The organism is Mycetohabitans sp. B3, assembly GCF_021498065.1.
GTDB lineage: Bacteria > Pseudomonadota > Gammaproteobacteria > Burkholderiales > Burkholderiaceae > Mycetohabitans.
In genome coordinates this window covers 1-115,343 of record NZ_JAHLKN010000020.1, presented here as the reverse complement: position 1 = coordinate 115,343, position 115,343 = coordinate 1, and the positions used below count along the sequence as shown (strand labels likewise).

The 115,343-nt window shown below is 61.9% G+C and carries 98 protein-coding genes, 1 tRNA gene and 6 pseudogenes; 44 read left to right on the top strand and 61 right to left on the bottom strand.

Features of this window, described 5'->3' with window-relative positions:
- The first annotated feature begins 241 nt into the window (after nt 1–241).
- The 7 genes from dapC to KQH55_RS05590 all read left to right on the top strand — a co-directional run bounded on the left by dapC (nt 242) and on the right by KQH55_RS05590 (nt 8,693).
- Nucleotides 242–1,501: a succinyldiaminopimelate transaminase gene (gene dapC, locus KQH55_RS05620; RefSeq protein WP_076797182.1), complete on the top strand. Its 1,260-nt coding sequence runs from the start codon at nt 242–244 to the stop codon at nt 1,499–1,501.
- A gap of 73 nt (nt 1,502–1,574) precedes the next feature.
- A complete protein-coding gene (gene dapD / locus KQH55_RS05615) occupies nt 1,575–2,402 on the top strand; it encodes a 2,3,4,5-tetrahydropyridine-2,6-dicarboxylate N-succinyltransferase (RefSeq protein WP_076795018.1) in 828 nt (275 codons plus the stop codon).
- Complete coding sequence (locus KQH55_RS05610) at nt 2,403–2,777, top strand: ArsC family reductase (protein WP_076784941.1); 375 nt, start codon at nt 2,403–2,405, stop codon at nt 2,775–2,777.
- A gap of 12 nt (nt 2,778–2,789) precedes the next feature.
- On the top strand, nt 2,790–3,929 hold the full coding sequence (gene dapE / locus KQH55_RS05605; protein WP_235090355.1) for a succinyl-diaminopimelate desuccinylase: 1,140 nt from the start codon (nt 2,790–2,792) through the stop codon (nt 3,927–3,929).
- 112 nt (nt 3,930–4,041) lie between these two features.
- A complete protein-coding gene (gene prmB / locus KQH55_RS05600; protein ID WP_235090354.1) occupies nt 4,042–4,935 on the top strand; it encodes a 50S ribosomal protein L3 N(5)-glutamine methyltransferase in 894 nt (297 codons plus the stop codon).
- 190 nt (nt 4,936–5,125) lie between these two features.
- Nucleotides 5,126–6,571, top strand: coding sequence for a cardiolipin synthase (cls, locus tag KQH55_RS05595; RefSeq protein WP_076795016.1), 1,446 nt, complete (start codon nt 5,126–5,128; stop codon nt 6,569–6,571).
- A 910-nt stretch (nt 6,572–7,481) separates the two neighbouring features.
- Complete coding sequence (locus tag KQH55_RS05590) at nt 7,482–8,693, top strand: porin (RefSeq protein WP_076795011.1); 1,212 nt, start codon at nt 7,482–7,484, stop codon at nt 8,691–8,693.
- 264 nt (nt 8,694–8,957) lie between these two features.
- Here KQH55_RS05590 and KQH55_RS05585 read toward each other — a convergent pair whose 3' ends face one another.
- Nucleotides 8,958–9,437 (bottom strand): glutathione peroxidase, encoded by a 480-nt coding sequence (locus tag KQH55_RS05585; RefSeq protein WP_076795008.1) that lies wholly within the window; start codon nt 9,435–9,437, stop codon nt 8,958–8,960.
- A gap of 142 nt (nt 9,438–9,579) precedes the next feature.
- Here KQH55_RS05585 and KQH55_RS05580 point away from each other — a divergent pair, with 142 nt between their 5' ends.
- Nucleotides 9,580–11,568, top strand: coding sequence for an ATP-binding cassette domain-containing protein (locus KQH55_RS05580; protein ID WP_076795006.1), 1,989 nt, complete (start codon nt 9,580–9,582; stop codon nt 11,566–11,568).
- A gap of 110 nt (nt 11,569–11,678) precedes the next feature.
- Here KQH55_RS05580 and rpiA read toward each other — a convergent pair whose 3' ends face one another.
- From rpiA to KQH55_RS05550, 6 genes are all read right to left on the bottom strand, one after another.
- Nucleotides 11,679–12,377: a ribose-5-phosphate isomerase RpiA gene (gene rpiA, locus KQH55_RS05575; RefSeq protein ID WP_235090353.1), complete on the bottom strand. Its 699-nt coding sequence runs from the start codon at nt 12,375–12,377 to the stop codon at nt 11,679–11,681.
- A gap of 63 nt (nt 12,378–12,440) precedes the next feature.
- Complete coding sequence (locus KQH55_RS05570; protein WP_139337343.1) at nt 12,441–12,716, bottom strand: hypothetical protein; 276 nt, start codon at nt 12,714–12,716, stop codon at nt 12,441–12,443.
- Between the two features lie 56 nt (nt 12,717–12,772).
- Nucleotides 12,773–13,558 (bottom strand): hypothetical protein, encoded by a 786-nt coding sequence (locus tag KQH55_RS05565; RefSeq protein WP_139337342.1) that lies wholly within the window; start codon nt 13,556–13,558, stop codon nt 12,773–12,775.
- Between the two features lie 505 nt (nt 13,559–14,063).
- The gene (rlmB, locus tag KQH55_RS05560) at nt 14,064–14,813 is read right to left on the bottom strand and encodes a 23S rRNA (guanosine(2251)-2'-O)-methyltransferase RlmB (protein ID WP_076794998.1); all 750 of its coding nucleotides are present in this window, start codon (nt 14,811–14,813) and stop codon (nt 14,064–14,066) included.
- Nucleotides 14,814–14,955: 142 nt separating this feature from the next.
- Nucleotides 14,956–17,430, bottom strand: a complete 2,475-nt coding sequence (gene rnr / locus KQH55_RS05555; protein ID WP_235090352.1) for a ribonuclease R — start codon at nt 17,428–17,430, stop codon at nt 14,956–14,958.
- A gap of 301 nt (nt 17,431–17,731) precedes the next feature.
- A tRNA-Leu gene (locus KQH55_RS05550) sits at nt 17,732–17,816 on the bottom strand.
- A gap of 258 nt (nt 17,817–18,074) precedes the next feature.
- Between KQH55_RS05550 and KQH55_RS16665 the strand changes: the two genes are divergently transcribed.
- Entirely contained in the window at nt 18,075–18,383 is a 309-nt protein-coding gene (locus KQH55_RS16665; protein WP_373566367.1) for a hypothetical protein, read from the top strand.
- Between the two features lie 49 nt (nt 18,384–18,432).
- Here KQH55_RS16665 and KQH55_RS05540 read toward each other — a convergent pair whose 3' ends face one another.
- The gene (locus tag KQH55_RS05540) at nt 18,433–19,875 is read right to left on the bottom strand and encodes a hypothetical protein (protein WP_235090350.1); all 1,443 of its coding nucleotides are present in this window, start codon (nt 19,873–19,875) and stop codon (nt 18,433–18,435) included.
- A 548-nt stretch (nt 19,876–20,423) separates the two neighbouring features.
- On the opposite strand from KQH55_RS05540, the gene KQH55_RS05535 reads away from it, so the two are divergent.
- Complete coding sequence (locus KQH55_RS05535) at nt 20,424–20,582, top strand: CBS domain-containing protein (RefSeq protein WP_235090349.1); 159 nt, start codon at nt 20,424–20,426, stop codon at nt 20,580–20,582.
- A 175-nt stretch (nt 20,583–20,757) separates the two neighbouring features.
- On the opposite strand, the gene KQH55_RS05530 is transcribed toward KQH55_RS05535, so the two are convergent.
- Together KQH55_RS05530 and KQH55_RS05525 are read right to left on the bottom strand one after the other, a co-directional pair.
- Complete coding sequence (locus KQH55_RS05530; RefSeq protein ID WP_076794990.1) at nt 20,758–21,015, bottom strand: hypothetical protein; 258 nt, start codon at nt 21,013–21,015, stop codon at nt 20,758–20,760.
- A gap of 31 nt (nt 21,016–21,046) precedes the next feature.
- The gene (locus KQH55_RS05525; protein ID WP_076787150.1) at nt 21,047–21,556 is read right to left on the bottom strand and encodes a ferritin-like domain-containing protein; all 510 of its coding nucleotides are present in this window, start codon (nt 21,554–21,556) and stop codon (nt 21,047–21,049) included.
- A 447-nt stretch (nt 21,557–22,003) separates the two neighbouring features.
- Here KQH55_RS05525 and KQH55_RS05520 point away from each other — a divergent pair, with 447 nt between their 5' ends.
- Nucleotides 22,004–22,870 carry a MipA/OmpV family protein gene (locus tag KQH55_RS05520; protein ID WP_076794986.1) on the top strand — a complete coding sequence of 289 codons (867 nt, stop codon included), beginning with the start codon at nt 22,004–22,006 and terminating at the stop codon, nt 22,868–22,870.
- Between the two features lie 179 nt (nt 22,871–23,049).
- Here the strand turns inward: KQH55_RS05520 and KQH55_RS05515 are convergent, their stop codons facing one another.
- From KQH55_RS05515 to KQH55_RS05505, 3 genes and pseudogenes are all read right to left on the bottom strand, one after another.
- Entirely contained in the window at nt 23,050–23,583 is a 534-nt protein-coding gene (locus tag KQH55_RS05515) for a DUF4142 domain-containing protein (protein WP_235090347.1), read from the bottom strand.
- 186 nt (nt 23,584–23,769) lie between these two features.
- On the bottom strand, nt 23,770–24,126 hold the full coding sequence (locus KQH55_RS05510; RefSeq protein WP_076797180.1) for a chemotaxis protein: 357 nt from the start codon (nt 24,124–24,126) through the stop codon (nt 23,770–23,772).
- A 175-nt stretch (nt 24,127–24,301) separates the two neighbouring features.
- Nucleotides 24,302–24,471, bottom strand: a pseudogene (locus KQH55_RS05505) (MFS transporter); the annotation flags it as partial.
- A 229-nt stretch (nt 24,472–24,700) separates the two neighbouring features.
- Here KQH55_RS05505 and KQH55_RS05500 point away from each other — a divergent pair.
- Nucleotides 24,701–25,855: an AI-2E family transporter gene (locus KQH55_RS05500; protein WP_235090346.1), complete on the top strand. Its 1,155-nt coding sequence runs from the start codon at nt 24,701–24,703 to the stop codon at nt 25,853–25,855.
- A gap of 111 nt (nt 25,856–25,966) precedes the next feature.
- On the opposite strand, the gene KQH55_RS05495 is transcribed toward KQH55_RS05500, so the two are convergent.
- On the bottom strand, nt 25,967–26,686 hold the full coding sequence (locus KQH55_RS05495; protein WP_076784959.1) for a DUF2968 domain-containing protein: 720 nt from the start codon (nt 26,684–26,686) through the stop codon (nt 25,967–25,969).
- 76 nt (nt 26,687–26,762) lie between these two features.
- Nucleotides 26,763–26,940, bottom strand: a pseudogene (locus KQH55_RS05490) (helix-turn-helix domain-containing protein); the annotation flags it as partial.
- Between the two features lie 228 nt (nt 26,941–27,168).
- On the opposite strand from KQH55_RS05490, the gene KQH55_RS05485 reads away from it, so the two are divergent.
- The gene (locus KQH55_RS05485) at nt 27,169–27,642 is read left to right on the top strand and encodes a DUF2147 domain-containing protein (RefSeq protein ID WP_373566366.1); all 474 of its coding nucleotides are present in this window, start codon (nt 27,169–27,171) and stop codon (nt 27,640–27,642) included.
- Nucleotides 27,643–27,774: 132 nt separating this feature from the next.
- Here KQH55_RS05485 and zapE read toward each other — a convergent pair whose 3' ends face one another.
- From zapE to typA, 5 genes are all read right to left on the bottom strand, one after another.
- Nucleotides 27,775–28,872 (bottom strand): cell division protein ZapE, encoded by a 1,098-nt coding sequence (gene zapE / locus KQH55_RS05480; protein ID WP_076794980.1) that lies wholly within the window; start codon nt 28,870–28,872, stop codon nt 27,775–27,777.
- Between the two features lie 122 nt (nt 28,873–28,994).
- Nucleotides 28,995–30,425: a dihydrolipoyl dehydrogenase gene (gene lpdA / locus KQH55_RS05475; protein ID WP_076794978.1), complete on the bottom strand. Its 1,431-nt coding sequence runs from the start codon at nt 30,423–30,425 to the stop codon at nt 28,995–28,997.
- A gap of 15 nt (nt 30,426–30,440) precedes the next feature.
- Nucleotides 30,441–31,745 carry a 2-oxoglutarate dehydrogenase complex dihydrolipoyllysine-residue succinyltransferase gene (gene odhB, locus KQH55_RS05470; protein ID WP_235090344.1) on the bottom strand — a complete coding sequence of 435 codons (1,305 nt, stop codon included), beginning with the start codon at nt 31,743–31,745 and terminating at the stop codon, nt 30,441–30,443.
- Between the two features lie 114 nt (nt 31,746–31,859).
- On the bottom strand, nt 31,860–34,715 hold the full coding sequence (locus KQH55_RS05465; protein WP_076784962.1) for a 2-oxoglutarate dehydrogenase E1 component: 2,856 nt from the start codon (nt 34,713–34,715) through the stop codon (nt 31,860–31,862).
- Nucleotides 34,716–35,051: 336 nt separating this feature from the next.
- Nucleotides 35,052–36,878, bottom strand: coding sequence for a translational GTPase TypA (gene typA, locus KQH55_RS05460; protein WP_076784963.1), 1,827 nt, complete (start codon nt 36,876–36,878; stop codon nt 35,052–35,054).
- Nucleotides 36,879–37,322: 444 nt separating this feature from the next.
- Between typA and KQH55_RS05455 the strand changes: the two genes are divergently transcribed.
- The 6 genes from KQH55_RS05455 to KQH55_RS05430 all read left to right on the top strand — a co-directional run bounded on the left by KQH55_RS05455 (nt 37,323) and on the right by KQH55_RS05430 (nt 45,656).
- Entirely contained in the window at nt 37,323–37,634 is a 312-nt protein-coding gene (locus KQH55_RS05455; protein WP_370642943.1) for a MarR family winged helix-turn-helix transcriptional regulator, read from the top strand.
- A 171-nt stretch (nt 37,635–37,805) separates the two neighbouring features.
- Nucleotides 37,806–39,284 (top strand): efflux transporter outer membrane subunit, encoded by a 1,479-nt coding sequence (locus KQH55_RS05450; RefSeq protein WP_235090343.1) that lies wholly within the window; start codon nt 37,806–37,808, stop codon nt 39,282–39,284.
- Nucleotides 39,285–39,352: 68 nt separating this feature from the next.
- Nucleotides 39,353–40,615 carry an efflux RND transporter periplasmic adaptor subunit gene (locus KQH55_RS05445; RefSeq protein WP_235090342.1) on the top strand — a complete coding sequence of 421 codons (1,263 nt, stop codon included), beginning with the start codon at nt 39,353–39,355 and terminating at the stop codon, nt 40,613–40,615.
- Nucleotides 40,616–40,624: 9 nt separating this feature from the next.
- Nucleotides 40,625–42,181 (top strand): DHA2 family efflux MFS transporter permease subunit, encoded by a 1,557-nt coding sequence (locus tag KQH55_RS05440; protein WP_076784966.1) that lies wholly within the window; start codon nt 40,625–40,627, stop codon nt 42,179–42,181.
- 575 nt (nt 42,182–42,756) lie between these two features.
- Nucleotides 42,757–44,124, top strand: coding sequence for a hypothetical protein (locus KQH55_RS05435; protein WP_235090341.1), 1,368 nt, complete (start codon nt 42,757–42,759; stop codon nt 44,122–44,124).
- Nucleotides 44,125–44,462: 338 nt separating this feature from the next.
- Entirely contained in the window at nt 44,463–45,656 is a 1,194-nt protein-coding gene (locus tag KQH55_RS05430) for a hypothetical protein (RefSeq protein WP_235090340.1), read from the top strand.
- A gap of 10 nt (nt 45,657–45,666) precedes the next feature.
- Here KQH55_RS05430 and truB read toward each other — a convergent pair whose 3' ends face one another.
- The 8 genes and pseudogenes from truB to KQH55_RS05390 all read right to left on the bottom strand — a co-directional run bounded on the left by truB (nt 45,667) and on the right by KQH55_RS05390 (nt 56,142).
- On the bottom strand, nt 45,667–46,611 hold the full coding sequence (truB, locus tag KQH55_RS05425; protein ID WP_076794970.1) for a tRNA pseudouridine(55) synthase TruB: 945 nt from the start codon (nt 46,609–46,611) through the stop codon (nt 45,667–45,669).
- Between the two features lie 21 nt (nt 46,612–46,632).
- Nucleotides 46,633–47,001: a 30S ribosome-binding factor RbfA gene (rbfA, locus tag KQH55_RS05420; RefSeq protein ID WP_076784971.1), complete on the bottom strand. Its 369-nt coding sequence runs from the start codon at nt 46,999–47,001 to the stop codon at nt 46,633–46,635.
- Between the two features lie 65 nt (nt 47,002–47,066).
- Entirely contained in the window at nt 47,067–49,994 is a 2,928-nt protein-coding gene (gene infB / locus KQH55_RS05415; RefSeq protein WP_235090339.1) for a translation initiation factor IF-2, read from the bottom strand.
- A gap of 105 nt (nt 49,995–50,099) precedes the next feature.
- On the bottom strand, nt 50,100–51,575 hold the full coding sequence (gene nusA, locus KQH55_RS05410) for a transcription termination factor NusA (RefSeq protein WP_076794966.1): 1,476 nt from the start codon (nt 51,573–51,575) through the stop codon (nt 50,100–50,102).
- Nucleotides 51,572–52,030 carry a ribosome maturation factor RimP gene (rimP, locus tag KQH55_RS05405; protein WP_076787158.1) on the bottom strand — a complete coding sequence of 153 codons (459 nt, stop codon included), beginning with the start codon at nt 52,028–52,030 and terminating at the stop codon, nt 51,572–51,574. Before rimP ends, nusA begins: the two co-directional genes overlap by 4 nt.
- A gap of 393 nt (nt 52,031–52,423) precedes the next feature.
- Nucleotides 52,424–54,124 carry a 23S rRNA pseudouridine(2605) synthase RluB gene (rluB, locus tag KQH55_RS05400; RefSeq protein WP_076794964.1) on the bottom strand — a complete coding sequence of 567 codons (1,701 nt, stop codon included), beginning with the start codon at nt 54,122–54,124 and terminating at the stop codon, nt 52,424–52,426.
- Nucleotides 54,125–54,376: 252 nt separating this feature from the next.
- Nucleotides 54,377–54,950: pseudogene (gene scpB / locus KQH55_RS05395) on the bottom strand (SMC-Scp complex subunit ScpB); the annotation flags it as partial.
- A 289-nt stretch (nt 54,951–55,239) separates the two neighbouring features.
- Nucleotides 55,240–56,142 carry a LysR family transcriptional regulator gene (locus KQH55_RS05390; RefSeq protein WP_076794962.1) on the bottom strand — a complete coding sequence of 301 codons (903 nt, stop codon included), beginning with the start codon at nt 56,140–56,142 and terminating at the stop codon, nt 55,240–55,242.
- Nucleotides 56,143–56,603: 461 nt separating this feature from the next.
- Here KQH55_RS05390 and KQH55_RS05385 point away from each other — a divergent pair, with 461 nt between their 5' ends.
- Both KQH55_RS05385 and KQH55_RS05380 read left to right on the top strand, forming a co-directional pair.
- On the top strand, nt 56,604–57,008 hold the full coding sequence (locus KQH55_RS05385; RefSeq protein WP_076797177.1) for an IS5/IS1182 family transposase: 405 nt from the start codon (nt 56,604–56,606) through the stop codon (nt 57,006–57,008).
- A 318-nt stretch (nt 57,009–57,326) separates the two neighbouring features.
- Nucleotides 57,327–57,599: a hypothetical protein gene (locus KQH55_RS05380; protein ID WP_076794960.1), complete on the top strand. Its 273-nt coding sequence runs from the start codon at nt 57,327–57,329 to the stop codon at nt 57,597–57,599.
- Between the two features lie 94 nt (nt 57,600–57,693).
- Here KQH55_RS05380 and KQH55_RS05375 read toward each other — a convergent pair whose 3' ends face one another.
- Nucleotides 57,694–58,056, bottom strand: a complete 363-nt coding sequence (locus KQH55_RS05375; RefSeq protein ID WP_370642937.1) for a hypothetical protein — start codon at nt 58,054–58,056, stop codon at nt 57,694–57,696.
- A gap of 151 nt (nt 58,057–58,207) precedes the next feature.
- On the opposite strand from KQH55_RS05375, the gene KQH55_RS05370 reads away from it, so the two are divergent.
- The 3 genes from KQH55_RS05370 to KQH55_RS05360 all read left to right on the top strand — a co-directional run bounded on the left by KQH55_RS05370 (nt 58,208) and on the right by KQH55_RS05360 (nt 59,808).
- On the top strand, nt 58,208–58,927 hold the full coding sequence (locus KQH55_RS05370; protein ID WP_235090338.1) for a YdcF family protein: 720 nt from the start codon (nt 58,208–58,210) through the stop codon (nt 58,925–58,927).
- A 202-nt stretch (nt 58,928–59,129) separates the two neighbouring features.
- Complete coding sequence (locus KQH55_RS05365; protein ID WP_076784978.1) at nt 59,130–59,402, top strand: hypothetical protein; 273 nt, start codon at nt 59,130–59,132, stop codon at nt 59,400–59,402.
- 145 nt (nt 59,403–59,547) lie between these two features.
- Nucleotides 59,548–59,808: a DNA-binding protein gene (locus KQH55_RS05360; protein WP_076787164.1), complete on the top strand. Its 261-nt coding sequence runs from the start codon at nt 59,548–59,550 to the stop codon at nt 59,806–59,808.
- 283 nt (nt 59,809–60,091) lie between these two features.
- Here KQH55_RS05360 and bamC read toward each other — a convergent pair whose 3' ends face one another.
- Nucleotides 60,092–61,261: an outer membrane protein assembly factor BamC gene (gene bamC, locus KQH55_RS05355; protein WP_139337456.1), complete on the bottom strand. Its 1,170-nt coding sequence runs from the start codon at nt 61,259–61,261 to the stop codon at nt 60,092–60,094.
- Nucleotides 61,262–61,419: 158 nt separating this feature from the next.
- Nucleotides 61,420–62,301 carry a cytochrome c oxidase assembly protein gene (locus KQH55_RS05350; RefSeq protein WP_235090337.1) on the bottom strand — a complete coding sequence of 294 codons (882 nt, stop codon included), beginning with the start codon at nt 62,299–62,301 and terminating at the stop codon, nt 61,420–61,422.
- Nucleotides 62,302–62,535: 234 nt separating this feature from the next.
- Here KQH55_RS05350 and KQH55_RS05345 point away from each other — a divergent pair, with 234 nt between their 5' ends.
- Nucleotides 62,536–64,839, top strand: coding sequence for a hybrid sensor histidine kinase/response regulator (locus KQH55_RS05345; RefSeq protein ID WP_235090336.1), 2,304 nt, complete (start codon nt 62,536–62,538; stop codon nt 64,837–64,839).
- A 25-nt stretch (nt 64,840–64,864) separates the two neighbouring features.
- On the opposite strand, the gene pcaD is transcribed toward KQH55_RS05345, so the two are convergent.
- On the bottom strand, nt 64,865–65,656 hold the full coding sequence (gene pcaD / locus KQH55_RS05340; RefSeq protein ID WP_076784981.1) for a 3-oxoadipate enol-lactonase: 792 nt from the start codon (nt 65,654–65,656) through the stop codon (nt 64,865–64,867).
- A gap of 287 nt (nt 65,657–65,943) precedes the next feature.
- Here pcaD and zwf point away from each other — a divergent pair, with 287 nt between their 5' ends.
- The gene (gene zwf, locus KQH55_RS05335) at nt 65,944–67,428 is read left to right on the top strand and encodes a glucose-6-phosphate dehydrogenase (protein WP_235090335.1); all 1,485 of its coding nucleotides are present in this window, start codon (nt 65,944–65,946) and stop codon (nt 67,426–67,428) included.
- Nucleotides 67,429–67,582: 154 nt separating this feature from the next.
- Here zwf and KQH55_RS05330 read toward each other — a convergent pair whose 3' ends face one another.
- From KQH55_RS05330 to KQH55_RS05310, 5 genes and pseudogenes are all read right to left on the bottom strand, one after another.
- Nucleotides 67,583–69,967, bottom strand: coding sequence for an ATP-dependent DNA helicase (locus KQH55_RS05330; RefSeq protein ID WP_235090334.1), 2,385 nt, complete (start codon nt 69,965–69,967; stop codon nt 67,583–67,585).
- Entirely contained in the window at nt 69,967–71,835 is a 1,869-nt protein-coding gene (locus KQH55_RS05325) for a VRR-NUC domain-containing protein (RefSeq protein WP_235090333.1), read from the bottom strand. Before KQH55_RS05325 ends, KQH55_RS05330 begins: the two co-directional genes overlap by 1 nt.
- A gap of 369 nt (nt 71,836–72,204) precedes the next feature.
- Nucleotides 72,205–72,435, bottom strand: coding sequence for a hypothetical protein (locus tag KQH55_RS05320; protein WP_076794948.1), 231 nt, complete (start codon nt 72,433–72,435; stop codon nt 72,205–72,207).
- Between the two features lie 217 nt (nt 72,436–72,652).
- Nucleotides 72,653–75,247: an ATP-dependent chaperone ClpB gene (gene clpB / locus KQH55_RS05315; protein ID WP_235090332.1), complete on the bottom strand. Its 2,595-nt coding sequence runs from the start codon at nt 75,245–75,247 to the stop codon at nt 72,653–72,655.
- 52 nt (nt 75,248–75,299) lie between these two features.
- Nucleotides 75,300–75,755, bottom strand: a pseudogene (locus KQH55_RS05310) (Rrf2 family transcriptional regulator).
- 209 nt (nt 75,756–75,964) lie between these two features.
- On the opposite strand from KQH55_RS05310, the gene KQH55_RS05305 reads away from it, so the two are divergent.
- Nucleotides 75,965–76,438, top strand: a complete 474-nt coding sequence (locus tag KQH55_RS05305) for a group III truncated hemoglobin (protein ID WP_076794941.1) — start codon at nt 75,965–75,967, stop codon at nt 76,436–76,438.
- Here the strand turns inward: KQH55_RS05305 and KQH55_RS05300 are convergent.
- The 6 genes from KQH55_RS05300 to KQH55_RS05275 all read right to left on the bottom strand — a co-directional run bounded on the left by KQH55_RS05300 (nt 76,432) and on the right by KQH55_RS05275 (nt 82,805).
- Nucleotides 76,432–76,926: a molybdenum cofactor biosynthesis protein MoaE gene (locus KQH55_RS05300; RefSeq protein ID WP_076787172.1), complete on the bottom strand. Its 495-nt coding sequence runs from the start codon at nt 76,924–76,926 to the stop codon at nt 76,432–76,434. The two genes, KQH55_RS05305 and KQH55_RS05300, sit on opposite strands and share 7 nt — an antisense overlap.
- Before the next feature lie 37 nt (nt 76,927–76,963).
- Entirely contained in the window at nt 76,964–77,221 is a 258-nt protein-coding gene (moaD, locus tag KQH55_RS05295; RefSeq protein ID WP_076794939.1) for a molybdopterin converting factor subunit 1, read from the bottom strand.
- 64 nt (nt 77,222–77,285) lie between these two features.
- Complete coding sequence (gene glp, locus KQH55_RS05290; RefSeq protein ID WP_235090384.1) at nt 77,286–78,536, bottom strand: gephyrin-like molybdotransferase Glp; 1,251 nt, start codon at nt 78,534–78,536, stop codon at nt 77,286–77,288.
- Nucleotides 78,537–78,689: 153 nt separating this feature from the next.
- A complete protein-coding gene (gene thrC / locus KQH55_RS05285) occupies nt 78,690–80,141 on the bottom strand; it encodes a threonine synthase (protein ID WP_076794937.1) in 1,452 nt (483 codons plus the stop codon).
- 52 nt (nt 80,142–80,193) lie between these two features.
- Nucleotides 80,194–81,525, bottom strand: coding sequence for a homoserine dehydrogenase (locus KQH55_RS05280; RefSeq protein WP_235090331.1), 1,332 nt, complete (start codon nt 81,523–81,525; stop codon nt 80,194–80,196).
- 53 nt (nt 81,526–81,578) lie between these two features.
- Complete coding sequence (locus KQH55_RS05275) at nt 81,579–82,805, bottom strand: pyridoxal phosphate-dependent aminotransferase (protein ID WP_170872383.1); 1,227 nt, start codon at nt 82,803–82,805, stop codon at nt 81,579–81,581.
- 325 nt (nt 82,806–83,130) lie between these two features.
- Here KQH55_RS05275 and KQH55_RS05270 point away from each other — a divergent pair, with 325 nt between their 5' ends.
- From KQH55_RS05270 to KQH55_RS05220, 11 genes are all read left to right on the top strand, one after another.
- Complete coding sequence (locus KQH55_RS05270; RefSeq protein ID WP_076784990.1) at nt 83,131–83,520, top strand: Mth938-like domain-containing protein; 390 nt, start codon at nt 83,131–83,133, stop codon at nt 83,518–83,520.
- A 132-nt stretch (nt 83,521–83,652) separates the two neighbouring features.
- A complete protein-coding gene (locus tag KQH55_RS05265) occupies nt 83,653–85,419 on the top strand; it encodes a glycosyltransferase family 39 protein (RefSeq protein WP_235090383.1) in 1,767 nt (588 codons plus the stop codon).
- Nucleotides 85,420–85,430: 11 nt separating this feature from the next.
- A complete protein-coding gene (locus tag KQH55_RS05260) occupies nt 85,431–85,802 on the top strand; it encodes an SMR family transporter (protein WP_076794933.1) in 372 nt (123 codons plus the stop codon).
- A gap of 39 nt (nt 85,803–85,841) precedes the next feature.
- Entirely contained in the window at nt 85,842–86,990 is a 1,149-nt protein-coding gene (locus tag KQH55_RS05255) for a DegT/DnrJ/EryC1/StrS aminotransferase family protein (protein WP_076784992.1), read from the top strand.
- Nucleotides 86,987–88,042 carry a glycosyltransferase gene (locus KQH55_RS05250; protein ID WP_235090330.1) on the top strand — a complete coding sequence of 352 codons (1,056 nt, stop codon included), beginning with the start codon at nt 86,987–86,989 and terminating at the stop codon, nt 88,040–88,042. Before KQH55_RS05255 ends, KQH55_RS05250 begins: the two co-directional genes overlap by 4 nt.
- Complete coding sequence (locus KQH55_RS05245) at nt 88,039–88,992, top strand: formyltransferase (RefSeq protein ID WP_076794928.1); 954 nt, start codon at nt 88,039–88,041, stop codon at nt 88,990–88,992. Before KQH55_RS05250 ends, KQH55_RS05245 begins: the two co-directional genes overlap by 4 nt.
- Entirely contained in the window at nt 88,989–90,029 is a 1,041-nt protein-coding gene (locus KQH55_RS05240; protein ID WP_076784995.1) for a bifunctional UDP-4-keto-pentose/UDP-xylose synthase, read from the top strand. Before KQH55_RS05245 ends, KQH55_RS05240 begins: the two co-directional genes overlap by 4 nt.
- Before the next feature lie 18 nt (nt 90,030–90,047).
- The gene (locus KQH55_RS05235) at nt 90,048–90,944 is read left to right on the top strand and encodes a polysaccharide deacetylase family protein (protein ID WP_076794925.1); all 897 of its coding nucleotides are present in this window, start codon (nt 90,048–90,050) and stop codon (nt 90,942–90,944) included.
- A 76-nt stretch (nt 90,945–91,020) separates the two neighbouring features.
- Entirely contained in the window at nt 91,021–91,485 is a 465-nt protein-coding gene (locus tag KQH55_RS05230; RefSeq protein ID WP_076784997.1) for a peroxiredoxin, read from the top strand.
- A 261-nt stretch (nt 91,486–91,746) separates the two neighbouring features.
- Nucleotides 91,747–93,627 (top strand): PhoH family protein, encoded by a 1,881-nt coding sequence (locus KQH55_RS05225; protein WP_076794923.1) that lies wholly within the window; start codon nt 91,747–91,749, stop codon nt 93,625–93,627.
- Between the two features lie 332 nt (nt 93,628–93,959).
- A complete protein-coding gene (locus KQH55_RS05220) occupies nt 93,960–95,021 on the top strand; it encodes a C40 family peptidase (RefSeq protein WP_235090329.1) in 1,062 nt (353 codons plus the stop codon).
- 180 nt (nt 95,022–95,201) lie between these two features.
- On the opposite strand, the gene KQH55_RS05215 is transcribed toward KQH55_RS05220, so the two are convergent.
- The 8 genes from KQH55_RS05215 to KQH55_RS05180 form a co-directional block, all read right to left on the bottom strand.
- Nucleotides 95,202–96,212, bottom strand: a complete 1,011-nt coding sequence (locus tag KQH55_RS05215; protein ID WP_076785000.1) for an inorganic phosphate transporter — start codon at nt 96,210–96,212, stop codon at nt 95,202–95,204.
- A gap of 12 nt (nt 96,213–96,224) precedes the next feature.
- Complete coding sequence (locus KQH55_RS05210) at nt 96,225–96,851, bottom strand: DUF47 domain-containing protein (protein ID WP_076787181.1); 627 nt, start codon at nt 96,849–96,851, stop codon at nt 96,225–96,227.
- Between the two features lie 166 nt (nt 96,852–97,017).
- Nucleotides 97,018–98,406: a replicative DNA helicase gene (locus tag KQH55_RS05205; protein ID WP_076785001.1), complete on the bottom strand. Its 1,389-nt coding sequence runs from the start codon at nt 98,404–98,406 to the stop codon at nt 97,018–97,020.
- Nucleotides 98,407–98,518: 112 nt separating this feature from the next.
- A complete protein-coding gene (rplI, locus tag KQH55_RS05200) occupies nt 98,519–98,971 on the bottom strand; it encodes a 50S ribosomal protein L9 (protein WP_076785002.1) in 453 nt (150 codons plus the stop codon).
- A 26-nt stretch (nt 98,972–98,997) separates the two neighbouring features.
- On the bottom strand, nt 98,998–99,273 hold the full coding sequence (gene rpsR / locus KQH55_RS05195) for a 30S ribosomal protein S18 (protein ID WP_076785003.1): 276 nt from the start codon (nt 99,271–99,273) through the stop codon (nt 98,998–99,000).
- A 2-nt stretch (nt 99,274–99,275) separates the two neighbouring features.
- Complete coding sequence (priB, locus tag KQH55_RS05190) at nt 99,276–99,578, bottom strand: primosomal replication protein N (RefSeq protein WP_076797170.1); 303 nt, start codon at nt 99,576–99,578, stop codon at nt 99,276–99,278.
- A gap of 45 nt (nt 99,579–99,623) precedes the next feature.
- Complete coding sequence (rpsF, locus tag KQH55_RS05185) at nt 99,624–100,001, bottom strand: 30S ribosomal protein S6 (RefSeq protein WP_076794918.1); 378 nt, start codon at nt 99,999–100,001, stop codon at nt 99,624–99,626.
- A 364-nt stretch (nt 100,002–100,365) separates the two neighbouring features.
- The gene (locus tag KQH55_RS05180) at nt 100,366–101,454 is read right to left on the bottom strand and encodes a hypothetical protein (protein ID WP_235090328.1); all 1,089 of its coding nucleotides are present in this window, start codon (nt 101,452–101,454) and stop codon (nt 100,366–100,368) included.
- 397 nt (nt 101,455–101,851) lie between these two features.
- Between KQH55_RS05180 and KQH55_RS05175 the strand changes: the two genes are divergently transcribed.
- Nucleotides 101,852–102,178: a hypothetical protein gene (locus KQH55_RS05175; RefSeq protein WP_170872381.1), complete on the top strand. Its 327-nt coding sequence runs from the start codon at nt 101,852–101,854 to the stop codon at nt 102,176–102,178.
- 371 nt (nt 102,179–102,549) lie between these two features.
- Here the strand turns inward: KQH55_RS05175 and KQH55_RS05170 are convergent, their stop codons facing one another.
- From KQH55_RS05170 to KQH55_RS16815, 3 genes are all read right to left on the bottom strand, one after another.
- On the bottom strand, nt 102,550–103,578 hold the full coding sequence (locus KQH55_RS05170; protein ID WP_235090327.1) for a type II asparaginase: 1,029 nt from the start codon (nt 103,576–103,578) through the stop codon (nt 102,550–102,552).
- Nucleotides 103,575–105,167 (bottom strand): ABC-F family ATPase, encoded by a 1,593-nt coding sequence (locus KQH55_RS05165; RefSeq protein WP_235090326.1) that lies wholly within the window; start codon nt 105,165–105,167, stop codon nt 103,575–103,577. The genes KQH55_RS05170 and KQH55_RS05165 overlap by 4 nt, the downstream gene beginning before the upstream one ends.
- A 161-nt stretch (nt 105,168–105,328) precedes the next feature.
- Nucleotides 105,329–105,526 carry a hypothetical protein gene (locus KQH55_RS16815; RefSeq protein WP_076794908.1) on the bottom strand — a complete coding sequence of 66 codons (198 nt, stop codon included), beginning with the start codon at nt 105,524–105,526 and terminating at the stop codon, nt 105,329–105,331.
- A gap of 32 nt (nt 105,527–105,558) precedes the next feature.
- Between KQH55_RS16815 and KQH55_RS05155 the strand changes: the two are divergent.
- Nucleotides 105,559–105,666 (top strand): annotated as a pseudogene (locus KQH55_RS05155) (ABC transporter permease); the annotation flags it as partial.
- A 2-nt stretch (nt 105,667–105,668) separates the two neighbouring features.
- Here KQH55_RS05155 and KQH55_RS05150 read toward each other — a convergent pair.
- Both KQH55_RS05150 and KQH55_RS05145 read right to left on the bottom strand, forming a co-directional pair.
- Nucleotides 105,669–106,241: a DUF6013 family protein gene (locus KQH55_RS05150; protein ID WP_235090325.1), complete on the bottom strand. Its 573-nt coding sequence runs from the start codon at nt 106,239–106,241 to the stop codon at nt 105,669–105,671.
- A 680-nt stretch (nt 106,242–106,921) separates the two neighbouring features.
- Nucleotides 106,922–107,938, bottom strand: coding sequence for an IS110 family transposase (locus tag KQH55_RS05145; protein ID WP_235090324.1), 1,017 nt, complete (start codon nt 107,936–107,938; stop codon nt 106,922–106,924).
- A 653-nt stretch (nt 107,939–108,591) separates the two neighbouring features.
- Between KQH55_RS05145 and KQH55_RS16810 the strand changes: the two genes are divergently transcribed.
- Together KQH55_RS16810 and serB are read left to right on the top strand one after the other, a co-directional pair.
- Nucleotides 108,592–108,894, top strand: coding sequence for a hypothetical protein (locus tag KQH55_RS16810; protein ID WP_076794903.1), 303 nt, complete (start codon nt 108,592–108,594; stop codon nt 108,892–108,894).
- 83 nt (nt 108,895–108,977) lie between these two features.
- Complete coding sequence (serB, locus tag KQH55_RS05135) at nt 108,978–109,817, top strand: phosphoserine phosphatase SerB (RefSeq protein ID WP_235090323.1); 840 nt, start codon at nt 108,978–108,980, stop codon at nt 109,815–109,817.
- A gap of 46 nt (nt 109,818–109,863) precedes the next feature.
- Here serB and KQH55_RS05130 read toward each other — a convergent pair whose 3' ends face one another.
- Both KQH55_RS05130 and KQH55_RS05125 read right to left on the bottom strand, forming a co-directional pair.
- Entirely contained in the window at nt 109,864–111,084 is a 1,221-nt protein-coding gene (locus KQH55_RS05130; protein WP_235090322.1) for a cystathionine beta-lyase, read from the bottom strand.
- A 17-nt stretch (nt 111,085–111,101) separates the two neighbouring features.
- Nucleotides 111,102–111,677, bottom strand: coding sequence for a hypothetical protein (locus KQH55_RS05125; protein WP_076787190.1), 576 nt, complete (start codon nt 111,675–111,677; stop codon nt 111,102–111,104).
- A gap of 108 nt (nt 111,678–111,785) precedes the next feature.
- On the opposite strand from KQH55_RS05125, the gene KQH55_RS05120 reads away from it, so the two are divergent.
- On the top strand, nt 111,786–112,184 hold the full coding sequence (locus tag KQH55_RS05120; protein ID WP_076794898.1) for a hypothetical protein: 399 nt from the start codon (nt 111,786–111,788) through the stop codon (nt 112,182–112,184).
- Nucleotides 112,185–112,187: 3 nt separating this feature from the next.
- Here the strand turns inward: KQH55_RS05120 and rimO are convergent, their stop codons facing one another.
- Nucleotides 112,188–113,525, bottom strand: a complete 1,338-nt coding sequence (rimO, locus tag KQH55_RS05115; RefSeq protein ID WP_212667372.1) for a 30S ribosomal protein S12 methylthiotransferase RimO — start codon at nt 113,523–113,525, stop codon at nt 112,188–112,190.
- Between the two features lie 226 nt (nt 113,526–113,751).
- Between rimO and KQH55_RS05110 the strand changes: the two are divergent.
- Nucleotides 113,752–113,943: pseudogene (locus KQH55_RS05110) on the top strand (IS3 family transposase); the annotation flags it as partial.
- A 251-nt stretch (nt 113,944–114,194) separates the two neighbouring features.
- On the opposite strand, the gene KQH55_RS05105 reads toward KQH55_RS05110, so the two are convergent.
- The gene (locus tag KQH55_RS05105; protein ID WP_170872379.1) at nt 114,195–114,767 is read right to left on the bottom strand and encodes a hypothetical protein; all 573 of its coding nucleotides are present in this window, start codon (nt 114,765–114,767) and stop codon (nt 114,195–114,197) included.
- 60 nt (nt 114,768–114,827) lie between these two features.
- The coding region (locus KQH55_RS05100; protein WP_235090321.1) for a thioesterase domain-containing protein at nt 114,828–115,343 on the bottom strand (516 nt) is incomplete at its 5' end.

Sequence of the window (115,343 nt, the reverse complement as noted above, 5' to 3'; positions counted from 1 at the left end):
GTTCTAGAGAGATTGCATGGAGTCCGCGCGGCACCTATATGCGGCGCCCGGACGTTCGGAGCCAATCATACCATCGCCGCTTGGCGGCCCAAACCGGCTCGGGCCGTTCGTCACGCGGCATGTCGTGCCGACGGCACGTCCGCGCGCGCAGGCACGTTATAATGATACGTTTGCGAATCAACCCGCGTTCAATGCGGCGGCCGCGTGCACCGACGCGGCGGCACCTGTCCCTTCTGCCGACATGGCAGCTCGACGCCGTGCTCGACGCCGCCACAAAGGCCTGCTAGTGAATCCGCGTCTCGACCTGCTGCAACCGTATCCATTTGAAAAGCTGCGCGCGCTGTTCGACGGCGTAACCCCTTCGCCAGCCCATGCGCCGATTCGTTTTGGCATCGGTGAGCCGAAGCATCCGACGCCGGCGCTGATTCACGAGGCCGTCCGCGCGTCGCTCGATGGATTGGCTTCGTACCCCGCGACCGCCGGCACGCCGCCGTTGCGGCACGCGATCGCGGCGTGGCTGCAACGCCGCTATGGATTGCCGGCGGTGGACCCCGCCACCGACGTGCTGCCAGTGGTCGGCTCACGCGAGGCGCTGTTCGCGTTCGCACAAACGGTCATCGACTCTAGTCGTACAAGCGATGCGGGCCAGCCGCCAGTCGTGCTGTGCCCGAATCCGTTCTATCAGATTTACGAAGGGGCAGCGCTGCTCGCCGGTGCGCAACCCTACTACGTGAACAGCGATCCGGCCCGCCGCTACGCATGCGATTATGGCACGGTGCCGCATGATGTGTGGGCACGCACGCAGCTGCTGTACGTGTGCTCGCCAAGTAATCCGACCGGGGCCGTGTTGGGCCTGGACGACTGGCGGGAGATTTTCGCCCTGTCCGAGCGCTTCGGCTTCACCATCGCGTCCGACGAGTGCTACTCCGAAATCTACTTCGACGAATGCAACCCACCACTCGGCGCGCTACAGGCTGCCCACGCACTGGGTCGAGGCTTCGAGCGCATCGTGATGTTCTCCAGCCTGTCTAAGCGCTCGAACGTGCCGGGAATGCGCTCTGGATTCGTGGCAGGCGACGCCTCGATCCTGAAGCGCTTCCTATTGTTTCGCACTTATCACGGTTCGGCATTGAGCCCTGTCTACCAAGCCGCAAGCATTGCCGCGTGGGGCGACGAGCAGCACGTGCGCGACAACCGCCGAGAGTACGTCAAGAAATTCGGCACCGTCACCCCAATGCTGGCCGACGTGCTGGATGTCGCGATGCCCGACGCGGGATTTTACCTGTGGGCGCGGGTTTCGCGCACCGGATTGGACGATTGCACATTCGCGCGGCGCTTGTACGCCGACTATAATGTCACCGTCCTGCCGGGTTCCTATCTCGCGCGCACCGCGCACGGCGCTAACCCGGGACGCGATTACGTGCGCATTGCGCTGGTCGCAGACACCGCCGAATGCGTCGAAGGCGCGCGGCGCATCGTCCAATTCTGCCAAAGCCTGTAGCGCGTCGCGCCGACGCCCGCCGCGCGGCGCGCACGCATTGCACCGATATCAACCACACTCGAGTTATCAAGCCATGTCGCAACCCTTGCAGCAGATCATCGACACCGCGTGGGAAAACCGCGCTGAGCTGTCACCGAAGTCCGCCCCCACCGATATCCGCGAGGCTGTCGCGCACGTGATCGGCGAGCTGGACCGCGGCACGCTTCGCGTGGCCGAGAAGAAAGACGGCGACTGGGTCGTCAACCAATGGCTGAAAAAGGCGGTACTGCTATCGTTCCGACTTGAGGATAACGTACCGATGGCTGCCGGCGGCTACTCGCAGTTCTACGACAAAGTGCCGTCCAAGTTCGCAAACTACACGCCCGAGGACTTCGCCGCCGGCGGCTTTCGTGTCGTGCCACCAGCGATCGCGCGCCGCGGCTCGTATATCGCGAAGAACGTCGTGCTGATGCCGTCGTACACTAACATCGGTGCCTACGTCGATGAGGGCACGATGGTCGACACGTGGGCCACCGTTGGCTCGTGCGCGCAGATCGGCAAAAACGTTCACCTGTCCGGAGGAGTCGGCATTGGCGGCGTGCTCGAGCCGCTGCAGGCCAATCCGGTGATCATCGAGGACAACTGCTTCATTGGCGCGCGCTCCGAAGTCGTCGAGGGCGTGATCGTCGGGGAGAACTCGGTCATCTCGATGGGCGTCTATCTCGGCCAGAGCACGAAGATCTATGATCGCGAGACCGGCGAAGTCATGTACGGCCGCGTGCCGCCGGGCTCCGTTGTCGTGGCCGGCAATCTACCGTCAGCTGACGGCAAATACAGCCTGTACTGCGCGGTGATCGTCAAGAAAGTCGATGCCAAAACCCGTTCAAAGGTCGGCATCAACGAACTGCTGCGGGGCGATTAAATGGCTACCAGCAAGTCGCGCGGCAACGCGCTGACCGTCTACGGGATCCCGAACTGCGACACCGTGAAGAAGGCGCGTGACTGGCTCGACACGCACGGTGTCGCGTACGCGTTCCACGACGTCAAGAAGGCCGGCGTCAACGCCGCATTGTTGCGCGGCTGGCTCGCCCAAGTGCCACTGGACACACTCGTGAACCGGCGCGGCACGACATGGCGCGCGCTCAGCGACGAGCAAAAGGCGGCGGCCGGCACAACCGACGGCGCCATCGCATTGATGATCGACAAGCCGTCGGTCATCAAGCGTCCCGTGCTCGTGGCCGACGACGGCATCAAGGCGGTCGGCTTCTCGGCCGACCAGTATCAAACGCTGTTCTGACATTTCCTGCCCATGAGCCGCACGCTTGCCCTGACCGAGGCCCTAATCGGCCGAGCGTCCGTCACGCCTGAGGATGAAGGCTGCCAGGCATTGATGGCCGAGCGCCTCGTGGCGCTCGGCTTCACCTGCGAAACCATCGCCCAGGGCGATGTCACCAACCTGTGGGCGCTCAAGCGCGGCGCTGACGGCCCGGCGGGCAAGCTGCTGGCGTTCGCCGGCCACACCGACGTAGTGCCGACCGGGCCGCTCGAGCAATGGAGCAGCGATCCATTCGTTCCGGTGCAACGCGACGGCCGACTATACGGACGCGGCGCGGCGGACATGAAGGCGTCGCTGGCCGCCTTTGTCGTCGCGGCTGAGGAATTTGTCGCCGCCCATCCACAGCACCGCGGCTCGATCGGCCTGCTGATCACCAGCGATGAGGAAGGACCGGCACGCTATGGCACGGTCAAAATAGTCGAGCGGCTTGAAGCGCGCGGCGAACGCCTGGACTACTGCGTGGTCGGCGAGCCGACCTCCAGCGAGCGCTTCGGCGACACGGTGAAGAACGGGCGACGCGGCTCACTGTCCGGCAAGTTAACCGTGCGTGGCATACAGGGGCATATCGCGTACCCGCACCTCGCCAAGAATCCGGTGCATCTGCTCGCGCCCGCGCTGGCTGACCTTGTGCGCGTGGCATGGGACCAGGGCAACGAATACTTCCCACCGACCACGTGGCAGATATCGAACCTGCATGCCGGAACGGGTGCGACCAATATCATCCCGGGCAGCGCGAACGTCGACTTCAACTTCCGCTTCTCGACCGCGACGACGCCCGACGAGTTGAAAGCGCGCGTGCACGCGATCCTCGACGGCCACGGGCTGGACTACGAATTAACGTGGAACCTGAGCGGCATGCCGTTCCTGACACCGCGCGGCGAGCTGTCCAACGCGCTCGAGCAGGCGATCGAGGCCGAGACCGGCATACGCCCCGTGCTCTCAACCACCGGTGGTACCTCCGATGGCCGCTTCATTGCACGGATTTGCAAGCAAGTCATCGAGTTTGGCCCGTGTAACGCGTCGATTCACAAAGTCGATGAACATATCGAGTTGGCCCACATTGAGCCGCTGAAAAACGTGTATCGGGGTGTATTGGAGCGTCTCGTCGCATGACGTACGGGGCGGTTGGCGCTGCCGTGGCGGCGCCAGCCCCAACCCGGCCCGACGCCGCCGCGCCCCTTCCTACCCGCCAACGCCCAACCCGGCGCTCATGCCGTCGCTTACCATGAATCATTCATTTTCGACCGTCCGCGACTTGCTGCGCTACGCGGTCACCCGCTTCAACCAGGCTCAATTGGCCTTCGGCCACGGCAACGCAAACGCTTATGATGAAGCCGCGTATCTGGTGCTCCATACACTACACCTGCCGCTCGACACGCTGGACCCATTCCTTGATGCACGTCTGCTGGACGACGAAATCGGCGTGGTACTCGACATCATCGAGCGGCGCGTCACGCAGCGGTTACCAGCCGCCTATCTGACACACGAAGCTTGGCTGCACGGCTATCGCTTCCATGTCGACGAGCGCGTGATCGTGCCGCGTTCGCTCATCGGTGAATTGCTACTCGAGCGGCTGTCGCCGTGGATCGACACGCCTGACGAACTAGGCGCGGTGCTCGAGTTGTGCACCGGCTCTGGCTGCCTTGCGATCATGGCGGCCGACGCGTTCCCCTACGCCGAGATCGACGCGGTCGACCTGTCAGCACACGCGCTGCAGGTCGCGCAGCGCAACGTCGATGACTACGACTTGAATGAGCGGATCACGCTATTCGAAGGCGACCTGTTCGCGCCGCTGCCGCCACGCCGATACGATTTGATTTTAGCCAACCCACCTTATGTCAACGAGAGGTCGATGCAAGCATTGCCCGCCGAATATCGCCATGAACCGGCCATGGCGCTGGCGGGAGGCTCCGATGGCATGGACATCGTGCGCCGGATCATCGGCGCTGCGCGCGACTGGCTGACCGACGACGGCCTGTTGGTCGTCGAGATCGGCAACGAGCGGCACTACGTCGAAGCCGCGTTCGGCAGCCTGCCGCTGACGTGGCTGCCGACCCACGCCGGCGACGACAGCGTCTTCTTGCTGCGTGCGGCAGACCTGCCGCATCGCAAATCATGATGCAAGACAGCCCTGTCATGATACAGCACCGCTGAACAAAAGACGCAACCGCACGCTGCGGCGCCACATCGCCCCGAGACACGCGCCGTTGCGGCATGCACACCACATCGGCACTGCCGAAAAAAAGCCATGACAGGTAAGATGCAACGCATGCCGCACTGCGCGAGCCGTCAGCGGCTCGCTTTCCCGCATGCAATTAGATTGGCTCCATCTCGGTACATGGGTCGCTTGTGCGCATATGCTCGGCGTCATCGCCGCCTGCCATGCGATTCTCCACACGCGTACGTCGCAAGGTGCGATCGCATGGGCGGTTTCGCTCATCGCGGTGCCCTACCTGACGCTGGTTCCGTACCTTTTCCTGGGGCGTAGCCGTTTCGAGGGTTATGTCGACGCGCGACGCGTCGAGTACGAAGCGATCCGGGAGCGACGTTCGGACCTGGTCGGCGACATCGGCACGCAATCCGACGCGCTGGACAGCGCGCCGGTCGATCGGCTGGGCGTACAGACGATCACCGCACTGTCGTCGCTCGCGCGCATGCCGTTTTTGGCCGGCAACCACGTGCGCACGCTGGTCAACGGCAAGGCGACGTTTGCGGCGATCCTCGACGCAATCGACGCAGCACGTCACTACGTGCTTGTCCAGTTCTTCATCATTCGGGCCGATACAGTCGGCGACATGCTGCGCGATGCGCTGCTGGCTAAGGCGGCGCAAGGGGTGCAGGTGCATTTGCTGTATGACAGCATCGGCAGTATCGACCTGCCGGTGGCCTACGTCAGCGCGCTGCGTGCCGGTGGCGTGCAGGTGCATGCGTTCGCCACCAACCGCCGCTTCGTCAACCGCTTCCAGCTCAATTTCCGCAATCACCGCAAAATCGTCGTCGTCGATGGCGAACGCGCCTTCGTTGGCGGTCACAACGTCGGTATCGAATACCTGGGCGGCAAACCACCGTTATCGCCGTGGCGTGATACGCACATTGAAGTGCGCGGGCCCGTGGTGAAGCAAATCGAATTCGTGTTCGTCGAGGATTGGTTCTGGGCCACGCAGCGACTGCCCCATACCATGCCACCCGTTCGCCCATGCGGTGGCAACATGCATTGTCAAGTCATCGCCAGCGGTCCGGCCGACCACCAGGAAACCTGCTCGCTGTTCTTCGTCGCAGCGATTCATGCGGCACGCGAGCGCATCTGGATCACCAGCCCTTACTTGATACCCGATGAGGCCGTATTCGCCGCCCTCAGGCTCGCCGTGATGCGCGGCGTCGACGTGCGCGTGCTGATTCCGTCGCGTCGCGATCATATCGTCGTTTTCGAAGCCTCCCGGCTTTACGCCCATGACATGGTGCAGGCGGGCATCCAGGTCTTCCGCTATCGCCCCGGCTTCCTTCACCAAAAGGTCGTGCTAATCGATTGTGTCGCCGCCGCGATCGGCAGCGCAAACCTCGATAATCGGTCATTTCGCCTGAACTTCGAGATCATGCTATTGACTGTCGATTCCACGTTTGCCGCCGAGGTCGCGGCCATGCTCGAGGCCGATTTCGCGTTGTCTGATCCAGTCCAAGCCAGCGAACACGCGCGCACGCCGGCGTGGCGGCGCATGGCGATGCACGTCGCGCGGCTGTTCGCGCCGATTCTATAGCGGCGCGGGCTCGATGCGATGACCGGGTAACCGGTACGCAATCGAAGCCAGCCACCACACGATCGCTCACGGCGGAACCATCGTGTGCTGATTTGAACGCCTCCAGGCCTTTATGGTGACCCTGCCCCATCGTCGCATGCGCAGCCGTGAACCGCTTGATCATCGCGCGCATCGCCATCCGGCAAAGTGCGCAACGACGCCGTACATTGCTCGGCGACGACATGTCCCGCTGCTTCAAACACGCACTAGTGCCGGCCCAATGCCTAAAGAGTCTTGCTGCACTGCAACGCATCCTTTTATTTCGGCACCTGGACCTTTATATAAAATAAGTGTTCGACACCTCTCGCTCGTTGAGCACATCGCGCTCCAACACCGTGTCATGTGCATGGATCGACTGGTTCAACGAGCCGATCCATGCACGGCGCTGCTGAACATCAACAGTAGAAACGTGGCGGCCAAGGGCAATTTCAATGCTAGCTTCGTCATGCTCACTGCTCCAAATTAATGGTAACGCCTACGGATTTGATCGCATTGCTCGTACAAATCGACCCATCGGATCTATCTTCGAAATGCCGACGTTACCGTCCTTTGACGGCGTGGTCCCGGATGACTTTAGTGTCAGGCCACAAAGTGTTTGCCAAACCGCAATCTTTTCCTAATAGCTGTACACTGTCCGCCAGATTCCGCTTTGTACAAGCCATCCACGCGAAACACCGTACTTTTTGCCACTTACCATTAAGGTTGCCCGGTCCGTCGAATGACCGGACATAGAGTAGCGTGCAGCCCTGCCGGGTGATCGGGTCCGGAACAGGCTGCCGCCGAGCTTGCGTTTTGACGGCTTTGATCCGTCCAAACCGAACCGCCACACACAGCGCGCCACCAGCGTCAGCTGCACAGGAAAGGAGAACCAATGAAAAAGCGAGCGATGACCATTGTGGCCTTTAGTGGCCTTGCCGCGAATGCCGCTTGGGCACAGAGCAACGTCACGTTATATGGGGCCGTGGACAACGGAATTGGCTATCAAACTAGCCAGACAGCGCCGGGCTCTGTCAATGGCGGACGGTCGGCCATCAAAATGGCCCACGGCGTCTGGTTAGGCAACCGCATTGGCTTTAAGGGCGACGAAGATCTTGGCGGCGGGCTGAAGGCCTTATTCACGCTGGAAGCCGGTTTCAACGGCGCAAACGGTGACGCCCTATTCGAAAAAAACGCTCAGTTCGGTCGGCAAGCATTCGTGGGTATGGCACATCCTGAGTTCGGGACCGTGACAGCGGGCCGCCAGTACACGGCTTATTACACCTTGCTCGCGCCATATAGCCCAACGACGTGGCTCACAGCGTACGGCTCGCACCCGGGTGACATCAGCTCCCTTAATCTAGCGTACCGCACGAACAGTTCGATTGTCTATATGTCCCCCAACCTCAATGGACTGAAGTTCGGAGGATCGTATGCATTCGCGGGCGTGCCCGGCAGTGCGTACCGTGGTTCGACGTGGAGTGCGGGCGTGCAATATATCAACGGACCGTTCGGTATCGCTGCGGGATTCCAACGCGTCAATAACGCCGCTGTCGGCGGCGGCGAGTGGGATGCGCAATCGGCAACCAACTCCAACGGCAAGCCCCCCGTGTCGGCGATCAACTATGGGTATCAAACCGCGCAGGCACAACAACGCGTCGGCGTGACAGGCGGGTGGAAATTTACGCCTGACTTTGATGTTTCGCTATCTTATGCGAACACACAGTACGTGCCCGGTATTCTGTCGCATTTCCGTAACCAGGCCACATTCAATGCGGCGGGTGTAGTGCTGCACTGGAAGCCGAGCCCGATGTGGGATCTCGCTGCCGGCTACAACCATGCGCGCGCAAGTAAGGCCAACGGAATCGAGCACGCAGCACGGTATAATCAGTTCAATTTGTCACAGTACTATAGCCTGTCAAAGCGTACCGGTATCTACATGGTGCAGGCTTACCAACGCGCAAGCGGCAATACGTTTAGCGTTGCACCGGACGGCACCACGGGCGTAGTCAAGGCCACCGCGTCGATCGGCGATGCGATGAACGCTGCGCCCTCGTCATCGCAGAGTCAGTTTGCCGCCGCCGCGGGGATCGTGCACCGGTTCTAAGTTGTCACGGTCTTCATCAAAGCGCTGACAGCTTTTTCGAAGCGCTGATAGCTGTTCGTTAATGGCAGCAGCGGCGCCCACATGGCTGCGTGTCCGCGCGGACACGCAGCCGCGCAGAAAGCTGCGTTACGCGGTCAACCGATGGTCTCGCCATCCGCTAGTCAGTGGGCAGAAGCCTTCGGTCGTCGTCACCCTCCCATCACGTGCGTCGGCCGACAAATGCAAGAAGGCGCACCAACACGTAGGCTGACAAGTTCAGCCGCGTCAAAGCAACTTCTCGATATCCGGCTCGATCGCGTCAGGTTTAGTGACAGGCGCATAGCGCTTGATTAGCCTGCCTTCGCGATCGATTAAGAACTTGGTGAAGTTCCACTTGATCGCCTCGGTCCCGAGCACGCCGGGCGCTTCCTCGGTCAGATAGCGATACAGCGGATGCGCATGGGCGCCGTTCACATCGATCTTGTCAAACATCGGGAACTTGACCTGGTAGTTTTTCTCGCAAAATGCGCCGATCTGCTGCGCGTCGCCCGGCTCCTGCTTGCCAAACTGGTTACACGGAAAGCCCAGTATCTCCAGGCCGCGCGCCGCATATCGCTCATATAAGGCCTGTAACCCCGCGTATTGGGGCGTGAACCCGCATTCGCTGGCGGTGTTGACGATCAGCAGAACCTTGCCGCGGTAGCGCTCCAGGGAAATGTCGTCGCCCTGCAGCGAGCGCGCGGAAAATGAATAGAGCTGGCTCATCTGGATTCCTTGTACGAACACGAGATAACACTCGCAGTGTAGAGCAACTTCGGACTGCCCGGCATCGGCCGGATGCACGACTGTCCGATGCCGGGCCGATCTACAATAATGACTTTCCACGCATTCCCATAATAGTCCTGCCGTGATCCGCTTCAACCAACTCAGTCTGTCGCGCGGCACGAAGTCGCTTTTCGAAGGAGCAACCTTCACGCTGAATCCGGGCGAAAAAGCCGGCCTGATCGGCGCAAATGGCGCGGGCAAGTCAACGCTGTTCGCCCTTTTACGCGGTCAACTGCAGCCGGATGCCGGCGAACTCGCGCTGCCGCCTTCATGGCGCATCGCGCATGTGGCACAGGAAACGCCCGCGGTCGAGCGCAGCGCGCTCGACTACACGTTGGACGGTGACACGCAATTGCGCGACATCGAGGCACGTATCGCCGCAGCGTGCGCCGACGACAATGGCGCCGAGCAAGCGCTCGCGCATGCGGCACTGGCGGATGTCGACGGCTATTCGGCCCCAGCGCGCGCACAAGCGCTATTGCTCGGCTTAGGCTTCACGCTCGAACAGACGCTGGCGTCGGTCGCCAGTTTCTCCGGCGGCTGGCGCATGCGGCTGAACCTCGCGCAGGCGCTGATGTCGCGCTCCGACCTGCTGCTGCTGGACGAGCCCACGAACCACCTGGACCTGGACGCCATCGTATGGCTTGAAGACTGGCTACATCGCTATGCGGGCACGCTGATCGTCATTTCGCACGACCGGGAATTTCTCGACTCGGTATGCAATGTCACGCTGCACCTGGAACAACGCCAGATCAAGCGTTACGGGGGGAACTATAGTCAATTCGAAGTCCAGCGGGCACAACAGCTCGCGTTACAACAAAGCGCATACGAAAAGCAGCAGCGCACGATCACGCATCTGCATAGCTTCATCGACCGATTCAAAGCCAAGGCCACGAAAGCTCGGCAAGCACAAAGCCGGATGAAGGCACTCGAAAAAATGGAGCGCATCGCGCCGGCGCACGCGTCGTCACCGCTCACGTTCGAGTTTCGCGAGCCCGCATCCGCACCGAACCCGATGCTCGTGATGGAGCAGGTTCGCTGCGGTTATCCGTCGGACAGCGGCGGCACGCCGGCTGTGATCGTCGACGACGTCAACATATCGATTCAGAGTGGCCAGCGCATTGGTTTGCTCGGTGCAAACGGCCAAGGCAAGTCGACATTGATCAAAACGCTGGCTGGCACCCTAGCGCCGATCGGGGGTGTCGTACGCAACGCAAAAGGATTGACGATCGGGTACTTCGCACAGCACCAGCTCGAGACGTTGCGAGAGGACGACACCCCCCTGCAGCATCTGGCACGGCTTGCCCCGGACACGCGCGAGCAGGAGTTGCGCGACTTTTTGGGCAGCTTCAACTTCGGCGGTGAAATGGCCACCACGTCGATCCGCCCGTTCTCGGGCGGCGAAAAAGCCCGTCTTGCCCTTGCGTTGATTGTCTGGCAACGCCCGAATCTGCTGTTGCTGGACGAGCCCACCAACCATCTGGACCTTGAGACACGCCATGCGTTGACGATGGCGCTGGCCCAATTCGAAGGTACGCTGATCCTAGTATCACACGACCGGCACCTGCTGCGAGCAACCACCGACCAGTTCATGCTGGTCGCCCAGCATCGAATCCAATCCTTCGACGGCGACCTTGACGACTATCGTGACTGGCTGCTGCAGCACGCGGCCGAGCAGCGCGAAGCGGTCAAGCGGGCCGGCTCGCAGGCCAATGCGCGAACAGCCGACCCCAGCACGGCGCGGCGCGGCGACACGGCCGGCCTCGCCGGTGCCGACACGTTGATCAATCGCAAGGAGCAACGCCGGGCCGATGCCCAAGCCCGCCAAAAGAGCGCACAGCTACGCAAACCGCTGCAGAACCAGATCGGCAAGATCGAGCACCGGATGGACGCGTTAAACGCCGAGAAGGCGTCGCTCGACGCACTCATCGCGGCGCCGACCAGCTACGAGCCGTCGCAAAAGGCGAAGCTGACCGACGCATTGAAACGCCAGGCCGAAGTCGCGGACCAGATTGCCACGCTCGAGGCCGAATGGCTTGAATTGAACGAGGCGCTGGAGCAAATCGGCTGAACGCGACATTGTGCAATCGGCGCGTTGTCGCCTGTCGTGCGCCGCGTGCCCGCTCTCGCATCGCGTTACCGCCCTGCATGGCGCACCGCGTCACTGGTGCGCAACCCAGCTCAACGCCGCGCGTAGTCGATGCGCTGCACCCCCCGCTCGGTGCCAATCAGACATAGGTCGGCGCCGCGCGCGGCAAACAGCCCAACGGTCACGACGCCGGGCCATTGGTTCACGTCGCGCTCAAGTGCCACCGGGCCGTCGATGGCGAGCCCCTTGACGTCAATGATCTCATTGCCATTGTCGGTGATATACGGCGTGCCGTCTTGTTTCACCCGCAACACCGGCACGCCGTCGGTCGCCTGCGCGATCCGGCGGCCGATCGCCACACGCGCCATCGGCACCACTTCGATCGGCAGCGGGAACGCCCCGAGCGTGGGCACCAGCTTGCTGCCGTCCGCGATGCAGACGAATACGTCGGCGACCGACGCGACGATCTTTTCGCGTGTCAACGCACCGCCGCCGCCCTTGATCATCGCGCCATGCGGGTCGATTTCGTCTGCACCGTCGACGTACACCGGCAGCGATTCGACCTCGCCCAGCTCGAATACACGAAACCCGTGCGATAGCAGCCGGTTCGTCGTGGCAACGGAACTCGATACTGCGCCGCGATACCGTTCGCGACTGCCAGCCAATGCATCGATGAAGCAATTCGCGGTCGAGCCGGTCCCGACGCCAATCACCGCGCCCTCGGGCACTTGCTCGTTCACATAGTCAGCGGCCGCCTGGCCGACGAGCCGTTTGAGTTCGTCTTGAGTCATCTAGAAAATACGGCAGAAAAATACAAGGAACGCAACAGTGTAACCGAGCGGCCGCGGCGCGATTCAATGCATATCGTCGCCGGCCGCCGGCAGCGTCATGGCCGGGATCATCACGCGATAGTTATCGAGCGGTGCGCACACAGTCGCCTCGCTTTGCGCATCGGCATCACCGCAGCATAGTTCGATGGCCCGAAGCGCGTTTAGCACCCGCACAGTACACGGTGCGTCGGCAGCACCGAACTGGCCGCTGGGTCGTTTCCGCGAACGTGAACTATCCGCGTTATGCAGCGCCAATAGAAGACGCGCCCAATCAGCGGGATCCGCTGTCATCGGCCGCATGATGTAGTCGGGCGGCAAGTGTGACGCCGCCCGTCGGTTAAGTCCGATTTCGAGTTTTAGCTTCGGACGCTGCTAGGTGCTTTTCCCTCAAACAGCAGCGGATGTGACGTATCCGCTGCACGAGCGACTATGAGTATCCCCTCGTTGACTATCCCCTCGTCATCCGGCGCCGCAACAGCAATACCTGTTAGCGTTTGACTAGAGTATGAGCAAGACGGAGACTCGTCAAACTTCAATGTCAGAGAATACACGTCCCCAAAAGTACGAGGCGCGATCGTTCCTTTCGCCCTGCACGCGCCGCTATTAAACGCTATAGAACCGTCAGTCTCAACGGAAACCTCAGTAGCACTACTCGTATGTAACCCTTGGGTCGTGCCTGTGTAAGCGCCTGCTATCGTGGTAAGTGTGGGCGTCCGCTCATAGTCCGCATTATATCGGGTAGTAAAGGTAAAGCTTGCGTCGCACGCATCCGGATAGACCGATGTACCATTCAACCAATCCTTTGGCGCGTAGGTTGCAGAAATAGCAACTTTCTGTGTTTTCGAACGCGTCAGGTCATAGTCGATCACATCCGACGATGACAACGTGCCGCCCGAGGCTTTCACATTGCCCATGAGTAGCCCGCCGGGCTCCAAGTCGCCCTCGCTCCAGTAAAATGCATAAAATGAACCATCATCAAGAATCAAAGCGGATAGTTTCTGATCCTTGTCGGTTACACCCTCGTATAACCCCTGCACGTCCGTTACAGGACTGGATATATTGCCACTCCCCCCTCCACAACCGTATTGCGTAAAAGCCACAATTAAAGCAGCAATAGCAAGTAATTTATTGCACTTGGTCAATGATTATCTCCGTTGTCCATACTGCGTAAATCCCCTTTCATAGCACACTTCATAGCCTGATTGAAAGGAAAGGTACCAACTTACACCCGGCCCTCAATAAGCTTAACATCGTTCGCAGTTTGCCCAAATGGCTACATCCGTCTTTACATTGTGGTAATCGGCAGAAGCAGTCGGATTGACGTAAAATAGGAGATCTTTAGAAAAAGAAGGATAGGGAACTCGACATAAGCGACACAGCGCAGAAATACTTTGCCCTTCGGCCCCTAGTGTCCGCCGTTATGACTGGCCCCGTCTCTTTTGCTTCACTCGCGCCAGGCGTGCGGCACGCAGACGCGGCTTGCAACACTGTCAGCGAGCCTCCCAGCCGCGAGCGAAGAATGGGGTTGTGTCAACTAGGAACTCGACATTACCTGATAGCGTACACAAGCATAAAACGGCAAACAGATAGTGCACCTATGCGCACGCATTCGCAGCCTCAAAACAAAGCCGCAATACACACTGCAAATCATCGATTTTTAATGGGATTGCGCTGCCTGACCGCCTCAAACAAGCCAATGCCGCTGGCAACCGATACATTTAGGCTGTCGACACTACCCATCATCGGGATGTACACCAAGTCGTCACACGTCTCGCGCGTTAACCTGCGCATGCCCTCCCCTTCGGCGCCCATGACCAGTGCGACTGGACCATCAAGCGCGGTCTCGTACAGGCTGCGCGGAGCGTCGCCAGCCGTGCCGATCACCCAGACGCCGGCGTCCTTCAACTCGCGCAGCGTACGGGCAAGGTTGGTTACCGTGATGTACGGCACGGTCTCGGCCGCGCCGCTGGCTACCTTCGCAGCGGTCGAATTCAGTCCGACCGCGCGATCACGCGGCGCGATCACCGCATGCGCGCCGGCCGCATCGGCCACACGCAAGCATGCGCCGAGATTATGCGGGTCGGTGACCCCGTCGAGCACCAGCAACAGCGCGGGCCCGGGCAGCGCGTCGAGCAGCTCGGCCAAGTTTTGCGCAAGCGGTAGATCCGTCGCGCGCGCGACGACACCCTGGTGCCGATGCGTACCGGCCAAGCCATGCAACCGTGCATCCTCGGCGGCAATCAATCGAACCCCAGATGATTGCACCAGTTGCAGGAAATCCTGCATGCGGCGATCGCGCCGCGTCGGATCGTACAAGATCTCTTCGATACTGGACGAATCATGACGCAAGCGCGCCGTAACCGCATGGAATCCGTATAGAACCTTTAAACGTGCCATAAACGCTGCTTTCAAAAAAAAGTGCGGCGCACGCGATGCCAGTCCACAGCATCGCGCCTCGGAGCCGAGCGCGTAGCCAATGCGCCGACTACGGTGCCTTCATCGATTCGCCGTATTGTGACGGCCTTGCGTCCCGATCTATCTATCGCTTCTTGCTGCGCGTGCGGCCATTGGCGGCCGTGCCGGCCGATGAACGTTTCTTCGCCGCGGCGCGGGCGGCGCGCGCCTCTTTGACGTGGGGACTTGGCGCAGACGCCGCCTGCTTCACATGCGAACCGCCATCGGATGCCACGAGCGAGCGCACGCGCGGCTCCTGCCCGTTAGCGTTGACCGCAGCGCCACCGGTCGCCGGTATGCCGCGTACGCCGGCACGCGCCCCCGGCTTGGCCGACACCTCCCGCACCAGCCGAAAGTGGATCTTGCGCGCGTCCAGATCGACACGGCTCACTTGCACACGCACACGCTCGGACAGACGGAAGCGGATCCCGGTGCGCTCGCCACGCAACTCATTCTTGATTTCGTCGTATTGGAAGTAGTCAGCGCCCAGTTCGGTGACATGGACCAAACCTTCGATGAACAGCGAATCCAATTGCACGAAAATACCAAACGGCGTCACGCTGCTGATCATCCCGCCGTATTCCTCGCCCAGCTTGTCTCGCATGAAATAGCACTTGAGCCACGCTTCGACATCGCGCGAGGCCTCATCCGCGCGCCGCTCGTTGGCCGAACAATGCAGGCCGAGTTCCTCCCAGATAGCATCGTGCGAACGGTCCCCTGTATGCATGCGCTCGCCCTCTCGCTGCAACGCACGTGCTTGAGGCGCCAGCGAAGTGCTGAGCACGACGTCGCCGCAAAGTTGCGGCTGATATTTCTTGCCGGCCAGGATCGCACGAATCGCCCGGTGCGTAAGTAGATCCGGATAGCGACGGATCGGACTGGTGAAATGTGCATAAGCGTCATAGGCGAGGCCGAAGTGCCCGATATTGTCGGGACTGTAGACCGCCTGTTGCATCGAGCGCAACAGCATCGTTTGCAGCATCGATGCGTCCGGACGCTCCCGCACCTGCTTCATCAAGGCCGCGTAGTCACTTGCATGCGGCTTGTCGCCGCCGCCCAACGTCAGCCCGAAACCGCGCAGGAAGGTCCGAAGGTTCGCCAGCTTCTCCTCGGTCGGCCCCGCATGGATCCGATACAGCCCCGGATGCTTGTTGCGCTTGAGAAAATCGGCCGCGCACACATTGGCGGCCAGCATGCACTCTTCAATCAGCTTGTGCGCGTCGTTGCGCTGCCGCGGCAGGATCTGCTCGATCTTGCCCTGGGCGTTGCACACAATATAGGTCTCGGTTGTATCGAACTCGATCGCGCCGCGCTTCTCGCGCGCCTGCAGTAACGTCTTGAACACGCCGTGCAAGTGCTGCAGGTGCGGCAGCAACGCGCCGCGCTGCGCCGCCTCGGGCCCCTTCGTGTTCGATAAGATGGCCGCCACCTCAGTGTACGTGAGCCGTGCGGCCGAATGCATCACAGCCGGATAGAACTGGTATGCCTTGATGTCGCCACGCGAATTGATCACCATGTCGCAGACAAGCGTGCAACGGTCCACGTCCGGGTTCAGCGAACACAGCCCATTTGACAGTTTCTCGGGCAGCATCGGGATCACGCGGCGCGGGAAATACACCGACGTGCTACGCTCAAGCGCGTCATGATCGAGGCCATCGCCATCGGTGACGTAGTGGGACACATCGGCGATCGCGACCAGCAAGCGAAAGCCGTTCTGCCGGCCAATCCGGATTGGCTCGCAATAGACCGCGTCGTCGAAATCGCGCGCGTCCTCGCCGTCGATCGTCACGAGCGGCACATCACGCAAGTCCACGCGCTGGCGCAGATCCGCTGTGCGCACCTCGTCGGGCAGCTTGGCCGCCTGCGCGAGCGCCGCGTCCGAGAACTGGTGGGGCACGCCATACTTGCGCACGGCGATCTCGATTTCCATGCCAGGATCGTCGATGTCGCCCAGCACCTCGACGATCTTGCCGACCGGCTGCGAATGACGGCTCGGGAAGTCTGTTAACTCGATCGAGACGACCTGGCCGGACTTGGGCTTGACCTTGCCCGTCTGCGTCACAAGGATGTCATGGCCGATCCGCTTGTCCTCCGGCGCAACGATCCATGCACCGTTCTCGTTCAGCAACCGGCCGATGATTCGCTTGTTCGCCCGCTCGGTGACTTCAACAATGTGGGCCTCCGGACGGCCGCGCCGGTCATAACCCGTCACGCGCGCAAGCACCCGGTCGTTGTGCATGACCTTCTGCATCTCTGCATTGGACAGGAATAGGTCGACACCGGCGTCATCGCGAATCAGGAAGCCGTAGCCGTCGCGATGGCCCTGAACGCGACCGGCGACAAAGTTCGACGGATGCGTGAGCTGGTAATAGCCACGCTTGTCGAGCTTGATCTGGCCATCGCGCTCCATCGCGCCGAGGCGCTTGAAAAACCCTTCGCGCTCCTGGCGCTTGATCGCGAGTGCTTCGGCAATGTCATTGCCGGCAAGCGGCTGTTCGGTCGTGCGCAATACGCCGAGAATTTCTTCGCGGCTAGGAATCGGATACGGGTATTTGCTCAAAGCCTTGTCGATGAATGGTTATCGTGAATGCGCGCGACGCACGGATTGGCGTGTCACGCATCGTCACTGCCCGACCGATGCACAGTGGCGCCGGCCAACTCACTGGAGAATGATTCTAACACCGGGTTTGGCCGATGCAGGGCTGATGCGCTTGGTGCGCCGGCGCGGCGGACAGCGCGCACGTTGACACGGGTGAACCACCGGCTTACCGCTGGCCGGCTGAAAAGACAAAAAACCCCGTAAAATCTTTATTTTACGGGGTTTTTCGTACCACTTCGTCGTATCACGACAGCGCAACCGTTGGTGCCCAGGAGAGGACTCGAACCTCCACGGAGTTACCCGCTAGTACCTGAAACTAGTGCGTCTACCAATTCCGCCACCTGGGCGGCTTTGCTGCGTAATCAGCGAAGAACGCTATTATGCTGATCTGTCTCCATAGTGTCAACAATTACATAAAAAATTGTCGTGAGCGCATGAATTGTCCGAGTCTATAGCACGTAGTGTGTCCGGTTTTTGGGTGTTGTATGGAGCCACGCGTCAGTGATCGGGTCATTCGCGTGGACGCCGAGTGAAACGGGTGACGCGGGCCGCGCGGCCCGCGCCGGCCGCAGCCATTTCTCGGCCAATGGCCGCAGCAAGATAGGATTGCCGTTAATCGCACAGACGCCCGCTCCGGGCTGTGGGCGTATCGGGCATGTCCAGCGGCATACGGGCCACTGCAAGTCAGCCTCGATCTGCGGGCTACCCATGCGATCGACCTATTCATCTATCAGATCGTGCGAGAGACCGGCTCACTGTACGCAGCGCTAGGCGGACTCGACGCCTTGGTCTTCACTGCTGGCATCGACGAACGCGCGCAGCCAGTGTGCGCCCGCGACGCATTTCGCTGGCTCAGCGTCGAAGTGGATGCGCCGACGCCAACCGAGCGGATAGCCCGTGCATCTCCGCACTGAAACCAGCGCGCGTCGCGTCCAGCCCCCTCCCCGACATGAGATGCTGCACTCAACGCACTGCAAGCAATGGCTCAAGCGTGCGGGCCGTGCCGGCCAGTGAACGCAGCCACGTATGGTGCAGGTGTTGATAACGGTCAAAAATGCCGCATAAATTGCCCAAACGCACGCGCCCTGCCTCGGTCGTCTCGATGAAATTGTCCTCTAATGACAGCAGGCCGGCATTCGCGCAGCGGCACAGCACGCGGATCTCGTTAGCGAAATAGTCGGAAAACTCAATGTTGTGCGCCAGTTCGATCGCCTGCCGGTCAATGAAAAAATTGGTGGCCAGCGACTGGATGACCGTGCGACGGATCGCGTCGTCGGCCGACAAGCGCCATCCGCGCAAGCCGGGCGCGTAGACTTTGCGCCCTGCGATAGAACGCACGGGGACGGACGGGACTTCCTCCAGGTGCTGAAAATAGGCGTCGGCGGTGGCGCCGATCGCCCCCGGCCCGAGCGGCACGACACATTGCGTCGCACGCGAGGACAAACCGAACGGCTTGCACACGAGACGGCCAAACCGCTGCGCCGACACCAACGGATCGTCGCGCTGCGCGTAGTCGTCGATACCCAATTGCACGTAGCCGCACGCATGCAGCCGCTCGACCAGCGCCACTCGCTCGGCGAGCACATCGGCGCGTGTGCAACGCGTTTGCAGACGGATCCGCGTAGCACGCGCGGCGATCAATGCATCGAGCGTCTGGAGCGTGCCCGGCGATTGCGGCGCGCCCGGCGCGATGCCGCGCGGGCCGCATGGACCTGCACCGTACTCGAGCACCGCTCCTACGGATGCAAAACCGTGTGTGCGGGCCAGCGCGACGAGCTCGGGCAAACGCCACTGCTCGGCGTCCATTGGCCCCTGCTCGCCCACGTTCGGGGATAGCGCCGACGACCGCATGCCCCCACCAATGCCGTCAAGCCGCTGCATCGGCGCTGCGCCGCCGCGCAGTTCGAGATGCGCGAAGCCGCTCAATATCAACGTGTCGAGTAACGTCTCGTCGTGTGCGGCACGCCAATCGAGCGAGACCGACCAGCGAGCATCGCGCGCGAACGCGAACCGCTGCCGCAACAACGCAACGAGCCGCGCGGTGCCGCTTGCCCCGAGCAAGCCGAGTTCGCCGCTCCAGTGCAACTCCGCGACGCCGGATCGCGCCGGGTCCCATTGCCGGTGAAACGCGATGTCGTCGTCGATGCGGCGCGCAAACGCCAGATAGGCGGCATTACCGGGGGCAAGCGCCGGTATGACAACCGACAGCGCGATATGCGCCTTGTCCGTCCCCGCCCCGTCGATCAAGCCGGTGCCGCTGATGGGCGACACACTGGCGTAGCAAGCCGCCAGCGCCGCTTCGTCGAACGCGCCGACGAACCACCCGCGCTCCGGATAGGTCGCGTAACGGCGTAGCGCGTGCGGGTCCGCCTCACCAAGCATCGCGTCGCTCGTGCGCCCCTTCAAGATCCTGTTCTCCTTTTCGACTCCTCCGTCGGCGCAATTCGCCCGGGACAGGGGGTGCGCATCGAACCCCGATTCGTCTCGAACCACATCGCACTGGCAAAGCCCGCGCACAGCGCCGCACCCACACCGATCATCCACGTCAAATAACTCATTTTCCCTCTGGCATACGCCTCGTGAACTGGTTCGCCGCCCGGCAGGCTGGCTCGCCGGATGCCCGTCGTACAAAGCCGCAACCTCGACAAGCGCAGCACCGCGTATCGCGTGCCGGTGCGCCATGATGCAAATCAATAAGCATTGCGGTAACCAGCCATCCGAGCACACGACGCAAACACAAGTATTCGTTCCGCGTATCAATGATCGCCTCAATCCGCGCCCGGGCCCTTGACTGAAATCAATCACACGTCGCACACCGACACGCCGCCTCAAGGCGAGGCTTGATTTCGATCAACTCAACCGCCCGCGCCAACTGACAAGCTATCCGTGGCAATCTGATTCTTTTGCAATTTGGTTCTTTTTTGAGAGGACACGACCTTTGAGAGAACACGACCATGAAAGCCATCGACATGATGACTACGGGCGTCATTACCGTGACGCCTGCCATGACGGTGCGCGATGCCGCCAAGATGTTAGTTGAGCACCCTATCGGCGGCGCGCCGGTGGTTGACGACGCGGGCGTGCTGGTCGGCATACTCAGCGAGGCGGATTAATGGCATCGCAGCGAACTACGCCCGGATGAACAGCATCGAAAGATACGTCGCCACCGGGCGCATCGGCAAGCGACGCGAAATTGCGCGCGAGGTTGAGGGGTGAGTTGGCGGACCGCAAGTGGACGTTTGCAAAGCACAATACCCTCGTGTGCAACGGGATCGTTCACCTGTGGGGCTAGCAAGGGCGCGATGACGAAATCAGGGCGATGCGCGTCGCCGCGCAGAACATCCCCGGCGTCAACGCCGTCGAGGACCACTGCGTACCGTACCCGCTAGTGCCCGTGGTGCAACACAGCACGCCGCCGTGTTGCGGCGCTGCGCCGAGCGTGCGGCCCGCCGCTGTCGCCAGCGCGCCGGCGGCGGCTGGTGCGCCATAGGAGGCGAGCATCCGAATGAAGCCGCGCCGGCTCGGCGAGCTGCTGGCCCTGTCCATGAGTGGGTTCCTTGGGTGCCCGTAGCAAGCGTCAACGCTTGGCGTCGTCGCGCTCGCCCGCGGAACGAGCCAGGTAGGCGGTCACGACGTCCGGTAAGTTGTCATGCAGCCAGCGTGCCATCTCGACCTCCTGCGGCAGGATTTGCTCGCAGCAACGTTGCGTCTCCGCGTCTCCGGCCACGCGGGCGGCCGCAATCAATGCCGTGTACGCGGCAATTTCAATGTGCTCGAACACATAACTGGCCATGCTGCCCTTGACTACCTCATCGGTGACGGTCATCCCACCGAGCGCCTGCCCAAACGCGGCAGCCCGGGCGGCAAGGTTCTTGATCGTCGATGGGCTGCTGCCCAGCCGGTCCAAGCACTGTTCGAGCAGCTTTTGCTGGGACAGCGTCTCGTCAATGTGCTGCTCGATGCGCTGTTTGAGCTTGGGATAATGTTCTAGCCTCGACGCTTGCGCCTTGAGCATCGACTCCGCATGCTGCTCCATCGCATAGGCATCCTTCAACCAATCAATCATATGTTCGCGTGGGCTCGTCATCATGTTTTCCTCGCCGGTACCGCACCGTATAGCGCGCCGCGCGACATGCGCGGCACATCGGTGTGCGCAACCGTCATACCCGGCAGGACGCGGTGGCCTCTGCGTGGCATCCGATACAGGCCGCCCATCGCGATCGACTCGTTCTGGCAATAATACGGTGCGCAATCAACCAGTGCCGGCCCGAGAAGCCAGGTAAGCGCGCATGTGGCCTGGCGCGAGACAACGCCCCATGACGGCAAATTTTTCACTACACTGCGCTGTCGTTGCCGCATCCAGTCTTCGCCGCAAACTGCACATGGCGGTACCCCAGCGAGGCTGCAACGCAATACAGGGACGGGACGGCCCTGCGTCCAACTGGCACAGTATGTGCTTACCTCGCTCGTCCGCTTAACAATCGGAGATTCAATGGCGCTTGACATCTGCAATGCGAAGCAACAACCCTGCTCAATGCGTTGCGTTCGCGGCTCACTGCGACGGGATGCCATCCTGTTTGCCGCAGCCGCAATGGCATTGACGATTTACACTGCGCCGACGCAGGCGCAAACCCCGTCGCCGCTGGGCGAATGGCAGTATTCGGCTGGTGTTCCACTACAAAAACTGTACATGTCCTCCATTCCAGAGTGGCAAGCGAGGATCGGCATTGGCTCGACATTTGCGCCGCGCTATGAGGGTGAAAATCGGTATCGCCCGTTAGTCGGCCCCAGCGTGGACGTGCGCTACCGCGACCTTGCGTTCTTATCGACCGGCGAAGGCATCGGCGTCAATGTGCTGCGCGGTCCGAATTGGCGCGTGAGCGTCGCGGCAGCATACGATCTTGGCCGGCGCGCGCACGACGACCCATCGCGGCTGGCTGGTCTGGATAACATCAACCCGGCACCAGACATGAAAATCGCCGCCGAGTACGTGGTCTCAAAAGCGTTTCCGCTGACGCTCCGGGGCGTAGCCACACGCAGCTTTGGCGGCTCGAACGGTTGGACGTTCGATCTGGGCACCTACATGCCCCTACCGGGGAGTTCAGAAAAGTTCTATTGGTTCGCGGGTCCGTCCGCGACGTTTGCAGACTCGAAGTACATGAATAGCTGGTTCGGCGTCACTGCCGATCAGGCCGTGCGCTCCGGATATCGCCGCTATGACGCAAGCGCCGGACTGAAGTCGGCGGGCTTCGGCATCACGATGGTTTACTTCGTAAATAAACATTGGTTCGTCAGCGCCGATGGCGCCTTCAAGCGTATGCTGGGAAGCACAGTGGACAGTCCGCTCACACGATCTCGGCTTAACGGCGTCTGCGACGTGTCGATTAACTACCAGTTCTAACGACGCGGTCTCCTAACGCCTCGATCTCGCCAGATAAGCCGATGCGCGCTTGCAGCGGCGCGCAATAACCATGCAATAACCGGCGGTAACGGCTCGGCAGCCGCCGCTACACACACCGAGTCTGTCGCGCCGGGCCTGCGCCCGTTACCGTACGGGCACAGGCTGGCCTGCGTCGCAGCTTACTCGGCAACCCCCAACTTTTGTGCAAGCTTCTGCGACATCAAGTAATGCTCTCTGAGGGTGGGCAGAGCTTTTAGCGCTGCTTCTTTCAACGACGGATTTTCCCCCTCCTTGGCCTCTTTCTCAAATGCGGCGATGGCTTGGCGGTGCGCCTCCAGACCCACTTTACGCACGTACGCATGGTCGAAGTCCGAGCCCGTCAACGGCTTAAGTGACTCGAGTAGCGCAATGTCGGAGTTGTCCTTAGGCACTTCCACACCATGAGGTGCCACCGCTTTCAGCTGCACCGTCAACCTCGTATGATCGGCGATCATGTGGCGCGCAAAGGATCTAACGTCTGGGTTACTCGTATTCTTATGCGCCATCTTCCCCGCATCGATCTCGGTTGACGATGACATCGTGGCCGCCTGTATGAAGTCACGGTCCGCGCTTGACAGCGGGTTCGCGGCCGTCGTTGACGCAGCCTGCGTTTGAGCATGAACCACCGGAGTAAGCACCAGCGCACCAATACAAGCGAGTGTAGTTAACTTCATTATGGATTCTCCAATTAAAGTGGCATGAGTGAGCCTGGCCGTAGCCCCACCACGGCTCGGCTACGACAGTAGCAAGTGCCGTGCCGCAACAACGCCTAAAGCCACTGCAACAGCACGCGCCTCATTTGAGACGCTCACGGGTTATTGCGCAGCGTGGCAGCCACCCGCGGCCTCGCGGCCGCCATGTCAACGAACGCGTACACCGACATCTGCAGATTTGTTCACTTCAACGTCAGCCGAATCCTTTGAAGGCACGTGCTCAATACGATCCGGCAGCACGTCTGCATCCGGCTCTATCGTCTCATCGCCATCGGCAGCGGCGCGCTCGCCTGTGCCAGCCCGATCCGTATCGCTGCGTTGCTCCACCATGCCCATTTCAAGCGCATGGTTATCCAACTCCGTGTCGCGATCGAAGTCGTACCGCTTTGCGCCAACCGTGTCGCTGCCGGTGTCCGAAGAATCGCCCGGGCCGAGCGCCTCGATATCATGGCCGGGCACGTGGGGTTGCCGCAAATGGTTGTCGGGATCTAATGTGCTGTTCATCATGCTCTCCGTGCAATGTGTGCATACAACGGTAGCAGACGCCGTGCCCCATTCCATGCCGCGCATCCGAAGTTTGGGCACGTTCAGTACGTGGTTCTAAACGTCCTATAACGGCGGCTCAGGAGCCAATTGCACGGAGCGCCGAACGCCATTAGGCCGCATGTGCCGATCAACATAGCGGCGCGACAAGCGCCGCGTTGAGGAATGTCGCGCCGTAGGCGACGCCGGACCACTGCACGATGGCGGCATGGCCGTGGACCCCGACGCCTCAACATACAATGATGGTAGAAATGGCAGCAACAGCGTCATCGCGACGATCGTCGTGAATGAACCGAAAACACACACGCATAAGTTACGTTGCCAGTGAGGCGCACCGGCGTCGGGCGCGGGCGGTGGGACGGCGGCACCCGTATCACCGCTACCCGTCGATGGCGTTTACCGCGCTGGTCTTCGCGTCCGCGTCGAGCAATCGCATGACGCGCCGCACGCACCATGTCAAGATTGCGCTGCACAAGCGCTTGACAAGCGTCATTACTCTCTACGCGCGGCCCGTCTGGTACGGCCGATCAGGATGATGAACAAAGACACACGGAATCAAAGAGGCTTTCAAATCCTACTGTTCGCGGTATCGTTCGCGCTCATCTGGATCCTGCTGCCGTTCTTCGGCGCAATTTTTTGGGGCACGATTTTGGCCATCCTATTCCAGCCGTTACAGCGCACGCTGACGATGCGGCTGGGCAACCGCCCAAATCTCGCAGCCCTGGCGACGTTAAGCCTGTGCGTGCTGGTCGTGATCCTGCCTGTGAGCCTGATGATTGGCACGCTCGTGCAGGAAGTCTCATTCGCCTACGAGCAAATTAAAACCGGCCAGTGGAACATCACGCTGTATTTCCAAAAGGCGGTCGGCGCGCTGCCCGCGTTTGCGCAGCACTGGCTGAACGACGTCGGCTTGGCCGACATGCAAAGCCTGCAAGCCAGGCTGACCGAAGGGGCCGCCCGCATCAGTCAATTCGTGGCCGCGCAGGCGGTCGAAATCGGCCAAAATACGCTGCAGTTCGCCGTTGGCTTTGGCATCATGCTGTATATGGTGTTTTTCCTGCTACGCGACGGCGGCGCCATCTCGTTGCGTATCCGTGAAGCGGTGCCGCTGGCCGACTCGCACAAGCAAAAGCTGCTCAGCAAGTTCACTACCGTGGTGCGCGCGACGGTCAAGGGCAATATCGCGGTGGCCGCGGTGCAGGGCCTGCTCGGCGGCCTGATTTTCTTCATCCTCGGCATCAGCGGCTCGCTACTGTGGGGCACGTTGATGGCGTTCCTGTCACTGCTGCCGGCGATCGGCTCGGCGCTGGTCTGGGGACCGGCTGCGATCTATTTCCTGCTGGCCGGTCCGTTGTGGAAGGCGATCGTGCTCGTTTTGTTCTGCTCACTGGTGATCGGTGGCGTGGACAACCTCCTGCGCCCCATCCTGGTGGGCAAGGACACCAAGCTGCCTGACTGGGTCGTGCTGATCTCCACGGTCGGTGGCATGGCCACGTTCGGCATCAACGGCTTTGTCATCGGCCCATTGATTGCCGCGCTGTTCATCGCGTGTTGGGACATTTCAGTGCTCATTGCGCGCGACGAGACCCATCCGCCCTCCGCTGTCGATGGCGCGATGCCGTCGCCGCGCAACGGCGCGCGGCGGCGGCGTCGGACACCGCGGCACAAAGACTTGTCCAGCGATGCGTGAACGACCCAGCGATGCGTATACGCGGCGTTCAACTGCCGCTGCCCGCGGTGTCGAGCGCCGTGCGCTCGATCTCCTGCGCGAAGCTCAGTCACGTAGCGGCAGGCACGCCGCTCAGCGGGGCTTCGAGCGCGGCAAGCCGGCTTCGGTCTGACGTTGCAAGTCACGGATATGCCGCTGCAACTCGCGCAGCTGCGTTTGCGCAGCAGCTTTCTGCTCGCCCAGTGCCTGCGCCTGCGCCGCGGTCTGTTTCTGGCGAGTCGTGACTTCCGCCTCCTGCGCGCGTGCCACGTTCAGGTCTGCCTGCAGCCGCACAGCTCGATCACGCGACAGCGCGATCATGCGGTCGGTGAATGCCTTCTGCGCCTCCAGCCGCGCACGACGAATTTCGATATCGGACAGTTGCACGGTCTGCCGTACTAAATCCGCATAGATGGCTTCGGCTCGGACCGAGTCCTGCGTCTTGATCACACGCCAAAAGTTTTTTTGTTGGAACAATGCAATGTAATAGGTCATCTCCTTGCCGTAGAACAGCAGGCTCGCACCGTAGCTGCCGTTATAGGCCGTGCGGAATTCGGTCAACGCCGAAGCGTGGATCAACCGTTGCAATTCCGCGACATTGCCGCCGGTTGAATTGTGCGCCTCGTCAGCCGTTGGGGCGCTGGGCGCCACCGCGCCGGGCAACACAACGTTGGCAGCCGGTTCCTGCGTGATAGCGACGTTACTGGCCGTCTCCTGTGACGGCGCACCGGCCCACGCGGTCGCTGCTTGACTGACGATGGCCGCGGCAACCGCCGTCAGCACCCTACCCCTTGCTCGTGGTAATTGATTCATTTGTTTTCCGAGTGTGCGCTTTTTCGTGGGGTCAATATTACTTAAATTCGTGGGTTTCGGGTTCCTCGTCCAAGATCTAGTATTGATGCATCTTTTCCCATAGTACCGCGCGGCTAAAGCCCAGATGCTGCGCGGTGTCGTGCCACTTCCAGCTTTGATGACAACGCCGCAATAATTCGCGAGCATTCCGCCATATTCCACTGACTACGATCGACCAACACTTCGGGGATGCTATCGGCCGGCACGGGTTGGGCGCGACGAGCCAATGTCAGCGATCGCATGTGTGCTTAGAAGTCGTTCTACCAAACGGCAGCGCCGCTTTGCCGTATGCTTTTCGTGATCGATGGCACCGTCAACGCCGTGCCATACCGCACTGTCAGTATGTGCCGGTTCGCGCGCCTGCATCATGCGACGCGGCACACCGCCATCGCACCGGGTCCACCATGGCCCGTGACGATAACGCCCCGTATCAGGAGGAAGACGTGATACAAGCGTTGCTCAATCTCCGCGCGGTCTGCGGCGTGCTAGTCGCGATTACGTTGCCCATATCGGATGCCAGCGCCCTCGCCGCCGACAACGCATCGCCGATTGGCGTTTGGCAAACAATCGACGACCACACAGGACAACCGAAGGCATTGGTCCAGATCGCGCAGGAAGCCGACGGCACGCTGGCAGGCAAAATCGTCAAGGGGCTGGCCACAAACGACCAACCCGATCGCCGCTGCACCGCATGCACGGACGCGCGCAAAGACCAGTTGATGCTCGGCATGACGATCATCGACGGCATGAAGCAGGACGGAGACAGCTGGAAGGGTGGCCATATCCTTGATCCGGAAAACGGCAAGGTCTACAAGTGCAAGATGCACGTCGAGGACAACGGCCAGAAGCTGGTCGTGCGCGGTTATATCGGCGTGTCGCTGATCGGCCGTTCACAGACATGGAACCGTCAGCAGTAACGCGTTGCACGCCTCGTCAATCAGCAGTCACGCGTAGTATGTCCCCGCCAGCCAGCAGTCACGCGTGGTACGCGCCCATCGAACTGCGGCACGCCGACGGCGCGCCACGCACGGCCACGGGGCCGCGCACTGTCACGTCAATGACGTATCGACGATGCGCCGCGGCGCTTCGAGATATTCCTTCGATTGCATCTCGACAATGCGCGACACGGTCCGCGCGAATTCATTGGCCATCGGCCCTTCCACGTACAGCTGCTCGGCCGGCACGGCGGCCGACATCAACAGCTTGACCTTATGATCGTAGAGTACGTCGATCAACCACGTGTAGCGACGCGCCTCAGACGCCATACGCGGCGCCATCTGCGGCACGTCCGACAAAATGATCGTGTGAAAGCGTGTCGCCAACTCCAGGTAGTCGTTTTGCGACCGTGGTCCACCGCATAGCGTCGCAAAATCGAACCAGACGACACCATCGGCGCGGCGCAGCGCCTTGATCTCGCGTTTTTCGATATGCAGCACCGGGTTCTCGTCTGGTACCCCAGCCAACCGCGCGAACGCCTCACGCAATGCCCTGTCGGCATGGGCGCCCAGCGGCGTATGGTAAGTCTGCACCTGTGCCAGCGTGCGCTGGCGGTAGTCAGTGCCCGCATCCACGTTCAACACGTCGAGCCTTTCGTTGATTAAGTCGATCGCAGGCAGCAGCCGGTCGCGATGCAACCCCTCGGGGTATAGCGTACTGGGTTCGTAATTGGACGTCATCACGAACTGCACGCCGTTGTCGAACAACTTCAACAACAACCGATAAAGGATCATCGCATCAGCGATGTCCGAAACATGGAACTCGTCGAAGCAAATCAATCGATAACGCTTCGCGACCAATCGTGCCAGTTCGTCCAGCGGATCGGCGCGACCCTTAAGCACCTCAAGCTCACGGTGCACCTCGCGCATGAATTCGTGAAAATGCAGCCGCGTCTTGCGTTGCACCGGCACGACAGCATAGAAACTATCCATCAGGAAGCTCTTGCCGCGCCCAACGCCGCCCCACATGTAGACTCCGCATGGCGGCTCCGGTCGAATGATCCACCTCCTAAGCGCATTGGAACGCCGCGCCTTATAGGCTACCCAGTCGTCATAGCAGCGTTGCAGTCGGCTGATCGCGCGTTGTTGCGCCACATCGGCCTGATAGCCGCGTTCAGCCAGTTCCTTCTCGTAGTATTCGGTGACGTTCATCGGTGCAAGAAAATGGGCGGGTGTTACCCGCCCCATTTCGCCGCCTGTCGCATGGCGGGCTCACGCCAGCCCGGCCGGCAGCCCCGGCATCCACCTCGGCGCGAGGCGGACCCGGCTTCGCGTTACATGTTCAACGCGCGCTTGTCGACGGCGAGCGCCGCCTCTCGCATCACTTCGGAAAGCGACGGATGCGGATGGCAAATCCGCCCGATGTCCTCCGATGCAGCTTTGAACTCCATCGCGACGACCGCCTCGGCGATCAAATCGGACGCATTCGCCGCGATGATATGCACGCCGAGCAGTTCATCGGTATTCGCGTCGGCAATCATCTTCACGAAACCATCGGCGCGATTGAGGCCCAACGCACGTCCGTTGGCCATGAACGGGAACTGTCCGGTCTTGACCTGTCGGCCTTCCGCCTTCAATTGCTCTTCGGTCTTGCCGACCCACGCAATCTCCGGCTCCGTGTAGATGACCCACGGGATGCAGTTGTAATCGATGTGCGGCTTTTGCCCGTCAATCACCTCGGCGACCAGTACACCTTCGTCCTCGGCCTTGTGCGCGAGCATCGGACCGCGCACCACATCGCCGATCGCATAAACACCGGGCAGTTTGGTACGGCAATGGTCGTCAACGTCGATGAATCCGCGCTCGTTGACCGTCAGCCCAATCGCCTCGAGACCGAGGTCGTCGGTATTCGGCACGCGGCCCACGGACACAATCAAGCGATCAGCCTCGAGCTTCTGCGCGTGACCGTCCTTGTCCGCGTACGAGATCGTTACGCCGTTATCGGTCGCATTCACCTCGCTGATCTGCACGCCCAGGTGAATTTTCAATCCCTGCTTCGCGAACTGCTTCGCGGCTTCCTTCGCCAATCCCTGATCGGCGGCGCCGAGGAACGACGGCAACGCCTCGAGTACTGTCACCTCGGCACCGAGGCGCCGCCACACCGAACCCAGTTCGAGCCCGATGACGCCCGCGCCAATCACCGCCAGCTTCTTAGGCACCGAATCGAATGCCAGCGCCCCTTCGTTGTCCGCGACAATCCGGTTATCTACTTTCGCAAACGGCAGGTGGCGCGCCTTCGAACCGGTTGCAATGATCACGTTGCGCGCGATCACCGACTCCGTGCTGCCTTCACCGACGACATCGATCTGATAACCGGCGTCGGTCTTGCCAGTGAACTTGCCGTGTCCCTTGAGCCACGTAATCTTGTTCTTGCGGAATAGAAACTCGATGCCCTTGGTCATCTTGTTGACGATCGCGTCCTTGCGCGCATGCATCCTCGCGATATCGATCTTCACGTCCGATACCGAAATGCCGTGATCGTCGAGGTGATGCGAGGCATTCTCGAACGCCTCGGACGAGGCCAGCAGCGCCTTCGACGGGATGCAGCCGACATTCAGGCAGGTGCCGCCGAGCTTGAGTTCGCCGGCCGGGTTCTTCCACTTCTCGATACAAGCAACGCTCTTGCCGAGCTGCGCGGCGCGGATTGCCGCAATGTAGCCACCGGGGCCCGCACCGATCACGACGACATCAAATTCTTTTGCCATGAAGACATTCCTCGCTTAAAGGTCGAGCAGCAAGCGTGCCGGATCTTCCAGCGCTTCTTTCATCGCGACGAGCGACAGCACCGCCTCACGACCGTCGATGATCCGGTGATCGTACGACAGGGCAAGATAGTTGATCGGACGGATCACGATCTGGCCGTTCTCAACGACCGGCCGCTCCTTCGTCGCATGCACGCCGAGGATCGCCGATTGCGGCGGATTGATGATCGGCGTCGATAGCATCGAGCCAAACACGCCGCCGTTCGAGATAGAAAACGTGCCGCCAGTCATTTCTTCGATCGACAGCTTGCCGTCCCGGGCTTTCGCACCAAACTCGGCAATCTTCTTCTCGATGTCCGCAAGACTCATCTGATCTGCGTTGCGCAAGATCGGCACAACCAGGCCGCGCGGCGAGCCGACCGCGATGCCAATGTCAAAATAGCCGTGGTAGACGATGTCGTTGCCATCAATCGACGCGTTCACGAGCGGGAACTTCTTCAGCGCATGCACGGCCGCCTTCACAAAGAACGACATGAAGCCGAGCTTCACGCCGTGTTCCTTCTCAAAGCGATCCTTGTACTTGCTGCGCAGATCCATGACCGGCGCCATGTTCACTTCGTTGAACGTGGTCAGGATCGCGTTAGTCTGTTGCGACTCGAGCAGGCGCTCGGCGATCCGCGCGCGCAGCCGTGACATGGGCACACGCTGCTCCGGGCGGTCCGTCAGCCAGGTGTCCGCACCCGGCGCAGCGACCTGCGGCAACGCGGCACGCGACGGCGCCGCCTTCGCGGCGACACTGGCCGGCGCGGCCGGCTTGGCGGCCGGCGACGCGCCAGCTGCTAGCACGTCACCCTTGGTCACCCGACCGTCGCGGCCGGTGCCGCTCAGCTGGCCGGCGCTCAGGTTCTTCTCCGCGAGCAGTTTTGAGGCGGCCGGCGACGCGATTGCGCCGCTGGCGCCGCCGGCCGCAGCCGGTTGCGCTGCGGGAGTCGGCGATGTTTGCGGCGCCGGCTTCACTTCGGCGCCTGCGGCGGCGGCAGCTGTTTCCGTCGCCGTCGCGCCCGCCGCGGTGCCAGCCTTCGCTTCGGTATCAATCTTGGCGATCACCTCATCGGCAACAACTGTGTCGCCATCGTGCTTGATCACTTGAGCGAGCACGCCCGCAGCAGGCGCCGGCACTTCGAGCACGACCTTATCGGTCTCGATCTCAATCAGTATTTCATCTTGCGCAACCGCTTCCCCCGGTTGCTTCTTCCACTGGAGCATCGTAGCTTCGGACACCGACTCCGAAAGCTGCGGAACTTTAACTTCAACAATAGCCATCGTCATTATCCTGAATACGTATCGTGCCGTATCGGGCGACCAGGCGCTGGAGACGCGGCGCACGGTCCCCCGGGGGGACGAGCATTCGCCCCCCTCGGCTTCATCGTTGCGTAATTACTTGATCAGCGTCGCGCTCTTGAGCCGGCCGAACGCACCCTCGACCAGCGCCTTCTGCTGCTCGTAGTGCTTCGCGTAGTAGCCGACCGCCGGCGACGCGGACGCCGGACGCCCGCTGTACGCGAGTTTCATACCGTCCCGCATCCCTTCGGCGAGGTGGTGCTCGATGTAGAACCAGGGTCCTTGATTCTGTGGTTCATCCTGCACCCAGACGACCTCGGTCGCGTTATCGTACTTCTTCAGCTCGGCTTCGAACTGCTTGTGCGCGAACGGATAAAGTTGCTCGATACGCAAGATCGCGACGTCGGCGTTCTTTGCCTCGCGGCGATGGGCGATCAGATCGTAGTAGACACGCCCTGAGCAAACGAGCACACGCTTGACCTTTTTCGGATCGATCGACGCATCGGTCTCGCTGAGCACCGGATGGAACGCGCCGCTCGCCAACTCGGACAGGTCCGACACCGCTTCCTTGTGGCGCAACAATGACTTCGGCGTCAACACGATCAGCGGCTTTCGGAACAGCCGGATCATCTGGCGGCGCAGCAGGTGGAACATTTGTGCCGGCGTCGTCGGCTGCACGACCTGCATGTTGTGCTCCGCGCACAATTGCAAGTACCGCTCGATGCGCGCCGACGAGTGTTCCGGACCCTGCCCTTCGTAGCCGTGCGGCAGCAGCATCGTCAGCCCGGACACGCGGCCCCACTTAACTTCGCCGGACGAGATGAACTGGTCAACGACGACTTGTGCGCCATTGGCGAAGTCACCGAACTGGGCCTCCCATGCCACCAGCGTATTGGGTTCGGCCGTCGAATATCCATACTCGAAGCCGAGCACCGCTTCCTCGGACAACACCGAATCGATGACAGTGAAGCTCGCCTGCCCGTCCGCGACATTCTGCAGCGGAATATACGTGCCATCATCCCAGCGCTCGCGATTTTGGTCATGCAGCACCGCATGGCGGTGCGTGAACGTGCCACGGCCCGAGTCCTGTCCGGTCAAGCGCACCGCGTAGCCGGAGGCGACCAGCGATGCAAACGCGAGGTGCTCACCCATGCCCCAGTCGAGCGGTTGTTCACCGGCGCCCATCTTGCGACGGTCGTTGACCACGCGCTCAACCAGCGGGTGCAGCTTGAAATTCTCCGGGATCGTCGTGATCCGCTCGGCCAGGCGCTTGAGCTCGGCCAGCGGCACTGCAGTATCTGCCGCATCGGTCCACTTGCGGTTCAGGAACGGCACCCAGTCGACCGCATACTTGCTCTTGTAGTTCGACAGCACCGGGTCGACCGTGTGATGCCCCTCGTCCATCGCCTTACGGTATGTCTTCACATACTGATCGGCTTCGTCTGCACCGATCACGCCCTGCGTTAGCAGTTTCTCCGCATACAGCGCGCGCGTGCCGGGATGTTGCGCGATCTTCTTATACATCAGCGGCTGCGTGACCGCCGGCGTATCCTGTTCGTTGTGACCGAGCTTACGGAAACAGACGATGTCGATCACGACATCCTTGTGAAACTGCATCCGAAAATCGATCGCCAGTTGCGTGGCGAACACGACGGCCTCTGGGTCATCGCCGTTCACATGCAACACCGGCGCCTCGATCATCTTCACGACGTCGGTGCAATACAGCGTCGAGCGCGCATCGCGCGGATCGGACGTGGTAAAGCCGATCTGGTTGTTGATCACGATGTGCAGCGTGCCGTACGTGCCATAGCCACGCGTTTGCGCCAGATTCAGCGTCTCCATCACGACACCCTGGCCGGCAAAGGCCGCATCGCCATGAATCTGCACCGGCAGCACCTGCAGACCGTCCAGGTCGCCACGACGGTCCATGCGCGCTTTCGCGGAGCCTTCCACCACCGGGTTGACGATTTCCAGGTGCGATGGATTGAACGCCAGCGACAGGTGCACCGGGCCGCCAGCCGTCGAGACATCGGACGAAAAGCCCTTGTGGTACTTCACGTCGCCAGCCGGCAGATCGTCGACGTGCTTGCCTTCGAATTCGGCGAACAGGTCCGCCGGCATCTTGCCGAGCGTGTTGACGAGCACGTTCAGGCGCCCACGGTGGGCCATGCCGATCACGATTTCCTGCACGCCTTTGCTGCCTGCATGGTGCACGACCTCATCCATCGCCGCGATGAAGCTCTCGCCGCCTTCGAGCGAGAAACGCTTCTGACCGACGTACTTCGTGTGCAGGTAGCGCTCCAGGCCTTCGGCCGCGGTCAACCGCTGGAGAATGTGCTTCTTTTTGTCGGTGGAGAAATTCGGCGTTGAGCGCGTGGACTCCAGCCGCTCCTTCCACCAGCGCTTCTGCTCTGGATCGCTGATGTACATGAATTCCGCACCGATCGTGCCGCAATACGTGTCGCGCAGCGCCTTCACGATGTCGCGCAACGATGCTTGCTCAAAACCGAAGTACAGGTTCGTCGCATGGAACGTCTGGTCCATGTCGGCTTCGGTGAAATCGTAAAACGCAGGTTCGAGTTCGGGAATATGCGGACGTTCGCGGCGCTTTAGAGGATCGATGTTGGCCCATTGCGAGCCGAGGAAGCGATAGGCGCCGATCAGCGATTGAACGTAGACTTGCTTTCGCGCAGTGGACAGGTCGTTGTTGCCGCCACGTGGAATGAATGCGTTCGCTTTGGCTCGTTGGGCGAAGGACTCGACGATCGGCGCGTGGGCCACGTCATTCACATTCGAGCCGTCCGACGCAGGTACGTTTTGCAAGGCATCGAAGTAGCTGCGCCAGTTCTCGGGCACGGACGCCGGATTATCGAGATATGCTTCGTACAATTCTTCGACGTACGGAGCATTGCCGCCGAACAAATACGAGTTCAGCTGGAATTGCTTCATCATTTTGACGCTCACCTTTCTTCGAGTTTCTCGAGAAATAGCGGGTTACGAAACCTTCCGCGCGACGGCCTGACCGTGTAGCGGATTGCGCGAATCAAGTCTGCTGGGAAGGACCTAAAACATGCATCGGCGAAGCTTATCACGTTTAGCCTATTGCGGCTATTTGCCTCATTTGCAAGCGGGCCGATGCCGGACCTGAACGGAGCGGATCGAGGACGGATCGCCCGCACCACACCACCACCACACCGATACAAAAACGCCACACCGGCTCATGCGAGCATGACGCCGATGCGGCACAATGGACTTCGCCCGCCGGCGGCATCGCTACAGCGACGCACGTCAGTCGGCCGCAGCCTCGCGGCTCGCGCGCCGGCGCTCGTGCTCCTTTAGGTGTCGCTTGCGCAGTCGGATCGACTGCGGCGTGACCTCGACAAGCTCGTCATCGTCGATGAACTCGACCGCGTACTCGAGCGTCAACTGGATCGGCGGAACAAGGCGCACCGCCTCGTCGGTCCCCGATGCGCGCACGTTCGTCAGCTGCTTGCCGCGGATCGGATTGACCACCAGGTCATTGTCGCGGCTGTGGATGCCGATGATCATCCCTTCGTACAGCGCGTCGCCCGGCGACACGAACATGCGACCACGATCCTGCAGCTTCCACAGCGCGTACGCGACCGCGGCGCCGTCATCTTGCGAGATCAACACGCCGTTGCGCCGCTCGCCGATCGTGCCATCTCGCATCGGCTGGTATGCATCGAAGATGTGACTCATCAGGCCCGTGCCGCGCGTCAGCGTGAGAAACTCGCTCTGGAAGCCGATCAGTCCACGTGCCGGAATCCGATATTCCAGCCGTGTACGCCCGCGGCCGTCAGACGCCATGTCAAGCAGCTCGCCCTTGCGGCGACCCAGCTCCTCCATCACGGCGCCCTGATGACCGTCCTCGAGATCCACGGTCAGCAACTCGTACGGCTCGTGCTTAACACCATCGATCTCGCGCACCACCACACGCGGACGCGATACCGCGAGTTCGTAGCCTTCGCGACGCATATTCTCGATCAAGATAGTCAAATGCAGCTCGCCGCGACCGGACACTTCGAACACCGTCTCATCGCCGGTATCCTTGACCCGCAACGCGACATTATGATTCAGCTCCCGGTTCAGTCGCTCGCGGATCTGGCGGCTGGTAATGAACTTGCCTTCCTTGCCCGCCAACGGCGACGTGTTCACACAGAAGTTCATCGTCAGTGTCGGCTCATCGACGGTAATCATCGGTAGCGCGTCCGGCACGTCCGGCGCGCAGATCGTCGCGCCGATGCCGACATCGTCGATGCCGTTGATCAGCACGATGTCGCCAGCCTCGGCACTGTCCACCTGCACGCGCTCCAGCCCCTTGAAGACCTGCACCTGATTAATCTTGCGGTTCAACGGCTCGCCCTGCGGGCCGAAACGCATCACGACCGGCTGGCCGGCCTTGATGCGCCCGCGCGTGATGCGGCCCACACCGATGCGGCCGACATAGGTTGAATAGTCTAGCGACGTGATCTGCAACTGCAGCGGCGCGTCCGGATCGGCCGCGCGCACCGGCACGTATTGCAGTACCGCTTCGAACAACGGGCGCATGTCGCCTTCGCGCACCTGCGCGTCCAAGCTGGCATAGCCGTTCAGCGCCGATGCATAAACCACCGGGAAATCGAGCTGTTCGTCGTTTGCGCCAAGCTTGTCGAACAGATCGAACGTCTGGTTGATCACCCAGTCCGGCCGCGCGCCCGGACGGTCGATCTTGTTGACGACCACGATCGGCTTGAGCCCGAGCGCCAGCGCCTTCTTCGTGACAAAGCGCGTCTGTGGCATCGGCCCTTCGACCGCGTCGACCAACAGCAGCACCGAGTCCACCATTGACAGCACGCGCTCGACTTCGCCGCCGAAGTCAGCGTGCCCCGGCGTGTCAACGATATTGATGTGCGTGCCTTCGTATTCAACAGCACAGTTCTTCGCGAGGATCGTGATGCCACGCTCCTTCTCGATGTCGTTCGAGTCCATCACGCGCTCGGCGACTTGCTGGTTTTCACGGAACGTGCCGGACTGCCGGAGCAGCTGGTCCACGAGCGTGGTCTTGCCATGGTCGACGTGCGCGATGATGGCGATATTGCGGAGCGGGCGTGTCATAGAGGAGTCGTTCTAACGCGGTGCGTGGCGAAGCGGGCCGACGCAAGGCAAAGCGGCTGCACGCAGCCCGAGGATCACGCCACAGCAGCGGGCGATGTAGCACGGGCGCCAAATTGGAAACCAAAGATTCTACCACGCTGTGGCGTCCGCGCCATGCGCACGCGGTGCGCATGGTGAACTGCCCTACGATTTTAAGCAGTTTTGCGGAAAATCCCGTTGCGATGCCTCACGGCGGCTCCTATAATTCATGTCAAGTCAACTATTGCCGGTACACCTTTTATGTCGAGTCCGAACGCCGGATTGCCGCCCGAAATCGCCAATTACCCTTTCGACGAGAGCGTCGGCTATCTGCTCGCGCGGGTCCGCTCGAACATCTGGAACATGGTGTCGCAGCAAACGATGGCCGAACTAGGCATTACCAGTACGCAGGCAAGCATCCTATTCATGCTCGGCAGTGGTCGGTGCCTTGCCGCGGCCGAACTCGCACGCGAATATGGCATCGACGCGAGCGCGGTGACGCGGCTCATCGACCGGCTGGAGAAACGCGGCCTGCTCTGCCGGGTGCGCAGTGAAGAAGATCGTCGTGTCGTGCGCCTCAAGCTGACGGACGAAGGGACCGCGCTGGCCGCGCGGATGCCAGCGATATACAACCGAGTACTGGACAAGCTGCTGACCGGCTTCACCCCCGAGGAAGTTGGTTTCCTCAAAAGCATGCTACGCCGCATCCTGATCAACTGCGACGAAACGCCCAGCTAAACGTCAGGCGACCCCGCTGCCCGAGTCGGCGGCCAGATCGCGCTGACGAATCCGGTTATGCCGTGTGCAATCAGTTGTATTGGCAAGCTTTTTAGTTGACTTTTTGTTGGCTGATAGTAAGGATTTAGTTGCAATGTCCACCAATATATGGGCTATCCGAAGGACCGATCGATGAAAGTCGTTTCATTCTCCGCCCCGCCGGCACGGCTGGCCCGGTGCGCCGCCGCGCTGGTGGCGACCACCCTGGTGCTCGGCGGCTGCGCCAACTCTATCGGGCTGCGCAGCGACAAGCAGCCGGCACGGGCCGACAGCTTCGACAGCGCGCAAAGCCTGCCCACTGAAGGTGGTATCTGGCCCGCGCTGGATTGGGCTGCTCAGTTCGGCGATCCACAATTGCCGCAACTGATCGACGAGGCGCTAGCCGACAGTCCGACCATTGCCCAAGCGCAGGCGCGGTTAGCCAAGGCCGCCTCATATGTGCAGGGCGCCAACGCCAGTACGCTGCCCAAGGCGGACGCGAAATACACGTGGACGCGCGAACTTTACTCGGGCAATGCGCTCTTCCCGCCGCCATATGGCGGCGCGTGGTACAGCGAGAACAATGTGCTAGCAAGCGCGACGTACGAACTGGACCTGTGGGGCAAAAATCGGGAAGCGCTGCGCTTGGCGATTTCCCAGGAAAAAGTCGCCGCGGCCGAGGCGCAGCAGGCGCGGCTGACATTGGCGACGTCGGTGGCACGCGCCTACAACCAGCTCGCGCAACAGTACGCGCTGCGTGAGGTCGCGCAGTGTGAGATCTCGAACCGCGCCAATGTAGGCGCCATCACGCGAGGGCGCCTTGCCGCAGGCTTGGATACCGAGGTTGAGCGTCGCACCGCTGAGGGCAACCTTGCAACAAGCCAGACCGCATTGACTGACCTGGATGGACAAATCACCACGACGCGATACCAACTCGGCGCACTGCTCGGCAAGGGTCCGGACCGCGGGCTGCGTATTGCGATGCCGCGGCTGGGCGGGGGTGGCAGCGTCGCGCTGCCGGCGAACCTGCCAGCGGACCTGCTGGCTCGCCGCCCGGACATTGTCGCCGCACGTTGGCAAGTGGAGGCCGCTACGCACGACATCAAGGTGGCCAAGGCCGAGTTTTTCCCGGACATCAATCTGAGCGCCGGGTTCGGTTTCGATGCTTTCGGCTGGGGCCGATTCCTGCAGTCTGGCAGCCGCCAGATCCAGGCCGGGCCAGCGCTCCACTTGCCGATCTTCGACGGTGGCACGCTGCGCGCAAACCTGAAAGGCAAGCTTGCCGACTACGACAGCGCGGTGGCGAACTACAACCAGACGCTGATCGGCGCACTGAACGATGTCGCGACCCAGGTGGCCGCGATCCGCTCGGTCGACCAGCAACTCGTTGACACGCAAGCCGCATACGACGCGAGCAAACGCGCGTACGAGTTGGCAGTGATCCGCTACAAGGCTGGCTTGGCGCCGCAGTTGCAAGTGCTCTCCGCCGACAGCCTGCAGTTGGCGCAGCAACAGACCCTAGTCAATTTGACCATGCGTCGACGCGACCTGCAACTGGCCCTGATCAAGGCGCTAGGCGGCGGTTTCGACGCGAACGGCACCGTGCTCGGCGCCACCGAGCCGGCCCAATGATGAGCCACCCCCGCACATCCGGCCGCCCGGCCATGCAATGAATCAGACTTGAAGACACGGAGCGATTGATGAGCAGCCCCCAACAACAAGGCGCCACGCCCGACGCAAACGCAAGCAACGGCCAACGCCGGCGCCTGATGACGCTGGTGACGATCGTGATTGTGCTTGCCGCGATCGCCTATGGCGCGTACTACCTACTGATCGCGCGGTTTCACGAAGAAACCGACGACGCGTACGTCAACGGCAATGTAGTGCAGATCACGCCGCAGGTCACCGGCACCGTGATCGCAGTGAAGGCGGACGACACTCAGGTCGTGCAGAAGGGCCAGCCACTGGTGCTGCTTGATCCGGCGGATTCACGCGTCGCGCTACAGCAGGCCGAAGCGGACTTGGCGCAGACCGTGCGCCAGGTCCGTACGCTGTACGTGAACAACAACCAGTACCAGGCCGCGGTCGCGCAGCGCCAATCCGACCTATCGCGCGCGCAAGATGACCTGCGCCGCCGTCTGACGGTTGCCCAGACCGGCGCGGTATCGCAGGAGGAAATCTCTCATGCGCGTGATGCGGTCAAGGCTGCGCAGGCCGCTCTCGACATCGCGCGTCAACAGTTGGCGTCCAACCGCGCGTTAACTGCCAACGTCGCGATTGCACAGCATCCGAACGTACTGGCGGCCGCAGCCAAGGTCAGAGATGCCTACCTGAACTACGCGCGCAACACACTACCTGCACCGGTGACCGGTTACGTCGCCAAGCGCAGCGTGCAGGTGGGCCAGCGCGTCTCGCCCGGCACGCCGCTGATGGCGATCGTGCCGCTGAACGAAGTCTGGGTCGATGCAAACTTCAAGGAAGTCCAACTCAAGCACATGCGCATCGGCCAACCGGTCGAGGTCGTCTCCGACGTCTACGGCTCATCGGTCGTGTACCACGGCAAGATCCAGGGCTTTTCAGCCGGTACCGGCTCGGCCTTTTCGCTGTTGCCCGCGCAAAACGCCACCGGCAACTGGATTAAGGTCGTGCAGCGCCTGCCGGTGCGCGTGCAGCTCGATCCCGAGGAGTTGAGAAAGCATCCGCTGCGCATCGGCCTGTCGATGACCGCCAACGTGTCGATCAAGGACGAGCAAGGCGGCGAACTCGGCAACGCACCGACCACGGTGTATCAGACCGACGTATTCGATGAGTACGGTAAGCAGGCCGACGCTGAAATCCAACGCATCATCAGCCAGAACGACGGCAGCGTTGACACTGCCGTCGCTGCGGCGGACACGGCTAGGCCGGCGGCGAACACGGCGGCTAGGCTGGCCCCGGTCGCAGCCCGGCACGCCACACGATAGGGCTATACCATGAGCCAGACACAAGCGTCTCACCCGCCGCTGTCGGGCATGCAACTGGTGGTCGGGACCATCGCGGTCTCGCTCGCCGTGTTCATGAATGTACTGGATACGTCGATCGCCAATGTCGCGATCCCGACTATCTCGGGTGACCTTGGCGTGTCGTCGGATCAGGGCACGTGGGTCATCACCTCGTTTGCCGTCGCCAACGCAATCTCCGTGCCTCTGACCGGCTGGCTGACCGAGCGGATTGGCCAGGTCCGGCTATTTCTCACGTCGATCGTGCTGTTCGTGATCTCGTCGTGGTTGTGTGGGCTGGCGCCGTCGCTGCCATTCCTGCTGGCATCGCGCGTGCTGCAGGGCGCGGTGGCCGGTCCGATGATTCCGCTGTCGCAAACGCTGCTGCTGGCGAGCTACCCGCGCTCCAAGTCCGCGATGGCGCTCGCGCTATGGGGCATGACCACGCTCGTCGCACCCGTGCTTGGCCCAATCCTGGGCGGGTGGATCTCCGATAACTATTCGTGGCCGTGGATCTTCTACGTGAACATCCCGGTTGGGATCGGCGCCGCGATCGCGACGTGGGTGATCTTCCGCAAGCGCGACTCCGAGGTCAAGCGCGCGCCAATCGACGGCGTCGGGCTGGTGCTACTCGTGCTGTGGGTCGGCTCATTACAAATCATGCTCGACAAGGGCAAGGACCTCGATTGGTTCAACTCAACAACGATCATCGTGCTGGCACTGATTGCGATCATCACCTTCGCGTTCTTTGTCGTATGGGAGTTGACCGACAAGCATCCGGTCGTCGATCTGTCGTTGTTTCAGCGGCGCAATTTCACCGGCGGCACGGTGGCGCTGTCGGTCGGCTACGGATTGTACTTCGGTAACCTGGTGCTGCTGCCTTTGTGGCTGCAGACGCACATCGGCTATACCGCGACGCAGGCGGGCCTGGTCATGGCGCCGGTCGGCATTTTCGCGATTCTGTTGTCGCCGCTAACCGGCAAATACATGCCCAAGACGGATCCACGCTACATCGCGACCGCAGCGTTCACCGTGTTCGCATTGTGTTTCTACCTGCGCTCGCGGTACACGACCGGCGTCGATACGTTTGCGCTGATGGTGCCCACGTTTATCCAGGGCATCGGCATGGCTGGATTCTTCATCCCGCTGGTGTCGATCACGCTGTCCGGCTTGCCGCCGCATCGGATCGCCGCGGCCTCGGGTCTGTCCAACTTCGTGCGAATCATGTGCGGCGGCATCGGCACCTCGATCTTTCAGACCGCATGGGACCATCGCACGATCCTGCATCATGCGCAATTGGCCGAACAAACCAGTCAATTCAGCCCGGCATTCGGGCAATCGGTCGCGCAGATGCGGGCGCTCGGCATGAGCGAAGCGCAGTCATATGGGTTCGTCAACAACTTGATGACGCAACAGGCTGCGCAACTGGGCGTCAACGACCTGTTCTACCTGTCCGCCGCGATCTTCATCGCGTTGATTACGTTGATTTGGATCACCAAGCCTGAGCGCGGCGGCGGCGATGCGGGGGCCGCGGCATCAGCCGCACATTGAACGCCGAGCGGGGTGCGACGGGTGGCCCGCCTACAGACCGCCCGCCGCGCCCCGCTCCAGCACATTGGCAACTTCGCCCTCTGATTAAGCCGAGTCGTGGTTCCGGCAAACGCGCTTGTTGCGGGCAGCCCGTGGCAAATGTCCGTTTTAATAACACTCTCGTCGTCCCAATACTGGCCGCACATAAGCCGTTCGTAATTCAAATGCCCAGTTCGATAATTTGCATAACAAATTAATGGCGACGATTTAACATTTGCGTCCAAAATCGATCTACGGGGGGCAACGTGCCAAACGCATGGTTTAAAAACTGTTCTCGTTACTTGGCGGCCTGCGTCAAACCCGACGTCATGGACCGCAAACCGCAACACTCGTCACCATCGGTCGGTTCCGCATCGAATCAAGCCAACGCATTGACAAAACTCAAGGCACTCCGGCGACCGCCGTGGCATAAGGACAACGCGTCGCGCGCTTCTCGCGCCAGTACGCCTAAAACGGATGTCACGGGTGCGAGTACGTTAAAAACGGACGTCACAACCTCGCCACCGCACTTGCTGAGGTTGCCCAAAGAAATTCACATGACCATCGCGAAGATGATCACCGAACCGGATCGGACAGGCCCATACAGATCCCACTTCAACAGTCTGCAACGGTATTCGTCGGTCATACCCGGTTCGTCCAACTGGCTAGCGCCTGAATTTGAGGTCGCCCAGCTAGCGCAGCAGGCCAGTGACCTAAAGCGACTCAAGGAGTCGGAGCGAGTTGGCAAGTTTAACGAAATTTTCGCGAGCGCGACGGCACTGCGACCTCGGCGCCCTCGGGTGGAAGCCTATATCATCGGCCAGATGCGATGCCTGCCGACATACGACGCGTATCGTGCGGCACAAGACGTCGCCGCCAAACTCAAGCAGTCCGATCGTAACCCGTGCCACGCACAATATATTGCGTTATTTGACGAAATACCGCGCATCGTCGGCGACTGGCGGCCCAACGTGGACACTCATGCCAACCTGCACACGTTGCTGCTCCAACTAGTGGACGCCGCATCCCAGCTTCCGCCGCACTCGAATAGTGTCGACGAGAAAATCGCCAAGAAGACAGCGACTGGGGCTATGCTAGCGGCCGTACTGCCCCAGCTGGATGCGCCGGACTTGGCGCCTCGTTTCGATGCGCTAGTGAACACAGCGCGTGTCATTAATTCGAAGTTGGTGGAAACGCTTGCGTCAGTCCTTTCAAAGCTTCCAGCAGAAGAGCGTGCTGCGAAGTTCGATAACTTACTGTCCGTTGTACAGAAGCATGACGGTGCGTCGGCACCAACGCTCGCGACTCACCTCGATGTCCTTTCCAATAACGACAGGCCTGCACGCTGGCACGCGCTGCTGCAAGTGGCAATGCAACACCGCATCGCAGGCATGATCAAGCCTTTACTGAATGCCGCGGTCAACCTTCCCGGCGAAGATGTTGGCGCGGCGTGCGTAGCCGTTCGCCGCCTTGCAGACCAATCGTTGGACCCATCTAGAGACCGGAGCGCAAACACGATATTAGCCGCCGTTGCTAGTCAGCTAAGTGCCATTCCCCAGACAGAGCAACAGCCGATGTACGAGTGGCTACTTCGTAAAGTTAGCGAGTTTCCGACACAAAGTCAGATACTGAAACGATCGCAATTGCGCTCGAGAGTCGAACTCCTTTCCTGCCTCGTTGCACAGATACACCGTTCGCCAGATGAACAAAAGCGCGAAGTTTTCGACATGCTGGCCCGTATGCTAGATTGCGCCACGCCACACAATAGTCGCGACGCGCAGGCAGCGCTTGAAGACCCATTTCGACTCCGAGGCAGCTCCGTCAACTTTTCACCCTCCTCGCAACCTTGGATAGACCAATGGCGCAAGCGGTGCACGGATCCTACCCAGTCGCGTTTGGCACGCATCGCATCCCCCTTCGCATAGCAGCCGCTGACCCCACCCGCACGGCACTGGCACAACGTAGGCTGCGTCGCGCACGGGTAAATTTCGTTTCCCTGTCGATTACGTCTACCTTACCAGCTCCGGCGCTGGCGTAATGACTATGCTGTGCATCACATGGCAATCCGCCACGATTAGCGGACATTGGCCAATGCGATACAACCCCATCGCATTGGGCGGCATGATCAACGCAGCGTGCGCCGCCAGCCCCTGGATTAAACGGCTTAAAATGAAAATACGCGATGTCAATAAACTTGTTCACCTATTTGCCTTGCATGACGGGCGCATGTTGCGCTCCTGAGGTCCCGGACGCCGAGACCGCATTGGTTGCATCCGATCAGATGCCGACGTCACGCCAGATGCCGGCGACGTTACGCGACTATCGATTGGACACATTGGCGTCACTGCCGCGCAGCGCGGCCTCGGAGGTTCCGCCGACGTGCAATCGCGCGAGCAGAGTGCTAGAGCACACGCCGACGCTGACGAAGCTGCCGCTAGAGGTGCTTGAAATCATCGCCTGTCGAGTCGCTGAACCCACGACGGACATCGAACAAACAACCACTTATCGTCACCTGTGGTCGTTCGCGACCGCGTCGCCCCACACGTGGCAAGCGTCGTGGTTGCCAATCCGTGCAGCGCGGCTCCACGCGCGTGCGATGGACCTGGGCAGCGATGAGCAGCAAGCGCCGCTGCAGGAATTCAAAGACATCTTCGACGCCGCTTGCCGGTTGCCTATGGATAAGACGAAGCTTCAAGCACACGTAATCGAGCAAATCCCATGGATGCAGGACGGGCACCTGGACGCAATTCATTGGACGCTATCCAAGCTCGAGCGGCAACCGGCACAGGCAAGTGCCGCCCCGTACCGGGCATTGATCGACGTGCTGCCCAGGTGCTTTAATCACATGTGTTACAGTCCCGACGGCCCCCACAATGCAATCGTACCGGAGCACTCTGCGCGACGAGCGGCATTCAATGTAGGACTCGACGCGATTAGGAAGTTGCACGGACCGGACAAAGTGGACACCATTGAGGTCATGGCATCACTGTTGAACCGTTTGCCCGATGACGAACGCGCAGCCAGTTTCGATGCATTGGTGCATGCCGCGATAGCAGAACCACCCACTCCGATCGCGAAACTCGTGCCATACCTGCAATGGCTGGAAAGCACCGAACAGCAAGGCCGTTTGGATAACTTAATATTGATTGCTACTCAGCATGGCGACGCGGACGCAGTCGAGCCGCTGATCGCCGCCACCGCGGCGGTGCACCACGACGTTGCCAATGCCGACACAGCATGGTCCAATGAGGCCGCGCCGCCATCGGCGGCAGCGCAGCAGAATCGATGGGATCGGGTGCAAGCGCTAAGCCACACGCTGTGGCGCTCAGGCAAAATGACGCTCGAACAGTTTAGCGCCGCACTTTCGCTGCTCGAATCGATATCGGAAACGCTGCCCGCCGAACAGCGACAAAGGACGACGGCGTGGCTCGAGAGTCAATTCAACGAAATCGCGTAACGAACCGGCGTTAACTGCGGGGGGCAATCAGGCGTTCTGGCAACAGCACACCACGCTGCCACCGGCCGAGTCCAAGCAGCCGACGCCCGTCAGCATCATATACCCTGACCCTGACGTCGTCACCCACGTTCGGTTCACTCCCCAACCGCAACCGCTGGCCGTGCGTGAAGCGCCGGGCCATTTCGGCATCCAGCTCGACGGGTGCAAACGTTGATAATAACGCGTCGATCGGTTGCAAACAGGCCAAACGTCGCGGCTCGTCCGCATCGGACAGTTCGTCCAACGTTACAGCGTCGTTTAGCGTTAATGCTCCCACACCGGTGCGGCGCAGCATCGTCAAATGCGCGCCGCAACCCAGCACTTCGCCAATGTCCTCGGCCAGTACGCGAATATAGGTGCCTTTGCTGCACGTAACGCGGATCGTCACGGACGCTGCACCGTCCAATGCGCACGTGATGCATTCCAATGCGTGAATCGTCACCGCACGCGCTTCGCGCTCGAGCGTATGGCCTGCCCGCGCATATGCATAGAGCGGTTTGCCGTCGCGCTTGAGCGCCGAGTACATTGGCGGCACCTGCATGATTGGACCACGGAACGCGATAAGCGCCGCGTCGAGCGCCGCCCGGTCGCACATAACAGGCCGTGTCTGCAGCACGTCACCCTCCGCGTCACCGGTCGTCGTGCGCACGCCAAGTTTCAGTGTCGCATCATAGGTCTTGTCCGCATCAAGCAGATCCTGCGAAAACTTGGTCGCCTCGCCGAAACACAGCGGCAACAGACCGGACGCAAGCGGGTCCAGCGTTCCGGTGTGCCCGGCCTTTTTCGCGTTGAACAGGCGCTTGGCGCGCATCAGCGCATCATTGCTGGACAGCCCGACCGGCTTGTCCAGCAGTAACACACCGTCCACGGGGCGCCGGACAAGGCGCGGCCGTGCCGGATCACGTCGTTGCGTCATATCGATATCGCGCTCCAGGGGTCAGTCGTCCTTGGCGCGCGTCGCGTTCGCCTCGTCGATCAACCGCGACATGTGTACGGCCTTCTCGATCGACTCATCGAACACAAAGTGCAACGTCGGCACCGTATGGATGTGCAGGCGTTTGAACAACAAGTTATGCAAGTGGCCGGCCGCGTGGTTGAGCGCTTCTTGCGTCTGCCGGGGGTCTCCAGTCAGTGTCGTGAAGAATATCTTTGCATGCGCGTAATCCGGGGTCAGCTCGACCGCCTGGATCGTCACCAGGCCAATTCGCGGATCCTTGACTTCGCGCGCGATCAACTCCGACAAATCGCGCTGAATCTGATCAGCGATCCGCACGTTGCGATCGCCACTGCTGCGTTTTTTCGGCATAGTTCACTCCTGCCAACAAAAAAGGCGGAGCCTGACGGCCCCGCCCCTAGCGCCGGCGCATTAAATTACAGCGTGCGCGCCACCTCGGTAACTTCGAACACCTCGAATTGGTCACCTTCCTGGATGTCGTTGAAGTTCTTCAGCGACAAGCCGCACTCGAAGCCCTGCTTCACTTCCTTCACGTCGTCCTTGAAGCGCTTGAGCGAATCAAGCTCGCCGGTATGGATCACCACGTTATCGCGCAGCACCCGGACCGACGCCGCGCGTTTGACGATGCCGTCGGTCACCATACAGCCGGCAACCACACCGACCTTCGGTACCTTGAACACTTGCCGCACCTCGACCGTGCCGATCACCGCCTCGCGTTTTTCCGGCGCCAGCATGCCAGACATCGCAGCCTTCACCTCGTCTACCGCATCATAAATGATGTTGTAGTATCGGAGATCGACGCCGTTCGCCTCGGCCAGCCGGCGCGCCTGGGCGTCGGCACGCGTGTTGAAACCAATGATGACGGCCTTGGACGCGGTCGCCAGGTTGACGTCCGTTTCGCTGATGCTGCCCACCGCGCTGTGCACAATCTGCACGCGCACCTCGTCGGTCGACAGCTTCTGCAGCGCATGCACCAACGCTTCCTGCGAGCCCTGTACATCGGCCTTCACGATCAGCGGCAGGTTCTGCACTTCGCCAGCACCCATCTGCTCCAGCATGCTTTCAAGCTTCGCAGCCTGCTGCTTCGCAAGCTTCACGTCGCGGAACTTGCCTTGCCGGAACAGCGCGATTTCACGCGCCTTGCGCTCATCCGGCAGCACGATCACTTCCTCGCCGGCGTTCGGCACCTCGGACAACCCTTGGATCTCGGCCGGAATCGATGGCCCTGCCGACTTCGCCGCCTTGCCAAACTCATCGGTCATCGCCCGCACGCGGCCATACGCGGAGCCCGCCAGTACGACGTCGCCACGCGACAGCGTACCGGACTGCACCAGGATCGTCGCGACCGGGCCTTTGCCCTTGTCCAGCTTCGCCTCGATCACAATACCCTTGGCAGGTGCCTCAATGGGCGCCTTCAATTCGAGCACCTCGGCTTGCAACAGCACGTTCTCGAGCAGGTCGTCAATGCCCTGTCCGGTCTTGGCGGACACCTCGAGGAACGGCGCATCACCGCCGTACTCTTCCGGCACCACACCTTCCGCGACCAATTCCTGTTTTACCCGATCCGGATTCGCGTCGGGCTTGTCAATCTTGTTGATCGCCACGACGATCGGCACGCCGCCCGCCTTCGCATGCGCAATCGCCTCCTTCGTCTGTGGCATCACGCCATCGTCGGCCGCGACCACCAGGATCACGATGTCGGTCGACTTCGCGCCCCGCGCACGCATCGCGGTAAACGCCTCGTGGCCCGGCGTATCGAGGAACGTGATCACACCACGCGGCGTCTCGACGTGGTATGCGCCGATGTGCTGAGTGATGCCCCCCGCCTCGCCCGCAGCGACCTTCGCGGTACGGATATAGTCGAGCAGCGACGTCTTGCCGTGGTCGACGTGGCCCATCACCGTGACGACCGGTGGGCGTGGCAGCGCGTCGACATCGGCCACTTCGCCTTCGATCAGCAACGCTTCCGGGTCGTCAAGCTTCGCGGCAACCGCATGATGGCCCAGTTCCTCGACGACAATCATCGCGGTTTCCTGGTCCAGCACCTGGTTAATTGTCACCATCTGGCCGAGCTTCATCATCACCTTGATGACCTCGGAGGCCTTGACGGCCATCTTATGCGCGAGATCGGCTACGGTGATCGTCTCCGGCACATGCACTTCGCGCACGATCGGTTCGGTCGGCACCTGGAAATTCGTATGCGCATCCTGATGCTTGCCACGGCCGCGTGGACCACCCCGCCAACCACGGTCGACACCACCGCTCGAATCACCGCGCGTTTTGATGCCACGGCGCTTGGCCGCATCGTCCTGCCAGCCGCTCTTGCCCGGGACTTTCTTCTTGTCGCCGGAGGGTGCAGCCGTCGGTGCCGACACCGGTTTCTTCGCGCCAGCGGCCGGTCGGGCCGGCGCTGCCGCGCCCGCCGGCCTAGCCGGTTTGTGCAGCGTGCCCTTCGCCTCAGCGGTCTTGGCCGGTTCGACCGGCTTTGGCGGCTCAGGCACCTTGACCATTGCCTTGCGCGGCGTCGCCATCATCTCGCGGATCGCCCGTGCCTCGGCTTCCGCCGCTTCCCGTCGCTTGCGGATGGCCTCCTGCTCCAGGCGTGCCTTATCGGCGGCGGCACGGGCATCGTCGGCGGCCTTCTTCGCCGCCTCCCGCTCGGCAGCGCGCTCGGCCGCCGCACGAGCGTCGTCGGCGGCGGATTGGCCGGCCGGTTGTGGCACATCGTGATTGCGCTGCTGCGCGGCCACCTGCTGGGCAGCAGCGCGTGCCTGAGCCTGAGCCTGAGCCTGAGCCTGAGCCTGAGCCGCCTGCGCCGCGCGCCGCGCCGCTTCCTCTTCAGCGCGACGCCGCTCCGCCTGCGCGGCCTCCTCGCGGGCGCGCCGCTCCGCCTCCTCGCGCTCGAGGCGCTCCTGCCGCTCACGCAATTCGCGCGCCTGCTGAGCCAGTGCCTCGGCTTCGAGGCGCGCTTGCTCCTCGCGACGCGCGAGTTCGGCAGTCGCACTGTCCTGGTCCTCGCCATTCGGCGCTTCGGTACCTGGCTCGTCGCGCTTGACAAACACCCGCTTCTTGCGGACTTCGACCTGGATCGTGCGAGCCTTGCCGGTTGCGTCGGCCTGCTTGATTTCCGACGTCTGCCGACGCGTCAGCGTGATCTTGCGCTTGTCGCCGTCAGCGCTGCCGTGCGACTTGCGCAAGTGATCCAGCAAACGCGCCTTGTCCGCTTCGGACAATACGTCGTCAGCGCTAGCTTTCTGCACACCCGCAGCTTGAAGCTGTTCGAGCAGAAGGCCTGCAGGCATCTTCAGTTCCGCGGCAAATTGGGCTACGTTGTTGCTCGCCATTCATCCCTCTTGAGGCAAGGACAGCGGTCCTTGCAGTTGACATCCCGGTGCGGCCTATCGGGCCGCGTCATTTCAATGCGCCATCATAATCTCGCTTCGCGCCCGTCACTGGAACCAGTGCTCGCGCGCCTTCATGATCAGCGCCTTCGCGGCCTCCTCGTCGATGCCGGTCATCTCGACCAACTCGTCGACGGCCAACTCGGCCAGATCGTCACGCGTGTGTATCTCGTGCTCGGCGAGCTTAGCGAGTAGCTCCCGATCCATCCCATCGAGGCTTTTCAGGTCAAGCGACGCGTTTTCGACCTTTTCCTCATTCGCGATCGCCATCGTCAGCAGCGCATCGCGTGCGCGATTGCGCAACTCGTGCACCGTGTCTTCGTCGAACGCCTCGATCTCGAGCATCTCGTTGAGCGGCACGTACGCGATCTCCTCGAGGCTCGTGAAACCTTCGTCGATCAGGATGTCGGCGACCTCCTCATCAACATCCAGCCGCTCCATGAACAGGTCGCGCAGCACCTTGCGTTCTTGCGACTGTTTCTCGGCGGACTCGTCCGGCGTCATAATATTGATCTGCCAGCCGGTCAGCTCGCTGGCGAGCCGCACGTTCTGGCCGCTTCGGCCGATCGCGACAGCCAGCTCGTTTTCGTCAACGACGACATCCATCGCGTGCTTTTCCTCGTCAACGACGATCGATTGCACGGCAGCCGGCGCAAGGGCGCCGATCACGAACTGGGCAGGATCTTCCGACCATAGCACGATATCGACGTTCTCGCCACCCAACTCGTTGCGCACTGCCTGCACGCGCGAACCGCGAATGCCGACACACGTGCCGATCGGGTCGATGCGCTTGTCATAGGCCACCACTGCGATCTTCGCCCGCACGCCGGGGTCACGCGCCGCCGACTTGATTTCGAGCAAGCCCTGCTCGATCTCCGGCACCTCGAGTTCAAACAGCTTCATCAGGAATTCGGGCGCGGTGCGCGACAGCTCAATCTGCGGCCCCCGCGCCGTGCGGTCGACCTTGGCGATATACGCACGCGCGCGATCGCCAATGCGCAGATTCTCTTTCGGGATCAGTTGATCGCGGCGCAGCAACGCTTCGACCCGCCCCGATTCGACGACCAGGTTGCCCTTGTCGAGCCGCTTTACCGAGCCGGTCATGATCTTCTCGCCACGCTCGAGGAAATCGTTCAGGATCTGCTCCCGCTCCGCATCGCGCACCTTCTGCAAAATCACTTGCTTGGCCGCTTGCGCGCCGATGCGACCGAACTCAATCGACGGGATCGGCTCTTCGATATAACCGTCCAATTGCGCATCCGGATCCTGCTCGCGCGCTTCAAACAGTAGGATTTCCTGGTCCGGCTGCTGCAAGCCCGCCTCGTCCGGCACGATGCGCCAGCGGCGGAAAGTCTCATGCTCGCCAGACTCGCGGTTGATTGACACGCGTATGTCGACATCCTCGTCGAAGAGCTTCTTCGTGGCGGAAGCGAGCGCGGCCTCGAGCGCGGCGAATACCACATCCTTGTTGACGTTTTTCTCGCGCGCCAGCGCATCCACCAGCATCAACACTTCGCGACTCATTGTTTGCGGCTCCTAAAATCGACTTGCGGAACAAGACGAGCACGGTCTATGTCAGCGAGCGTGAAATCGAGCCTCGCCGGGCCGTCTTTTCCTTCAAATTCCAAACCTATCGTGTCGCCATTAGGCGCGTACAGGATGCCGCGGAACGATTTTCGGCCGTCCAGCGGCTGCTTCAGCGTCACCATCGCCTCGCTACCGGCGAAACGTTCAAAATCCGCCCGTTTCTTCAGCGGCCGGTCTAGCCCCGGCGACGAAACTTCGAGACGTTCATAGTCGATATTTTCGACGGTCAGCACGTGCTGAAGTTGGCGCGTCACCTTCTCACAATCGTCTATCGCGATGCCCGCCGGTTGGTCGATAAACACGCGCAGCATGCCGCGGCCGGAGCGCTCCAAATCGACAAGCTCGTATCCGAGCCCGGTAACAGTATTTTCAATCAGTTCCGACAATTGCACGTTGTTTAACCTCATGCAGCACGGACCACGCGCAACACGCGTCCGACCTCCTGTTTCGCGGTACCGGGCACGCTCGCGCAACGCGGCACACGAAAGCGGCAGTACTGCGAAGCAGCGTCATCGGGTCACCTCCGCCACGATAACGACGCACTGCGGCAACGGCAAAAAAAAATGGGCGCCAACACGCCCATCTTCTTTTTACCGGTGGTCGCGCCTCGAGCCGCACCTTAACTGATAAAACGTGTGCCCAGCGACTGCGAAATTATAGCGTTTTTCGCCGCGACCCGCAATCCACGCGGCATATCGAAACCAAAACGTGACCACGCGGTGGTACGCGCGCGGCGCGTCGGCACACTATGCCACGCACGAGAGACGCCTCCGGCAAGAGCACGCTTAACGACCGCGCGGACGCCCCCGCGGTGCACCGCCCTGCCGCGCACCACCTTGGCGCGGCGCCGTCTGCGCGCCGCGCCCCCCACGCGAATTGCTCTTTTGCGCGCCCTTGCCGGGTGCTCGGTTGCCATTGGCGTCACGGTTATCGCGGTTACCACCCGTCATATTGCCGTGCCCGTGCGCGGCGGCAAAGCCGGTATACCCGGGCACCGGCGGCGTGGACGAAGTCCAGTTCGCGCCGCTGCGCGCACCGCGGCCAAATCGCCGCTGCGGACCCGGCGCATCGTAGCCGATATAGCCGAGCGCCGTCTGCATCGGATCGGGCTGGCGACGCGGCGTCGCCTTACTGCGCTCCGCCTTGTCCTCGCCCGGTCCTTTCAACCCAACGGCTGACATCAACGCGCGCACCTGGTTGTCCTCGAGTTCGTCCCAACGGCCACGCTTGAGACCACGCGGCAGAACGATCGGGCCATGGCGCGTGCGGATCAGCCGGCTGACGGTCAGGCCCACGGCTTCGAACATGCGGCGCACCTCGCGGTTGCGGCCTTCTGCAAGCGCCACGTGGTACCAGCGATTGGTGCCTTCGCCACCGCCATCCTGAATACGCAGGAAGCTCGCCGGACCGTCGTCTAGCTCGACGCCGCTGAGTAGCTTCTGCCGCGCGCTCTCGGCCAATTCGCCGATGACCCGCACCGCATATTCGCGCTCAACCTGGTAGCGCGGATGCATGAAACGGTTCGCGAGGTCACCGGATGTGGTCAGCAACAACAAGCCTTCGGTATTGAAATCCAGCCGACCGACGGCCAGCCATTTCGCCGTCTTCATCGGCGGCAGCTTGTCGAACACCGATGGGCGACCTTCCGGATCCGCATGGCTGACGATCTCGCCTGCCGGCTTGTGATAGATCAGCACGCGCGGCGGCTTGTTCGGCAGCTTGCGCTTGACCGGCTTGCCATTGATGCGCACCTGGTCAGTTGGCATGATCCGCTGGCCAATGTGCGCCGGCTCGCCATTGACCGACACGCGCCCAGCAATGATCAATTCCTCCATTTCGCGACGCGAGCCCATGCCGGCCTCGGCTAGCACCTTGTGCAGCTTTGGCGCGTCGTCGTCGGCCGACAACGCGCGCTTGCTGGCCGGCACGCCGCCCTTGCGGCCGCGCCGCAGCATTGGCGCGCGCACACCGCCCGCACCCGTGTTATCGGCATCGAACGCCGGCGACGTAACATAGGCGAATACGTCGTCGTCGCGCCCCCGGCCTTCGTCGCGTCCCCCGCCTCTCTGGAAACCGCCGGCCGGCGCCACGCTGGCGTCACGCCTGGCGCGCGGCTCGCGACGGGGGGCGTCGGCATCGCGGCGCGCCTCAAGGTCACGCTTGGCGCCCTTGCCCTGGCGTTTGTTGGCGGGATCTTTGCGGGGCATGCGCACATGCGCGACCATCGCGCCGTCGGGCGGCGCCTCGGTCACCGCAGCCGGCGCAGCATCGATAACATCGATCGCCTTCGACTTGGCCGCCGCGCGACGGCGAGCGATCAGGCTGCGCGGCCCGCGGCGCAAACCGCGCCGTGGCCGCTCTTGGCCGTCGCTGCCTTCCGCGACCGGCAGCACCGGCAAGGCGCGCTGGCCCGCATCGCGATCGTCCACGGCCGCCACGCGGGCAGGACCGGACTCGGGAGAATCGGGATCGTGGTTCTCGTTCAAAACAACCTCTGAGTGTCAGAATGCCGGCACGCGCCATTCGGCTGCGCCGGGGTCGGTGTACGTGTCAAACGTCGTGCGATATCGGGTCGCTCGGCGCCTGCTCATCAATCTTTTCGACGTCGCCAGGTGCGGCCGCCGCTGCTGGGTGCGCGTGCTCGTCGCCCCCGTCGGTATTGCCATGCGCTACTAACCCATCTACCGGATCGTGCGCGGGCGGAACTTCCTCACCGATCACCGCAGCGCAGTTCGGTTCCTCGTCGCTCTCGGCAAACTCGATGGCGCGCTGCGCCAGCCGATCGGCCTGTCCCGGTGGGCTCGGGTCAGACAGCGGCGGCAACTCGTCCAGCGTGGCCATCCCAAGATCGTCCAGGAACTGCTTAGTCGTCGCGTACAGCGCCGGCCGCCCGGGCACGTCACGATGCCCGATCACCTCGATCCATCCACGGTCCTCCAGCTGCCTGACGACCTGCGTATTAACTGTGACACCGCGAATCTCCTCGATATCGCCACGCGTGACCGGCTGACGATACGCAATGATCGCGAGTGTCTCGAGTACTGCACGCGAATACTTTGGCGGCTTCTCCGGGTTGAGCCGATCCAGGAACGCACGCATTGCCGGACGGCTCTGGAATCGCCATCCCGTTGCTACCGATACCAACTCGACACCCCGATCGTGCCAGTCCATCCGCAGGTCTTCAAGCAGCGCCCGGATCGTATCAGCCGAGATCTCGTCGGCAAATAGTCGGCGCATGTCACTGACCCTGAGCGGCTCCTGTGCGCAAATCAAAGCAGTCTCGAGGACGATTTTCGCCTCTTGGGTATTCATTCAGCTGGACCAGACCTGTTTGGTCAATGAACCGGATCAAAAGCGCCTGAACAGCGCGCATGACGAAAGACCGCGCTCGCCCGCTTCTGATCGATCATATTGATGCGAGCACGCCCGGGGGTTGGCAAGATGACCACGGACCACACCGCGCCGGGAAGCCAGAGGAATTCCATAAGGAATCACGTGACTGAACGTTATAGTACGCAAAAAAACGCAACGCGTAAAGATCAAGGCACGCGCGTGAGCCGCCGTGTGCCGTGTGCCACGCTCAGCGTGTCGCGAGGCCCACTCATGTCAGATCCTCAGCCCGGGCGGGCAGCGTGCGCACCAGTTCCCATACCGCCTGGGCAGCCGGCGACAGTGAACGATCGCGGCGGCGCACGAGTTCCACCGTACGTTGCGCGCGTGGCAGCAACGCACGCGCGACAAGTCCGGAATTGGCCGGCAACGGCAGCGACAGCCACGGCAGCACACTAATGCCCACGCCGGCCTCGACTAATCCGAACACCGTCGCCGAGTGTCCTAACTCTTGCACGACCGGCGAGACGACGCCATGCTCGCGCAGCGCCCGGTCGATGATCGGCCGGCTGCCCGACTCCGGGCCGAGCAGCACGAGCGACTCGCCGGCCAAAGCGCCCCATTGCACCTGGAAGCTGGCAGCCAGCCGGTGATTGGCCGGGCAGACGACGCAAAACGAGTCGGTCATCAATGGCTCACCAACCAGTTCGTCCGCCACCAGACCGCCAACGATCACGCCAAAGTCCACTTCGCCGGACTTCACCTTGCGCACCACATCGCTTTGCACATCGTCGCGCAGGCCAAGCTGGATATACGGAAATTGTTGTTGACAGCGGGCAACGACGCGAGGCATCAGCCGGCATGCAAGGGTCGGACTGGCGGCCACGATCACCCGGCCGCGCCGCTGCTCGCCAATCTCCCGTATCTCCCGCAGCGCTTGGTCTAGATCAGACAGCAGCCGCGACACGCCGCCCAGCAGGTTGGCGCCCGCGTCCGTCAGGCGTACCTCGCGCGTCGTGCGGTCGACCAGCTTCAATCCCAGTTCGATCTCCAACTCGCGCACGCAGCGGCTGACGGCCGATTGCGTCAAGCCGATTTCATCGCCTGCCCGACTGAAACTTTGCCGACGCGCAACTTCGATGAAGACCCGGAGTTGCCTGAGCGTTACATTCATTTACAGAATTCATCAATACGTTTAATGATGCATCATACGCCGAACTTGCACGCTGCTGCGTTGCGCAAGCTGCGTCGCCGCCACGACGGCGGCGCAGCGAGCCCTGTTGCGCGACGCGATATACCGCGGCGGTGCACCATCAGGCATCGATACACACCGACGTAGCACCACGTGCACGCGATTGGTGATTGTCCCGATTTCTTATCAGGCCATTCCGTATTGAGATACACAACTAACCGGACATGCACGCCAGCTGCCGTCGCCACCGGCCACCCTGGCTGGCGCTGCAGCCTCTGCATGCCGGACCAATGGCACGGATCCTGCGTTTGCCATGCGCACAAACCTGGCCAAGGCGGCGACCCAAGCGACGCCTGCTTCCCGGGGACCGGCGACCCGCTGCCAGGGTCGCGATCAAGGTGCGCGGCGCGGTGCGCCGGGGTTTGCTTCGTTGAAGTGAAATGATGATGCTGTTCGACGATTTAAAAGATAACGAGTGGGCACTGGTCGAGGTGCTGTTCTGCGAGGAGCCGGCGCGCGTCGAACGTCGCGGTCGGCCACGCGTGGAGCCGCGCGCCGTGGTCAATGCCGTACTCTGGGTCTTGTCGACCGGAGAAGGATGGTCCAAGCTACCCGGTCGTTATCCGTCACCACCGACCTGTCGCCGGCGCTTTGACGAGTGGCAGGCTGACGGCACACTGGCCGAGGTCGTGCGCCGCCTCGCCGGCACTGGGCGCCAAATCACGTTGCGCGGCCGCATCGGCGCGTCGGCCATCAAGAAGCCCTCCACACCACCAAGCGCCGACCGGCTGCGTGGCGCGTTCTGGACCAATCCCGAGTCGTGGCACGCACCGGTGAAGATGGCCTGACTTGACTGACACTCGCAGATCCGCTCGCGTGCCGGGCGGAGCGCTTTTACCGAGGCAGCGCGCACACGCCTGCTCGGAGCGCGAAGCGGCAGCTTGTTTCAGTGCGTTTCACGTCACTGGTCGCTACTCGCGCAATCATCCCCCGTCACTGGGCGGTCCGAGGTGGCGCCATCGGTACGCCGGCCCGACAGCGCGCCCCATTACCCCGCTGGCACGGGGAAACATTCATTTACTTTTATTTACAGCGGCTTTTCTCCCCCGCGCTTATCGTGGAATCGAAGCAATAGACGTCACCTCGATCGGCCCTAGGGAGCAACAATGAGCGTGAAGGCCCGGATCGTCTGCGGCATAGCGGTATCGTCAATCGGCGCAACCGCGGGCGCAGGATGGTTGGACAGCGGCTACCATAGCGCCGGCGCAGCCGCGCGCGCCAGCCGTGCCGAGCGCGTCGAACGCAGCGCGTATGTACGCGGAGCGTTGACTGCGCCGGTCCCGCGGGGCGATCTGCGCAGCGATATCGAAAGCAACGCGCGGGAACCTGCGCGCACCCATCCTGTCCGACGCTATGCCATGAGCACAGCGTGGCAATGAGTAACATCCGGTATGTTCCCGTATCCGCACGGATACGGGCTTTTTCCGTTGCCCTGCCTCCGCGGCAGGCCGCCCTGCGCGATGCTGCGCACCCTCACGGTTGAGGCTCGGCGCGCGCGAGCAGCGACGCGGCCGCGTCGCACGCATAACGAAGCTCGCGCTCGACAGACCACGCAGGCAGGCGCGCACGGCGCTCCAGTCGACCCAACTCCGTCTTGCCCTGAGCGCTAAGCACCGCAATATCCACGGGCGCATGGTAGCCTGGCACGAGCGGCGAAGGTTGCCGTGCAGTACCAATCAGCCCTTGCTCGCGCAGGAACTCAAACACTCGCGGACGACGCGGCCACGGCACCTGCCGGTATTGCGCGCGCCGCAGGCCCTCCAGCACGGCCTCGTTCGTATAATCCATCTCGCCCTCCACGTTGGCACCGGCCAGGGTGGCCGGTGCATTCGACATGTCCGCTTATAATCGTCGCGCCGCGACCGGCTGGGCACCGTTACCAGCACGGCTCGACCCAGCGGACAGCAAACCTTGACACTCACCGCCTGAACTCGGTCGCCTCAACCGGCACGCAGTCGGCCGGGGCGACGTCTGAAACAATACTTCCATGCTCGTTGCATTCGTTGTGCTCCTCTGGCTCGTCGCCCTCGCCGTATCGCGCCGCCACCACCGTATGATCTGCGTCGCGGCGGCGTTGTTCGCCTACCTGCTGTGCGCCGGATGGCTCGGCGAACCGGCGCTGCACGCACTGGAAACCCGTGTGCCAACCGCGAGCTCCCTGCGCTACGCCGGCCACGTCGCGATCGTGATGCTCGGCAGCGGCACGGAATATGACGATGCGCATCGGCTGGTGCCGAAGTTCGACGCGTGGCGACGCATCGACGCGGCAGCCGCGCAATTCGCGCTATGCCGTGCGCAGCGCGCGCAGTGCACGCTGGTGGTGAGCGGCGGCAATCCCCAAAAACACGAGCAAAGCGAGGCGGCCAACTATCAACCGCATCTGGTATCGCGCGGGGTGCCGGCAGCCAACATCGTGCTCGAGCCCGATAGCCTGAACACATACGAAAACGCCCGCAACACCGGTGCGATCCTGCGCCAGCACCACTATGATCAGATCGTGCTGATCACGTCAGCGTACCACCTGCCGCGCGCGCTGCTCGACTTTCACCACTTCGACATCAACGTCGTGCCGTTCGCATCCAACCACAGATGGCGACGCCCAAGCTGGAGGCCTCACCTCGCCCATGTCATCAATACCAGCCTCGCATGGCACGAATGGATCGGCCTTGCGCAGTTTCACGTCTACCGGCAAATCGGATGGTTCTGATACCCCCCAGACCGATCCGACAGTATGCGCGTAAAATGACCGCTGAATAAAATTTGTTGTTTCCGCGATATGCAACAAAATGTCACGTCGCGGCAAGGTCGTTACATTGTCGCTGCGAGTAGCCCATTTACTGGCTAGAATGCGTACTCTGCGGCTCTTCCGGCCGTGGGCCCGAGAACGCTGTCACTCTACGGAGGTAAAAATGAAGAAAGTGTCCCTGGCATTGCTCGTTTCCTTATTTGCCGCAACGGCATATGCGCAGACCGATCGCGGCGTGACGATGAGTACCGACCCGGCCAAGGCGGCCGACATTGAGCAGCGCGCCCAGGCACTGGAAGCTGCCCAATCGGAAGCTCCAGCAACACCCTCGCACGCGCCGGCCAAGCATCACAAGGCTGCCAAGCAGCATAAGGGCGGGCACGCGCAGCACGCCTCCGAGGCCGAGGCTACCGCACTGTCAGCAACAAGCCAGTAACGGCTGCAATCGGCGGGCGGTGCGGCATGCCGCGCGCTAAGGCGCCATCGGGCCGAAGCCTCGCAGGCTTCGGCTTTTTTATGGGCGTCGGTTTCGTGTTACAGTCCCGCGCCCGATGCACGAGCGTAACGACATGGAGGATGGTGTGAGTAATATAGAACTCGAAATCGAATGGACTGAGGCAGCCTCGAAAAAGGTCGAGAAGCTAATGCCGCGCACCGCACGCGGCGACGAACCGTACATCGCGCTGCCACCGATCGAATGCCTGCCCGTCGAGGGTGACGTGTTGTTTCTGGGCCCGCCGGGCAAACAGCAGCCGTTCATCGTCGCGGAGCGACAGTATCACCACGAGGGCGAAGCGGACTGGACAATCATCCTGATTCTGGACGTCGTCGACGCACACTGACGCGTGCGCCGCCGCCCCGGTCAACGCGACCCCGATCAACGCGGAAAAAGCGCCCCTGCTTCACAGCACGAGGCAGGGACCCAACCCATCGCCCTACGAGGATAAGCAACGGAGTCACCGGGCCCGCCTCGGCACGGGCAAGGCGCCGGGCTTGGCAGTCAGCGCGGGCGATCAGCAGCAGCAGGGCCGGCGCAACCGGTCAATCAACAGCGACAAGGCCAGCCGCAACGGGTCGATCGGTAGCGACAAGGCCAGCGCAACCAGTCGATCAACAGCCACAGGGTCAGCGCAGCGGGTCAATCAGCAGCGACAGAATCTGGCGTGCCTGTTTCGAATCGTCAATCTGTCCGCTCTCGTCCACAATCGCGACCCTCGTCTGCGTCTCGGTCAGCGCGCGCACATTCACACGGTATTGCTTCGCCGCCTTTTCCTTGCGGCCATGGAATACTTGGCTCCAAAAGCCCTGTTTGGCCGAACTTAAGTCGTTCGGATCTACGTAACGAATAAAATACAGGCCACGCGTGCGATCGCGGTCATCGACCGTGAAATTGTTCCGGTCCAACGCCACGCCAACCCGCAGCCACGCGTCGTCATAAGGCTCGGCAAGCGTAATATAGGTCGGCCCGGTCGGTGCCACGGCGACCTCCGACGCCTTGCGCGCTGCCTGCGACGCACTGGCCGTCGCGTCGGTAGCCTTGGGCGCAGATGCGACCACCGGCTCGGCGGCCGTCGCCGCACCGCCCTGCTGATTACGCGCCAACGCTTGCATCAACCGCTTCAGGTACTCGGCCTCCAGCGCCGGATCATTTGGCCGATCTTCCCATCGGCTTTGCTCATTGTTCGAGCCGAACAACTGTTCATGCAATCCGCGCTGGCTGATGAACACATACGTTCCGCCGTCCGGCGCGTTTTCAAGCCGCGTGCGGTACTTGTCGCGCAGGCCAGTCGTATAGCCGGTGCCCAGCGCCTTGGACAATGTATTGCGGATCAGGCCATCCGGCACCTGCGGATGGGTTTCGTACCAGTCCGTCTCCATGATCCCGCGATCGCGCGCGTCCAGCGACAGCACGAAGCCCTGCTCCTGCCAAAAACGCCGCACCTGGGGCCACACTTGTGCGGGCGCCTGCTTGTCGATCACTAGCCAGCGCTGCGTGCCCTCGCGCTGGATATGCATGCCCTGCACCGGCGGCAACACCGCGTCGCCCACCGGCACAGGCGCCGATTGCTGCACCTGATGCAATCCGGACAACGACGCCGAGCCGCCTTGAGGCGGCAGCGAACGCTGGTCGGCGATCTCGTTGGTCATGTCCGGGGGCACGGCCAGCGACGATGCCTTTGCCCGCGTGGCACTCTTGTAATCGATAGCCTGCGGATGGGGCGAACTGCAGGCCGCCACGGCACCGGCAATGAGGGCACCAGCAACAAAGCGCGAGTTGAGACGGGTTTGAATCAGTTTCATGGAATCCTTTCCGCATGCGCCCGGACCAATGCCCGGCAAACAACCGAACATTGTACCGATCTCTTTTTGCAAGGTGCAAAAATGACGCGAGAACCATGACGCGCGAACCGTGCCACCGGCTCGACGCGTCAGTGGTGCACAGCGACCCCGCGCTATGAACGGCCTGCTTGCGATGGAGGAGCAACGCCCGCCGACATGGCGGCCCACGCGCGCTGCGCGGGGGGACGACGCGGCGGCAGCGTTGACAGGCGCATCATGTGCCGCAGCGCCATCAGGCCGCCGATCGTTTCAATGATGGCCGCGGGCACCCACATGATCAGTCCGCCCAGGCTTTGATCCAGCGCCGGCGACAGGTCCATGGCGCGACCGCACAACGTGAAGATCGGGTACAGGTCGCGCGAGGAGAACGTGATGATCGCACCGGCCAAGAGCTGTGGCGTCATCGTGATCACCGGCGACAACACCCGCATGCCCGGCTTTACCCGACTGGGCGGGCTCGGGCGATGATCCAGCAGCATCCACCAATACAGCAGACCACTGATCGTCACCGACCAGTTCATGAACAAGTAGATGCGCCAGTCGAGCATCGAAATAAATTGCACGGACGGAATGAGCCAGAAGAGCACCGAGATCACGAACGCCAACGAGATGAACGCCGGGTTGAGCAGCACGGCGCCGGCCATACGCAACGCACGCCGCCGGGCCGCCCGATGCAGCATGCCGCGCCAGCGTGGCGGCATGCCGGCACGCATCACGCTGCCTGGATAGGCAGACATGACCAGCAGCGGCGCCAAGTGATGCAGTACAAGGTGCTGAAGCCGGTGGACGAAGAATTGATGCTCTGCGTAATAGTCCACTCGCGTGTGCAGCGCGACATACAGCAGCACGAGACCTGTCCAGAACGCCGCCTGGCGCGCGATGTCCACGCGTTGGTGCAGCGTGCCGCGCGCGAACAGCACGGCGGCCGCGACAAAGACGAACACCAGCCCGAATGAGGGCTCCCACGGTTCCAGGAAACGAAGCAACGAGGACATGATAAGGTGGAGCGATGCGGCGCACTCCAGCGGCGCCGGCCGGTAAAAAGCGGCACCATCTTAACAGCAAAGCGAACCAGGGCCGGCCCGAGTTCACGCGATGGTCCTAAAATAGAGGATCTTTCGTCGACAAGGGTGTCCCTATTTGAGATGCGCACGCCTGCGAAAAGACCTGCAGGGCCGAGCGAACCAGCAACCGCCGACAATCGTGCAACCGTCGGGGCGGACTGGCCCTTGCCGCTATCCGGACATGCCGAGCCCAACGCGCCGGTGCGCGACTTCGTCACGTTGCGCCGCGCATTGGTCGTGCTGCTGATCGCCACCGTCGTACTACCGGCGGGGTTCCTGCTGTACTACGGCATAACGAGTTGGCACAAGGCGCTGGATGACGCCAGTGGATTTGCCACACGTTCGTCCCGGATCACCGAAGAGCAAGCGCTGAAGGTGTTCGAGCTCAATGAAGTGATCCGGGACAGGGTCCTGCAGGCAATCTATGAAGCCGAATCCCATGGCGGTGCGTTGGGTGATTACGCAATGACCACCAAGCTGCGCTCAATTGCCGCACCTTTTGATCACTTGGCCGCGGTCAGCGTGTACGATGCAAGCGGCCGGCTCGTGGTCACCAACGATCCCTATCTGGGCGTGCCGCGCAGTCTTGCGCAGACCGATGCATTCCGCAACGCCGCCCGGTGGAACCAAGGCGACTACGTGACCGAGGCGATCCCTTTACGGGGACACCGTGACCGCATCTTTGATGTCATCACGCCGCGCCATCTCAGCGATGGCTCATTTGCCGGTGTCGTCGCCCTGTCGATCCGCGCATCGTACTTCGAAGACTTTTATCGTGAGCTCGTGACCGGCAGCCACATCGGCCAGCTCGCGCTGATGCGCAATGATGGCACGTTGCTCGCCCGCTATCCGGCGCCGGCGCCCGGCGACATCGAGCCGCCGGTGCCGCGCGGCGTGCTAGCCGCGCAACTGGGCGGCACCGAGCGGGTCCACCTGGCCGATACGCAAGCGATCATCGGCTACCGGCGCGTGGGCTCGCGCGACGTCTACGTCACCGACTATTTACGGCTGGACCAGGTGTTCTCGCGTTGGCTCGCTCGCACCGTAATCGTCACCGGCTTTTCAGTCGTGCCCAGCATCGCGTTGTTTTTGGTGGCGTTCATCGCACTGCGCCGCCTTGATAGCGAGGAAAAAGCATGGCGCCAATGGCAGGCGGAGGCTTCGCTGCGGCGTGCGGCTGAGGAAGACTATCGGCACGCACTGAAAATGGAATCGCTGGGCCGGCTGACCGGCAGCGTCGCGCACGACTTCAACAACCTGCTGATGGTGCTGTCCGCGAATGCGCGGCTGATCCGCCTGAAGATGGGTGAGGGCAACATGGCAAAGCAGTGGCGGGCCATTGAACGGGCCGTGCACACTGGCGAAGCCCTGACCCGTCGTTTGCTCAGCGTCTCGCGCAAGCAGCCTACGCGGGCCGAACGGATCGACCTGCGCAGCCGTTTGGCCGAGTGGAAGGGGTTGATCGAGGCATGCGCCGGCCCGCAGTGCGACGTGCGCATCGCGGTGCCCGACAGCGTATGGCCCGTACTGGCGGACCCCACTGACCTGCAGCTTGCACTAATCAACCTGGTGGCCAACGCGCGCGACGCGCTACCGGCCGGCGGCCGAATCGCCATTTCGGCCAACAACCACCAGGCGACGCACGAGCACGCCGGCGCAGCGTCAATAGCCGAACCGGATCGGGTGCGTATTGCGGTCAGCGACAATGGCTGCGGGATGAGCGCCGACGTGGCGGCGCGCGCGTTCGAGCCATTCTTCACGACCAAGGAACTTGGCAAAGGCACCGGGCTTGGACTGCCGCAGGTCTACGGCTTTTGCCAGCAGGCCGGCGGCGATGCGCAAATCATTAGCCATCCTGGCGTGGGCACGACGGTCGCCTTGTTCCTGCCGGCGGCCGCCGCCGAAGCCCAGGCACCCACCCACGCCGGGCCGCACGCTGCCGAACGCGACGGGGCTGTCCCGCGTCCATTGGCGTCTGACGGCGAGATTCCCGCACCGGCGCCCGGTGAACCATTGTCGCGGCAATCGCCCGCCACGGTGCCGTCGGACGCCAACGTGGTACCCGACGGCCGGCCGAGCCGCGCGGCGCGCGCGCGCCACGCCTTGACCGGCATGACTGGGCTTGAACTCCTGCTGGTAGAGGACGATAACGAGGTCGCCGAAGCAACGGCGGCGGTGCTGAACCTGGACGGTCATCGAGTCACCACCGCACCGGATGCCCATTCAGCCCTGCAGCTCTACCGTCGGCACGCGCGATACGATGCGGTAATTAGTGATGTGACCATGCCCGGCCCGATGAACGGCATCGACCTGGCCATCGCGCTGCGCGACGCGGACCCCAGTTTGCCCGTCATCCTGATCACCGGGCACACCGACAAGTTGAGTCTGGCGCAACGTGAAGGCCTGCTGGTGCTACCCAAGCCGGTCAATTTTGACGTGCTGCGCTCCGCGCTTCCTCACGCGGCATGACGATGGCTTATGCCAGCAGCCCCTATTATGCGGCGCTCCGCAGGAATGCCACCAACTCGCGGTTGTACGCGTCGCGCTGTTCGATGTTCGAGATATGCGATGCGTCGAGTTCGAGATACTGCGCCCCCTGGATCGCTGCGGCCATCGCCCGGCCCTGCTCCGGGCTCGTCACAACGTCGTGCGTGCCGGCGATGACCAACGTCGGCACAGTAATGCGGCCCAGTGCGTCGCGCAAGTGGGCATCGCGCACCGCCTCGCAGTTTGCGGCATACCCATCGGGGTCGGTGGCCACCAATTGCGCCCGCAACAGCTCAGCCTGTGCGGCTTGCCGCTCGCGGAATCCCGGCGTCAACCAGCGCTCAATGATCGCGTCAGCCAAGCCGGCCATGCCTTCGCCGCGCGCTTTCGCGATGCGCGAGTTCCATACCTGCGGCGAGCCGATCTTGAATGCCGTGTTCGACAACACCAGCCGGATCAGCCGATCGCCATGGCAAGCGCCGAGCGCAATGCCAGTCTGCCCACCCATCGACAAACCGCAAAAGTGCGCACGCTCGATGCCCAACGTGTCAAGCAACGCGACCACGTCATCGGCCAGCCGTCCGATTGTATAAGGCCCCGGTGGCGTATCCGACTGCCCGTGTCCGCGTGTATCGTAACGCAACACGCGAAAATGCGCGCTCAGGGCCACGACTTGGGCATCCCACATCGCGAGCCGCGTGCCCAGCGAATGGGACAGCACGACCCACGGTGCATCGGTATGCTCGGCACCGTCAATACGGTAATGCAGGTGAATTCCGTCGATCGACGCAAATGGCATGATGGATCCCTCGTCAGTCGTTCAGATAATGCGCGGGCGGGCTACACGACCGCTACGGCACATTGAAGCACGCCCACTTCACACGCGCTCGAGCGCAAGTAAGCCGGTTAGTGTCACCAGAACGCAGAATGATCCAATCGTGGCTTGCACCACTGCTCGACGCGGCACAACGCGTCTGCGAGTTGATTGCGCGGCGACGTTAAGCGCGCAATGCGCGGGAGCGTGCAAAAATCCGTATAACCATGCACCATACGGGTTACTCAACCGGCCCGCGACACGCACGCATCATGACGACCACGGCTTCTTCCGCAGCCTTTGCCGCATCCGCCTGCGCACTGGACATGATCATCTTCGGCGGCGGCGGCGACCTGTCGGCCCGCAAGTTGCTCCCGGCGCTGTACATGGCGCATCTGCACGGCAACCTGCCGGCCGACACGCGGATCATCGCGATCGGCCGCAAGGACTTCTCGCGCGACCAGTACCTCGCGTTCATCGACGAGCACTCGCGGCCGTTCGTCGACAGCAGTGCGCTGGACAAACAGGCGTGGGATCGTTTTCTAGCATTGTTCGACTACGTGCGGATCGATGTTGGCTCGTCACCCGACTACGCCAACCTCGTCGCGGCGTCCCGGCCCGAAGCGCAACGCGTGTTTTACTTAGCCACATCACCCGAGCTATTCACGACGATCTGCGACAACCTCGCCGCGTGCGGGCTGGTCAACGAACAATCGCGCGTCGTGCTCGAAAAACCGCTGGGACACGACCTCGCGTCGGCACGTGCGATTAACGCGTCGGTCGGCCAGTACTTTGCCGAATCGCAGATTTACCGAATCGACCATTATCTGGGCAAGGAAACCGTGCAGAACCTGATGGTGCTGCGCTTTGGCAACGCGATTTTCGGTCCGTTGTGGCAAGCACCGTACATCAAGAACGTGCAAATCACAGTCGCCGAGACCGTGGGAGTCGGCAGCCGGGCCGGTTTCTATGACCAAACGGGCGCGCTACGCGACATGGTGCAGAACCACCTGCTGCAATTGCTGTGCATCGTGGCGATGGAACCGCCTGTGTCGCTCGATCCTGACGCGATACGGGACGAAAAGCTTAAGGTGCTGCGCTCGTTGCGTCCGATGACGGTCTCGGACATCGCCCGTGACACGGTGCGCGGCCAGTACACCGCGGGCGCGATCGGCGGGGAGCCAGTCAAGGGCTATCTCGAGGAAGATAACGTGCCGCCAGGCAGCCGCACGGAGACGTTCGTCGCGCTGCGTGCGCACATCAACAACTGGCGCTGGGCCAACGTACCGTTCTTCCTGCGCACCGGCAAGCGGATGCCAAAGCGGCGCTCCGAGATCGTCATCGATTTCGCCGACTTGCCTTTCTCAATCATCCCGAGTGGACCGCGCAACTACGGTAACCGGCTGGTCATTCAACTACAGCCGGAGGAATCGATCCAGTTGCAAATGCTTGCGAAGGAGCCGGGCAGCGGCATGCACATGCTGCCCGTCAATTTGAACCTGGACTTACAGCAGGCGTTCACGGGGCGCCGCGCCGAAGCCTACGAGCGGCTGTTGATCGACGTGATCCGGGGACGCCTGACCCATTTCATGCGCCGCGATGAATTGGAAGCCGCTTGGGCCTGGGTCGAGCCGATCCTGGCAGGCTGGCGCGAACTAGATGAGCGCCCCCGCACCTACACGGCCGGCACCTACGGGCCCACCGCTTCGTCCGCGCTGATGGCACACGAAAATATGTCGTGGGCCGAAGAAATATGACGCAGCGGGCGGCAGCCGGGTGTTTCGGACCGGTATTCCGGACGGGTGGTTGGACTGGTGCCTGGCCGGTACGTTGACCCGTTGCCCCGCCGGTAGTTGACCCGCTGCGCCGCGAGGGGTCGCCCCGCTGCCCGGCTGGTAGTCGGGCCGCTGCCTAGCGGCGGCTCTCCGGCTCGACCTTCCACCAGCGTGGCAGCAACGCGCGCACGTCGCGTCGCATAAAGCGGTCATCCAGTAAGTGCACGACACCCCGATCCGTCTCGCTACGGATCACGCGGCCTGCGGCCTGCACCACTTTCTGCACCCCCGGGAACAAGTACGTATAGTCGAATCCGGCACTGAACAGCCGCTGCATCCGCTCGCGCAACTGTTCGTTCACCGCATTGATCTGCGGCATTCCGAGTGTGGCGATAAACGTGCCGACCAGCCGCGTGCCGGGCAGATCAATACCCTCGGCAAATGCACCGCCGAGCACAGCGAATCCGATACCGCGGCCGTGCGGCTCGAAGCGGGCAATGAAGGCGCGCTGTGCCGGCTCGTCCATCGCTCTGGCTTGCCGCCACACCGGAATCAATGGATGCGTAGCGCTGAACAGCGCTGCCGCCTGTTCTAGGTATTCAAAGCTACTGAAGAAGCACAGATAGTTGCCAGGCAGCGCCGCATACTGCGAGGCAATCCGCTCAACCAGTGCACCAAGCGACGCCTGGCGGTCACGATAGCGGGTCGAGATCGACGACGTCGCGTACACGGCGAGTTGTTCCTTGCTGAACGGACTGTCGACGTCGACATTAACGGTACTGTCCGGTAGTCCGAGCACGTCGCGGTAGAAGCGCGCGGGCCACAGTGTCGCGGAAAAAAGCGTCATCGAATGAGCGGCCACCACGCGCGCGCGCAATGCCGCCGCCGGCACGACATTGCGGATGCACAACGTCGAGCGTGACGTGGCGCGCGCCGTGGACCCCTCCAGCGTGGTCAGTGTGACATCGAACATCCAATGCTCGTCGAAACGCTCGGCGATGCGCAAGAAGTGAATTGCATCGAGATAGAAGCGCTCCAGGCGCACGTTCGGCACCAGTTGCGGCTCGGCCAGATGCTCGCCGATCGCACCAACGGTGCGCTGCAGCGCGCATAGCCATGCATCGGGTAGCACGTCAAAAGCGCGGTACGGTTCGGCCTGCGCGCGATTCAGCGTATTCCAGCACCGCTGCAAGCGACGCAGTGCGGTGCCCAGCATGCCGCGCGCGCCACGAGTCAGCTGCGCCAGTTCTTCCTGCTCGAGCGTGGCAGAGTACATTGCCCGCGCCCGTTCGGGCAGATTGTGCGCCTCGTCCACCAGTACGGCGACCCGCCACTGGTTTTGCACGGTCAACGCAAACAAGGGGGCACCGGTGTCGAAATAGTAGTTGTAGTCGCCGACGATCACATCAGCCCAGCGCACCAATTCCTGGCCCAGGTAGTATGGACACACGCGATGAGTCAAGCCCACCTCGCGCAGCGCGCCACGATCAAGCCAGTACTTTGCCAACGCCGCCTCGCGTGCAGCCGGCAACCGATCATAGAAACCTTGCGCGAGCGTGCATGCTTGCCCGGTGCACGCATTACCCGGATACTCACACGCCTTGTCGCGCGCGACCAGTTCAACCACGCGCAGCGGCAGCGCGGGGGGAGACCCCGGCACGCGCATGTCGATGCCTGTGCGCCCGACCATCCCGGATCCGGCCCGCGTGGATTCTGCTGCTGATCCTGTTGATCGTGGCGAGCCCGCTGCACCACGCATCAAGGACTGCAGCGAATCCAATGCCAGTTGCCGTCCAGGACTCTTCGCGCTCAAAAAAAACACTTTGTCGATCGAGGCACGCGGACAGGCCTTGAGCAACGGGAACAGCGTCCCGAGCGTCTTGCCGATGCCTGTTGGTGCTTGCGCGAGCAACACACGGGCGCCGCGCGCCGCGCGATAGACTGCCTCAGCAAGCTCGCGCTGGCCAACACGGAACGCTGGAAAGGGCAACTGCAGACCGTGCAGCATCGCATCGCGCGCGGCGCGGTGCGCCCGTTCCTGCACCGCCCACTCGATAAAGCGCGCACATTGCTGTTCGAACGCCGCTTTCAACTCAGCGGCACTCGCCGTCTCGGTCAGCACGGTTTCGTGCCCAGTCGCGATGTCATAGTACACGAGCCCGAGTTCGATCGACGGCACTTGCGCCTGCTGACAGAACAGCCAGCCGTACACCCGCAACTGCGCCCAATGCAGCGCGCGGTGATTGTCTGGCATCGTGTCCAATTCGCCGCGGTACGTCTTGATCTCCTCGAGCCGACCCCGTTGCGGATCGTAGCCGTCCGCGCGACCGCGCACCGTCAGTTCTTGAAACTCGCCCGTGACGCTGATTTCTGTTTGGTAGTCCGCGTGGCGGCGGCTTGCAACGACGCGATGGCCGATCCTGCCCTCCTCGGCGCTGGGAGACGGCGTGAACCGCAGATCCAAGTCGCCTTGCTTCGCCGTGAACTCGCACAATGCGCGCACGGCAATCACATAGCGCATCACACCGTCCATTGCGCCGGCGCGCTGACGCTGTCCGGGATCGCATGGTTGACAGCGGCGGGCGGCGCCGGCCTGCTGCCCCCACCGGCAAGCCATCGCACGTGCGCAACGCTGACCGGCAGCCCTTTTTCGTGTGCGTAAGCTAGCCAGCGCACCTGGTTGTCCTGCAACCGGTCACCGGGCCCTTTCACCTCGATCAATTCATACGAACGCACGGCCGGCACGAATTGGATCAGATCCGGCAATCCGGAGCGGTTTCGCGAGATGTCCCGCAGCAACCGCTCGAACCACAGCTTCAGGTGGGCGGCCGGCATGCAGTCCAGCGCGAGCGTCAACAACGCAGGATCGAGCACGCCCCAAGCCACGAACGGCGACTGAATCCCAGCCTTCGCGGCAAAATTATCCTCGATCGTGCGTCGATAGCGACCATCGTCGAGTTGTTGCAGGCAGGCATCGAACAGCGCCTGACGACGCGCGACGAACATCGGCGTGTCCAGGTCCGCTGGCCCGCGCTGAAACGGATGAAAGAACGCGCCGGGTATCGGCGCGAATATCACCTGCCAGCACAACAGGCCAAACAAAGTGTTGATTAATGCGTTTTCGACATAAAATACCGGCGCCTCCGGACGATGCAGATGAGCGCGCAATACGTGCTCGACCCGCATCGGTGCGGTGGGCATGGGCAAGAGCCAGTCGCTGCGCGAGATCGGCATTGCCGATGCCGATGCCGATGCCGATGCCGATGCCGATGCCGATGCCGATGCCGATGCCGATAAATCAGATTGCGATGAAGGTGTGCGGTTCCGGCCGGATAGCCGTTCGCCACATGCCGATTGCACCGTCAAAGGTGACTGCTGCCGTGCGGCACGCGGCACGCGCTGTAGCCGCGCAAGGGTACGCGCGGCGCGCTGTGCCTCGCCCTCGCTGACCGGCGTCCGTACGACTTGCGCAGCAAGCGCCAATGCGTCATCGCGGCGACCGAGTGTCTCGAGCACACGCACTCGCCGATAGCGGGCATCCGGATATGTACTCGCCTCGTACGCATGCAGCGCGCGTGGCCAATCGCGCCGCCGTTCGCAGTGCTGGCCGATCCGAAACAACACTTTGGCGCGACGCATGTCGAGCCAAAGATTACCAGTCGGACATGCGCGCGCCTGCGCCAGCAATGTGTCCAACGTCGCGTCATCGGGGGCCGCGTTCAGCGCCTGGCGACAAGCATGCAACGAGAAATAGGCATCGACATCTTCGCGCTGTTGGAATGCGCGAGACGATCCATCCAAGCGCACGGCTTCGTAGCGGAAGACACCCAGATCGGCTAGCACGAACTCCGACCAGTCCTGCCATAGATTCCCAAAAAACATCAATCGAAGGCGATCACACAGGGGTCCCAGCAGGAAGTGGACGACCTTTGCTGGCTCGTCCGGGCACCAGACCGAATACGCATGCTGTACACCGGGATACGCAGCGCGCAGCGCGTCAAGCAACGCCGCCTTCGTGCCGCGCGCCGCCTTTGCCGCCACGAAGCGGCGCTCGAGCTGGGCTTTGGTCGCCACAGTGAACAGTTCGTCGATTGACATCGGCGGATCGAGTTCGACCCAGCCTCGCGTAATCAATGGCTCGCATGCGGCAAGTGGCTCACCGATCTCGGCATACCGCAGCTTGTCCGTGCGAAACAATGGTCCTTTGCGCATCAACATCCGGACCAGCAGCGCGCGCGACGCTTGGGGCAACGACTCGAACGCGTCGATGAAGGCCCGTTCTTGCCCGTCAAGCAGGTCATCGCATCGATCGCTCAACCATGCGATAGCGCGGCGAAAGTTTGCGACATAGTAGAACGGGTCCACGCCGCCGGCGAGAATCGCGTCCATCGTCTAATCCTGTATAGATATACAGTACGAGATGATACCAGCATCGGCTGCGTTGAGTCACCCGCGTCCCCTTGATGCGACCAATTTAAGGAAGCTGGCGAATGTGGTGTGGTAACGTGGGGTTAAATCGAACAGCCCGCACAGTGGCACAGCGGCAGTACCGCGTCATTACGCCTGGTCCGGCAACGGAGGACTAACGTACGGTGCGCGGATGGCCGCTCAGAATGGGCGGTTGTCGCCGTTCTGCTCGTGCGGCGGATCAGGGCTTTTCTGCATGCTGCGCAGCGCGCCGTCGTCATCAAAACCAAATGGAACAGTGAGTACCCTACCCATCTTCCAGGTATCAGTAGCACCAAACCTCTCACTTCATCAACGGACAAGTACGCGGTCTTCCGCAGGTTTGCCGAAATAGACCAGCACGCGCTGCTTTGTCCATTCATCGGGCTGCTGCTCCTGGTAAAACTCGCTGTTCTGCAGCCTCTGCTGCACGGCGATGAACTGGCCCTGAGTATCAACATCGGCCGCAGTCGTGCATTCGGCCATCGTCTGCGTCGGCCATATCAGCCGGTGAGCGCCATTTTCCAGCGCATAGCGCTTCACGTAGCTACCCGAGCCACACAATCGCAACACGGACTCAAGCCGGCCGGCCTGAAAACCTTGCCTTGCCTTGCCTTGCCTAGTCTGGTCTGGTCTGGTCTGGTCTGGTCTGGTCTGGTCTGGTCTGGTCTGGTCTGGTCTGGTCTGGTCTGGTCTGGTCTGGTCTGGTCTGGGCGCTGGCGCTGAGCAACAGCGCCAGCGCCCCCGCATCAGCGCCCCATCAGTGCACGACCCGTTCGAACACGAACTTGCCATCCTCGAAGTCGACCGGGATCAGGTCCTTCGGACCGAACCGGCCACCGAGGATCAGCTTGGCAATCGGGTTCTCAATCTCCTGCTGGATCGCGCGCTTGAGCGGCCGCGCACCGAACAACGGATCGTAGCCGACCTTGCCGATGTGCTCGAGTGCCGCATCCGACACGTCCAGTTGCATGTCCATCTTCGCCAGTCGTTCGGTGAGCCGTTGCAACTGGATCTTCGCGATCGAGCGAATATGGCTGCGATCCAGGCCGTGGAAAACGACGACTTCGTCGATCCGATTCAGGAACTCGGGCCGGAAATGTTGCTTGACTTCTTCCCAGACCGCATCGCGCACCGCCGCATGAGGCTCGCCGACCAGCGACTGAATCTGCTGCGAGCCGAGATTCGACGTCATCACAATCACGGTGTTCTTAAAATCCACCGTACGGCCCTGGCCATCGGTCATGCGGCCGTCGTCGAGCACTTGCAGCAGCACGTTAAACACGTCCGGATGCGCCTTCTCGATTTCATCGAGCAAGATCACACTGTACGGCTTGCGCCGCACAGCCTCGGTCAAGTAGCCGCCTTCCTCATAGCCAACATAACCGGGCGGCGCGCCGATCAGCCGCGCGACGCTGTGCTTTTCCATGAACTCGCTCATGTCGATGCGGATCAAGTGGTCCTCGGCATCGAACAGGAACGCCGCCAACGCCTTGCACAGCTCGGTCTTGCCAACCCCCGTCGGGCCAAGGAACAGGAACGAACCATACGGTCGGTTCGGGTCGGCCAAGCCTGCCCGCGAACGGCGGATCGCGTCGGCCACCGCACTGATCGCCTCGTCCTGGCCGACCACGCGTTCATGCAGCTTCACCTCGATCTGCAGCAGCTTCTCGCGCTCGCCCTGCATCATCCGCGCGACCGGGATACCGGTGGCGCGCGATACGACCTCGGCAATCTCCTCGGCGCCCACTTGCGTGCGCAGCAACCGCGGCTTGTCGCTCTTGGACGTACCGGCCTCGGCCTGGGTAACGGCCTTCAGTTGCGCCTCCAACTGCGGCAACGTGCCGTATTGCAACTCGGCGACCTTATCCAGCTTACCCTCGCGCTGCAGCCGCACGATTTCTGCGCGGGTCTTGTCGATCTCTTCCTTCAGGTGCGCGCCGCCCTGCACGGCGGATTTCTCCGCCGTCCAAATCTCCTCGAGATCTGCGTATTCGCGCTCGAGCCGCGCGATCTCGTCCTCGATCAACCCGAGCCGCTTCTGCGATGCCTCGTCCGTTTCCTTCTTCACCGCCTCACGCTCAATCTTCAACTGGATCAGCCGACGGTCGAGCCGGTCCATCGCCTCGGGCTTCGAGTCGATCTCCATCTTGATCTTGGACGCCGCCTCGTCGATTAAGTCGATCGCCTTGTCCGGCAGAAAACGGTCGGTGATATAGCGGTGCGACAGCTCGGCGGCCGCGACAATGGCCGGATCCGTGATCTCGACCTTGTGATGCAGCTCGTACTTTTCCTGTAACCCTCGCAGGATCGCAATGGTTGCCTCGACCGACGGCTCATCGACCAGCACCTTCTGAAAGCGCCGCTCAAGCGCCGCGTCTTTTTCGATGTATCGGCGGTATTCATCCAGCGTCGTCGCACCGATGCAATGCAACTCGCCGCGCGCGAGTGCCGGCTTAAGCATGTTGCCCGCGTCGATCGCACCTTCCGCCTTGCCTGCGCCGACCATCGTGTGAATCTCGTCGATGAACACGATCGTGCGCCCCTCATCCTTCGCAATGTCGCTGAGCACCGCCTTGAGCCGCTCCTCGAATTCGCCGCGATACTTGGCGCCGGCCAACAGCGCGGCCATGTCCAACGCCAGCACCCGCTTGTCTTTCAGTGTCTCGGGCACCTCGCCATTGACGATGCGCTGCGCGAGACCTTCGACGATCGCGGTCTTGCCCACCCCCGGCTCGCCGATCAACACCGGGTTGTTCTTCGTGCGGCGCTGCAGAATCTGGATCGCGCGGCGGATCTCGTCATCGCGGCCGATCACCGGATCCAGCTTGCCGGCGCTCGCACGCTCGGTCAGGTCCACTGTGTATTTCTTTAGCGCCTCACGCTGGCTCTCGGCATCCTGGCTGTTGACCTGCGCGTTGCCGCGCACCGCCGCGACGGCAGCCTCCAGCGCCTTGCGGGTCAGGCCATGCTCGCGCGCGAGCCGGCCAGCGTCGCCCTTGTCGTCAGCGAGCGCGAGCAGAAACATCTCGCTGGCAATATACGCGTCGCTGTACTTCTGCGCTTCCTTGTCCGCCTGGTTCAACAAGCCGCTTAACTCGCGGCTCACTTGCACATTGCCGTCGGTGCCATGCACCTGCGGCAACCGCTCCAACGCCGCGCCAAGCGCGGCCTGCAGCGCCTGCACATGCACACCGGCGCGCGACAACAGCGAGCGGGCCGCGCCATCGGGCTGCGCGAGCAGCGCCGCAAGTACGTGCAGCGGCTCGATATACTGGTTGTCGCGTCCTACAGCAAGGCTTTGTGCGTCCGCGAGCGCCTCCTGGAACTTCGTAGTCAGTTTGTCGATCCTCATGAAGACCTCCAATGCTTGGTTGCCTCATAACTTGAGGTCCGGATGGGGCTTTTCAAGCGCCCGGGGTGAGCGTGATCAAGCCCAGCGCGTGCGCGAGTGGCGCACTCGGCTGACTCAACTCAGCCTCCGTGTGCTTGTCAAGCTCGGCTAGAAACGCCTGAAGCGCTGCGACCATCACGACCTTGAGTTGACAATGCGGCTCAATGGCGCATGCATGACGGACACCGGCCCCCGACAGGCAACCAGCGCAAAATCATTCTCGGTGGCGCGCACAATCTGTGCCGACCGTTAGCGTCCGAGCATGGGGCGCCAGCCGCAAGCCACCGTTGCGCCCGCGCACCATGTCGAACCAGCCTCGCTCGCCGAGCAATTGCACGACCTTCATTAAATGGTTCTTCGACACCTGGTACGCATCGGATATCTGCTGAATCGTGGACAATCCGTCGTCGTGCACCGACAGGTACAGGATCACGCGAAACGCATAGTCGGTGAAATCGGTCAATCGCAAACGAGTATCCTGGCTTATGCTCCATGGTGCAAAATAAGGGCTGGCGCAACAACATGCTGCCGCCCCGGGACCGCCTCCGGTATCTTACTGCCACAGGCACGGGTTTGCGCGCCATGCCATGCCGTGCTGGGCCACGTCGTGCCGGCCGCGTTGCGCCGCTGATCCGCTACGCTGCCACAATGCGATCCCTCTGCTGACAACATGACATCATGGTCAATCCCGAATCCGACGCCGTAGCGAGCCACCTTGCCATCTTGGACGAAGCAGGCATCCATTCGCTAGTCCACCGCTTCTATGCACGCGTGCGGGCGGACGACATGCTGGGACCGATCTTCGCGCAGGCGATCGGCGACGCATGGGACCCGCACCTAGCAAAAATGTGCGACTTTTGGGCCAGCATCGCGCTGGGCGCCAAGCGCTACAAGGGCAATGTGCAACTGGCCCACCTGCCACTGAAAGGTATCGAGCCCGAGCACTTCAACCGCTGGCTGTACCTGTTCCTGGACACGGTCGAGCATCTGTTCGAGCCCGCCGCGGCGCTCAAGCTGATGGAGCCGGCGCTGCGCATCGCGGAAAGCCTGCAGCTGGGCCGCTTCGGCTGGCAATATCAGGTGCCGCCGGAGCAGAAGGCGCTGCTCGAGCGAATCGCGCCGCGCCGCGGCGAGCGTGGCGCCGTTCACTGATCGTCGGCAAGTGGGCCCTTCGCCGCGTTGTGCGACGCAATGCCCCAGCGCGCGAGCGCCGCGTCGTCGTCGGTGCGCGCCTCGACCCAGCGCTCGCCTTGCCCAGTGCACTCCTTTTTCCAAAAAGGTGCGTTAGATTTTAAGTAGTCCATCACGAACTCGCAGGCGGCAAACGCGTCGCCGCGATGCGCAGCCGCGACCGCGACCAGCACGATCTGCTCACCCGCGTCGAGCCGCCCGTGCCGGTGCACCACACGCACGTCAATGCCCGCCCAGCGGCGCTCGGCTTCGGCAACAATGGCCTCCAACGCCCGTTCGGTCATGCCTGGATAGTGCTCGAGTTCCAACGCGCTGATTGACTCGCCGTCGCTCAACTCGCGCACGGTACCCACGAAGCTGACCACCGCGCCGATGCGTGGGTGGCGCGCACGCAGCCGGGCGAGTTCCGTCGTCACGTCGAAATCGTGCGCTTGCACGCTGACTGTCATCCCATCCTCCACGTTACCCCGTCCGGCCGCTGCCATGTCACCCGCCGGTGACAGGTGGAAAAAATGCCACCTCGCAGCCGTCAGTCAGTCGCGTCGACGGATCGGTCATGACGTGGTCACACGCCATGCGCAACGGGCGCGTGCCCGCCAGTGCGCTTGCCCACGCGCCGCCGCGCGAGCATAGCCACGCGCGCACGTCGCCGACCGTGTTGATATTGTCCGGTACGTCAACCGTTTCCGCGTCCGTGCCGACCGCCTCGCGCACACTTGCAAAAAACCTCAGTTCGATCTTCATTGCCATTGACCGTTGAAAATCCTGTTTCCGCCGCGCGGCCCCTCACCGTCGCTCTGCCACGCCGTCACGCCAGCAGCGTCGAGAAGGGCAGGAAACGCACCATCTCGCCCGCCTGAATCGCGTGCCCGGGCGGATTGTCAATCAATCCGTCCCCCCACACCGTGGATGTCAGCACCGCCGAACTCTGGTTTGGGAACAGGTCGAGTCCCCCAGCGTCGTTGATCCGTGCGCGCAGGAATTCATTGCGGCGATCCGCCTTTTTTTGCGTAAAATCGGCGCGCATATGCAGCACACGAGGCTCGACGCATCCTGTGCCGGCCAGGCATAGGATAAACGGGCGCACGAACAACAGGAATGTCACGAAGCTGGACACCGGATTGCCGGGCAAGCCAATAAAGAACGCTGCGTCGTGCGGCGCATCGGCGCCCAGCGATCCCGCGGCCGCCGGTCGGTGCACCGTGCCGAACGCAAACGGCTTGCCCGGCTTCATCGCAATCTGCCACAGGTGCAGCGAACCTTCAGCTTGAACCGCGGCCCGCACGTGATCCTCTTCGCCCACCGATACGCCGCCGGAGGTGAGGATCAGGTCATGCGCGAGCGCCGCCTCGCGCAGCGCGTCGCGCGTCGCATCGAGCCGGTCCGGCACGATGCCCAGGTCCGTCACGTCGCAGCCGAGTGCGGCCAGCAGCCCACCGAGCGTGAACCGGCTCGAATTGTAGATTGCGCCTTCACGCAATGGCTCGCCAGGCATCGTCAACTCGTCGCCGGTGAAGGCTATCGCGACCCTCGGCCGGCGCGCGACCGGCAGCGTCGCATAGCCGACCGACGCGGCCAGGCCCAACGCCTGCGGCGTTAACCGCATGCCGGCAGGCAAAATCACCGCATCCTTGCGGATATCCGAACCACGCCGGTTGATCCAGTCGCCCATTGGCGGCGCTGCATCGAACACGACCGTCTCGCCGTGCGCCTGTGCCTGCTCCTGTATCACGACCGTGTCAGCGCCCGCGGGTAGTTGCGCTCCGGTGAAAACGCGCGCGGCGGTGCCGGCCTCAAGCGCGCCACCGGGCGCATACCCGGCTGGCACGCGTTGCGACACGCGCATCGGCCGGCCAGCCACGACGTCGCCGGCCCGCACTGCGTAGCCGTCCATCGCGCTGATGTCGGCCGGCGGCACATCGAGCGCCGAGTGAATGTCAGTGGCTAACACGCGGTTCAGCGCGTCCTGCGTCGGTACGGTCTCGATTGCGTCGGGCTGCGCGCATAATGGAAATGCCGCGGCCAGCAGTTGCGCAAGTGCGTCCTGCGTGGCCAGCAGTGGCGGGCGAGCAGCGCCCGTAGCCGTGACAGCGCAGGCCGTTTGACTGGCGCCCACCACCGGCGCAGTATCGTTCGGGATCGACATCGGAGTCGGGCCGGATGTTGACGAATAAAAACGTATTGTAGCCCCGGCGCCGCACCGGTACGCCGCCTAGCCGTCGATCTGCGCGCGAATGAAGTCCTTCACGCGCGCAGCGTCGGCCGGCAACACGGTGAAACGCTGCGGCAACGCCTCCAGTCCGTCAAAGGCCGACGGACGCGGAGGATCCCGATCCAGCGCCTCGCGGATCGTAGCGCCGAACTTGATCGGTTGCGCGGTCTCGAGCACGATCATTGGCACCCCCGGCTCCAGGTATTCGCGCGCCACCTTCACGCCGTCCGCCGTATGCGTGTCGATTATCGCCTGGTAGCGACGGTGGACGTCGCGGATCGTCGCGATTCGGTCCGCGTGCGTGCTGCGACCGGACACGAAACCGAACTCGCGCACGCGGGCAAAATCGCCCGACGCAGCCAAGTCGAACCCGCCCTTGGCCTCGACGTCGCGGAACAACTGCAACACGCGCGCCGAATCGCAGTCCAGTAAGTCAAAGACGAAGCGCTCGAAGTTCGACGCCTTCGAGATGTCCATGCTGGGACTGGTCGTATGGTGGGTTTCAGCCGCGGCGCGCACGCGATAATTACCGGTGCGGAAGAACTCATCAAGCACGTCGTTCTCGTTGGTGGCAACCACTAGCTTGTCGATCGACAAGCCCATCATCCGCGCAATGTGGCCGGCGCACACATTACCGAAATTGCCCGACGGGACTGTAAACGACACGCGCTGGTCGTTGCCGCGCGTCGCCTCGAAATAGCCTCGAAAATAGTAGACAACCTGTGCGACGACCCGGGCCCAGTTGATCGAGTTGACCGTACCGATTTGGTAGCGGGCCTTAAACGCGTGGTCGTTTGAGACGGCCTTGACAATGTCCTGGCAATCGTCGAACACCCCTTCGACCGCGATATTGAAAATATTCGGATCCTGCAAGCTGAACATCTGCGCGGTCTGGAACGCGCTCATCTTGCGATGCGGCGACAGCATAAACACGCGCACGCCTTGCTTACCGCGCATCGCGTATTCGGCGGCGCTGCCGGTGTCGCCAGACGTCGCGCCAAGGATGTTCAATTGCTGGCCCTGACGCGCCAACGCGTGCTCGAACAGGTTGCCGAGCAACTGCATCGCCATGTCCTTGAACGCGAGCGTCGGGCCGTTGGACAGCTCGAGCAGCGCCAGCGGCGCGCCACCCTCGATACCCAGCGTCTTAAGCGGCGTGATGCGCTGCGCATCGCTGCCGTCGCGCACATTTGAGTATACGTCGGCACGATAGGTGCGCCGCGTCAGCGCCCGCAAGTCGTCAGCCGGCATGTCATCGCAGAATTTCGCGAGGACCTCAAATGCCAGGTCCGCATAGGACAGCGTACGCCAGCGGGACAACTCGGCGTCGGACACACGCGGATAATGCGCCGGCAAATACAGGCCACCATCCTTCGCAAGACCGCCGAGTAGGATGTCGGAAAACGAATGGCGCTCGCCGAGCCCGGCGCCGCGTGTGGAAATGTAGTTCATTCGGGAAGGCTCCTGGCGCTCCGGCTACCGGCCGAAGCGATTAGCGTCGGCGTCAGTTCAACGCTTCCATGCGCAGCCGGGTCACGCCCGAGCGCACCGTGGACAACGCTTCGATACGAGAAATCGCCGTATTGATGTTCTTCTCCCGCGTCTCGTGCGTGATCAGGATGATATCGGTCTCGCCCGCCCGGTTTGCGTCGACGACCTCCGACTCCTTTTGCAGCAGCGCATCGATCGAGATGCCTAGGGCCGCGAGGATGCGCGTGATGTCAGCAAGCACGCCGGTCTGGTCCGCGACACGCAGCCGCAAGTAGTAGCTGCTGGTGACCTCGTCGATTGGCAAAATCGGCGTGGTCGCCAACCGGTCCGGTTGGAATGCCAGATGCGGCACGCGATTGTTGGGATCCGCCGTGTGCAGCCGCGTGACGTCGACCAGGTCAGCAACCACGGCCGACGCCGTCGGCTCGGCACCCGCCCCCTTGCCATAGTACAGCGTTGCGCCCACCGCATCGCCGTAGACCAGGACCGCGTTCATCGCGCCCTGCACGTTCGCGATCAGCCGCTTGGCCGGAATCAGCGTCGGATGCACGCGCAACTCGATGCCTTGCGTGGTGCGCCGCGCAATGCCGAGCAGCTTGATCCGGTAGCCAAGTTCCTCCGCGTAGCGAATATCCAGCGCGTCCAGCCGGGTGATGCCCTCGACATAGGCACGCTCGAACTGCACCGGCACGCCGAATGCGATCGCCGCCATGATCGTGGCCTTGTGTGCGGCGTCAATCCCCTCGATGTCGAATGTCGGGTCGGCCTCCGCGTAGCCGAGCCGCTGAGCGTCAACCAGCGCGGTTGTGAAATCCAGGCCGCGCTCGCGCATCTCAGACAGGATGAAGTTAGTGGTGCCGTTGATGATGCCAGCGATATACTGGATGCGGTTCGCCGTCAGACCCTCGCGCAACGCCTTGATGATCGGGATGCCGCCGGCTACCGCCGCTTCGAACGCGACCATCACGCCCTTGGCGCGCGCCGCCTCAAAGATTTCGGTTCCATGCACCGCGAGCAACGCCTTGTTGGCCGTCACCACATGCTTGCCGTTGTGGATCGCACGCAGCACGAGTTCGCGGGCGATGTCAGTGCCACCAATCATTTCCGCAATGATGTCCAGCGACGGATCGTCGACCACCGCGGCAAAGTCCGACGTCAGCGCCACCGTGCCGAGCGCATCGCCCAGCACCTGCTGCGCCTTGGCCGGATTGCGCACCGCGACGCGCGTGATTTCGATTCCGCGGCCGGCCCGACGGCTGATTTCTTCCTGGTTGCGGCGCAACACGTTGAACGTGCCGCTGCCGACCGTGCCAAAGCCCAACAATCCTACTTTGATCGGTTCCATCATCCCGCGTGTGTCATGGTCATTAAAAGGGGGTGCAACGCGCGCGACGCGCTTCACGCGCCCGTACGCTTGCGGTAGCCGTCGAGAAACCGTGCGACACGACTCAGCGAATCGCTCAGGTCATCGACGCTGGGTAGGAATACGACCCGGAAATGGTCAGGAGCGGGCCAGTTGAATCCGGTGCCCTGCACCAGCAGCACCCGCTCTTGCTGCAACAGTTCCAGAATCAGTTGCTGGTCGTCGCGCACCGGATAGACAGCCGGATCCAGCCTGGGAAACATGTATAAGGCCGCCTTCGGCTTGACGACCGACACGCCTGGAATCGCGCTAAGCATATCGTAGGCAAGCTCGCGCTGCTTATACAGGCGCCCGCCCGGCTGGATCAGCTCGTTGATGCTCTGGTAGCCGCCCAGCGCGGTCTGGATCGCATATTGGCCCGGCACGTTCGCGCACAGCCGCATCGATGCGAGGATGCCAAGCCCTTCCAGATAGTCGCTCGCATGCCGCTTGTCGCCGGACACCACCATCCAACCGGCCCGGTAGCCGCAAGACCGGTAGCTCTTGGACAAGCTGTTGAACGTGACGGTGAGCACGTCCTGCGAGAGCGCGCCGACCGACGTGTGCACACCGCCGTCGTAGACGATCTTGTCGTAGACCTCGTCGGAGAACACGATCAGCTGGTGCTGGCGTGCAAGCTCGAGCATCGCCCGCAAGAGATCGTCCGGGTACAGCGCGCCGGTCGGATTGTTCGGGTTAATGATCACCAGGGCGCGCGTATTCGGCGAGATCTTCGCACGCATATCGTCCAGATCCGGCAGCCAGCCGTTGTACTCGTCGCACCGGTAGTGAACCGGCGTGCCGCCCGACAGACTGACCGCCGCGGTCCACAACGGGTAGTCCGGTGCTGGCAACAGCACCTCGTCGCCATCATTGAGCAAGCCTTGCATCGCCATCACGATCAACTCGGACGCGCCATTGCCAATGAAGACGTCTTCGAGCTTGACGCCGGCGATGCCCTTTTGCTGCGTGTAGTGCATGATGGATTTACGCGCTGCGAACACACCCTTCGAATCCGAATAGCCGGACGACTCCGGCAGGTTGCGGATCATGTCGGTGATAATCTCCTCAGGCGCGTCAAAGCCGAACGCAGCAAGATTGCCGATGTTCAGCTTAATGATCCGGTGCCCCTCTTCCTCGAGGCGCTTGGCCTCGTCGAGCACGGGCCCGCGTATGTCGTAACAGACGTTTGACAACTTATTCGATTTCAGGATGGGCTTCACGGCCAACGCTTCGGTAAGAGAGGAATCGGCGCTCACGCTAGAACTTGGCCATCGCCGGATGGCGGCCGGGGCGCCGGGCCGCACATCGCCCGCTGGCGCGGCGCCGCTCGCGCGATCTAGCGGGCTTAACGGACACAAAGGGTATAATTTAGCGGATTCTGGCGTAGTTCCGCAATGCATCAAAAGATCGCGGGTGACTCGCCCGTGGCGGCCGCACGTGCCGCGCGCGGAACTCGCCGGGCCTGCGCGAGTCGTTGCCATTGTCCCATAACTCGCACCAACCGTCTCGCCTGCCGCATACGGCGGGCGCACATGGAACGTTGCATTGAAATTACACCAGGATTCTGCCGACGCCCTGAATACCGTAACCGGTTATGGCGCTGACTATGTCGACGTCAATCTGCAACGCTACGAGCACAGCATTCTGGTCTTCCCGCAGGCGCCGGTCGCGCCGTGGCCAGTGTCCTCGTTCGATGCACTCACGCCCGAGCATTTTGACTCACTGGTTGAGTCCGCCGGCGAATCCGGTGTCGAGGTCGTGATTTTCGGGACCGGCGCACGGCTGCGCTTCGTGCACCCGCGGCTGACCGTGGCGCTGTCGCGCCGGCGCATCGGTATTGAGGCGATGGATTTCCAGGCCGCGTGCCGCACCTATAACATTCTGATGGCCGAGGGCCGCAAGGTCGCGCTCGTGCTGCTGATCGAAAAACCATGAGCGCGAGCCACCATGCGGCGGCCCGTTAACCCGCACCACGGTCCATGACAAGCGGGCGTGCCCATGCGCGCGTCTACTACGACTCCATACTCTCTGAAAAACGGATAGCTGATGCAAGATTTGCTCGACCCGATGCGGCCGACGGCGCCATCGACCGTCCCGCCCAGCGCCTCCAGCAACACGCCGTCGCGCGCGTTGCCGCTGTCGCCAGCGGCCCTGCTGCCGCTCATGCTGCTGTTCGCGCTCGTATGGTTCCTGCAATTGAACTGGCGCCACCTGATCCCAAGCGACGAGGGACGCTACGCGGAAATGGCGCGCGAGATGCTCGTCACCGGCGACTGGATCACCCCGCGCTACAACGGGTATAAGTATTTCGAGAAGCCGCCGCTGCAAACCTGGTTCAACGCCATCACGTTCGCCTGGTTCGGCCTGGGCGAGTGGCAGGCGCGGCTCTATACGGCGCTATGCGGTTTTGCCGGCATCCTGCTGGTGGGCTACACCGGCGCGCGCGTGTTCAATCCGGCTGCCGGGCTGATGGCGGCACTGGTGCTGGCCGCGTCGCCGTACTGGAATCTGATGGGCCACTTCAACGTGCTAGACACAGGCCTGGCGTTTTGGATGGCACTGACGCTGTGCTCGCTACTGCTGGCCCAACGCGCGCACCTGCCGGCCCGCGCACGACGTGGCTGGATGTGGCTGTGCTGGGCGTCAATGGCGCTGGCGGTCCTGTCCAAGGGACTGGTTGGGTTGATCCTGCCGGGCGCGGCGCTGGTGATCTACACCATGGTGGCGCGTGACTGGGCGGTGTGGAAACGGCTCTACCTGATCAGCGGCGCACTAGTCTTTGCCGGGATCGTGCTGCCATGGTTCGTGCTCGTGCAACGCAACAATCCAGAGTTCTTCCATTATTTTTTCATCGTCCAGCAGTTCGAGCGCTACCTGACACCCGCGCAAAACCGGCCCGGGCCATTCTATTATTTCGCTGGCGTGCTGCTTGCGGGCTTCCTGCCTTGGGTCTCGATCGCCGCACAGAGCGTGCGCCAGGGTTGGCGGATGCCGCGCCAGCAGAACGGCTTCGCGCCAGTCACACTGCTGCTGGTGTGGTCCGCGTTCATCTTCTTGTTCTTTAGCGCGTCGCATTCGAAGCTGATCTCGTACACGCTGCCCGTGGCGCCGGCGCTGGCCCTGGTGATCGGCCTGTACCTGCCGGGGATCACGCGCGCGCAATGGCAGCGGCACCTGCTCGGCTACGCAGCGCTCCTGGCCATAGCGGCCGTGGCGGCGTACTTCGCGCTGATCGGACAGGGCGACGCGAAGACGCCGAACGCGCTGTATCGCGAATTCATCGTCTGGGTTGAGATCGCCATCGGCGTCGGCCTCGTGCTGACGCTGCTTGCCAGCTGGCTCGTGCGGCGGCGCGCGCTGCCGCCCGGCGCCGCACCGCATGCCGCGCCAACGGCAACGGCAACGGCAACGAGCATCGTTGTGTTCGGCATCGGCTGGTTCCTGCTCGGCGCCATCGGCGGCAATGGCCACGAGGTGTTCGGACGACAAAGCAGCGGCGCCCTGCTCGCACCGGCGGTCCGGGCAGAGCTGGCGAAGCTGCCGGCCGACACGCCGTTCTACTCGGTGGACATGCTCGACCATACGCTGCCGTTCTATGTCCGCCACACGACCATCATGGTCCAGCACGCGGATGAGCTATGGTTCGGTGCAACGATCGAGCCGAGCAAGTGGATTCCGACAATTGACCAGTGGCGCGCCCGGTGGCATGAGCCCGGACCCGCACTGGCGTTGTTGCCGCCATCGCTGTACGGGCAACTGGCCAACGCCGGCGTGCCAATGCAGGTGATTGCGCGCGACACGCGGCGCGTCGTCGTCGCCAAACCTCAACCGTAAGCCGAGCCTAGATGAATCCGATTTCCCTTGCGTGCATTCTTTCCGGCGTGCTGCTCAACACGTGCGCGCAGCTGTTGCTCAAGGCCGGGGTGAATGCGGTCGGTCATTTTGAATTCTCGGCGGCAAACATCGTGCCGATCAGCGTGCGACTAGTCACGCAGTGGCCGATCATTGGCGGGTTGGCATGCTATGTCGTCAGCGTCGTCGTCTGGATCCTCGGGCTGTCGCGCGTAGACGTGTCGATCGCCTACCCGATGTTGTCGCTCGGCTACGCGGTCAATGCGGTAGCGGCCTGGTACCTGTTCGGCGAGGTCATGTCGGCACAGCGCCTCGTCGGCATCGGTATCATTCTGTTCGGCGTGGTCGTGCTGGCGCGCGGTTGAGCCCATCCAGCCTCCTGAGAGAACTAGATCATACATACCATGAGCGAAACCTCCTTGCCCTTTTTGCCGTTCGTGCGGCCGCACGTCGATGAGGAGACGATTGCCGGCGTCGTCGACGTGCTGCGCAGCGGCTGGATCACGACCGGCCCGCAAAACGCCCGTTTCGAAGCAGCGCTGTCCAAGTACTGCGGCCGGCCGGTGCGAACCTTCAATTCGGGCACCTGCACGATGGAAATCGCACTGCGCATCGCCGGCATCGGGACCGGCGACGAAGTGATCACCACGCCGCTGTCATGGGTGTCCACCAGCAACGTGATCTGCGAGGTGGGCGCGACCCCGATATTCGCCGACATCGACCCGATCACCCGAAACCTGGATCTGGACAAGCTCGAGGCCGCCATCACGCCGCGCACGCGCGCGATCATCCCAGTGTATTTGGCCGGGATGCCGATGGACCTGGAGCGGCTCCATGCGATCGCGCGCACGCACCGGTTGCGCGTGGTCGAGGACGCCGCACAGGCACTCGGCTCAAGCTGGAACGGCCGGCGCGTCGGCACGTGCGGCGACTTCGTGTCATTCAGCTTCCATGCGAACAAGAACATCACATCGATCGAGGGCGGTGCGCTGGTGATGAACCACGATGACGAAGCACGGCTCGCCGAAAAGTATCGGCTGCAGGGCATCACGCGCACCGGCTTTGACGGAATGGAATGCGACGTGCTCGGCGGCAAGTACAATCTGACTGATGTCGCTGCGCGTGTCGGGTTGGGCTCGCTGGCCCGCCTGGACGAAATCACCGCGCAGCGCCGCGCGCTGGCGCGCGCGTATTTTGAGCATTTCGCCGGCGGCGCGGCCATGGCCGCCGGCGTGGAGTTGCCGCCCGCAGACTTCACGAACTCAAATTGGCACATGTTTCAGATCGTGCTGCCATTGGAGCGGCTTACGATCGAGCGCGCCGATTTCATGGCGCAGATGAAGGAGCGCGGTATCGGCACTGGCGTGCACTATCCGCCGATCCACCTATTTAAGCTGTACCGGGAACGAGGCTTCGGCCCAGGCATGTTCCCACACGCGGAGCGCGTTGGGCGGGCGATCGTCACGTTGCCGCTGTTTCCGCAAATGACAATGGCTGACGTGTCGCGCGTCGTGCAAGCCGTCAACGAGATTATTCACCGTCATCAACAATGAATAAACCTGAACTGTCCGTCGTAATCCCCGTCTACAACGAGGAGGCGGGCCTGGCCGCACTGTTTGCACGGCTCTATCCGGCGCTGGACGCGCTGGACTTGACCTACGAAGTGATTTTCATCAACGATGGCAGTCGTGATCGCTCGGCCGTGATGCTGGCCGAGCAGTACCACACACGCCCAGACACCACCCGTGTCGTGCTGCTCAACGGTAACTACGGGCAACACATGGCCATCCTCGCCGGGTTCGAGCAAACGCGCGGCGACATCGTGATCACACTCGATGCGGACTTGCAGAATCCACCGGAGGAAATCGGCAAGCTGGTGGCCAAAATGCGCGAGGGCCACGATTACGTCGGCACGGTCCGGCTGCAGCGGCGCGACAGCCTGTTCCGCCGCAAGGCGTCGGCCGCAATGAACCGGTTGCGCGAGCGCATCACGCGGATCCGGATGGCCGACCAAGGTTGCATGCTGCGCGCGTACAGCCGCCGCATCATCGACACGATCAACCTGTGCGGCGAGATCAACACGTTCATCCCGGCGCTCGCCTACACGTTCGCGCAAAACCCGGTCGAGATCGAGGTAGCGCACGAGGAGCGTTTCGCCGGCGAATCGAAGTATTCGCTGTACAGCTTGATCCGGTTGAACTTCGACTTGGTCACCGGCTTCTCGGTGGTGCCGCTGCAATGGCTGTCGTTCGTCGGCGTGATCCTGTCCAGCGGCTCCGCGGCGCTGTTCCTGCTGCTGCTGGTGCGGCGCTTCATCATTGGCGCGGAAGTTCAGGGCGTGTTCACGCTGTTCGCGATCACGTTCTTCTTGCTCGGCGTGATCATTTTCGCGCTCGGCCTGCTCGGTGAATACATCGGCCGGATCTACCAGCAAGTGCGCGCGCGGCCACGCTATTTGGTGCAGGCGGTGCTGCAGCAGCGCGACAGCGATGCACCAACGCATGACCGCGCGCCGGCTCCCCCGGTGCAGCACGTCGCGCGCGGCGAGCACGCAGATGGCACGGTGAAGTGCGACGCAGATGGTACGGTGGAGCGCGGCCAATGAACGCGCGCGCCGTCGTCTTCGCGTATCACAATGTTGGCGCGCGCTGCCTGCGCGTGCTGCTCGCGCGCGGCGTGGACGTCGCGCTCGTCGTCACGCACCAAGACAATCCACAAGAGCGCATCTGGTTCGAAAGCGTGGCGGCGGTCGCAGCCGACTACGGACTACCGGCAATCACGCCCGCCGATCCACACGCGCCAGAGCTAGCCGAGGCCGTGCGCGCAGTGCAGCCGGATTTCCTGTTCTCGTTCTACTACCGACACATGCTGCCGGACAGCCTGCTCGCGCTGGCGCCGCGCGGCGCATTCAACCTGCACGGCTCGCTGCTACCGAAGTACCGTGGCCGCGTGCCGACCAACTGGGCCGTGCTCAACGGTGAGACCGAAACAGGCGCCACGCTGCACGAGATGACGGTCAAGCCGGACGCCGGGGCGATCGTCGCGCAGACGCCAGTGCCGATCCTGCCGGACGATACCGCGAGCCAGGTGTTCGATAAGGTGACGGTGGCCGCCGAGCAAACATTGTGGCGGGTGCTACCGGCCCTGCTGGCCGGCGACGCACCGCGGCTGCCGAACGATCTGGCCGCGGGCAGCTATTTTGGTGGGCGCAGGCCCGAGGATGGCCGCATTGACTGGAGCCTGCCCGCACAACAGGTCTACAACCTGGTGCGCGCGGTCGCACCGCCGTATCCGGGCGCATTCACCGACGTCAGCGGCGAGCGCTTTATCGTCGCTGCGGCCCGGCTCGCGCGTCATAACGCGGCCAGCACCGCAACATTGCTGCCAGGCTTGCAGGTTTGCGATAATGCGCTATTTGGCGTGTGCGGCGATGGCCGCGCGCTGGCGATCCGGGAACTGCGCCATGTTGGCGACGCCTCCGATCCCACACACGACGAGCGCGTCATCGACGCGGCAACGTTCCTGCGCCTTACTCAATCCTCATCGCATTCATGAAAAAAGTCCTGATCCTCGGCATCAACGGCTTCATCGGCCATCACCTGTCCAAGCGCATCCTCGAAACCACCGATTGGGAAGTCTATGGGATGGACATGCAGAAGGATCGTCTGGGCGGTCTGACGCAACATCCGCGAATGCACTTCTTCGAAGGCGACATCACGATCAACAAGGAATGGGTCGAGTATCACATCCGCAAGTGTGACGTGATCCTGCCGTTGGTCGCGATCGCCACGCCAGCCACCTATGTAAAGCAGCCGCTGCGCGTGTTCGAGCTTGATTTTGAGGCCAACATGCCGATTGTGCGCTCAGCGGTCAAATACGGCAAGCATCTGGTCTTTCCGTCCACTTCCGAGGTGTACGGCATGTGCACCGATGGCGAGTTCGACCCAGAAGCCTCGCCGTTGATCTACGGCCCGATCAACAAGCCGCGCTGGATCTACGCATGCTCGAAGCAGTTGATGGACCGCGTGATTTGGGGCTACGGCATGGAGGGCCTGAATTTCACGCTGTTTCGCCCATTCAACTGGATCGGCCCGGGACTGGACACGATCCACACGCCGAAGGAGGGATCATCGCGCGTGGTCACGCAGTTCCTCGGCCATATCGTGCGGGGCGAGAACATTAGCCTGGTCGACGGCGGCGCGCAAAAACGCGCGTTCACCGACATCGACGACGGCATCTCAGCGCTGGTGCGGATTATCGAGAATCCGGCCGGCATCGCGACCGGCAAAATCTATAATATCGGCAATCCACACAACAATTTCTCGGTGCGCGATCTAGCCGACAAAATGCTGGCGCTGGCGGCAGAGTACCCCGAATATGCGCAGTCTGCACAACAGGTGAAGCTGGTAGAAACCTCGTCGAGCGCCTATTACGGCACCGGCTACCAGGACGTGCAAAACCGCGTGCCGAAGATCGACAATACGAAGCAGGATCTGGCTTGGGCGCCAACGCTGTCGATGGACGACGCGCTGCGCAAGATCTTCGAGGCATACCGCTCGCAGGTCGCCGAAGCCCGCGCGCTGGTCGACTGACGGCGCGGGTTGGCGGCAATGGCCCGCATCGTACTGAAGATCGACGTCGACACGCTGCGCGGCACCCGTGAAGGCGTGCCGAACCTCGTGCGGATGCTCCGGCACGCCGGCGCTGGCGCGACGTTCCTGTTTAGCCTAGGCCCCGACCACACGGGTTGGGCATTGCGCCGGGTATTCCGGCCGGGGTTCCTGCGCAAGGTGTCGCGCACGTCGGTGCTCGAGCACTACGGCATTAAAACGCTCGCCTACGGCGTGTTGCTGCCTGGCCCGGACATCGGCGCGCGCGCGGCGGCGCAGATGCGCGCCACACGCGATGCCGGCTTCGAGGTGGGCATTCATACCTGGGATCACGTATATTGGCAGGATAACGTGCGCACGCGTGAGCGCGCATGGACGATCGCGCAAATGGCGAAAAGCCACGCGCGCTTTGTTGAGGTATTTGGTGAGATGCCGCGTACCCATGGCGCGGCAGGCTGGCAGATGAACGACCATGCATTTCATCAGCTCGACGCGTGGGGCATCCGGTATGCATCCGACGGGCGCGGCCACGGCCCGTACCGGCCGACGGTCAACGGCATGCCGCTTGCGCATGTGCAGCTGCCAACCACCCTGCCGACATTGGACGAAGTGCTCGGGCTGGACGGGTTAAGCGTGGACAACGTCGCCGATTATCTGTTGTCGCTGACGCGGCACGACGGCGTTGACCACGTCTTTACGCTACACGCAGAACTGGAAGGACAGAAGCTTGCCCCCGTGCTCGAACGCCTGCTGGCGGGCTGGCGCGCGCAGGGGCATGCACTGGTGTCGATGGCCGACTATTACGCGACGCTGGACCTGGACTCGCTGCCATCGTACCCTGTCGCGTGGGGCGAGGTGCCGGGCCGCGCCGGCGAGTTGATCATTCAGCCCGATTGAAACAATGGCGCGGCGCGAGCGTCGGTCCGCATCGGTCCTGCTTCGCTGCCGCTGATCATAATAACAGGAGAAATCCGTGCCAAGCATTGCGATCGACCACACCGTTCCCGATTTCACCGCCTCAGCGACGGGTGGCGAATTTACGCTGTCCGCGCTTAGGGGCAACAAGGTCGTTCTCTATTTCTATCCGAAGGACAACACACCAGGCTGCACCACCGAGAGCCTGGCGTTCCGTGACGCGTACCCAGCCTTTAAGCAGGCGGGTGCCGAGATCGTCGGCATCTCGCGCGACAGCGTACGCTCGCATGAGAACTTCCAGCGCAAGCTCGAATTGCCTTTCGTGCTGGTGTCCGATGCCGACGAGACTGTGTGTCAGCTATTCGATGTCGTCAAAATGAAAAAGATGTACGGTAAGCCAGTACGCGGCATCGAGCGCTCGACTTTCCTGCTCGATGCGCAGCGTGTATTGCGCCGCGAGTGGCGCGGCGTGAAGGTGCCCAACCATGTCGATGAGGTGCTAGCCGCCGTGCAAGCGCTGTGACGCAGTGGATGCAGCGCGACATGTGCCCTTTGACGTGAGCGTTTGACGCAGGTTATAGTGGGCCGCAATGAAGGCTAACTCCCTACCTTACCGCCGTGCTCCCCGTCCAAGGGGGTACGGCTTTTTTCTTTGGAGTCACACCGACCTAGGCGAACCGGCACTCATTACATATGACTGACACTGGCGCACGCTACTCGGGGCGCCGCTGCGTCGGCGCCCCGAGTGGCGTGCATCGTTGAACTGATTCCGTCAGAGGAAACCATGCCTTTGCCTACCGCGCCGAGCAAACTCGGAAATCTGCTTTCACCCGACGAATACAAGGCCAAGGTGAAGACGGCCAAGGGCGCCCGCAAGCGCTCGCCCGCCACCGGGCACGACCATGACGACGCTTACGCAAGCCGGGATGACGGTGTCGCATTCGGCGCCGCCGTGCGCGAGCCACTGCCGGCCCTGACATCGCTCGAAGCGGACAATGCAGCATTGCGTGCAGCGTTGCCGGACGAGGAAGTGGTACGCGAGACGCCCACCACGCGCAAGCGTAAGTCGAAGCAGACTGCGGCGCTGCTTCAGCCGTCACGCCCCGTCCCCGACACGATCCCGGCCGAGGTGGCCCGCGACGCGGCCGCGCCGGCGCCCGTCGCGTTGCGCGAGACACCCGCACCGGAACGCGTCACACCACCCACACTTTCCGCCGCGCCGGGCACACGCGGCACGCGGCGACGGGCCAGTGCGCGCGCCGCCGACACGACACGCAAGCTTTTCGTCCTCGACACGAACGTGCTGATGCACGATCCGAGTTGCGTGTTCCGCTTCGAGGAACACGATGTCTACCTGCCGATGATCACGCTCGAGGAACTCGACAACCATAAGAAAGGGATGTCAGAGGTCGCGCGCAATGCCCGACAGGTCAGCCGCACGCTGGACGCGCTGGTGGCCGACGCCGGCGACGCGATGATCACCGGCATTGCGCTGTCGCGGCTGGGCAACCGGGAAGCGGCCGGGCGCCTGTTCTTCCAGACCGAACTCACCGATATTGAACCGGTGGTCGGGCTCCCGCAAGGCAAAGCGGATAACCAGATTCTGGGCGTTGTGCGGGCGCTGCAAGCGCAGATGTCGGAGCGGCAAGTCGTGCTGGTGTCCAAGGACATCAACATGCGCATTAAGGCGCATGCGCTCGGCTTGCCGGCCGAGGACTATTTCAATGACCAGGTCCTCGAAGACAAGGATCTGCTCTACTCGGGCGTGCGTGCGCTACCGCAGGATTTCTGGACGCGGCACGGCAAGGGCATGGAGAGCTGGCAGGATACCAAGACCGGCACCACGTACTACCGGGTCACCGGACCGCTGTGTGCGTCACTGCTGATCAACGAGTTCGTTTATCTCGAGCCCCATAACGGCGAGCCGGCATTCCATGCGGTGGTGCGAGAAATCAACGGCAAGACCGCGTTGCTGCAGACGCTGCGCGACTACGGGCACCACAAGAACAACGTATGGGGCATCACGGCGCGCAACCGCGAGCAGAACTTCGCGCTGAACCTGCTGATGAACCCGGAGGTCGATTTCGTCACGCTGCTCGGCCAGGCCGGTACCGGCAAAACGTTGATGGCATTGGCCGCGGGCCTAGCGCAGGTGCTCGATGAGAAGCGCTACAACGAGATCATCGTCACGCGCGCGACTGTGCCGGTAGGCGAGGACATCGGGTTTCTGCCCGGCACCGAGGAGGAAAAGATGCAGCCTTGGATGGGCGCGTTCGACGACAACCTTGAAGTGTTGCAAAAAACCGACGACACGGCCGGTGAATGGGGGCGCGCCGCCACACAGGAACTGATCCGTTCGCGGCTCAAGGTCAAGAGCATGAACTTCATGCGCGGACGCACCTTTGTCGATAAGTACGTGATCATCGATGAAGCGCAGAATCTGACGCCGAAACAAATGAAGACGTTGGTCACGCGGGCTGGCCCTGGCACGAAGATGATTTGCCTGGGCAACATCGCGCAAATCGACACGCCGTACTTGACAGAAGGCAGTTCGGGCCTGACCTACGTGGTCGATCGCTTCAAGGGGTGGACTCACGGCGGCCACGTCACGCTGGCGCGTGGCGAACGGTCACGCTTGGCAGACTACGCGTCGGACGTGCTGTAGTGTTGTAAAGAACGACGCGGTGATTCCCTCCGCCAACCGACGTCAACTTCCGGCGCCGGATCTAGTGATCCGGCGCTTTTTTTAGGATGCTATGCCGGTCGTCGATACGAAACGCGTATCATCCAGGCGACGTGATTCCCCCACAAACTTAAAGTCCTTTCTTAAGTGTATTGGCCAGACCCAGTGCGGCGGCTATGATTCGGGCATTGCCCCGCCGGAAGGCGGGCGCCTGGTCGCCCGCCCGCTTTTTCATGCGCCTTACCTGGATTGCACTCGCACCCTGCTCCATCGCCGTACTGCTTGCCGCTTGCTCCAGCGTGCAGCAGCCAGTCATGCGCGGAGATGAAGCGCCGGCGGGTGGCTACCGCACGCGCCCATCGTCTGGGCTCGGCTTCGTGGATCACAGCGTCGGCCAGGAGGAAGTGTCGATCCAGGCGATGAGCCTAGTCGGCGTGCGGTATCGCTGGGGAGGCAACACACCAAGCAGCGGCTTCGACTGCAGTGGGCTAGTACGCTACGTGTTGGCGCGTTCGGCGGCGGTCGAGTTGCCGCGAACTACGGCCGAAATGAGCCAACGTGGGCGCCCGATCCAGCCGAACGAAATCGCGCCCGGCGACCTGGTCTTCTTCAACACGTCCGGCCGGCCGCATTCGCACGTCGGCATCTACGTGGGAAACATGCGCTTTGTCAACGCGCCGTCGACCGGTGGCACGGTACGCATCGACTACGTGACGAATCCGTACTGGGCGAAGCGATTCGACGGTATTCGCCGTGTCGCCCCGGTACGCAACGCGCCGAAGAGGCCATTTGACGCACCGACGCTGCTGGCGGCGTCAGCACCACCGACACCGCCGGCCGGCACGAGCAGCGCGATGTCCAACCGGGTGGCGGCTGCCACTGTGGGCGCCATGGCTATCACAGCCAACACGACCACCACTGGTACCGCCGGAGCCCCTGGCACCAAGGCAACAATCGATGCCGGAAGCTCGCGCACAGCCGGTGCGGATACGCGGCACGGAATGGCTTATGCCGCAGGCAAAACCGCGAGCGGCCCGGATGCGTTCAAGCCATCGTCGGTATCCTTCGCACGCACGCAGGCGCGCGGCGTTGGTGCCGTCGAGCCGGACCCGATCGGAGCGATGGCGGCCACCGACGATACATCGTTCGATGCGTTCGAACCGCCCCCGCCGACTGCTGCGACCGCGCGCAGCCAAGCGGCTTCCTGGATCGCCGCGCCGGTCATGTCGGCCACCCCCGATCCTGCCGGCGCGACGGCGAGCGCCGCGCCGGCTGCGAGCAGCCAGGACTACGGGGCCGATACGCCGATGGCCACGCCAGCGCAGGCAGCGGCGGCCAACGATCCCATCGCCCGTTTCGCCCACGGCAACTTCTGAGCGCTAAACCACCCGATCAGCACGGCTCGCGCAGCTAGCCACGGCTTGCACTGGGCCACTGCGCGAGGCCGGACGAAATCGCCGACGTTGCGCTGTTGCTTGGCCCGTGCACGCGCCAGTTACGTGACCGGCGCGCTCGTCCTGATGGATGGCGGCAGCGCGGTGGTGACCTGAGCGCGCCTACAGCAGCCGCTGACCGAGCCACCAGCCGGCAGCAGAGAGCGCGGCGGATGCCGGAATCGTCAGGATCCAGGCCCATACGATATTGCCGGCGACCCCCCAGCGTACGGCCGACAGTTTCTGCGTCGCCCCGACGCCGACGATCGCGCCGGTAATCGTGTGCGTCGTCGAGACCGGAATACCGAGCCACGACGCCATGAACAGCGTAATCGCACCACCGGTCTCCGCGCAGAAGCCACCGACCGGCTTGAGCCGCGTGATGCGCTGCCCCATCGTGCGCACGATCCGCCAGCCGCCAAACAACGTGCCCAGGCCCATTGACACGTAGCAGCCGGCGATCACCCATGTCGGCGGCGCGTCGGCGCTCACCGACGCGTAGCCAGTCGCGATCAGCAGCATCCAAATGATGCCGATCGTTTTCTGCGCGTCGTTGCCTCCGTGCCCCAAGCTGTACAGCGACGCGGACACGAGTTGCAGCCGACGGAAACTCCGATCGACGCGGCTTGGCGGCGTGCGGAAGAAGAACCACGACACGAGCAGCATGAACAGCGACCCGAGCACAAAGCCGAGCAACGGCGACACAAAAATAAAGGCGATCGTCTTCGCCAGTCCGTCCACGTTCAGCGCATCCCACCCCGACTTGGCCAACGCCGAGCCGACCAAGCCGCCGATCAGCGCATGCGACGAACTCGACGGGATCCCGTAATACCAAGTCACGATGTTCCAGCCAATCGCCCCGACCAGTGCGCCGAACACCACGTAGTGATCGATGATGCCGGGGTCGATTGTGCCCTTGCCGACCGTGGCCGCCACCTTCAGATGAAAAATGAAGTACGCGACGACGTTGAAGCCGGCTGCGAACGCCACGGCCTGGTGCGGCTTGAGCACACCGGTGGACACCACGGTCGCGATCGAGTTTGCCGCGTCGTGGAAGCCGTTCATGAAATCGAATATCAGCGCGACGGCAACCAACAGCGCGACCGCCCATAGAGCAAGTTGGATCGAATGCATCAGCTGCCCTGTCTATGCGTTCTCGAGCACGATGCCTTCGATGATGTTCGCGACATCCTCGCACTTGTCCGTCACGGCTTCGAGCAACTCGAAGATCGCCTTCAGCTTGATCAGCGTCTTGACGTCGTCCTCCTCGCGAAATAGCTTGGACATCGCCGAGCGCAGCAGACGGTCTGCGTCGGATTCGTAACGATCGATTTCCTCGCAGGCCTTCAGGATCGCACTGGCGCGTTTCATGTCGTGCAGCAGACCCACTGCCGTCTGCACGCGCTCGCACGTCAGCCGGCAGACACGCGCGAGTTCGTTTGCCTCGGAGGTCACCGCACGCACGTCGTACAGCGACACCGCAGTGGCCACATCCTCCATCAAGTCGAGGATGTCGTCCATCGTCGTGATCAGCTTATGGACCTCTTCACGGTCCAACGGCGTGATGAAGGTTTTGTGCAGCAAATCGATACATTCGTGCGTCAGCTTGTCGGCACGTTTCTCATTCGCTTGCACGTTTTGCTTGTGAACCTCCGCATTGGGCAGGTCGTCGATCAACCGCTCGAGTTCGAGACTGGCGTCGACCATACATTTCGCGTGAGCGTTGAAAATTTCGAAAAACTTGCCTTCGGTAGGCATGAAGCGTCCGAACATGAATCCCTCGGAAGTAATGGGCGCTGACACAAAAGTGCAGTATTGTACCTGGGCGTTGCCAGCCTGCGCGACATACAATACGCGTGCTGCTGAGGCACGGCGCAGCAGCAGGGTGACACGCGCGATCGAGCGAGCATAAATGAGCGACGTTAAAGACAAATCCCAGTTATTCGCTGTCGTAGAACGTCGACACGCCAGCAAAATTATCGAATTTCGTGTACGGTCCTAGGAACGTCAGGCGAACGGGCCCAATGGGTCCGTTCCGTTGCTTGCCGATAATGATCTCGGCCGTTCCCTTGTCGGGGCTGTCCGGGTTGTAAACCTCGTCGCGATAAATAAACAGGATCACGTCCGCATCCTGTTCGATCGCGCCAGATTCGCGCAGGTCCGACATGACCGGACGCTTGTTCGGCCGCTGCTCCAGGCCCCGGTTCAACTGAGATAGCGCGATGACCGGCACGTCAAGCTCCTTGGCCAGTCCCTTGAGTGAGCGCGAAATCTCGGAGATCTCTGTCGCGCGGTTCTCGCCCGGCGACGAGCCAGTCATGAGTTGCAGATAATCGACAATAATCAAGCCTAGCTTGCCGCACTGACGCGCTAGCCGCCGTGCCCGCGAGCGCAATTCCATCGGATTGAGCCCGCCCGTCTCGTCGATAAAGATTTGCGCTTCACTCATTTTCTGCACCGCGTGCGTGAGCTTGGGCCAATCCTCGTCGGTCAGCCGCCCGGTACGCATCCGGTGTTGGTCGAGCCGGCCAATCGAGCCGAGCATCCGCATCACAAGTTGCGTGCCCGGCATTTCCATCGAAAACACCGCGACCGGCAAACCATACTCGACTGCGACGTATTCACCGATGTTCATCGAAAATGCAGTTTTGCCCATCGATGGCCGTCCGGCAACAATGATCAACTCGCCGCCGTGCATCCCGGAGGTCATCCGGTCCAGGTCGATAAAGCCGGTCGGCGTGCCGGTCACATCGCTCGGATTCGCCGTGTGGTACAGCGTGTCGATCCGCTCGACTACTTGTGTCAGCAACGGCCCAATTTCGAGAAACCCTTGCGTGCCACGCTGACCTTCCTCCGCGATTGAGAAGACCTTTGCCTCGGCCTCGTCGAGCAGCTGCCGGACCTCCTTGCCCTGCGGATTGAACGCGTCGCCGGCAATCTCGTCGGCAACGGTCACCAGCTTGCGCAACACTGCACGGTCGCGCACGATCTCGGCATACCGGCGGATGTTCGCCGCGCTCGGCGTGTTCTGCGCGAGCGCATTCAGATAGGCAAGGCCGCCGACATCGTCCGCCTTGCCCGCGGTGGACAATGACTCGAACACCGTGATCACATCGGCCGGCCGCGACGTGGCAATCAGCTTGCCGATGTGCTCGTAGATCAGCCGGTGATCAAAGCGATAGAAATCCTGGTGACCCAGGAAGTCCGCAATCCGGTCCCACGCGCCGTTGTCGAGCAGTAAACCGCCAAGCACCGACTGCTCGGCCTCGATCGAATGCGGCGGGACCTTCAGTGACTCAAGTTGCGGATCGTGATTTGAAGCGTTCATGGGCACCGATTATCGGTCATTCAGCCATTCACGCAATGGCATGAAACAAAAAAAGCAGGAACCGGTTACCCGGATCCTGCTTGCATGCGACACCCGAAGGTGCGCAGCGATCTTACGCGTGCTCGCCGAGCACCGACACCGTAATGTCCGTCACCACGTCGGTGTGCAGCGCCACTTGCACCGGATGATCACCCACGATCTTCAGCGGACCTTGCGACAGGCGCACCTGTGCCTTTTCGACGTCGAAGCCTTGTTGCTTGAGCGCGACGGCGATGTCCTGATTCGTGACCGAGCCGAACAGACGGCCATCGACACCCGACTTCTGCGTAATCTGCAGCGTTAGGCCGGCCAGCTTCTCGCCCTGAGCCTGCGCAGCGGCCAGCTTGTCGGCCGCGATTTTTTCAAGTTCCGCACGGCGCACTTCGAATTCGGCGATCGCGTCCTTCGTCGCACGGCGAGCCTTGCGCAGCGGAATCAGGAAGTTACGTGCGTAGCCGTCCTTGACCTTGATGATGTCGCCCAGATTACCGAGTTTAGCGACTTTTTCCAACAAAATAACTTGCATTCGAATTCTCCTTGATCGACGCCAGCTTAGGCCTTGTGCAGGTCCGTGTACGGCAGCAACGCGAGGAAGCGCGCCCGCTTGATCGCCGTGTCGAGCTGGCGTTGATAGTGAGCCTTCGTGCCAGTCAAGCGCGCCGGCGTGATCTTGCCGTTTTCGCCAATGAAGTCCTTCAGCGTCTCGATATCCTTGTAGTCGATGTACTCGACGCCGGCTGCCGTGAAGCGGCAGAACTTCTTGCGCTTGAACAGCGGGTTCTGTTGCTGGCGACGCTTGTCAAATTTCTTACCAGTGGGACGAGCCATGATCAGTCCTTTTCTATATCTTGCAATGCTGTGATGTGAAATACCAGGGTTTTCGCGTTACGGTGTCGTCGGGCCAGAAAACCGTCGAAATGCACATGAACACCCAACCCGCATGCCGCCACCTTGCTGCTGACGTCGCCGGCGGCCAGCGCCGGGATGGTCAGCTCGACGCGGCGACTGACACCAGCCTCGACGACTTCCGACTCGTGCCGCAACACGCAATTGACGATTGGCACGCCGGCTGGCGTATAACGCACTGGATCGCGCTCAATGACGCTCGCCACGAGCTGCAACCGGTTTGACATGCGCATGCGACGGCTTGCGCCTGTTCCCTGATATTGCCCGCTACGTTATGCCTGCGCTTCGGAAGTCTGCGGCTGTGCAGCCGCCTTCTTCGCTTCCTCACGCTGCACTTCCTTCATCATTGGCGACGGGCCGGTCTCGGCCTTCTTCATCTTGACGATCAGGTGGCGCAGCACCGCGTCGTTGAACTTGAACGCATGTTCCAGTTCGTCGAGCGTGGCTTGATCACATTCGATGTTCATGCAGACGTAGTGCGCCTTCGCGAGCTTTTCGATCATGTAGGCCAACTGGCGGCGGCCCCAATCTTCGATACGGTGGATCTGGCCCCCGTGGCTGGTGATCGTCGACTTGTACTTGTCGATCATCGCGGGCACCTGCTCGCTCTGATCGGGGTGCACGATGAACGTGATTTCATAGTGACGCATAGACACTCCTTATGGATAAAAGCCACCCGAGCGTCGAACCGGTGTGGCAAGCGAGAAACAGATAATTTTATCCTAACTGCCCGGTCTGCGCAATGAGCGTTTGGGTTTCTCACGCAATGTTAATAGGTTATCTACGTTTCTGGCGCGATCTCAACCGGTTACCGTCAAGTCGAGCACGTCCGTGCTTGGCGGCAGCCCACCCCGACGGTCGGGCCGCCGTCGAGCATCCAGCCTGATCACACGCCGGCAGCATGCTGTGCTTGCCTGATAGCCCGGGTTGGAAGTGCTCACTGGCTCCATCCGCAGAGGCGGGCCGCACTAGGAGGCGGACCGCACCAGGCAATCCACGAACGCGGCTAAAAGCTCAAATGACGACGCGGCGCGTGCCATTATTCAGGGATCGCAACTGGCTTTGCACTTCAGGGCTCACCGACGGGTTGTCTTCCATGTTCAGCAAAGCAAGCCTGTAATCACGCCTGCGCAGTACGTCAATTAACCGTAACGCGCCTTCGTCGTCGATCTCCGTGTCCGTCAGGTCCAACGACCTCAATCTGCAGTTCGCGAGCCCCAATGGGAAGCCGAGGCATTTGGCACCCTGCGCGCCGATAGCGTTGGAAGACAGGTTCAGTGACGTGACCTTGCAACTCGGATTGGCCAGCGCTCGGCTCACCTGCTCAACGCCTCGTTGATCGATTGCATTGAGTGCAAGGTTAAGCGACGCAACCTTGCAATTCACCTCGCTTATCGCGCGGGCTATATGCGCTGCCCCCTCGTTGCCGATTTTATTACTGCCGAGATCAAGCGACACAAGCTTGCCATTGGGATGGCTCAACGGATCGCTCACATGCTTGGCGCCGTCAGCGCCGATCCCGTTGCCATGCAGATCCAGCGAGGCGAGTTGACAACCCGCGTTGCCCAGCGCACGACCCAAGTGTTCGGCACCTTGCGCACTGATACCATTGAACCTGACATCAAGTGACACCAGTTTGCAATTGGGATCACGCAACGCGCGCGCGATGGACTGCACACCGCCATCCGCGATGCTATTTTGGCTCAGGCTGAGCCCCGTGAGCTTGCAATGTGGGTTGGCGAGCGCCCGTCCAATATGCTCGGCGCCCGCTTCACCAATGCGATTGTTGCCCAAATCCAGCGACGTAAGACTGCAACCGGGATTAACCAACGCCGCGCACAGAGGCTCAATACTGCGGTCGCTGACGCCGTTGCCGCATAGACTCAGCGTCGTGAGACCGCACCGCTGGTTGGACAGCATACGGGCCAGGTGCTCGACACCTTCGTCGCTGATGTGATTCCCGTTCAGGTTCAGCGACATAAGCTTGCAAGCGGGATCACCCAATACGCGACTCAGTTGCTCTGCACTGGCTTCCTGCAGCGAGTTACGTCCCAAGTCGAGCGATTCAAGCTTGCAGTGCTCGTTGGCCAACGCTTGAATCATAGGCGCGGCCCCTTCGTCGCCGGTCCGGTTAGCGTACAAGTTCAGCGACGTCAACTTGCAATTCGGGTTGACCAGCGCCCGCCCGAGATGCTGGGCGCCTCGCCTGGAAATGCTACAACCGCTTAGGTTCAACGACGTGAGTTGGCAGTTCGGATCACATAATGCGTCCGCCAGAGACTTCACGCTTTTTGCACTAAGCTGATTTTTGCTTAAATCCAGCGAAGTGATTGTACAATCCGGACTCCGTAGCAAACCAGCCAACCGTTGAACTTTCAGTTCTCCGATACAACCTTTTTCGATGCAACCGTTGCCAAAACTCAACGCCTTGAGCCGCGGATAACGCCGCTGTTGAATGTCTCTCAGCAACGCGTCCAGCTCGGACGCATTCGAGACCGTTATGGAACGCGTCATCGCGTCGGCGATCGCCATCAATCGAGTATTCCCCGACCGCTGGAACGGCTGCAGCGCGTCTTGCCCGCCGACGCTCGCGATGTGGTACAAGATCTCCGTTGGCAATGCAGTCAACGAGCGCGGTTTTAATGGCGCGTTGCGCAGTGGCTTTTGCGCCGACACGCCACACTGCTCGGCCAGCTCGTTAGCGCGCGGCAACCCGTCGAGCAGGGAAGCAACCGGCCGCTCGGTGCCGCTGACTGACCCGCGACGTGTCTGCGACAAGGCAGCAGCATGGCTGCTGCCTTCAACGTTTTGGGCGTTGCTCACGTGACTGACCTTACTGACCATAATAGCCTCCGTCGATATGGCGGCTATGCAAGAAGCGGAAGCGGCAACCCATGCGCCACCGATGCGAGCGGCTATTCGTCAGCCGTGGCCGGCGATTCGCTGGGTTCGCTTCGTCTGGCTGCATGCATTGCGCCTGTGCTGGCCGAACCGGTTGAGCCGGACCCGAACGTATGTCGCACATGCCCGGACCGGCCTTTGCCAAAGTACCGCAATGGTCGGTCAATCATCGTCGATACGCGAACTTAAAACAGCAGTAACGACCGCAGCCACGCACCGCGCGCGCCGATAGACGATCAGTAGAACTACACATGGGATCGTGTGCAACAGCCGATCAGCGCAGCACCGTGCCGGCAATCAGTACTGGTCGAACAGGCTCTGCAGCATCGCAGGCTCGCTCCAGCCATGCGCGAGCGCGAGCATCAGCAGCACGCGTGCTTTGTATGGGTTCAGTGTGCCGGCGCTAACCAAGCCCAGCGCGTCGTCCGGCGCAGCGCCATTGCGCATCACGTGTCCGGAACCGACGCGCGACGCACGCACTACCGCGACACCGCGCGCACGCGCATCGGCCAACGCCTGCTGCAACGTCGCGTGAATCGAACCATTGCCAGTGCCGGCGACGACGATGCCACGCACGCCGGCGTCGACCAGCGCATCGACGATCACCCGTGATGCGCCGGCATGACTGACGACGACCTGGACCGCGGGCAGCGGGTGCTGCGTCTCGATGACATCGAGCTTGAACACTGATTCAACCGTATGCGCACGCGTCACGCGCCGTTGGAATTCGACGCGGCCGTCCTGCACCCAACCGAGCACACCACTTTCTGGCGACGCGAATGCGTCGATCGCATACGTGCTGACCTTCGTAACGTCGCGCGCGCCGTGGATCCGGTTCGCGAACGCGACGAGCACGCCGCGCGCCGCGGCGTGCGGATTGGCGGCAAGCGTCACCGCGTTGAGCAGGTTCAGCGGACCATCGGCGGACAACGCACTCAACGGCCGCATCGCCGCGGTCCCCACGACCGGCTTCGTGCTCGCCACAGTCAGCTGCAACCAATACGCCGTCTCCTCCAGCGTATCGGTGCCATGCGCGATCACCAGCCCGTCGATGTCGTCCTGCGCGAGCAAAGCATTGACGCGGCGGGCTAGCGTGATCCATAGTGCATCGCCAATATCCTTGCTGTCGATGTTCGCGACCTGCTCCGCATAGATCCTCGCGATACTGCCCAGCGACGGCACAGTGGCAAGCAACCTGTCCACGCCAACCACACCGGCCTTGTAGCCGGCAGTGCTGGCCGCGTCGGCCGCCTCGCCGGCAATCGTGCCGCCGGTCGCCAGCACCGCGACCGTGGGCAATGGCCGGTGCGCCGCGTCCACGCTCATTCAAGTCCCTGACTGGCAAGGAACTCGTCGTAGCGGCCACTGAAGTCGACAATCGTGCCGTCCGGGCGGACCTCAATGATCCGGTTCGCCAGGCCGTTGACAAATTCACGGTCGTGCGACACGAAGATCAGCGTGCCTTCGTATTTCTCAAGCGCGATCTGCAGCGACTCGATCGACTCCATGTCCATGTGGTTCGTCGGCTCGTCCATCAGCAGCACGTTATGCCGGCCGAGCATTAGCTTGCCCCACAACATCCGTCCTTTCTCGCCGCCCGAGAGCACCTTGACGGACTTCTTCACGTCATCGCCAGAAAACAGCAGACGCCCGAGCGTGCCGCGCACCATCGTCTCGTCGTCGCCCTCCTGGCGAAACTGGTCAATCCAATCGGTTAACGTCACGTCGTCCGGAAAGGCCTCGGACGTGTCCTGCGGCATGTAGCCAACATTCGCGTTCTCGGCCCACTTCACGCGCCCATGATCCAACGGCAGGTTGCCGAACAATGAACGCAGCAACGTGGTCTTACCGGCACCATTCTCGCCAACGATGGCGATCTTCTCGCCCGGCTGCACGGACAGGTCCAGGTTCTGGAAGATCATCCGGTCATATTGCTTCGTGATCTGTTCGGCGAGCACCGCGATGTTGTGCAGCTTCTTGTCGAACTCGAAGCGGATGAATGGATTCTGCCGCGACGACGGCTTGAATTCCTCGATCTTGATCTTATCGATCTGCTTGAGCCGGCTCGTCGCCTGACGCGCCTTGGACTTGTTCGCGGAAAAGCGACGCACAAAATCCTGCAGGTCCGCAATGCGCTCCTTGGCCTTCGCATTCGCGGCGGCCTGCCGCTCACGCGCCTGCGCCGACGCGAGCATGTAATCATCGTAGTTGCCCGGATAGATTTTCAGCGTGCCATAGTCCATATCCGCCATGTGCGTGCAGACCTGGTTCAGGAAGTGCCGATCGTGCGAGATGATGATCATCGTCGAATCCCGCTCGTTCAGGATGTTCTCGAGCCAGCGGATCGAATTGATGTCCAGGTTATTCGTCGGCTCGTCCAGCAGCAGCACGTCTGGGTCGGAGAACAGCGCCTGCGCCAGCAGCACGCGCAGCTTCCATCCGGGCGCGATGTTGCTCATCGGCCCATTATGGTCCTCGATCGCGATGCCGATGCCAAGCAGCAACTCGCCAGCACGCGCCTCAGCTGTGTAGCCGCCATACTCAGCGAACTTCGCCTCCAACTCCGCCGCGCGCATGTAGTCGTCATCGGTGGCCTCCGAGTTCGCGTAGATCGCGTCGCGCTCGCTCATCGCCTGCCACATCTCGGTGTGGCCCATCATCACGACGTCGAGCACCCGCATGTCCTCATACGCGAACTGGTCCTGGCGCAGCTTGCCCAGACGCACATGCGGCTCGAGCATGACCGTACCGGCACTAGGCTCCAGGTCGCCGCCAAGGATCTTCATGAATGTCGACTTGCCACAGCCGTTCGCGCCAATCAGCCCGTAGCGGTTGCCCTCGCCGAACTTGACGGAGATATTTTCGAACAAGGGCTTAGGCCCGAATTGCATCGTAATGTTCGCGGTAGACAGCACGGGGACGTCCTCAGGGCGGGATTCGGGAGAAGCCGGTCATTTTACCATCCCAGCGCCCGCGGCAGGGACCAGCCAAGGCGCGACCGAGCCGGCGCGCAGCGCGGTGGCCAGTGCAGCATCTCGATCGTCATGCCGCGCCGCGGCGCATCGTCGACGAATGCCTACAACGTGTCGCGCACATCTCGATCGACGAAGTCTGCCCGCTGCGCATCGATGATCAGCGTCGCGTGGTCCGGCACCTGCGCCAGGTAACGCGTGAGCGTGGCGCGCGCTGCAAACGACACGTCCTTGCGAAAGCTCAGCAGATTGGGCCGGCTTATGGGGGTGGCCGCTGTCAGCCTATTTGCAGTAGTTTGCATTTCTCTCTGCTATGAGCCTCTCTCAGAGGCACTGGCACGAGCCTCTATATGCTAGACCGATCGTCAGCATGATCCTGAGTAACACATTGACCGGCGTGTCGCTCCGGCCGGAGCGCATGACCGAGGAGTTGGCCACGCGCCACTAGTACTGGGCGGACAGCGACAACCGCGTGCCGTCCGACAACGTCAACGTCTTGGTCTTGCCATTGATCGGTAACGATAGCCGGGTGACTTGGGTGAACAACACGGTTTTGGGACAGGCCAACGGCTTGCCATCGACCATCACGGTCGATGTGCCCTGCACCGCGCGGCCGTTGAAGTACAGTTGCAGGTTCGCCACATGGTTCTCAACGATCGGGGCGAGCCTGAGTTGGATTTGCCGGATCGGCGTGCCAGTAGCATCGACTGGCACGCCGGACGCACCGGGGCAACGCGGCGGCACCGAGGGTGGCGCTCCGGGAGCGGGCATGCGCCACGTGTAGTCATCGGTCTGTCCGGAGCGGACGATACGCGTTTGCTCCGCATTACCGTACGTTTTCGACGTCACTTTGACGGTGTACTTCACCCGCGGCGCAGACGCCTCGGGCAACGGTTGCAGCTGCGCCATGGCGCTCACCGGCACGACGAGTACCATGGGCAGCATCAACGGTCCCAGCCGCGCCACGACACGGCGGATTGCTGCGCAGTATCGGGTGCACAAACGGCTTGACATCATGTTATCGCCTCCTTGCTATCTATACATGGAACGGATCTTGTTTGCCAGTGTAGCGCGCATCGCGCATGCCGCGACGGGCGGCCATGCCGCATTGCCGCTATGGGCTACACGCACCAGCATGAAAACCCACCACGATCTTGTTTGAATAACGTTAGAGGCGGCACGTCCAGTTGGCATACTGCCATTCTCCCGCGATCTCCACTCCCTGTTATCCAGGCAAAGCACGGTATGGCTTCGCGAGCTTTCTTGAGACTTGTTGCGTCGCCCGATGTACTTCCCTGGTTGTAGTGGAGCACCCTGGTATCGAAGAACGCTTCGCACGCGAAACCGACTCCGGATGTTCATCCACGTTTAAAAAGATGGCAAATATGCAAGCGCGCTTGGAAGCATTGCAGACCATTGTCAACGACCTTCGGCGGCGCGGCTGGATCGATCGTCAGCCCTTTATCGTCTAATTCCTGTCAATAAGCTTACTCTCTGTTGCAATGCTTCCTAGAGGCCGTCTCGTTGTCGTCTACGTGGTCGCAGTGCGCCACAACGTGCCGTTTGAAAGTCGCTACAGCGTTCCGATGTGATTGCCGCGGTGGGACCGCAAAGAGAGTGAAGGAATCGCTGCGGCGACGTAATCAGCCTGAATGAAGTATTCGGCTCTGGCAGTGCAAATAGTCAAATCGAATCCACTATCTGATCGCCTTGAAGTCTGTTTGCCCCTTCCACATAGAAAGCAGTACGGTCGCTAATTTGCGCGCGGTGGCGACCATCGCCTTGCGAGCGCCAATGCGAGGAATAAGCGTTAGTGCCCATCGTCTCAGATCGCAGTTTTGCCGGTATCGGGAGATGAGAGAGGACGCCGCTTCGAACAGTAGATGGCGCGTAAGCCGACATCCTGCCTTCGAAATGCCTGCGTTACGATCGACATTGCCGGATTGATATTTCGTCGGCGTCAGCCCCAGGTAGGGCCCAATGTCACGCACGCTTGAGAAGCGCTCAGGATTATCAACGGCCGATGCAAACGCCACTGCAGTCAGCGAGCCCACGCCGGGCACGGTCATCAAGCGTCGGCAGACCGGACTTGCTTGAGCCACGCGACGGATGGCCTGATCCAGTGCATTAATTTGAGTTCCAATATGGCGCAAGCTATCTATTAGGATATCAAGTACGCCTTGTACGAGAGATGAGGGGGGCATGTTTTGCTCAACAAGCCGTTCAAATGTCACACCTTTACCTGCAGGCAGGATGACGCCAAACGTCTTAAGTACGCCCCGAACCTGGTTATATAGACCCGTTCGCATGCTCACAAGTTTTCCCCGCGCGGTCAGCAGAAGTCGCACTTCGTGGCTAGCCATGCTCTTGACCTCGACACCGCGGTACCATCCGCTGCGCGTGAGCTGAGCGATGCCGCGTGCGTCGTTAGTATCCGTCTTGTTCAGTTGGGTCGCCAGAGCCGCGTGGACATGGCGAGCATGAATGCAATCAACCGGGATATCATCGGCTCGTAAGCTATGGTATAGCCATACGGCGAGTGGCCCCGTCTCCATGCCGACTCGCACCGCCTCCGGCGCATGTAGGCGAATAGCTCGGGCGATCTCCTCAGGGTTCGAGATGACGCATCCGTGCCATACGCTCTTCCCATCGCGATCAACAACGCAGATTGCCGTAACCTTTTGGGACACATCGAGACCCACATACGTTTCCATGTCCGCCTCCAAAGTAAGTCGCAGAGACAATTACAGCATGTGATTGTTGCTGGTTCCGAAGGCGTTTCTATAGCAGCACGCTTCGCTACATTGTCGAAAAACGTATCCCATTTGCTGCTTATCTCAGGATTTGGGGTAGGACACACGCTAGCCAATCCCCACACCGCGCTGACCGGTTCGGGGGGACTACTGGGGCTTCATATCGGCGCCCGAATCGAACAACCCACTTAGCCGATTACAATCGACTTTGGCTCGGTGGGAGCAAGTGCGTCGAGATCAGAGACGCAATTCGAGTGAGACAATCGCTGGGTACCAAGCGGCCTACTGGCGTACTATTGGCTTAACATCATCGGCCGAAGATGCGCTCGCATCCAACGCACAGCTTTATTTGGTCCAGGGGAGACGTGATCAAACTGCGCCCGCAGTCAACTATGAGGCGGGTATTGCCTACCTCATCACGATCGGCCCTTTGTGTCCGAGTATATCCCGTGTGGCGACCATTTCCTGACGTGTCCAGACGACGGTGAAGAACCTAAAAATCTTCAAGGGGTGATTGTGCGTGGTATCGAATGGTTTCTGACCGCCCAGGTACAACGTTCTTCAGCGGTCTCGTTCGATCCTTTGACAACGTCAAAGTAATCTTTGTAACCGGCGTGGCGAGCCATATCAAACCATTGCCGTTCCGGCAAGCCGCTCAGGCTGTGCAGCGCACACAGACGCTCGCGGACATCGTCCTGGTCCGACCCGTGTCGTTCACGATTCTGACCGCCACCATGGCTACCATGGCATTCGGCGTGGCGCTGCTATTCGCGTTCGGCAGCTATACGCGTCGGAGGATCGCGGGGACAAGGTTGGACGCCACCGTCAAGCCACCCAGTCGATATGACTGCATCGAGCCGGCGCGCAGCCCCGTGGTGACCGCGCCGCACGGCAGGCCCAGCAATGCCGCGCGGTGAGCCGCTACAATAGCCGCTTTTGCCGCGACGCACGCGGCCCGGATCGCCGCCGATCCGCATTGACGACCGACACCTGTAGAACGATGAATCTAGTGATCCAAAGCGCCGCGCCGCTGTCCGACGACCAACTGCGACTGCTAACCGCGTTGGCGAGCGGCACGCATGCCGAACGCCTTGACGCGCACGCGCTGCGCGTGCGCGACGTGAGTCCGTCGCAACGCGCCGATATCGCCGCATACTGTGGCGCGCACCAGCTCGACCATGCGTATGTTCCACCGCGTCGGCTCGCGGATTTTGGCCTCGTCGCAATGGATATGGACTCGACGCTAATCACGATCGAGTGCATCGACGAAATCGCCGACTTCTGCGGTTTGAAGACGCAGGTGGCGGCCATCACCGAGGCGGCGATGCGCGGCGAAATCAAGGATTTCAACGAAAGCCTGGTGCGGCGCGTCAGCCTGCTCACCGGTCTGGACGCCAATGTGCTCGCGAACGTGTACGAGCAGCGCTTGCGCCTGTCGCCCGGCGCGCAGGCCATGCTCGACGGCGCGCGTGCCGCCGGTCTGCGAACCCTGCTGGTGTCGGGCGGTTTCACGTTCTTCACTGAGCGCCTAAAGTCTCAGCTCGGGCTCGATTTCACACGGGCGAACACACTGGAGATTGTCGACGGCAAGCTGACCGGCCGCGTGGTCGGCGAAATTGTCAATGGCGACGTGAAAGCGCGCACGTTGCTCGACACGTGTGCCCAACTCGGCATCGAACCATCACGCGCGATCGCACTCGGCGACGGCTCGAATGACTTGCCGATGATGGCATCGGCCGGCTGGTCAGTCGCGTTCCGCGCCAAGCCACTGGTGCGTGAGCGCGCCAGCTGCGCGTTCGATCACGTCGGGCTCGACGGCCTACTGCGCCTGTTCGACTGACGCAGCAGCATGACCAGCGATCGCAAGGTCGCCGGCGCGCGATACGTCATCGCAAGTGCCGCGTCAGACTGCGTTCGATGTCGGCGCGCAAGTCGGCTTCGTGCTCCAGGCCGATATAGAAACGCACCAGCACGCCACGATGTGGCCACGTACTGACGGTACGCATCGCCGCAATGTCATACGGCATCGCGATACTATGCGCGCCACCCCAACTCCAGCCGAGCGCAAATAGCTCGAGCCCCTCGACGAATGCATCGATCTGCGCGCTCGTATAGCGTGGATCGAACACCACCGAAAACAATCCTCCTGCACCGGTGAAATCCCGCTTCCAATATGCGTGGCCCGGGCAGTCTTCAAATGCCGGATGCAGTACCGCGGCGACCTCCGGGCGGCCCTTCAGCCAACCGGCAATCGCCAACGCGCTGCGCTCGTGCGCGCGGTAGCGCACTTGCATCGACGGCAACCCGCGCAGCACCAGCGAGCAATCGTCGGCCGACACGCCGAGGCCGACGCGCATCCGGGCCCGCTTCATCGCCAGGTACAAATCGTGGTCCGTCGTGATTGTCGCGCCCATCAGCACGTCGCTGCCGCCGGACTGGTACTTCGTCAGGGCTTGCACCGAGATGTCGACCCCATGCTCGAACGGCTTGAACACGAGGCCAGCCGAATAGGTATTGTCGATTGCTGTCACGATGCCGCGCTTGCGCGCGATCGCCGTGATGGCGGGCACGTCCGGCACTTCCATCGTTACAGACCCGGGTGCCTCCAGCCAGATCAGCCTCGTATTTGGCCGCAGCAGCGCGGCAATGCCCGAGCCAACCATCGGATCGTAATAGCGGACCGTGATCCCGAAATCCTGCGCGAGCCAGTCGCCATGCTCGCGATTGGGGGAATAAACGTTGTCTGGGACCAGCACGTCGTCACCCGCTTTCACGAAGGCGAAATAGACATTCGAGATCGAAGATAGGCCGGAAGGCTGCAGCAAGGCATAACGCCCGCCTTCGATCGCTGCGATGCGCTGCTGCAAGGCCACCGACGTCGGCGTCGCATGCAGACCATAGCGCCACTGCGCATCACTGCGCCAATCCAGCGCGCGCATCGACGCTAAGTCCGGGAATATCACGGTCGATGCCCGTGCGGTCGGCACCGAAAACGATTCAAAGCCGGGCTGCACAGGCGCGGCGGGATGAAGCAACTCGGTCTGCGGGTCGCACGCGGCATCAGCGGGTACGGCATTGGCGGGCACGACGGAAAAATCTTTTGTCATCGTTTCACCATCCTGGTTCATTGGCCTGTCGTCAGATTCGACATGCCGCCAACATGGCGCGACGGCGCGCCGATAACGGCCCCATGAATCGGAGAGCGCGCACCGCGGGCGGCCGCGTTGGACGGTTGCAACTCGAACGATTGCGGCGCGGAATCGTCCAAATTCATCCGCTCGCCCTGGATGCTGCCGTCCACGGCCACCTTGCCAACCCAGTTGCCCGTAATGTGCGTGCCGTCGTCCGATTCCTCGATCTGCAACGTGCCGTTGTCCAGCTCACCGGCCACAAGGATGACCCCAGCGGTACCATCGAGGAAACGGTATTCGCCATGCACGCCGGTCGGGTCATCGGACTTCGCACCCAAGCGCATTTCGATCGGCCGTGCGCCGAGCGTGCCGGTGTACAGCGGAAAGTCCGCGTATTGTGGATTGGGCTTGAGCGGCAGCTCAGGCGGCGCCAGCGCGCGTACGGCCGCCCGTGATGGGCCGACATCCGCGTCGGCGGCGCTGCTGCGCGGCTGCGGTGCGCCGCAGGCCGACAACACGAACGGAATCGCGCAGGTAATGGAAATACAAGCAATGGACTTCATCGGCAGGTGTCGAAAAGGTAACGTTATCAGTATATCGGCGCAAGCGAGTATGATCCGAGTCTTGCCGCCACGCACGGCGGCAAAGACCGTACAGGCGTTGTTTGAGGAATCGCAATGGCAGTTTTCAAGCGCGCGGCAAGCATCGCCGCCATCGTTTCGGCGAGCACAGTGCTTGCCGCCTGCAATTCATGGTCGATCCCGTTCGTGCACCGCCAGCCCGCCGCGCCGGACCTCGCGCCGGCGAGCCGCTCGGCGGACAACATGGTGCGGCTGGATGCGTCGATGCGCTCCGGTTGTGACAGCGTGCAGAATATCGAGAAGCCGTCCGACGCGGCGCCAGCGCCCGGTAAGCCGCAGCGCTGGATCGCGCACACGTGCACCGGGGACATTTCATACGATATCGTCGCGACCCAGACCAACCATGGACCTGTTGTCAAGGTGCTGCCGGTCAAGGGGCCGCTGAACAAGCCGATCAATCCCAGCTTCAAGCCGGCGCTGCCCGAGGACGAGTAGTGCTTAGACGTCGCCCCACAGGTCGTGCCCGTCCGCACCAGTGATCCTAACGCTCACAAAATCGCCAACCTTATAGCGCCGCGATGCCTTGCTGGCCGGCGACACGTAGACCACGCCGTCGATTTCTGGCGCGTCCGCCGCCGAGCGCCCGATGCCCCCATCGGCGTTGACCTCGTCGATCAACACCTTCAGCGTCTTGCCGACCTTGCGCTTCAAACGCTCGGCGGAGACCGATTCGGCAACCGCCATGAATCTCGCGCGACGCGCCTCGCGCACGTCGTCCGGCAGCGCGCCATCAAGTTCGTTCGCGCTTGCCCCTTCGACAGGGGAATAGGCGAAACAGCCGACTCGGTCCAGTTGCGCCTCGCGGATAAAATCCAGCAACGTCTCGAACTGCGCTTCGGTTTCTCCCGGAAAGCCGGCGATGAACGTGCTACGTATCGTCAGGTCCGGGCACGCTTCGCGCCATGCCCGCACGCGTTCCAGCGTTTTTTCGGCGTTCGCGGGCCGCTTCATCCGCCGGAGCACCTCCGGATCGGCATGTTGTAGTGGCACGTCCAGGTACGGCAGCAGGTGGCCACGATACGGGCCGTCGGCCATCAGCGGCACGATTTCGTCGACGCTCGGATACGGATACACATAGTGCAACCGCACCCAGGCACCATAGTGGGCCGCCAGTTCGCCGAGCGCCGCGGCAAGCTCGTTCATGCGCGTCTTCAATGGGCGGCCATTCCAGAAGCCGGTGCGGAACTTCACATCGACGCCATACGCGCTCGTGTCCTGCGAGATCACCAGCAGTTCTTTGACGCCGGACTTGAACAGGTTCTCAGCTTCGAGCATAACTTCCGCGACCGGACGCGAGACGAGATCCCCGCGCATCGACGGAATGATGCAAAACGTACAGCGGTGATTACACCCCTCGGAGATCTTCAGGTACGCATAGTGTTTCGGCGTGAGCTTGATGCCGGCCGCCGGCACCAGATCGACAAACGGATCATGCGGCTTGGGCAAATGCGCATGGACGGCCTGCATCACTTCACCGAGCGCATGCGGGCCGGTTACGGCGAGCACCTTCGGATGAACCTGCTCGATCAGGCCAGTGCCGCTCGCGTTCTTTTTCGCCCCCAGGCAGCCGGTGACGATAACCTTGCCATTCTCGGCCAGTGCTTCACCGATCGCGTCAAGACTTTCCTGCACGGCCTCATCGATAAAGCCGCACGTATTGACGACGACCAGATCTGCACCGTCATAGGTACCGCAGATCTGGTAGCCTTCCGCGCGCAGTTGCGTGATGATCTGCTCGGAATCGACAAGCGCCTTTGGGCACCCGAGGCTGACCATGCCGACTTTGGGCACACAATCCGGCCTAACCTTTGCGTTGTGATGGCTTTTCACTAATGTACCGTACTGGTGAAGGTTTCTAGCGCCTTGCGCCGACAAAGCAACATTTTACCGTGTCGGGCGCCGGCCACATGCTCGCCGATCGACAGAGGCCCATACAGATCACATCGAGCGTCGGCTGCGGCGCCGGAAAGCCGTGGCTGACATTAGGAATACCTCTACCGCGTTTGCGCTTAACCGCTGCGACCGCGAGGCGACGAACTGGGCGACGACCGGCGGCCACAGCGGGGACATCGTGCATGATGTGATGCTCGCAGCTGTGAAACATCGCTTTGGCAACGCGCTGAAGGCGCCGGCGGAAACCGAACGGCTCACGAATCACTGCTCGGGCTACACTGCCGAGAAGACCCGCGCGTTCGTTGGACACCACCACGCGACTGCTTGACACAAAGCGACTTAACCATTAGTCGTCTACGCAGAGGTAATTTGCTGCCACCATGTCAAGCTTTAACTCTTGGCCCGACACCCAACCGGAGCCCTTGTTGTTCGATGCAGCGACTGACCGTCGATGGCCGCGCTAGCTGCGACTGCACTCCGATGTGACAAGACGACATAGCAATCGGCAAATCTCCTGCACGCTGAGCGGCATCATACTTTCAAGGAGTTTTCTTACTGCGCTTGCCAAGCATAACCAGAACAGCATGGGCTAGAGCGTGCTAGGCACTTTTGCATCTTGCATAGCGGGCTGCAATAACACGGGCCGTTGGTTAATGCTTCACGCACCCACTCCAGCACGTAACGATATAACAGGATGCATAGCCGCGGCGCAATGACAAGCTCAAAATTTTTCTGACTTTTTATCAATAATACGAAATATTTCGCATTGTCAATACTCAGATTAATCAGCGACGGTAAAAACGACGGCAGCGACGAGGTCATGTGTCCGACGAAGGCCGGCGACGCGACCGGCATGGCGCGGCTAAACACGTCGTCGAACAAATGTGCGGCGTGTGCGTCAGGCAACGCCGCTGTCTCAGGAAGATCGACCATCGAGAACGTCGTTTCGACATCGGCATGCACACCACCCGGCTTGAACCGGTTGCTTGCAAAAAACGCGGCTGGGTGTTGCGCGATCAGCTGCTCAAGCCACACGAATTCGCCGCGGTCCGCGTCGAACCATTGCAACACATCGTTCAGCTCGTGTGCTGCACTGTCATTATCGGGCAGGCTAACTATGACCACTATCGGTTAGCGCGATCGAATTCGCGCTTAAGGGTATTGAGCATTTCTGCACTGTAAAGTTTATCGTACCGCATTCGTCTGTCCTTGAGCTTGTTGATGCTCCAATTCATTTAGCTTGCGGGCTAGGATGGGACCAATGAGGGCCGTCGCTTCCGGCTTGAGCATTGCTCCATGACTGCAGTGAACATTGCAAACTTCGATATTCCCCCGCACATACGGTTTCCACGCATCAGGCGTGACGAGCGTTTCACATCCCGCCTCTGCTACCGTGGCTCGAAACAATAGCGCATCACCGCCGTACTGCGATGGAGAACAATTTCTTACGATACGCCCATTATTCTTTGCAATTTCCTCGGTATTTTCCAATAAATGTTCATCCATCGACGAGACTAACTCATTGCCATAATGGGCGGCAAACACCTCTCTAATCATCGCTTGGTCAAGTTGATTTTCTTTCTCTGCAAAGGCGTTGCTGCTTACAAGAGGGGTACTATCCAGTAACGCCAGCAACGCCACTTTTTCGCCCTGGTGTTCGAGTCGAACAGCCATGCTATGCGCCACATTGCCGCCGAAGCT

What these genes read in the sequence shown, in the direction of transcription:
- dapC (WP_076797182.1), top strand. Translation starts at nt 242, where the DNA reads ATGGCAGCTCGACGCCGTGCTCGACGCCGCCACAAAGGCCTGCTAGTG.
- dapD (WP_076795018.1), top strand. Translation starts at nt 1,575, where the DNA reads ATGTCGCAACCCTTGCAGCAGATCATCGACACCGCGTGGGAAAACCGC.
- KQH55_RS05610 (WP_076784941.1), top strand. Translation starts at nt 2,403, where the DNA reads ATGGCTACCAGCAAGTCGCGCGGCAACGCGCTGACCGTCTACGGGATC.
- dapE (WP_235090355.1), top strand. Translation starts at nt 2,790, where the DNA reads ATGAGCCGCACGCTTGCCCTGACCGAGGCCCTAATCGGCCGAGCGTCC.
- prmB (WP_235090354.1), top strand. Translation starts at nt 4,042, where the DNA reads ATGAATCATTCATTTTCGACCGTCCGCGACTTGCTGCGCTACGCGGTC.
- cls (WP_076795016.1), top strand. Translation starts at nt 5,126, where the DNA reads ATGCAATTAGATTGGCTCCATCTCGGTACATGGGTCGCTTGTGCGCAT.
- KQH55_RS05590 (WP_076795011.1), top strand. Translation starts at nt 7,482, where the DNA reads ATGAAAAAGCGAGCGATGACCATTGTGGCCTTTAGTGGCCTTGCCGCG.
- KQH55_RS05585 (WP_076795008.1), bottom strand. Translation starts at nt 9,437, where the DNA reads ATGAGCCAGCTCTATTCATTTTCCGCGCGCTCGCTGCAGGGCGACGAC.
- rpiA (WP_235090353.1), bottom strand. Translation starts at nt 12,377, where the DNA reads ATGACTCAAGACGAACTCAAACGGCTCGTCGGCCAGGCGGCCGCTGAC.
- KQH55_RS05570 (WP_139337343.1), bottom strand. Translation starts at nt 12,716, where the DNA reads ATGCGGCCGATGACAGCGGATCCCGCTGATTGGGCGCGTCTTCTATTG.
- rlmB (WP_076794998.1), bottom strand. Translation starts at nt 14,813, where the DNA reads ATGGCACGTTTAAAGGTTCTATACGGATTCCATGCGGTTACGGCGCGC.
- KQH55_RS05535 (WP_235090349.1), top strand. Translation starts at nt 20,424, where the DNA reads ATGAAAGCCATCGACATGATGACTACGGGCGTCATTACCGTGACGCCT.
- KQH55_RS05530 (WP_076794990.1), bottom strand. Translation starts at nt 21,015, where the DNA reads ATGGACAGGGCCAGCAGCTCGCCGAGCCGGCGCGGCTTCATTCGGATG.
- KQH55_RS05525 (WP_076787150.1), bottom strand. Translation starts at nt 21,556, where the DNA reads ATGACGAGCCCACGCGAACATATGATTGATTGGTTGAAGGATGCCTAT.
- KQH55_RS05520 (WP_076794986.1), top strand. Translation starts at nt 22,004, where the DNA reads ATGCGTTGCGTTCGCGGCTCACTGCGACGGGATGCCATCCTGTTTGCC.
- KQH55_RS05515 (WP_235090347.1), bottom strand. Translation starts at nt 23,583, where the DNA reads ATGAAGTTAACTACACTCGCTTGTATTGGTGCGCTGGTGCTTACTCCG.
- KQH55_RS05510 (WP_076797180.1), bottom strand. Translation starts at nt 24,126, where the DNA reads ATGAACAGCACATTAGATCCCGACAACCATTTGCGGCAACCCCACGTG.
- KQH55_RS05500 (WP_235090346.1), top strand. Translation starts at nt 24,701, where the DNA reads ATGAACAAAGACACACGGAATCAAAGAGGCTTTCAAATCCTACTGTTC.
- KQH55_RS05495 (WP_076784959.1), bottom strand. Translation starts at nt 26,686, where the DNA reads ATGAATCAATTACCACGAGCAAGGGGTAGGGTGCTGACGGCGGTTGCC.
- zapE (WP_076794980.1), bottom strand. Translation starts at nt 28,872, where the DNA reads ATGAACGTCACCGAATACTACGAGAAGGAACTGGCTGAACGCGGCTAT.
- lpdA (WP_076794978.1), bottom strand. Translation starts at nt 30,425, where the DNA reads ATGGCAAAAGAATTTGATGTCGTCGTGATCGGTGCGGGCCCCGGTGGC.
- odhB (WP_235090344.1), bottom strand. Translation starts at nt 31,745, where the DNA reads ATGGCTATTGTTGAAGTTAAAGTTCCGCAGCTTTCGGAGTCGGTGTCC.
- KQH55_RS05465 (WP_076784962.1), bottom strand. Translation starts at nt 34,715, where the DNA reads ATGATGAAGCAATTCCAGCTGAACTCGTATTTGTTCGGCGGCAATGCT.
- typA (WP_076784963.1), bottom strand. Translation starts at nt 36,878, where the DNA reads ATGACACGCCCGCTCCGCAATATCGCCATCATCGCGCACGTCGACCAT.
- KQH55_RS05455 (WP_370642943.1), top strand. Translation starts at nt 37,323, where the DNA reads ATGCTCGGCAGTGGTCGGTGCCTTGCCGCGGCCGAACTCGCACGCGAA.
- KQH55_RS05450 (WP_235090343.1), top strand. Translation starts at nt 37,806, where the DNA reads ATGAAAGTCGTTTCATTCTCCGCCCCGCCGGCACGGCTGGCCCGGTGC.
- KQH55_RS05445 (WP_235090342.1), top strand. Translation starts at nt 39,353, where the DNA reads ATGAGCAGCCCCCAACAACAAGGCGCCACGCCCGACGCAAACGCAAGC.
- KQH55_RS05440 (WP_076784966.1), top strand. Translation starts at nt 40,625, where the DNA reads ATGAGCCAGACACAAGCGTCTCACCCGCCGCTGTCGGGCATGCAACTG.
- KQH55_RS05435 (WP_235090341.1), top strand. Translation starts at nt 42,757, where the DNA reads ATGACCATCGCGAAGATGATCACCGAACCGGATCGGACAGGCCCATAC.
- truB (WP_076794970.1), bottom strand. Translation starts at nt 46,611, where the DNA reads ATGACGCAACGACGTGATCCGGCACGGCCGCGCCTTGTCCGGCGCCCC.
- rbfA (WP_076784971.1), bottom strand. Translation starts at nt 47,001, where the DNA reads ATGCCGAAAAAACGCAGCAGTGGCGATCGCAACGTGCGGATCGCTGAT.
- infB (WP_235090339.1), bottom strand. Translation starts at nt 49,994, where the DNA reads ATGGCGAGCAACAACGTAGCCCAATTTGCCGCGGAACTGAAGATGCCT.
- nusA (WP_076794966.1), bottom strand. Translation starts at nt 51,575, where the DNA reads ATGAGTCGCGAAGTGTTGATGCTGGTGGATGCGCTGGCGCGCGAGAAA.
- KQH55_RS05390 (WP_076794962.1), bottom strand. Translation starts at nt 56,142, where the DNA reads ATGAATGTAACGCTCAGGCAACTCCGGGTCTTCATCGAAGTTGCGCGT.
- KQH55_RS05385 (WP_076797177.1), top strand. Translation starts at nt 56,604, where the DNA reads ATGATGCTGTTCGACGATTTAAAAGATAACGAGTGGGCACTGGTCGAG.
- KQH55_RS05380 (WP_076794960.1), top strand. Translation starts at nt 57,327, where the DNA reads ATGAGCGTGAAGGCCCGGATCGTCTGCGGCATAGCGGTATCGTCAATC.
- KQH55_RS05375 (WP_370642937.1), bottom strand. Translation starts at nt 58,056, where the DNA reads ATGTCGAATGCACCGGCCACCCTGGCCGGTGCCAACGTGGAGGGCGAG.
- KQH55_RS05370 (WP_235090338.1), top strand. Translation starts at nt 58,208, where the DNA reads ATGCTCGTTGCATTCGTTGTGCTCCTCTGGCTCGTCGCCCTCGCCGTA.
- KQH55_RS05365 (WP_076784978.1), top strand. Translation starts at nt 59,130, where the DNA reads ATGAAGAAAGTGTCCCTGGCATTGCTCGTTTCCTTATTTGCCGCAACG.
- KQH55_RS05350 (WP_235090337.1), bottom strand. Translation starts at nt 62,301, where the DNA reads ATGTCCTCGTTGCTTCGTTTCCTGGAACCGTGGGAGCCCTCATTCGGG.
- pcaD (WP_076784981.1), bottom strand. Translation starts at nt 65,656, where the DNA reads ATGCCATTTGCGTCGATCGACGGAATTCACCTGCATTACCGTATTGAC.
- zwf (WP_235090335.1), top strand. Translation starts at nt 65,944, where the DNA reads ATGACGACCACGGCTTCTTCCGCAGCCTTTGCCGCATCCGCCTGCGCA.
- KQH55_RS05330 (WP_235090334.1), bottom strand. Translation starts at nt 69,967, where the DNA reads ATGCGCTATGTGATTGCCGTGCGCGCATTGTGCGAGTTCACGGCGAAG.
- KQH55_RS05325 (WP_235090333.1), bottom strand. Translation starts at nt 71,835, where the DNA reads ATGGACGCGATTCTCGCCGGCGGCGTGGACCCGTTCTACTATGTCGCA.
- clpB (WP_235090332.1), bottom strand. Translation starts at nt 75,247, where the DNA reads ATGAGGATCGACAAACTGACTACGAAGTTCCAGGAGGCGCTCGCGGAC.
- KQH55_RS05305 (WP_076794941.1), top strand. Translation starts at nt 75,965, where the DNA reads ATGGTCAATCCCGAATCCGACGCCGTAGCGAGCCACCTTGCCATCTTG.
- KQH55_RS05300 (WP_076787172.1), bottom strand. Translation starts at nt 76,926, where the DNA reads ATGACAGTCAGCGTGCAAGCGCACGATTTCGACGTGACGACGGAACTC.
- moaD (WP_076794939.1), bottom strand. Translation starts at nt 77,221, where the DNA reads ATGAAGATCGAACTGAGGTTTTTTGCAAGTGTGCGCGAGGCGGTCGGC.
- thrC (WP_076794937.1), bottom strand. Translation starts at nt 80,141, where the DNA reads ATGAACTACATTTCCACACGCGGCGCCGGGCTCGGCGAGCGCCATTCG.
- KQH55_RS05280 (WP_235090331.1), bottom strand. Translation starts at nt 81,525, where the DNA reads ATGGAACCGATCAAAGTAGGATTGTTGGGCTTTGGCACGGTCGGCAGC.
- KQH55_RS05265 (WP_235090383.1), top strand. Translation starts at nt 83,653, where the DNA reads ATGCGGCCGACGGCGCCATCGACCGTCCCGCCCAGCGCCTCCAGCAAC.
- KQH55_RS05260 (WP_076794933.1), top strand. Translation starts at nt 85,431, where the DNA reads ATGAATCCGATTTCCCTTGCGTGCATTCTTTCCGGCGTGCTGCTCAAC.
- KQH55_RS05255 (WP_076784992.1), top strand. Translation starts at nt 85,842, where the DNA reads ATGAGCGAAACCTCCTTGCCCTTTTTGCCGTTCGTGCGGCCGCACGTC.
- KQH55_RS05250 (WP_235090330.1), top strand. Translation starts at nt 86,987, where the DNA reads ATGAATAAACCTGAACTGTCCGTCGTAATCCCCGTCTACAACGAGGAG.
- KQH55_RS05245 (WP_076794928.1), top strand. Translation starts at nt 88,039, where the DNA reads ATGAACGCGCGCGCCGTCGTCTTCGCGTATCACAATGTTGGCGCGCGC.
- KQH55_RS05240 (WP_076784995.1), top strand. Translation starts at nt 88,989, where the DNA reads ATGAAAAAAGTCCTGATCCTCGGCATCAACGGCTTCATCGGCCATCAC.
- KQH55_RS05235 (WP_076794925.1), top strand. Translation starts at nt 90,048, where the DNA reads ATGGCCCGCATCGTACTGAAGATCGACGTCGACACGCTGCGCGGCACC.
- KQH55_RS05225 (WP_076794923.1), top strand. Translation starts at nt 91,747, where the DNA reads ATGCCTTTGCCTACCGCGCCGAGCAAACTCGGAAATCTGCTTTCACCC.
- KQH55_RS05220 (WP_235090329.1), top strand. Translation starts at nt 93,960, where the DNA reads ATGCGCGGAGATGAAGCGCCGGCGGGTGGCTACCGCACGCGCCCATCG.
- KQH55_RS05215 (WP_076785000.1), bottom strand. Translation starts at nt 96,212, where the DNA reads ATGCATTCGATCCAACTTGCTCTATGGGCGGTCGCGCTGTTGGTTGCC.
- KQH55_RS05210 (WP_076787181.1), bottom strand. Translation starts at nt 96,851, where the DNA reads ATGTTCGGACGCTTCATGCCTACCGAAGGCAAGTTTTTCGAAATTTTC.
- KQH55_RS05205 (WP_076785001.1), bottom strand. Translation starts at nt 98,406, where the DNA reads ATGAACGCTTCAAATCACGATCCGCAACTTGAGTCACTGAAGGTCCCG.
- rplI (WP_076785002.1), bottom strand. Translation starts at nt 98,971, where the DNA reads ATGCAAGTTATTTTGTTGGAAAAAGTCGCTAAACTCGGTAATCTGGGC.
- rpsR (WP_076785003.1), bottom strand. Translation starts at nt 99,273, where the DNA reads ATGGCTCGTCCCACTGGTAAGAAATTTGACAAGCGTCGCCAGCAACAG.
- priB (WP_076797170.1), bottom strand. Translation starts at nt 99,578, where the DNA reads ATGTCAAACCGGTTGCAGCTCGTGGCGAGCGTCATTGAGCGCGATCCA.
- rpsF (WP_076794918.1), bottom strand. Translation starts at nt 100,001, where the DNA reads ATGCGTCACTATGAAATCACGTTCATCGTGCACCCCGATCAGAGCGAG.
- KQH55_RS05180 (WP_235090328.1), bottom strand. Translation starts at nt 101,454, where the DNA reads ATGATTCAAGCGTTGGCCAACGAGCACTGCAAGCTTGAATCGCTCGAC.
- KQH55_RS05175 (WP_170872381.1), top strand. Translation starts at nt 101,852, where the DNA reads ATGGAACGCGTCATCGCGTCGGCGATCGCCATCAATCGAGTATTCCCC.
- KQH55_RS05170 (WP_235090327.1), bottom strand. Translation starts at nt 103,578, where the DNA reads ATGAGCGTGGACGCGGCGCACCGGCCATTGCCCACGGTCGCGGTGCTG.
- KQH55_RS16815 (WP_076794908.1), bottom strand. Translation starts at nt 105,526, where the DNA reads ATGCAAACTACTGCAAATAGGCTGACAGCGGCCACCCCCATAAGCCGG.
- KQH55_RS05150 (WP_235090325.1), bottom strand. Translation starts at nt 106,241, where the DNA reads ATGATGTCAAGCCGTTTGTGCACCCGATACTGCGCAGCAATCCGCCGT.
- KQH55_RS05145 (WP_235090324.1), bottom strand. Translation starts at nt 107,938, where the DNA reads ATGGAAACGTATGTGGGTCTCGATGTGTCCCAAAAGGTTACGGCAATC.
- serB (WP_235090323.1), top strand. Translation starts at nt 108,978, where the DNA reads ATGAATCTAGTGATCCAAAGCGCCGCGCCGCTGTCCGACGACCAACTG.
- KQH55_RS05130 (WP_235090322.1), bottom strand. Translation starts at nt 111,084, where the DNA reads ATGACAAAAGATTTTTCCGTCGTGCCCGCCAATGCCGTACCCGCTGAT.
- KQH55_RS05120 (WP_076794898.1), top strand. Translation starts at nt 111,786, where the DNA reads ATGGCAGTTTTCAAGCGCGCGGCAAGCATCGCCGCCATCGTTTCGGCG.
- rimO (WP_212667372.1), bottom strand. Translation starts at nt 113,525, where the DNA reads ATGGTCAGCCTCGGGTGCCCAAAGGCGCTTGTCGATTCCGAGCAGATC.